This window comes from Rhodococcus sp. BP-332 (assembly GCF_019836065.1).
Lineage (GTDB): Bacteria > Actinomycetota > Actinomycetes > Mycobacteriales > Mycobacteriaceae > Rhodococcoides.
Genome location: NZ_JABUEC010000001.1, coordinates 57672 through 173014, shown reverse-complemented (window position 1 = coordinate 173014; position 115343 = coordinate 57672). Strand labels below are relative to the sequence as shown.

Annotated in this window: 100 protein-coding genes, 2 pseudogenes and 1 riboswitch (2 of these 103 cut by a window edge); of the genes and pseudogenes, 61 read left to right on the top strand and 41 right to left on the bottom strand. The window is 69.3% G+C overall.

Going from position 1 to position 115343, the window contains the following annotated elements:
- The 5 genes from metH to HQ314_RS00760 all read left to right on the top strand — a co-directional run.
- On the top strand, positions 1-2093 hold the 3' portion of the coding sequence (metH, locus tag HQ314_RS00780; protein WP_027505346.1) for a methionine synthase. It extends 1477 nt beyond the left edge of the window; 2093 of the gene's 3570 nt are visible here — the last part of the coding sequence; the start codon falls outside the window, past its left edge; its stop codon occupies positions 2091-2093.
- A gap of 83 nt (positions 2094-2176) precedes the next feature.
- A complete protein-coding gene (locus HQ314_RS00775; protein ID WP_222648975.1) occupies positions 2177-2845 on the top strand; it encodes an HAD family phosphatase in 669 nt (222 codons plus the stop codon).
- Between the two features lie 39 nt (positions 2846-2884).
- Entirely contained in the window at positions 2885-3148 is a 264-nt protein-coding gene (locus tag HQ314_RS00770; RefSeq protein WP_027505348.1) for a phosphoribosyl-ATP diphosphatase, read from the top strand.
- 55 nt (positions 3149-3203) lie between these two features.
- Complete coding sequence (gene hisG, locus HQ314_RS00765; RefSeq protein WP_027505349.1) at positions 3204-4055, top strand: ATP phosphoribosyltransferase; 852 nt, start codon at positions 3204-3206, stop codon at positions 4053-4055.
- Positions 4056-4150: 95 nt separating this feature from the next.
- Positions 4151-5533 (top strand): FAD-binding oxidoreductase, encoded by a 1383-nt coding sequence (locus tag HQ314_RS00760; protein WP_222648973.1) that lies wholly within the window; start codon positions 4151-4153, stop codon positions 5531-5533.
- A gap of 15 nt (positions 5534-5548) precedes the next feature.
- Here HQ314_RS00760 and HQ314_RS00755 read toward each other — a convergent pair whose 3' ends face one another.
- Positions 5549-6352: a thioesterase family protein gene (locus tag HQ314_RS00755; protein WP_308119170.1), complete on the bottom strand. Its 804-nt coding sequence runs from the start codon at positions 6350-6352 to the stop codon at positions 5549-5551.
- Positions 6349-7224, bottom strand: coding sequence for a RecB family exonuclease (locus HQ314_RS00750; RefSeq protein WP_222648971.1), 876 nt, complete (start codon positions 7222-7224; stop codon positions 6349-6351). Before HQ314_RS00750 ends, HQ314_RS00755 begins: the two co-directional genes overlap by 4 nt.
- 128 nt (positions 7225-7352) lie before the next feature.
- Here HQ314_RS00750 and HQ314_RS00745 point away from each other — a divergent pair, with 128 nt between their 5' ends.
- Both HQ314_RS00745 and arc read left to right on the top strand, forming a co-directional pair.
- The gene (locus HQ314_RS00745; RefSeq protein ID WP_027505353.1) at positions 7353-8234 is read left to right on the top strand and encodes a tRNA (adenine-N1)-methyltransferase; all 882 of its coding nucleotides are present in this window, start codon (positions 7353-7355) and stop codon (positions 8232-8234) included.
- A 138-nt stretch (positions 8235-8372) separates the two neighbouring features.
- Complete coding sequence (gene arc, locus HQ314_RS00740) at positions 8373-10166, top strand: proteasome ATPase (RefSeq protein WP_027505354.1); 1794 nt, start codon at positions 8373-8375, stop codon at positions 10164-10166.
- Here the strand turns inward: arc and HQ314_RS00735 are convergent.
- Positions 10154-10684 (bottom strand): NUDIX domain-containing protein, encoded by a 531-nt coding sequence (locus tag HQ314_RS00735; RefSeq protein WP_222648969.1) that lies wholly within the window; start codon positions 10682-10684, stop codon positions 10154-10156. The two genes, arc and HQ314_RS00735, sit on opposite strands and share 13 nt — an antisense overlap.
- Positions 10685-10741: 57 nt before the next feature.
- On the opposite strand from HQ314_RS00735, the gene dop reads away from it, so the two are divergent.
- From dop to prcA, 4 genes are all read left to right on the top strand, one after another.
- Positions 10742-12241, top strand: a complete 1500-nt coding sequence (gene dop, locus HQ314_RS00730) for a depupylase/deamidase Dop (RefSeq protein ID WP_222648967.1) — start codon at positions 10742-10744, stop codon at positions 12239-12241.
- A gap of 116 nt (positions 12242-12357) precedes the next feature.
- Positions 12358-12549: a ubiquitin-like protein Pup gene (locus tag HQ314_RS00725; RefSeq protein ID WP_027505357.1), complete on the top strand. Its 192-nt coding sequence runs from the start codon at positions 12358-12360 to the stop codon at positions 12547-12549.
- Complete coding sequence (prcB, locus tag HQ314_RS00720; protein WP_222648964.1) at positions 12546-13424, top strand: proteasome subunit beta; 879 nt, start codon at positions 12546-12548, stop codon at positions 13422-13424. The genes HQ314_RS00725 and prcB overlap by 4 nt, the downstream gene beginning before the upstream one ends.
- Positions 13421-14173: a proteasome subunit alpha gene (gene prcA / locus HQ314_RS00715; protein WP_027505359.1), complete on the top strand. Its 753-nt coding sequence runs from the start codon at positions 13421-13423 to the stop codon at positions 14171-14173. The genes prcB and prcA overlap by 4 nt, the downstream gene beginning before the upstream one ends.
- A gap of 22 nt (positions 14174-14195) precedes the next feature.
- On the opposite strand, the gene HQ314_RS00710 is transcribed toward prcA, so the two are convergent.
- Positions 14196-15479: a bifunctional phosphatase PAP2/diacylglycerol kinase family protein gene (locus HQ314_RS00710; protein WP_373428389.1), complete on the bottom strand. Its 1284-nt coding sequence runs from the start codon at positions 15477-15479 to the stop codon at positions 14196-14198.
- Between the two features lie 272 nt (positions 15480-15751).
- Between HQ314_RS00710 and pafA the strand changes: the two genes are divergently transcribed.
- The 7 genes from pafA to HQ314_RS00675 all read left to right on the top strand — a co-directional run bounded on the left by pafA (position 15752) and on the right by HQ314_RS00675 (position 24273).
- Positions 15752-17110, top strand: coding sequence for a Pup--protein ligase (gene pafA, locus HQ314_RS00705; RefSeq protein WP_197027762.1), 1359 nt, complete (start codon positions 15752-15754; stop codon positions 17108-17110).
- A 93-nt stretch (positions 17111-17203) separates the two neighbouring features.
- Positions 17204-18220, top strand: coding sequence for a YafY family protein (locus HQ314_RS00700; RefSeq protein ID WP_222631129.1), 1017 nt, complete (start codon positions 17204-17206; stop codon positions 18218-18220).
- Positions 18217-19179 carry a YafY family protein gene (locus HQ314_RS00695; RefSeq protein ID WP_027505363.1) on the top strand — a complete coding sequence of 321 codons (963 nt, stop codon included), beginning with the start codon at positions 18217-18219 and terminating at the stop codon, positions 19177-19179. The genes HQ314_RS00700 and HQ314_RS00695 overlap by 4 nt, the downstream gene beginning before the upstream one ends.
- A 140-nt stretch (positions 19180-19319) precedes the next feature.
- Positions 19320-19595, top strand: a complete 276-nt coding sequence (tatA, locus tag HQ314_RS00690; RefSeq protein ID WP_027505364.1) for a Sec-independent protein translocase subunit TatA — start codon at positions 19320-19322, stop codon at positions 19593-19595.
- 155 nt (positions 19596-19750) lie between these two features.
- Positions 19751-20692, top strand: a complete 942-nt coding sequence (gene tatC / locus HQ314_RS00685; RefSeq protein ID WP_056444573.1) for a twin-arginine translocase subunit TatC — start codon at positions 19751-19753, stop codon at positions 20690-20692.
- A 106-nt stretch (positions 20693-20798) separates the two neighbouring features.
- Entirely contained in the window at positions 20799-23528 is a 2730-nt protein-coding gene (locus tag HQ314_RS00680; RefSeq protein WP_056445154.1) for an RNA helicase, read from the top strand.
- A complete protein-coding gene (locus tag HQ314_RS00675) occupies positions 23518-24273 on the top strand; it encodes a DUF4333 domain-containing protein (RefSeq protein ID WP_261781320.1) in 756 nt (251 codons plus the stop codon). Before HQ314_RS00680 ends, HQ314_RS00675 begins: the two co-directional genes overlap by 11 nt.
- Position 24274: 1 nt before the next feature.
- On the opposite strand, the gene HQ314_RS00670 is transcribed toward HQ314_RS00675, so the two are convergent.
- Positions 24275-25237: a 5'-3' exonuclease gene (locus HQ314_RS00670; protein ID WP_222648962.1), complete on the bottom strand. Its 963-nt coding sequence runs from the start codon at positions 25235-25237 to the stop codon at positions 24275-24277.
- A 42-nt stretch (positions 25238-25279) separates the two neighbouring features.
- Here HQ314_RS00670 and HQ314_RS00665 point away from each other — a divergent pair, with 42 nt between their 5' ends.
- Both HQ314_RS00665 and HQ314_RS00660 read left to right on the top strand, forming a co-directional pair.
- Complete coding sequence (locus HQ314_RS00665) at positions 25280-26404, top strand: Xaa-Pro peptidase family protein (RefSeq protein ID WP_222648959.1); 1125 nt, start codon at positions 25280-25282, stop codon at positions 26402-26404.
- Positions 26401-27159 (top strand): maleylpyruvate isomerase family mycothiol-dependent enzyme, encoded by a 759-nt coding sequence (locus HQ314_RS00660; protein ID WP_222648956.1) that lies wholly within the window; start codon positions 26401-26403, stop codon positions 27157-27159. Before HQ314_RS00665 ends, HQ314_RS00660 begins: the two co-directional genes overlap by 4 nt.
- Before the next feature lie 37 nt (positions 27160-27196).
- Here HQ314_RS00660 and HQ314_RS00655 read toward each other — a convergent pair whose 3' ends face one another.
- Positions 27197-27589, bottom strand: a complete 393-nt coding sequence (locus HQ314_RS00655) for a hypothetical protein (RefSeq protein WP_222648952.1) — start codon at positions 27587-27589, stop codon at positions 27197-27199.
- 267 nt (positions 27590-27856) lie between these two features.
- On the opposite strand from HQ314_RS00655, the gene HQ314_RS00650 reads away from it, so the two are divergent.
- The 3 genes from HQ314_RS00650 to HQ314_RS21610 are packed head-to-tail and all read left to right on the top strand — an operon-like array spanning position 27857 to position 30827.
- On the top strand, positions 27857-29203 hold the full coding sequence (locus HQ314_RS00650) for a serine hydrolase (RefSeq protein WP_222648949.1): 1347 nt from the start codon (positions 27857-27859) through the stop codon (positions 29201-29203).
- Positions 29200-30183, top strand: a complete 984-nt coding sequence (locus tag HQ314_RS00645; RefSeq protein ID WP_222648945.1) for a sensor histidine kinase — start codon at positions 29200-29202, stop codon at positions 30181-30183. Before HQ314_RS00650 ends, HQ314_RS00645 begins: the two co-directional genes overlap by 4 nt.
- A complete protein-coding gene (locus HQ314_RS21610) occupies positions 30180-30827 on the top strand; it encodes a response regulator transcription factor (protein ID WP_222648943.1) in 648 nt (215 codons plus the stop codon). Before HQ314_RS00645 ends, HQ314_RS21610 begins: the two co-directional genes overlap by 4 nt.
- Positions 30828-30882: 55 nt before the next feature.
- Here the strand turns inward: HQ314_RS21610 and HQ314_RS00635 are convergent, their stop codons facing one another.
- The gene (locus tag HQ314_RS00635; RefSeq protein ID WP_056444561.1) at positions 30883-31284 is read right to left on the bottom strand and encodes a PPOX class F420-dependent oxidoreductase; all 402 of its coding nucleotides are present in this window, start codon (positions 31282-31284) and stop codon (positions 30883-30885) included.
- Positions 31285-31316: 32 nt separating this feature from the next.
- On the opposite strand from HQ314_RS00635, the gene HQ314_RS00630 reads away from it, so the two are divergent.
- From HQ314_RS00630 to HQ314_RS00615, 4 genes are read left to right on the top strand one after another with little or no spacing between them, the layout of a single operon-like run.
- Entirely contained in the window at positions 31317-32099 is a 783-nt protein-coding gene (locus tag HQ314_RS00630; protein WP_307108879.1) for an SDR family NAD(P)-dependent oxidoreductase, read from the top strand.
- A complete protein-coding gene (cbiE, locus tag HQ314_RS00625; protein ID WP_222648941.1) occupies positions 32096-33298 on the top strand; it encodes a precorrin-6y C5,15-methyltransferase (decarboxylating) subunit CbiE in 1203 nt (400 codons plus the stop codon). Before HQ314_RS00630 ends, cbiE begins: the two co-directional genes overlap by 4 nt.
- The gene (cobM, locus tag HQ314_RS00620; protein ID WP_222648939.1) at positions 33295-34044 is read left to right on the top strand and encodes a precorrin-4 C(11)-methyltransferase; all 750 of its coding nucleotides are present in this window, start codon (positions 33295-33297) and stop codon (positions 34042-34044) included. The genes cbiE and cobM overlap by 4 nt, the downstream gene beginning before the upstream one ends.
- A 27-nt stretch (positions 34045-34071) precedes the next feature.
- Complete coding sequence (locus HQ314_RS00615) at positions 34072-34869, top strand: cobalt-precorrin-6A reductase (protein WP_222648937.1); 798 nt, start codon at positions 34072-34074, stop codon at positions 34867-34869.
- Here the strand turns inward: HQ314_RS00615 and cobJ are convergent.
- Complete coding sequence (gene cobJ, locus HQ314_RS00610) at positions 34798-36324, bottom strand: precorrin-3B C(17)-methyltransferase (RefSeq protein ID WP_222648935.1); 1527 nt, start codon at positions 36322-36324, stop codon at positions 34798-34800. The two genes, HQ314_RS00615 and cobJ, sit on opposite strands and share 72 nt — an antisense overlap.
- Positions 36321-36947 (bottom strand): precorrin-8X methylmutase, encoded by a 627-nt coding sequence (locus HQ314_RS00605; protein WP_056444549.1) that lies wholly within the window; start codon positions 36945-36947, stop codon positions 36321-36323. The genes cobJ and HQ314_RS00605 overlap by 4 nt, the downstream gene beginning before the upstream one ends.
- Before the next feature lie 183 nt (positions 36948-37130).
- On the opposite strand from HQ314_RS00605, the gene HQ314_RS21140 reads away from it, so the two are divergent.
- A complete protein-coding gene (locus HQ314_RS21140) occupies positions 37131-37259 on the top strand; it encodes a hypothetical protein (protein ID WP_261775611.1) in 129 nt (42 codons plus the stop codon).
- A gap of 15 nt (positions 37260-37274) precedes the next feature.
- On the opposite strand, the gene cobG is transcribed toward HQ314_RS21140, so the two are convergent.
- Positions 37275-38408 (bottom strand): precorrin-3B synthase, encoded by a 1134-nt coding sequence (cobG, locus tag HQ314_RS00600; RefSeq protein ID WP_222648933.1) that lies wholly within the window; start codon positions 38406-38408, stop codon positions 37275-37277.
- A 40-nt stretch (positions 38409-38448) separates the two neighbouring features.
- Positions 38449-38513, top strand: a riboswitch (cobalamin riboswitch).
- A gap of 57 nt (positions 38514-38570) precedes the next feature.
- Here cobG and cobN point away from each other — a divergent pair.
- The 3 genes from cobN to HQ314_RS00585 all read left to right on the top strand — a co-directional run bounded on the left by cobN (position 38571) and on the right by HQ314_RS00585 (position 44095).
- Complete coding sequence (gene cobN / locus HQ314_RS00595; RefSeq protein ID WP_222648931.1) at positions 38571-42206, top strand: cobaltochelatase subunit CobN; 3636 nt, start codon at positions 38571-38573, stop codon at positions 42204-42206.
- A 19-nt stretch (positions 42207-42225) separates the two neighbouring features.
- Positions 42226-42606: a PPOX class F420-dependent oxidoreductase gene (locus HQ314_RS00590; RefSeq protein ID WP_222648929.1), complete on the top strand. Its 381-nt coding sequence runs from the start codon at positions 42226-42228 to the stop codon at positions 42604-42606.
- An 82-nt stretch (positions 42607-42688) separates the two neighbouring features.
- Positions 42689-44095 (top strand): HNH endonuclease signature motif containing protein, encoded by a 1407-nt coding sequence (locus HQ314_RS00585; protein WP_222648928.1) that lies wholly within the window; start codon positions 42689-42691, stop codon positions 44093-44095.
- Positions 44096-44103: 8 nt separating this feature from the next.
- Here HQ314_RS00585 and HQ314_RS00580 read toward each other — a convergent pair whose 3' ends face one another.
- The 3 genes from HQ314_RS00580 to HQ314_RS00570 are packed head-to-tail and all read right to left on the bottom strand — an operon-like array spanning position 44104 to position 47799.
- A complete protein-coding gene (locus tag HQ314_RS00580) occupies positions 44104-45498 on the bottom strand; it encodes a metallopeptidase TldD-related protein (RefSeq protein WP_222648926.1) in 1395 nt (464 codons plus the stop codon).
- Positions 45495-47021: a TldD/PmbA family protein gene (locus HQ314_RS00575; RefSeq protein ID WP_222648925.1), complete on the bottom strand. Its 1527-nt coding sequence runs from the start codon at positions 47019-47021 to the stop codon at positions 45495-45497. Before HQ314_RS00575 ends, HQ314_RS00580 begins: the two co-directional genes overlap by 4 nt.
- A 10-nt stretch (positions 47022-47031) precedes the next feature.
- Entirely contained in the window at positions 47032-47799 is a 768-nt protein-coding gene (locus tag HQ314_RS00570; protein WP_056445145.1) for a TSUP family transporter, read from the bottom strand.
- 43 nt (positions 47800-47842) lie between these two features.
- Between HQ314_RS00570 and HQ314_RS00565 the strand changes: the two genes are divergently transcribed.
- The 6 genes from HQ314_RS00565 (at position 47843) to HQ314_RS00540 (ending at position 67410) form a co-directional block, all read left to right on the top strand.
- Positions 47843-49048, top strand: a complete 1206-nt coding sequence (locus tag HQ314_RS00565; protein WP_222648923.1) for a sensor histidine kinase — start codon at positions 47843-47845, stop codon at positions 49046-49048.
- A 10-nt stretch (positions 49049-49058) separates the two neighbouring features.
- Positions 49059-49721, top strand: coding sequence for a response regulator transcription factor (locus HQ314_RS00560; protein ID WP_056444522.1), 663 nt, complete (start codon positions 49059-49061; stop codon positions 49719-49721).
- 77 nt (positions 49722-49798) lie between these two features.
- Positions 49799-50335 (top strand): FxsA family protein, encoded by a 537-nt coding sequence (locus HQ314_RS00555; RefSeq protein WP_222648922.1) that lies wholly within the window; start codon positions 49799-49801, stop codon positions 50333-50335.
- A gap of 43 nt (positions 50336-50378) precedes the next feature.
- Positions 50379-51968, top strand: a complete 1590-nt coding sequence (locus tag HQ314_RS00550) for an amidohydrolase (protein ID WP_308119167.1) — start codon at positions 50379-50381, stop codon at positions 51966-51968.
- On the top strand, positions 51965-53545 hold the full coding sequence (gene lnt, locus HQ314_RS00545) for an apolipoprotein N-acyltransferase (protein WP_308119166.1): 1581 nt from the start codon (positions 51965-51967) through the stop codon (positions 53543-53545). Before HQ314_RS00550 ends, lnt begins: the two co-directional genes overlap by 4 nt.
- 338 nt (positions 53546-53883) lie before the next feature.
- Complete coding sequence (locus HQ314_RS00540; RefSeq protein WP_222648920.1) at positions 53884-67410, top strand: amino acid adenylation domain-containing protein; 13527 nt, start codon at positions 53884-53886, stop codon at positions 67408-67410.
- Positions 67411-67488: 78 nt separating this feature from the next.
- Here the strand turns inward: HQ314_RS00540 and HQ314_RS00535 are convergent, their stop codons facing one another.
- On the bottom strand, positions 67489-67833 hold the full coding sequence (locus HQ314_RS00535; protein WP_027505388.1) for an RNA polymerase-binding protein RbpA: 345 nt from the start codon (positions 67831-67833) through the stop codon (positions 67489-67491).
- Between the two features lie 142 nt (positions 67834-67975).
- Between HQ314_RS00535 and HQ314_RS00530 the strand changes: the two genes are divergently transcribed.
- Positions 67976-68344, top strand: coding sequence for a hypothetical protein (locus HQ314_RS00530; protein WP_222648918.1), 369 nt, complete (start codon positions 67976-67978; stop codon positions 68342-68344).
- A gap of 6 nt (positions 68345-68350) precedes the next feature.
- On the opposite strand, the gene HQ314_RS00525 is transcribed toward HQ314_RS00530, so the two are convergent.
- The 5 genes from HQ314_RS00525 to HQ314_RS00505 form a co-directional block, all read right to left on the bottom strand.
- Complete coding sequence (locus HQ314_RS00525; protein ID WP_222648916.1) at positions 68351-69217, bottom strand: oxygenase MpaB family protein; 867 nt, start codon at positions 69215-69217, stop codon at positions 68351-68353.
- Positions 69214-70662, bottom strand: a complete 1449-nt coding sequence (locus HQ314_RS00520) for an aldehyde dehydrogenase family protein (RefSeq protein ID WP_222648914.1) — start codon at positions 70660-70662, stop codon at positions 69214-69216. The genes HQ314_RS00525 and HQ314_RS00520 overlap by 4 nt, the downstream gene beginning before the upstream one ends.
- 110 nt (positions 70663-70772) lie before the next feature.
- Positions 70773-72053 (bottom strand): lipase family protein, encoded by a 1281-nt coding sequence (locus HQ314_RS00515; protein ID WP_222648913.1) that lies wholly within the window; start codon positions 72051-72053, stop codon positions 70773-70775.
- A 91-nt stretch (positions 72054-72144) separates the two neighbouring features.
- Entirely contained in the window at positions 72145-72699 is a 555-nt protein-coding gene (locus HQ314_RS00510; protein ID WP_222631193.1) for a TetR/AcrR family transcriptional regulator, read from the bottom strand.
- Positions 72700-72724: 25 nt separating this feature from the next.
- Positions 72725-74110 carry a cytochrome P450 gene (locus HQ314_RS00505; protein ID WP_222648911.1) on the bottom strand — a complete coding sequence of 462 codons (1386 nt, stop codon included), beginning with the start codon at positions 74108-74110 and terminating at the stop codon, positions 72725-72727.
- A 116-nt stretch (positions 74111-74226) separates the two neighbouring features.
- Here HQ314_RS00505 and HQ314_RS00500 point away from each other — a divergent pair, with 116 nt between their 5' ends.
- From HQ314_RS00500 to HQ314_RS00490, 3 genes and pseudogenes are all read left to right on the top strand, one after another.
- Positions 74227-74805, top strand: coding sequence for a TetR/AcrR family transcriptional regulator (locus HQ314_RS00500; RefSeq protein ID WP_027505393.1), 579 nt, complete (start codon positions 74227-74229; stop codon positions 74803-74805).
- Between the two features lie 11 nt (positions 74806-74816).
- Entirely contained in the window at positions 74817-75260 is a 444-nt protein-coding gene (locus HQ314_RS00495; RefSeq protein WP_027505394.1) for a helix-turn-helix transcriptional regulator, read from the top strand.
- Between the two features lie 58 nt (positions 75261-75318).
- Positions 75319-75432: pseudogene (locus HQ314_RS00490) on the top strand (VOC family protein); the annotation flags it as partial.
- Here the strand turns inward: HQ314_RS00490 and HQ314_RS00485 are convergent.
- From HQ314_RS00485 to HQ314_RS00475, 3 genes are all read right to left on the bottom strand, one after another.
- Complete coding sequence (locus tag HQ314_RS00485; protein ID WP_222648909.1) at positions 75423-76613, bottom strand: FAD-dependent monooxygenase; 1191 nt, start codon at positions 76611-76613, stop codon at positions 75423-75425. The pseudogene HQ314_RS00490 and the gene HQ314_RS00485 overlap by 10 nt on opposite strands.
- Before the next feature lie 157 nt (positions 76614-76770).
- Positions 76771-77331 (bottom strand): dihydrofolate reductase family protein, encoded by a 561-nt coding sequence (locus HQ314_RS00480; RefSeq protein WP_222648907.1) that lies wholly within the window; start codon positions 77329-77331, stop codon positions 76771-76773.
- Positions 77332-77343: 12 nt separating this feature from the next.
- Positions 77344-77907 (bottom strand): dihydrofolate reductase family protein, encoded by a 564-nt coding sequence (locus HQ314_RS00475; RefSeq protein ID WP_027505399.1) that lies wholly within the window; start codon positions 77905-77907, stop codon positions 77344-77346.
- Positions 77908-78021: 114 nt separating this feature from the next.
- Between HQ314_RS00475 and HQ314_RS00470 the strand changes: the two genes are divergently transcribed.
- The 5 genes from HQ314_RS00470 to HQ314_RS00450 all read left to right on the top strand — a co-directional run bounded on the left by HQ314_RS00470 (position 78022) and on the right by HQ314_RS00450 (position 80354).
- Positions 78022-78366, top strand: coding sequence for a helix-turn-helix transcriptional regulator (locus HQ314_RS00470; protein WP_056444493.1), 345 nt, complete (start codon positions 78022-78024; stop codon positions 78364-78366).
- On the top strand, positions 78363-78839 hold the full coding sequence (locus HQ314_RS00465; protein WP_056444490.1) for an SRPBCC domain-containing protein: 477 nt from the start codon (positions 78363-78365) through the stop codon (positions 78837-78839). The genes HQ314_RS00470 and HQ314_RS00465 overlap by 4 nt, the downstream gene beginning before the upstream one ends.
- Positions 78840-78854: 15 nt before the next feature.
- On the top strand, positions 78855-79478 hold the full coding sequence (locus tag HQ314_RS00460; RefSeq protein WP_155956988.1) for an FKBP-type peptidyl-prolyl cis-trans isomerase: 624 nt from the start codon (positions 78855-78857) through the stop codon (positions 79476-79478).
- Between the two features lie 5 nt (positions 79479-79483).
- Positions 79484-79684, top strand: a complete 201-nt coding sequence (locus HQ314_RS00455) for a hypothetical protein (RefSeq protein WP_027505403.1) — start codon at positions 79484-79486, stop codon at positions 79682-79684.
- Between the two features lie 334 nt (positions 79685-80018).
- Positions 80019-80354 carry a hypothetical protein gene (locus tag HQ314_RS00450; protein ID WP_222648905.1) on the top strand — a complete coding sequence of 112 codons (336 nt, stop codon included), beginning with the start codon at positions 80019-80021 and terminating at the stop codon, positions 80352-80354.
- Here the strand turns inward: HQ314_RS00450 and HQ314_RS00445 are convergent, their stop codons facing one another.
- The gene (locus HQ314_RS00445; RefSeq protein WP_222637514.1) at positions 80355-80696 is read right to left on the bottom strand and encodes a nitroreductase/quinone reductase family protein; all 342 of its coding nucleotides are present in this window, start codon (positions 80694-80696) and stop codon (positions 80355-80357) included.
- Positions 80697-80855: 159 nt separating this feature from the next.
- Here HQ314_RS00445 and HQ314_RS00440 point away from each other — a divergent pair, with 159 nt between their 5' ends.
- Entirely contained in the window at positions 80856-81260 is a 405-nt protein-coding gene (locus tag HQ314_RS00440; protein WP_261781362.1) for a Fur family transcriptional regulator, read from the top strand.
- A 92-nt stretch (positions 81261-81352) separates the two neighbouring features.
- A complete protein-coding gene (gene katG, locus HQ314_RS00435) occupies positions 81353-83533 on the top strand; it encodes a catalase/peroxidase HPI (protein ID WP_027505407.1) in 2181 nt (726 codons plus the stop codon).
- A 61-nt stretch (positions 83534-83594) separates the two neighbouring features.
- Here the strand turns inward: katG and HQ314_RS00430 are convergent, their stop codons facing one another.
- Genes HQ314_RS00430 through HQ314_RS00415 form a run of 4 tightly spaced genes read right to left on the bottom strand, consistent with a single transcriptional unit; the run spans position 83595 to position 87465 of the window.
- Positions 83595-84923: a lipase family protein gene (locus HQ314_RS00430; RefSeq protein ID WP_222648903.1), complete on the bottom strand. Its 1329-nt coding sequence runs from the start codon at positions 84921-84923 to the stop codon at positions 83595-83597.
- Between the two features lie 59 nt (positions 84924-84982).
- Positions 84983-85972 (bottom strand): ABC transporter substrate-binding protein, encoded by a 990-nt coding sequence (locus HQ314_RS00425; RefSeq protein WP_222637510.1) that lies wholly within the window; start codon positions 85970-85972, stop codon positions 84983-84985.
- Between the two features lie 56 nt (positions 85973-86028).
- The gene (locus HQ314_RS00420) at positions 86029-86943 is read right to left on the bottom strand and encodes a TIGR03620 family F420-dependent LLM class oxidoreductase (RefSeq protein WP_037185417.1); all 915 of its coding nucleotides are present in this window, start codon (positions 86941-86943) and stop codon (positions 86029-86031) included.
- Between the two features lie 27 nt (positions 86944-86970).
- On the bottom strand, positions 86971-87465 hold the full coding sequence (locus tag HQ314_RS00415) for an SRPBCC family protein (protein ID WP_056444477.1): 495 nt from the start codon (positions 87463-87465) through the stop codon (positions 86971-86973).
- A gap of 126 nt (positions 87466-87591) precedes the next feature.
- Between HQ314_RS00415 and HQ314_RS00410 the strand changes: the two genes are divergently transcribed.
- A complete protein-coding gene (locus tag HQ314_RS00410; RefSeq protein ID WP_037185420.1) occupies positions 87592-88416 on the top strand; it encodes an SDR family oxidoreductase in 825 nt (274 codons plus the stop codon).
- A gap of 17 nt (positions 88417-88433) precedes the next feature.
- On the opposite strand, the gene HQ314_RS00405 is transcribed toward HQ314_RS00410, so the two are convergent.
- Entirely contained in the window at positions 88434-89153 is a 720-nt protein-coding gene (locus HQ314_RS00405; protein ID WP_056444475.1) for a Clp protease N-terminal domain-containing protein, read from the bottom strand.
- A gap of 72 nt (positions 89154-89225) precedes the next feature.
- Complete coding sequence (locus HQ314_RS00400) at positions 89226-90755, bottom strand: NAD(P)/FAD-dependent oxidoreductase (protein ID WP_222648902.1); 1530 nt, start codon at positions 90753-90755, stop codon at positions 89226-89228.
- A 54-nt stretch (positions 90756-90809) separates the two neighbouring features.
- Here HQ314_RS00400 and HQ314_RS00395 point away from each other — a divergent pair, with 54 nt between their 5' ends.
- Positions 90810-91850, top strand: coding sequence for an AraC family transcriptional regulator (locus HQ314_RS00395; RefSeq protein WP_261781316.1), 1041 nt, complete (start codon positions 90810-90812; stop codon positions 91848-91850).
- 6 nt (positions 91851-91856) lie between these two features.
- Here the strand turns inward: HQ314_RS00395 and HQ314_RS00390 are convergent, their stop codons facing one another.
- On the bottom strand, positions 91857-92534 hold the full coding sequence (locus tag HQ314_RS00390) for an SDR family oxidoreductase (protein ID WP_222631246.1): 678 nt from the start codon (positions 92532-92534) through the stop codon (positions 91857-91859).
- A gap of 1 nt (position 92535) precedes the next feature.
- A complete protein-coding gene (locus HQ314_RS00385; protein ID WP_222648901.1) occupies positions 92536-93411 on the bottom strand; it encodes an LLM class F420-dependent oxidoreductase in 876 nt (291 codons plus the stop codon).
- A gap of 90 nt (positions 93412-93501) precedes the next feature.
- On the opposite strand from HQ314_RS00385, the gene HQ314_RS00380 reads away from it, so the two are divergent.
- Positions 93502-94452: an NADP-dependent oxidoreductase gene (locus tag HQ314_RS00380; RefSeq protein WP_222648900.1), complete on the top strand. Its 951-nt coding sequence runs from the start codon at positions 93502-93504 to the stop codon at positions 94450-94452.
- Positions 94453-94530: 78 nt separating this feature from the next.
- Positions 94531-95869, top strand: a pseudogene (locus HQ314_RS00375) (NAD(P)/FAD-dependent oxidoreductase); the annotation flags it as partial.
- A 169-nt stretch (positions 95870-96038) separates the two neighbouring features.
- On the opposite strand, the gene HQ314_RS00370 reads toward HQ314_RS00375, so the two are convergent.
- From HQ314_RS00370 to HQ314_RS00335, 8 genes are all read right to left on the bottom strand, one after another.
- Positions 96039-96818, bottom strand: a complete 780-nt coding sequence (locus tag HQ314_RS00370; protein ID WP_308119165.1) for an urease accessory protein UreD — start codon at positions 96816-96818, stop codon at positions 96039-96041.
- A gap of 1 nt (position 96819) precedes the next feature.
- Positions 96820-97500 (bottom strand): urease accessory protein UreG, encoded by a 681-nt coding sequence (ureG, locus tag HQ314_RS00365; RefSeq protein ID WP_027505415.1) that lies wholly within the window; start codon positions 97498-97500, stop codon positions 96820-96822.
- A gap of 26 nt (positions 97501-97526) precedes the next feature.
- A complete protein-coding gene (locus HQ314_RS00360) occupies positions 97527-98189 on the bottom strand; it encodes an urease accessory protein UreF (protein ID WP_222648898.1) in 663 nt (220 codons plus the stop codon).
- Positions 98189-99910, bottom strand: coding sequence for an urease subunit alpha (locus tag HQ314_RS00355; RefSeq protein ID WP_027505417.1), 1722 nt, complete (start codon positions 99908-99910; stop codon positions 98189-98191). The genes HQ314_RS00360 and HQ314_RS00355 overlap by 1 nt, the downstream gene beginning before the upstream one ends.
- The gene (locus HQ314_RS00350) at positions 99910-100242 is read right to left on the bottom strand and encodes an urease subunit beta (protein WP_222648896.1); all 333 of its coding nucleotides are present in this window, start codon (positions 100240-100242) and stop codon (positions 99910-99912) included. The genes HQ314_RS00355 and HQ314_RS00350 overlap by 1 nt, the downstream gene beginning before the upstream one ends.
- 10 nt (positions 100243-100252) lie before the next feature.
- The gene (locus HQ314_RS00345; protein ID WP_027505419.1) at positions 100253-100555 is read right to left on the bottom strand and encodes an urease subunit gamma; all 303 of its coding nucleotides are present in this window, start codon (positions 100553-100555) and stop codon (positions 100253-100255) included.
- Between the two features lie 81 nt (positions 100556-100636).
- On the bottom strand, positions 100637-101074 hold the full coding sequence (locus tag HQ314_RS00340; protein WP_222648894.1) for a PaaI family thioesterase: 438 nt from the start codon (positions 101072-101074) through the stop codon (positions 100637-100639).
- 159 nt (positions 101075-101233) lie between these two features.
- Complete coding sequence (locus tag HQ314_RS00335) at positions 101234-101947, bottom strand: hypothetical protein (RefSeq protein ID WP_156380490.1); 714 nt, start codon at positions 101945-101947, stop codon at positions 101234-101236.
- Between the two features lie 172 nt (positions 101948-102119).
- Here HQ314_RS00335 and HQ314_RS00330 point away from each other — a divergent pair, with 172 nt between their 5' ends.
- The 3 genes from HQ314_RS00330 (at position 102120) to HQ314_RS00320 (ending at position 105603) form a co-directional block, all read left to right on the top strand.
- The gene (locus HQ314_RS00330; RefSeq protein WP_222648892.1) at positions 102120-103655 is read left to right on the top strand and encodes an iron ABC transporter permease; all 1536 of its coding nucleotides are present in this window, start codon (positions 102120-102122) and stop codon (positions 103653-103655) included.
- 65 nt (positions 103656-103720) lie between these two features.
- Complete coding sequence (locus HQ314_RS00325) at positions 103721-104749, top strand: iron chelate uptake ABC transporter family permease subunit (RefSeq protein ID WP_081821226.1); 1029 nt, start codon at positions 103721-103723, stop codon at positions 104747-104749.
- Entirely contained in the window at positions 104746-105603 is an 858-nt protein-coding gene (locus tag HQ314_RS00320; RefSeq protein ID WP_056444458.1) for an ABC transporter ATP-binding protein, read from the top strand. The genes HQ314_RS00325 and HQ314_RS00320 overlap by 4 nt, the downstream gene beginning before the upstream one ends.
- A 3-nt stretch (positions 105604-105606) precedes the next feature.
- Here HQ314_RS00320 and HQ314_RS00315 read toward each other — a convergent pair whose 3' ends face one another.
- Both HQ314_RS00315 and HQ314_RS00310 read right to left on the bottom strand, forming a co-directional pair.
- Positions 105607-108210, bottom strand: a complete 2604-nt coding sequence (locus tag HQ314_RS00315; RefSeq protein ID WP_374197805.1) for a bifunctional lysylphosphatidylglycerol flippase/synthetase MprF — start codon at positions 108208-108210, stop codon at positions 105607-105609.
- Positions 108207-109505: an esterase family protein gene (locus tag HQ314_RS00310; protein WP_027505426.1), complete on the bottom strand. Its 1299-nt coding sequence runs from the start codon at positions 109503-109505 to the stop codon at positions 108207-108209. Before HQ314_RS00310 ends, HQ314_RS00315 begins: the two co-directional genes overlap by 4 nt.
- A 130-nt stretch (positions 109506-109635) precedes the next feature.
- Between HQ314_RS00310 and HQ314_RS00305 the strand changes: the two genes are divergently transcribed.
- From HQ314_RS00305 to HQ314_RS00280, 6 genes are all read left to right on the top strand, one after another.
- Positions 109636-110025, top strand: a complete 390-nt coding sequence (locus tag HQ314_RS00305; RefSeq protein ID WP_222648890.1) for a BlaI/MecI/CopY family transcriptional regulator — start codon at positions 109636-109638, stop codon at positions 110023-110025.
- A gap of 42 nt (positions 110026-110067) precedes the next feature.
- Positions 110068-111021: a M56 family metallopeptidase gene (locus HQ314_RS00300; protein WP_027505428.1), complete on the top strand. Its 954-nt coding sequence runs from the start codon at positions 110068-110070 to the stop codon at positions 111019-111021.
- A 284-nt stretch (positions 111022-111305) separates the two neighbouring features.
- Positions 111306-112847 (top strand): DEAD/DEAH box helicase, encoded by a 1542-nt coding sequence (locus tag HQ314_RS00295; protein WP_051613283.1) that lies wholly within the window; start codon positions 111306-111308, stop codon positions 112845-112847.
- Between the two features lie 64 nt (positions 112848-112911).
- Entirely contained in the window at positions 112912-114360 is a 1449-nt protein-coding gene (gene gndA, locus HQ314_RS00290) for an NADP-dependent phosphogluconate dehydrogenase (protein WP_222648888.1), read from the top strand.
- Positions 114361-114368: 8 nt separating this feature from the next.
- Positions 114369-115232, top strand: a complete 864-nt coding sequence (locus HQ314_RS00285; protein ID WP_231476281.1) for a DMT family transporter — start codon at positions 114369-114371, stop codon at positions 115230-115232.
- Positions 115233-115290: 58 nt separating this feature from the next.
- A protein-coding gene (locus HQ314_RS00280) for a GuaB1 family IMP dehydrogenase-related protein (RefSeq protein ID WP_222648886.1) crosses the window boundary here: on the top strand, positions 115291-115343 show its 5' portion. The gene runs 1384 nt beyond the window's last position; 53 of the gene's 1437 nt are visible here — the first part of the coding sequence; the start codon lies at positions 115291-115293; its stop codon lies beyond the right edge, outside the window.

The window sequence follows — 115343 nt, the reverse complement described above, 5'->3', positions numbered from 1 at the left end:
TCCGCGACAACTGGGGTCTGCCGGAATCGGACATCATCCTCGACACCCTGACGTTTCCCATCTCGACGGGCCAGGAAGAGGTCCGGCGGGACGGCATCGAGACCATCGAGGCCATCCGTCGACTGCACGAGAGTCATCCCGAGGTGCACTTCACCCTGGGTATCTCGAACATCTCGTTCGGCCTCAATCCTGCTGCGAGGCAGGTGCTCAACTCGGTCTTCCTGCACGAGTGCACGGAGGCCGGGCTCGACACGGCCATCGTCCACGCGTCGAAGATCCTCCCCATGGCGCGTATCCCCGAGGAGCAGCGCCAGGTCGCGCTCGACCTCGTGTACGACCGTCGCCGCGAGGGCTACGACCCGTTGCAGGCGCTCATGGCGCTGTTCGAAGGCGTCTCCGCGGCGTCCGCACGCGAGTCGCGGGCGCAGGAACTGGCCGGCCTTCCCTTGTTCGATCGCCTCGAGCGCCGCATCGTCGACGGTGAGCGTGCCGGGCTGGGAGACGATCTCGACGAGGCGATGCAGGAGAAGCCGCCGCTCGCGATCATCAACGAGACGCTGCTGTCCGGCATGAAGACCGTCGGTGAGCTGTTCGGGTCCGGGCAGATGCAGCTTCCGTTCGTGCTGCAGTCCGCCGAGGTGATGAAAGCCGCTGTGGCACATCTCGAGCCGCACATGGAGGCGTCCGACGAGGACGGCAAGGGCCGCATCGTGCTCGCCACCGTCAAGGGCGACGTCCACGACATCGGCAAGAACCTCGTCGACATCATCCTGAGCAACAATGGCTACGAGGTGGTCAATCTCGGTATCAAGCAGCCCATCTCGGCGATTCTCGACGCCGCGGTGGACAAGCGTGCCGACGTCATCGGCATGTCCGGTCTGCTGGTGAAGTCCACGGTGGTCATGAAGGAGAACCTGCTCGAGCTCAACGCCAAGGGCGTCGCCGAGAAGTTCCCCGTCATGCTCGGTGGCGCAGCGCTCACCCGGTCCTATGTAGAGAACGATCTCGCCGAGGTGTACGAGGGTGAGGTGTCGTACGCGCGTGACGCGTTCGAGGGCCTGCGCCTGATGGACACGATCATGAACACCAAACGCGGTGTGGCGCCGGCTCCCGACAGCGAGGAGGCGCTCGCCGCTCAGCAGAAGACCGCGGAGCGCAAGGAGCGGCACGAGCGGTCCCGGCGCATCGCCGAGAAGCGCAAGGCCGCGGAGACACCGGTCGTCGTTCCCGAGCGCTCCGACGTCTCCGTCGAGAAGGAGCTTCCGGCGCCCCCGTTCTGGGGCAGTAGGATCGTCAAGGGCATCTCGCTGTCCGAGTACTCGGGGCTTCTCGACGAGCGTGCCCTGTTCCTCGGTCAGTGGGGTCTGCGCGGCGCACGCGCCGGTGAGGGCCCGTCCTACGAGGACCTGGTGGAGACCGAGGGCCGTCCGCGCCTGCGGTACTGGCTCGACCGCCTCAGCACCGACGGCATCCTCGCGCACGCGGCACTGGTGTACGGGTACTTCCCGGCAGTGTCCGAGGGTGACGACGTGGTGGTCCTCGAGTCCCCGGAACCCGATGCGGCGGAGCGCTTCCGGTTCACGTTCCCGCGCCAGGACCGCGGCAGGTTCCTCTGCATCGCGGACTTCGTGCGGTCGCGAGACCTCGCCCGTGAGACGGGGGTGGTCGACGTCCTGCCGATGAACCTGGTGACGATGGGTCAGCCCATCGCCGACTTCGCCAACGAGCTCTTCAAGGCGGATGCGTACCGCGACTACCTCGAGGTGCACGGCATCGGCGTGCAGCTCACCGAGGCGCTCGCGGAGTACTGGCATCGCCGCGTCCGCGAGGAACTGGTGCTGCCCAGCGGCCGCTCCCTCGTGGATCAGGATCCGTCCGACGTGGAGGGGTACTTCAAGCTCGAGTACCGCGGTGCCCGGTACTCGTTCGGGTACGGCGCGTGCCCCGATCTGGAGGACCGCATCAAGCTCGTCGCGATGCTCGAACCCCAGCGCATAGGGGTGGATCTGTCCGACGAGTTGCAGTTGCACCCCGAGCAGTCGACAGATGCGTTCGTGCTGCACCACCCGGAGGCGAAGTACTTCAATGTCTAGCGGGCAGGCCGGAGGCCGGTCGGAGTTGAGCGGGCAGGCCGGAGGCCGGTCGGAGTTGAGCGGGCAGGCCGGAGGCCGGTCGGATGTCTGAGCTCCAGGCCGTCTTGTTCGACATGGACGGGACGCTGTTGGACTCGGAGCGCCTGTGGGACATCGCGGTGTACGAGCTGTCCGAGTCCCTCGGGCGCGAGCTCACTCCGGATGTGCGGGAGTCGACTCTGGGCAACTCGATGATGGGTGCGCTGGCGAAGGTCTACGCGCACGTGGGACGGGAGGCGTCGCCGGAGAACCTGGCGGAGTCCGCTGCCTGGCTCAACGGCCGTGTGGTCGAGTTGTTCGCGGGTGGTCTGCCGTGGCGTCCGGGTGCGGAGGCGGCGCTGGATCTGGTGCAGTCGGCCGGTCTGGGGTGTGCCCTCGTCACCAACACCGAGCGCATGCTGACGGAGATCGCGCTCGAGACGCTGGGCCGTCACCGCTTCGGCGCGACCGTGTGTGGCGACGAGGTGACGCACGCGAAGCCCGCTCCCGATCCGTACCGCCGGGGCGCAGAGCTGCTCGGTGTCGACACGGCGTCGTGCGTCGCCGTCGAGGATTCGCCCACGGGAACCGAGTCCGCCGTCTCGGCGGGATGCGCCGTCGTCGTGGTGCCCTCCGAGGTGCAGGTGCCCAGCGGACCGGGCCGTACGTTCCGCACCACCCTCGAGGGGCTCACCCTGGACGATCTCCGGTCTGCGCGCGCCGGGGGACACTGATAGCGGTCCGCGGGCCGCGTCGTGGAACAATCATCACCCGTGAAGAACTTCGAGTCCCTGTTCGCCGAGCTCACCGACCGCGCTGCCACCAGGCCCGAAGGCTCGGGCACCGTCGCCGCGTTGGACGCGGGTGTGCATCAGCAGGGCAAGAAGATCCTCGAGGAGGCCGGCGAGGTGTGGATCGCCGCGGAGCACGAGACGGACGAGGCGCTGGCGGAGGAGATCTCGCAGCTCCTGTACTGGATCCAGGTGTTGATGGTCGGGAAGAACCTCTCCCTCGAGGATGTCTACCGACATCTGTGAGCGGACCACCCCACTTCCACCGCCACCGATCTTCCCGCACCCCAGGAGTCCCACCATGCTTCGCGTCGCCGTCCCCAACAAAGGTTCCCTGTCCGAGCTCGCCGGAGAGATTCTGAGCGAGGCGGGCTACCGTCGCCGCGCCGATTCCCGCGATCTCACCGTGCTCGACAACGCCAACAACGTCGAGTTCTTCTTCCTCCGTCCCAAGGACATCGCCATCTACGTGGGCTCGGGTGAGCTCGATCTCGGCATCACCGGCCGGGATCTCTCGCTCGATTCGGGCGCACCCGTGACCGAGCGGCTCGCACTCGGATTCGGCAACAGCACCTTCCGCTACGCCGCGCCGGCCGGCAAGGAGTGGACCCCGAACGATCTGGCCGGGCTCCGCATCGCCACGTCGTACCCCAACCTGGTCCGCCGGGATCTCGCGGCGCGGGGCCTCGAGGCCACCGTGATCCGTCTGGACGGAGCCGTCGAGATCTCCATCCAGTTGGGTGTCGCCGATGCGATCGCCGACGTCGTGGGCTCGGGACGCACACTGCGCCAACACAACCTGGTGGCGTTCGGTGAATCCCTGTGCGATTCGGAGGGCGTGCTCATCGAGCAGGCGGGCTCGCCCGTCGACGACAAGGCGCGCAACCAGCTCATCGCGCGTGTCCAGGGCGTCGTCTTCGCCCAGCAGTACCTGATGCTCGACTACGACTGCCCGCGCAGCATCCTCGACGACGCCGTCAAGATCACGCCCGGCCTCGAGTCGCCGACGCTGTCCCCGCTCGCGGACGAGGCGTGGGTGGCCATTCGTGCCATGGTTCCGCGCAAGGGACACAACGCCGTGATGGACGAGCTCGCCGAGCTCGGCGCCAAGGCGATTCTCGCGTCCGACATCCGGTCGTGCCGCGCATTCTGACGCGTCCGCTCCGTTGTGATCGGTCCCAGTAGCTTCTGATCGGTACCGACCAGTCTCCTCTCGTCGCTAGAGTCGCGTCGTCGAGAGGATCCATCATGACCGTCGTCGATTCTGCGAGCCCCGACCTGCTGGTCTCGCTCGCCGCCGCACTCACCGGAACACTGTCGCGTCCGGGGGAGCCCGGATACGAGCGGTCGGTGCCGTGGAACGTCGCCGTCCCCGTCGATCCGGTGGCAGTCGTCGCGGCCGCCACCGCGGACGACGTCGCCGCCACCGTGCGGGCAGCGCGCGAGGCCGGGCTTCGCGTGGCCGTGCAGGCCACCGGACACGGGGCGGTGCGCATCGGTCCGGACACGATTCTGGTCCTCACCGGTGATCTCGACGAACTGACGATCGACCCCGACACGCGCGTCGCCCGGCTCGGCGCCGGGGTCCGGTGGCAGCAGGTTCTCGACGCCGGCGCGCCGTCCGGATCGGCGCCGCTGTGTGGGTCGTCGCCGAACACCGGCGTCACGGGATTTCTGACCGGTGGGGGAATCGGGCCGGTGGCTCGGACGTACGGGGTCTCGTCGAGTCGCGTGCGCGCGTTCGATCTCGTCACGGGCGACGGCACACTGCGCCGGGTGACACCGGACAGCGACGCCGATCTCTTCCGCGGCCTGTGTGGGGGCAAGTCGACACTCGGCATCGTCACCGCGGTCGAGACGGAGCTGCTGCCGATCGCCGAGTTCTACGCGGGCGCACTGTATTACGACGGCCGGCACGCGGCGGCGGTACTCGAGGCGTGGCGGGTGTGGAGCGCCACGCTGACCGAGGAGCACAACACCTCGCTCGCGTTCCTCCAGCTCCCACCGCTGCCCGGCGTGCCGGAACCGTTGGCCGGGAAGTTCGTGGTCGCGGTGCGTTTCGCATCGGTCGCGGAGCCGGGGATCGCAGCCGACGTCCTCGCACCGATGCGCGCTGCGGCCCCGACCGTCATCGACACGGTCACGACCATTCCGTACGCGGCGGTGGGGTCGGTACATGCCGACCCGGTGGATCCGATGCCGACACGTGAGGCCACGACGATGCTCCGCGTGTTCGACGAGGAGGCGGCAGCGACCGTATTGGTCATGACCGGCCCCGCGTCGAGTTCACCGCAGGTGATCGTGGAGCTGAGGCTGCTCGGCGGCGCTCTCGGCCGGCCGGGACCGCATCCCGACGTGTACTGCCATCGCGAGGCCGCCTACAGCCTCCTGTGCATCGGAGTGCTGGCGCCTCCCGTCGCCGATGCGGTGATCGCGCACGGCGAGGCTGTCGTGGAGGCTCTGGCACCGTGGTCGACCGGTGGCTCGTTGCCCAACTTCGCGGCGTCCGACGACCCCGCTCACCTCGCACGGGTCTACGACGAGGACACCCGGGCCTGGCTCGGAGCCCTGGCCGAACAGCACGATCCCGCGGGGATCTTCCGCGTCGGACAGGTGGTCCGGCTCGGCTGATCCGGTGTGGAGACGTCAGGGGCGAGCGCGCACCTCGAGTGTCTGGAACGTGCGGCCCACCGACCCCGTCGCGTCGTACAACGTCGAGGTGCACAGCCCGATGCCGTCGTCGCCGATCGCGGTGCGGGCCTGCACACCCACCCATTCGCCGACGGGTTCGCGCACGATCTGCACCGTCAGATCGGTGTTGAGGAACGTCCACTCCGTCGGATCGAGAAGCGCCGCGACGCCATTGGCGATGTCCGCCACGGCGAACAGTCCGACGATCGGCGACGTCTGCTCGCCGGCCACCACGGGATACCTCGGACGTGCCCACACCCGGCCGGGCTCCGACGCCGTCACCGGGCGGGCGCCCCGGAACTCGAGACTGTCGAGGAACCCGCCGTGCCAGTGGTCCGGAAAGGCCCACCCGGCCTCGGACTCGTCCGGACCGGGCACCAGCGGTGGATCGAGAGTCTGCCCGGCCGCCGAGGTGTCGGTCATCGCCACGCGCCAGGCCGTGGCACGCGCGACCGCCCTGGTCGACCCGTCGGGCAGATCCGCGACGAGGTCGGCCGTCAGCATGGCGACCCGGCGACCGGGGCGTTCCACACGGGCCTGCACGGTGAGTTCTCCGACGGGCACCGGCCCGAGGATCTCCATCGTCACCCGCGCGAGCCGGGTGCCCGGCACCGGCGAACACTCCTCCAGTGCTCGCGCGAGCAGCGCCGACGGGGGAGCGCCGTGTTGCATGGTCTCCGCCCACACACTCGTGGTGAGCCGCGTGGCGCGATAGCGATCGGTTCTTTCGACACGGACGAAGAGTGCATCCTCGCTCACGCCGTGACCTCCGTCGGCTCTCTCGGCCACCCCGGGTACTCGGGCGGAGTGCCGCCGAAGGACGGGCACAGGGCCTGGAAGTCGCACCACCCACACAGCTTTCCGGGCTTGGGGCGGAAGTCGCCCGTCTCGCCGGCGGACCGGATGGCCGTCCAGATGGCGGACAGCGTCCGTTCGAACCGGCGGAGCTCGTCCTCGTCCGGGGCGTAGGTGAGAATCTGGCTGTCCTTCAGGAACAGCAGGCGCAGCTGCGCGGGAACGATGCCGCGCGTGCGCATCAGCACCACCGCGTAGAACTTCATCTGGAACAACGCCTTGGCCTCGGCGATCTCGCGCGGCGCCTTGCCCGTCTTGTAGTCGACGACGCGCAGCTGCCCGGTGGGCGCGACGTCGATGCGGTCGATGTAGCCGCGCAACAGCACGCCGTCGTCCAGTTCGGTCTCGACGAGCTGCTCGCACGACTCGGGGTCGAACCGTGTGGGGTCCTCGAGCGAGTAGTAGGACGCCACGAGCGACTGCGCCTCGGCGACGAACTTCTCGCGCTCGTGCTCCTCGACGAGATCGGCCGCGTACTCGTGCGACACGACCATGGCGTCCCATTCCTCCTGCACGAGGGTGCCGGCCCGCGTCGAGACCCGGTCCGCCGCGGGCAACGCGTAGAGCGACTCGAGGGCGGAGTGCACGAGGGTGCCGCGCAACTGCGCCTTCGACGGCGGTGCGGGCAGGCGGTCGATGGCCCGGAACCGGTAGAGCAGGGGGCACTGCTTGTAATCCGCTGCGCGCGAGGGCGACAACGCGGGACGACGGCGAGGACGGTCGGGTGCCGCCGCGGCGACGTCGGTGACGACGGGGTCTTCGGTCGAGATGCTCACGGGGCCGACACTATGCCCGCTCACCGACACGATCCGGTATCTGCCCTACAGTTCCCCGGGGCGCGTCGCGCCCCGGGAGCGCCCCGCTTCGTGGGCGGGACCAGAGTGCACCGGAAAGAGGACCACCCGTGGAACCGACCGACACCGACACGTCTGCGCGCGCGAGCGGACCGTTCCGCGTCGGTGATCGCGTGCAGCTCACCGACGCCAAGGGGCGGCACTACACGGTGGTGCTCGACGCGGCCAAGGAGTTCCACACCCACCGCGGCGGGATCCGCCACGACGATCTGATCGGTGTCGACGAGGGCAGCGTCGTGAAGTCGACGAACGGCACCCCGTATCTAGCTCTGCGCCCGCTCCTCGTCGACTACGTGCTGTCGATGCCGCGCGGCGCGCAGGTCATCTACCCCAAGGACGCCGCCCAGATCGTGCACGAGGGCGACGTCTTCCCGGGTGCCCGCGTGCTCGAGGCGGGTGCCGGTTCCGGCGCCCTGACGTGTTCGCTGCTGCGTGCCGTCGGTCCGCAGGGGCGCGTCATCTCCTACGAGGTGCGCGAGGACCACGCCGTGCACGCGGTGCGCAACGTGGAGACCTTCTTCGGCGAGCGGCCGGAGAACTGGGACCTGGTGATCGACGACGTCGCCGCGTTCGACGTCGCGCGTCACGAGGGCATGGTCGACCGGGTGGTGCTGGACATGCTGGCGCCGTGGGACGCACTCGACGCCGTCGCCGGTGCGCTGGTTCCGGGCGGCGTGCTGATCGTCTACGTGGCCACCGTCACGCAGTTGTCCAAGGTCGTCGAGGCCCTGCGTGCGCAGGAGTGCTGGACCGAGCCGCGGTCGTGGGAGTCGATCGTGCGCGGGTGGCACGTCGTCGGGCTGGCAGTGCGACCCGAGCACCGCATGCAGGGGCACACCGCGTTCCTGGTCAGTGCGCGTCGTCTGGCCGAGGGCACCGTCACCCCGAAACCGCAGCGACGGGCCGGCAAGACCCCCACCGAACCCGCCTGACACCGGGGGTTCATGCACCGACCGTGTGCCGTTCGTCCGCTGTCTGTCGGTGGTCGGTGACAGTGTCTGACCACGGTCGTCACACACGTTTGCGTTTCGCCCGGTAGCGTTGAGAAATCGCTTTGGGAGGAGTCCTGCATGAGCCCTACAGACAACCCGGACCAGTCCGCAGTCCTGGCCGAACTCGATGCCCTGCGAGCCGAGGCCACCGTCCTGCGCCGACAACTCGACGCTTCCCGTGGGGGTGCGCCGTCGGCGGACACCCGTAACACCGACGTGCGTGATCTCGAGTCGCGGGTCGACTCGCTCTCCACGCGCAACACGAAGCTGATGGAGACGCTCAAGGAGGCGCGCCAGCAGCTCATCGCCCTGCGCGAAGAGGTCGACCGGCTCGGCGCACCGCCCAGCGGTTACGGCGTCCTGGTACACACCTACGACGACGCGACGGTGGACGTGTTCACCTCGGGCCGCAAGATGCGCCTGACGTGCTCGCCGAACGTCGACGCCACCGCACTCCGGCCCGGCCAGACCGTGCGTCTGAACGAGGCCCTCACCATTGTCGAGGCGTGTGAATTCGAACGCGTCGGCGAAATCAGCTCCCTTCGCGAGATCCTCGAGGACGGCAAGCGCGCCCTCGTCGTCGGCCACGCCGACGAGGAACGTGTCGTGTGGTTGGCGACTCCGCTGCAGGAGATGGCCGACGACGAGGCACCGGAGGATCCGGACGGGCCGTCGCGCCGCCTGCGCCCCGGCGACTCGTTGCTGGTCGACACCAAGGCCGGCTACGCGTTCGAGCGCATTCCCAAGGCCGAGGTCGAGGACCTCGTGCTCGAGGAGGTCCCCGACGTCGGCTACGAGGACATCGGCGGCCTCGGGCGGCAGATCGAGCAGATCCGCGACGCCGTGGAACTGCCCTTCCTGCACAAGGATCTGTTCCGTGAGTACTCGCTGCGCCCGCCCAAGGGTGTGTTGCTCTACGGGCCTCCCGGCTGCGGCAAGACACTCATCGCCAAGGCGGTCGCCAACTCACTGGCGAAGAAGATCGCCGAGGCACGGGGGCAGGACGCACGCGACGCGAAGTCCTACTTCCTCAACATCAAGGGCCCCGAGCTGCTCAACAAGTTCGTCGGTGAGACCGAGCGCCACATCCGGTTGATCTTCCAGCGGGCTCGCGAGAAGGCGTCCGAGGGCACTCCCGTCATCGTGTTCTTCGACGAGATGGACTCCATCTTCCGTACACGTGGGTCGGGCGTCTCGTCCGACGTGGAGACCACCGTCGTTCCTCAGCTGCTGGCCGAGATCGACGGTGTCGAGGGCCTCGAGAACGTCATCGTGATCGGTGCGTCCAACCGCGAGGACATGATCGACCCGGCCATTCTGCGCCCGGGCCGTCTGGACGTGAAGATCAAAATCGAGCGCCCGGACGCCGAGTCCGCGCTCGACATCTTCTCGAAGTACCTCGACGACTCGCTGCCCGTCAACGCCGACGATCTCGCGGAGTTCGGCGGCGATCGCGCCGCCTGCATCCGCGGCATGATCGAACGCGTCGTCGAGCGCATGTACGCCGAGAGCGACGACAACCGATTCCTCGAGGTCACCTATGCCAACGGCGACAAGGAGGTCCTGTACTTCAAGGACTTCAACTCGGGCGCGATGATCCAGAACATCGTCGACCGCGCGAAGAAGTACGCCATCAAGTCGGTGCTCGACACCGGGACACCGGGTCTGCGCGTCGGACACCTCTTCGACTCCATCGTCGACGAGTTCGCCGAGAACGAGGATCTGCCCAACACCACCAATCCCGATGACTGGGCCCGCATCTCGGGCAAGAAGGGTGAGCGGATCGTCTACATCCGCACGCTCGTCACCGGTAAGAACGCCAGTGCGAGCCGCTCGATCGACACCGAGTCGAACACGGGTCAGTACCTCTGACCGCCCACCTGTAGCAGCGCCGAGACGATCACGCGGGTGTCCGGAACGAAGGGCCACGCGGGATCGTCCAGGTGTGTCAGCACCTCGACGTCCGACCACCACCAGCCGTCCGCGATCTCGGACGGCTGGTGGTGCATCGGCCCGTCGTGGCGCACCTCGTACGCGAACAGGTGGCAGCGCACCGTCGCAGCGCCGGATCGTCCCGTCCAGCGGCCGACCACCGGGTCGCCCGTCACGTCCGCTACGACGCCGAGTTCCTCGGCGAGTTCTCGCGAGGCGGTCTGTCGAGGGTCCTCCCCGGCATCGACGACCCCACCGGCCAGAACGTCGTGCATTCCCGCGAACACCGACTTGGTCGTCGTGCGGCGGTGGACGTACACGCGTGACCCGTCGGTGGATCGCACCAGCACGCCGGCACTCGCGTGCCACAGACCGCGCTCGTACACCTCGGTGCGCGGCGCCGCGCCCACCACGTGGCCACGCTCGTCGTACACGGCCACGACCTCGTCGTCAGGCATGCGTCACCGCTCCCACTCGATCAGGGGTCACAGGGTCGATAGCCTAGGGTCGAGAGCATGCAGCGCATCATCGGCATCGAGGTCGAGTACGGAATTTCCTCTCCTACCGAGCCTTCCGCCAATCCGATCCTGACGTCCACCCAGGCGGTGCTGGCGTACGCCGCCGCGGCGGGTGTGCCGCGGGCCAAGCGGACGCGCTGGGACTACGAGGTGGAATCTCCGCTGCGTGACGCACGCGGGTTCGACCTGGGCCGGTTCAGTGGCCCGGCGCCGATCATCGACGCCGACGAGGTCGGCGCGGCCAACATGATCCTCACCAACGGCGCGCGTCTCTACGTCGACCACGCCCACCCGGAGTACTCCGCACCGGAGGTACGCGATCCGCTCGACGCCGTCATCTGGGACAAGGCGGGGGAGCGCGTCATGGAAGCGGCTGCGCGCCATGCCTCGAGCGTGCCCGGCGCCCCGCGCCTGCAGTTGTACAAGAACAACGTCGACGGCAAGGGCGCGTCGTACGGCACCCACGAGAACTACCTGATGTCTCGCGAGACCCCGTTCTCCGCGATCATCGCCGGGCTCTCGCCGTTCTTCGCCTCCCGCCAGGTGTTCACCGGCTCGGGCCGCGTCGGCATCGGTCAGTCCGGGGACGAGCCCGGATTCCAACTCTCGCAGCGCGCCGACTACATCGAGGTCGAAGTGGGCCTCGAGACGACGCTCAAGCGCGGCATCATCAACACCCGCGACGAGCCGCACGCCGACGCCGACAAGTACCGGCGCCTGCACGTGATCATCGGTGACGCCAACCTCGCCGAGATGGCGACCTATCTCAAGGTCGGAACGACGGCCCTAGTGCTCGACATCGTCGAGGCCGGCGTGGACCTGTCCGATCTGCAGCTGGCCCGTCCGGTGACGGCGGTGCACCAGATCAGTCACGACCCGACGCTGCGCCGCACGGTCGCGCTCGCGGACGGTCGCGAGCTGACGGCGTTGGCACTGCAGCGCATCTACCTCGAGCGCGTCTCCGCGCATCTCGACGCACAGGGCGAGAATGATCCGCGCGCCGCCGACGTGGTCGAGAAGTGGGCGATGATCCTCGACAAGCTCGAGCGCGACCCGATGGACTGCGCGTCCCTCCTCGACTGGCCGGCGAAACTGCGGCTGCTCGAAGGGTTCCGCAACCGCGAGGGACTCGGCTGGTCGGCGCCGCGACTGCACCTCGTGGACCTGCAGTACTCGGACGTCCGCCTCGACAAGGGTCTCTACAACCGGCTCGTCGCGCGCGGATCGATGGAACGGCTGGTCTCCGAGCAGGACGTCATGGACGCCGTCTCGAACCCCCCGACCGACACCCGCGCGTACTTCCGCGGCGAGTGCCTCCGCAAGTTCGGCCGCGACATCGCGGCCGCGAGCTGGGACTCGGTCATCTTCGACCTCGGTGGAGACTCGCTGGTGCGTATCCCCACCCTCGAGCCACTGCGGGGGAGCAAGGCCCACGTCGGTGCTCTGCTCGAATCGGTGGACTCGGCCGCAGAACTGGTGGACCAGCTCACCACCTGACGGTCCGCCCGTGCCGGACGTACGGTGGGTTGTCACCCTGTGACGGCGCATGCTCGGTAGGGTGAAGTTTCGCTGCGTGTCGAGAGAACACGCGGTTCGTGACGAGGAGGTCGGCTATGGCACAAGAGCAGACCACACGCTCCGGCGGTGGCGATGACGACGACGGTTCGGCCGAGGGCGCATCGGGTCAGGAACGACGCGAGAAGCTCGCCGAGGAGACCGACGATCTCCTCGACGAGATCGACGACGTGCTCGAGGAGAACGCGGAGGACTTCGTCCGCGCCTACGTGCAAAAGGGCGGCCAGTGACGGACGCGAACTCCGTTCCCCGTCCCCACGAGAGCGACACCACCCTGCGCTACGGGTCGCCGTTCTCCTCCTTCAGTGAACACCTGCGGGCCTACGCACCGCACCTGTTGCCCGAGAACCATTTTCGTGCGGATCTCGCTCTGTCCCCGGAGGCGACGATGCAGTCCGACATCGCACCGCACGGCACCACCATCGTGGCCGTCACCTTCGACGGCGGCGTCATCCTCGCGGGTGATCGCCGCGCGACGATGGGCAACCTCATCGCCAGTCGCGACGTCGACAAGGTGTACGTCACGGACGACTACTCGGCCGCCGGCATCGCGGGTACCGCGGGCATGGCGATCGAGCTGGTGCGGCTGTTCGCGGTCGAACTCGAGCACTACGAGAAGATCGAGGGCGTCTCCCTCACCTTCAACGGCAAGGCCAACAAGCTGTCCTCCATGGTGCGGGCCAATCTCGGTGCGGCCATGCAAGGTCTGGCTGTGGTTCCGCTGCTCGTCGGCTACGACCTCGACGCCGCCGACGCCCGCCATGCGGGGCGCATCGTCTCCTACGACGTGGTCGGTGGCCGCTACGAGGAACGGTCCGGCTACCACGCGGTGGGATCGGGATCGCTGTTCGCGAAGTCGGCGATGAAGAAGCTCTACCGCGAGGACATGACCGAGGACGAGGCACTGCGCGTCGCGGTCGAATCGCTGTACGACGCTGCCGACGACGATTCGGCGACCGGCGGACCGGATCTGACCCGCGGCATCTACCCGACGGCGGTGGCCATCGGTGCCGGGGGAGCGAACCTGGTGGGATCGGACCGCATCGAGGCTCTGGCCCGTGCGGTACTGCAGGACCGATCGGAAGAAGGGGGTGCGCGCCGATGACGATGCCGTACTACGCGTCCGCCGAACAGATCATGCGCGATCGTTCGGAACTGGCGCGCAAGGGAATCGCACGTGGTCGCAGCGTGGTCGTGCTGACCTACGCGGACGGCGTGCTCTTCGTCGCCGAGAACCGGTCCTCCGCACTGCACAAGGTGAGCGAGCTGTACGACCGCCTCGGCTTCGCCGCGGTGGGCAAGTACAACGAGTTCGAGAATCTACGCCGCGCCGGCATCGTGCACGCCGACACCAAGGGCTACACCTACGACCGTGCGGACGTCACCGGACGATCGTTGGCCAAGGCATACGCGCAGACGCTCGGCACCATCTTCACCGAGCAGCTCAAGCCGTACGAGGTGGAGATCTGCGTGGCCGAGGTCGGTGCCGTCGACGAGAGCCCCCGGTCCCAGCTCTACCGCATCACGTACGACGGCTCGATCGTCGACGAGGTCGACTTCGTGGTCATGGGCGGTGCCACCGAACCGATCTCGACGGTCCTGCGCGAGAAGTACCGCTCGGGGCTCGATCTCGACGCGGCGGTCGCGCTGGCAGTCGGTGCGCTCCAGGACTCCACGTCGACGCCGCCGACCAACGGTGCCGCGAGCGAGCCCGCGGAGAAGCGCGTCCTCGAGGTCACGAGCCTCGAAGTGGCCGTTCTCGAACAGACGCGGCCGAGGCGTGCGTTCCGGCGGATCTCCGGAGCGGCGCTCCAGGGACTGTTGCCCCCCGGTTCGGAACCTGCGGGCACCTGACCGACCGGCTACGAAGCACCCGTCACGCGCGCGGCGCGTCGGCGGTGCCCGTTCCGTACAGCGTGAGCAGCGAGGGCCGGGCCCGGTAGTCGAAGGCCCGGCCCTCGCCCGCCACCTCCCCGTCCACCGCCACCGCCACCGTGGTCTGCAGGTTGCGCACCGAGACGGCCGGCACCCGCAGATGACGGTAGGTGGGCGACGTGCCGAGAGTCCCCGTCATCGCGGCGAGTGCGAGGCGGGTACGCGAGAGCCGCATGTGCGCGCGCAGGAACCGCACGTCCAGCACACCGCTCGCGATCGACGGCCGCGACATGGGCACCTGATCACCCGGCGTGTAGGTGCCGTTGCCGACGAACATCATCCACACCGAGTCGCGGCGCCCGTCGATCTCCACGTGCATCGGCTCGGCCACCGCCAGGACGGCCACCATCGCGGCCGCGGCCGCGGGCCACTTCCCGATGCGTGAGCTCCACTTGTCCCGCAGCCGAACCGAATCCGGGTAGCCCCCGATGCTGGCGGTGTTGACGAAGAGGATCTCCTCACCGCCGTCGATGCTCACACCGCCGAGATCCACCCGGCTGGACGCGCCGCGAGTGACGGCGTCCGCGGTGACCGACACCTCGACCGCGCCGACGTCCCGTGCGAAGTGGTTCAGCGTGCCGCCGGGGAACACCGCGAGAGGGAGCCCAGTCCGCACCGCGGCCGCGACGGCAGCGGCCACCGTGCCGTCGCCTCCGCAGACTCCGAGCGCGAGCACGTCCGATCCTGCGGCGCGGACGAACTGGGCGGTGAAGTCGTCGTCGGCGTCCGGCTCGAGGAACCGCGCCCTCGGCAGGGCCTTCGCCACGTCGGCGACGACCTCCGAATTGTGGGTGCCCGCGCCCGGATTGACCAGCACGAGCATCCCCTCACCCTCGTGCAGGGCGGGCGCCGGCCCCGCGGGGCCCAACTCGGCCGACTCGGTGGAGCGCACGGCCCACCAGCGGCGGGTCGACAGCGCGACCGCGACCCCGAGCGCCGCGCCCACCACCACGTCCGACGGCCAGTGCACACCGACGTGCACTCGCGAGTACGCGACCGTCGCGGCCAGCGGGGCGACCAGGAGACCGGCGAGCGGAGCCTCGAGCGCCACGCCCGTCGCGAACGCTGCGGCGGAGGCGGCGTGACCGGACGGGAACGACGAGGACACGGGCGGGGTCATGATCCGCCGGAGCGCGGGGACCGACGCGGCCGGTGGACGATCGCGGGGGAGCAGCGGCTTGAGCACCCCGTTCGCGAGCGAGCTGGCACCCACGACCGCGAGCATGCCGCGTACGGCACCTCGTCGTCGGGGGCCGCCGGACGCGGCGAGCGCCGACGCCACGATCGCCCACAGAACACTGTGATCGGCGAGCCCGGTGAGCGTGCGCAGCGCGGGGTCCAACCCCGACGGTCGCGACGCGAAACTGGCCTTCACCAGCGCCAGATCGACGGAACGGGTGCGGCCGCGCAGCGATCGGGGATTCACCTGCGCCACACTACGGCTGCCACGGGCTCGGGTAGCCGATGCCGCGGTCGATGCCGTTGTACTGTCGAAGTGTGCAGCGACGAATCATGGGGATCGAGACCGAGTTCGGTGTGACGTGCACGTTCCACGGGCACCGTCGACTCAGCCCGGACGAGGTGGCCCGGTATCTGTTCCGGCGTGTTGTGTCGTGGGGACGCAGCTCCAACGTGTTCCTGCGCAACGGTGCGCGGCTCTACCTGGACGTCGGCTCCCATCCCGAGTACGCCACTGCCGAGTGCGACAGCCTTCTGCAGCTGGTCACGCACGACCGCGCCGGCGAGCGTGTTCTCGAGGACCTGCTCATCGACGCCGAGCAGCGTCTCGTCGAGGAGGGCATCGGCGGCGACATCTACCTGTTCAAGAACAACACCGACTCCGCGGGCAACTCCTACGGCTGCCACGAGAACTACCTCGTGGTGCGCGCCGGTGAGTTCTCCCGCATCTCCGACGTGCTGTTGCCGTTCCTGGTCACCCGCCAGCTCATCTGCGGCGCGGGCAAGATCCTGCAGACGCCGAAGGCCGCCACGTTCTGCCTCTCGCAGCGCGCCGAGCACATCTGGGAGGGCGTGTCGTCCGCGACCACCCGCTCACGGCCCATCATCAACACGCGCGACGAACCGCATGCCGACGCCGAGAAGTACCGTCGTCTGCACGTCATCGTCGGCGACTCCAACATGGCCGAGCCGACGACCATGCTCAAGGTCGGCACCGCAGCGCTGGTCCTGGAGATGATCGAGGCGGGCGTCTCGTTCCGAGACTTCGCCCTGGACAACCCGATTCGCGCCATCCGCGAGGTGTCCCACGACTCGACGGGGCGGCGCCCCGTCCGTCTCGCGGGGGGACGCCAGGCCAGTGCACTCGAGATCCAGCGCGAGTACCACGCCCGCGCCGTCGAGCACCTGCGCAACCGCGAGCCGGACGCGCAGATCGAGCAGGTCGTCGACCTGTGGGGCCGCACCCTCGACGCCGTCGAGGCGCAGGACTTCGCCAAGGTGGACACCGAGATCGACTGGGTGATCAAGCGCAAGCTGTTCGATCGCTATCAGGACAGGTACTCGATGGACCTGTCCGACCCGAAGATCGCCCAGCTGGACCTGGCCTATCACGACATCAAGCGTGGCCGCGGCGTCTTCGACGTGCTGCAGCGCAAGGGACTGGTCAAGCGCGTCACCGAGGACGACCAGATCGACGAGGCGGTGAACACGCCGCCGCAGACGACACGTGCGAAGCTGCGTGGCGAGTTCATCAGCGCCGCACAGGAGGCGGGACGCGACTTCACCGTCGACTGGGTGCATCTCAAGCTCAACGACCAGGCTCAGCGCACGGTGCTGTGCAAGGACCCGTTCCGCTCGGTCGACGAGCGCGTGGAGCGCCTGATCGCGTCGATGTAGAGGCCGACGGCCCTCCTTCTCCACAGGAGTCCCGTCCTCCCCACCCCGGCGATGCGCACGGGTGGGGAGATGCTCAGCCACTAGGCTGGGTCGGTGGCGATCTCCAAAGTCGAGCGGTTGATGAACCTCGTCATCTGCCTGCTCTCGACACGGCAGTACCTGACCGCCGAGCGCATCCGCGAGTCCGTCGCCGGATACGAGGACTCGGCGAGCGACGAGGCCTTCAGTCGCATGTTCGAGCGCGACAAGAACGAGCTGCGTGATCTCGGCGTCCCGCTCGAGACCGGTCAGATCTCGCGCTTCTCGACGGTCGAGGGGTACCGCATCAACCGCGATCGGTACGAACTCCCCGATGTCGACCTGGCCAGCGACGAGGCCGCTGCGGTCGCCGTGGCCGTCCAACTCTGGGAGTCGCCCGAGCTCACCTCCGCCGCTCAGAGCGCGATGTTGAAGTTGCGCGCCGCGGGCGTGCAGGTGGACACCGAGAACTCGCCGGCCGCCGTGACCGCCGTTCCGTCCCGCAGTCGAGGTTCCGAGCCCGCGCTGGGCAAGCTGCTCGCTGCTATCGACGCCGGCCGGTCCGTGCGGTTCTCGCACCGTTCCACCCCGGCCGCCCCCTTCCGGGAGCGCACCGTCGAGCCGTGGGGAGTGGTCACCCACTCCGGACGCTGGTACCTCGTCGGGCACGACACCGAGCGCGACGCCGTCCGTACCTTCCGCCTGTCACGGATCGGGGACGACGTCGTGGCCTTCGGACCGGCGGGATCGGTGCGCAAGCCCGACGACGTCGATCTCGGTGTCATCGTGGCCCGCGCCGCCGCGAGCGGTGACGTGGCGGGCAGCGCCGACGTCTGGGTGTCGGAGGGACGGGGACTCGAGCTGCGCCGTCTCGGCACCGAGGTGGAGACGCGTGAGCTCGTGGGGCGACGCGGTTCGGTGGTCCGCATCCCGGTGCGGTCGTGGGAGTGGATCGCCCGGGTGGTCGCCGGCCACGGCGCCGACGCGATCGTGCTGTCGCCGACCGAACTCCGCGACATCGTCGTCGGCACCCTGTCCGTGAGCGCGCACCGCGCGCCGACCGACGCCGTCTCGCCCGGGAGCAGCTCATGAGCGTTCGCCTGTCCTCGCGGCTGGCCCGGCTGCTCAACCTCGTGCCGTACTTCATCGCCAATCCGGGTATCAGCGCGGCCGACGCCGCGGCCGAGCTCGGGGTCACGACCAAACAGCTGATGGACGACCTGAACCAGCTGTGGATGTGCGGACTGCCCGGATACGGTCCGGGCGATCTCATCGATCTGTCGTTCTCCGAGGACAGCATCGAGGTCACGTTCTCCGCCGGTATCGACAGGCCGCTGCGTCTGACGTCGACGGAAGCGACCGCGCTGCTCATCGCGCTGCGGTCACTCGTCGAGATGCCCGGCATGGTGGACCCGTCCGCGGCGTACCGCGCCATCGCGAAGATCGAGGCCGCGGCGGGTGTCGCGGCGGCCGAGGGGCCGGACGACACGCCCGAGCCGCAGGAGAGTCCCAGTGTCACGACCGTCCGTGGGGCGCTCGCCCGCGGTCGCGCGCTGCACATCACCTACTACTCGGCATCGCGGGACGTGGTGTCCGAACGCACCGTCGATCCGTTGCGCATCGTCCTCGTCGACGATCAGAGCTACCTGCAGGCCTGGTGCCGCGACGCGGAGGGCGTCCGGCTGTTCCGGCTGGACCGCATCGATGCCGCGACCGAGCTGGACGAGCCGTCCGCACCGCCCGAGCAGGCCCGGACCGGTGGGGACGCACTCGATCTCTTCCACGACGATCCGTCGCTGCCGCTCGCACGGCTCGTCGTCGCACCCGACCACGTGTGGATTCTGGACTACTACCCCATGACGCAGACCGCTGCGCACGACGACGGCTCGATCGAGGTCTCGATGCGATTCGCGACGCTCGACTGGATGAGCCGTCTGGCGCTGGGTCTGGGGTCGGGAGTGCGGGTGCTCGGACCGCCCGCACTGGTTCGTGAGGTCACCGCTCGGTCGCGCGACGCCCTCGACGTCTATCGCGCCGTCTCGGGAGCGTGACCGGCCCATCTCGAGTCGTCCGGACATGCAGGACTCGTCCGGTGAACTCTCGGCGAACGGTCGGTACGCGGGTCCACCGGACACCGGGTGGGAGCCCTCGGGTCCGGTAGCATCGAATCCACCGAAACTGGGAGGTTTTCATGGGTGCGTTACAACCCTGGCACTGGATCGTCCTGATCGTCGTGCTCGTACTGCTGTTCGGATCGAAGAAGCTGCCCGAGGCCGCACGTGGCCTGGGACGCTCGATGCGCATCTTCAAGAGTGAAGTGCAGGAGATGCAGAACGACGGCAAGAAGCCGGACACCACCACGAACACGGCGCCGGCACCGCAGTCGCAGTTGCCGTCCCCGAACACGGTCACCCCGACCGTCGCGTCGACCGAACCGACGCACGAGCAGCACCCGCGCTCGGCCTGACACTCGCAGGCACCACGGTCGGGGCGATGTCGCCTCGGCCGTTTCGTGGGTGGTGACCGAGGTTCGCGCCCGCTGCGGCGTGCGAACCTCGGCACCCGTCACCGCGAACCACAGTCTTCAGTCCAGGCACCGCAGTCGACAGGCGAAGAGTCACCGTGCGCATACCGTTCGATCCGCGACAGCGCAGGCGTCGCGTCAATCCCGACGGCACCATGTCGTTGGTGGAGCATCTCTACGAGCTCCGCACGCGTCTGCTGTGGTCGATGCTGGCCATCGTCCTCACCACGATCGTGGGGTTCTTCTGGTACTCGCACTCGCTGCTGGGTATCGAGTCGCTCGGTGACCTGCTCCGCGGGCCGTACTGCTCGCTCCCGTCCGAGAGTCGTGCCGAGCTCACCGACGACGGCACGTGTCGGCTGCTCGCCACCGGACCGTTCGAGCAGTTCATGCTCCGGTTCAAGGTGGCCATCACCGCGGGCGTCGTGCTCGCCTGCCCCATCTGGCTCTATCAGGTGTGGGCGTTCATCACGCCCGGCCTCTACCGCCAGGAACGGCGCTACGCCATCTCGTTCGTCACGGCGGCGGCCGTGCTCTTCGTCTCCGGCGCCGTCCTCGCCTACATCGTCGTCGCGAAGGCCCTGCACTTCCTGCTGACCATCGGCGACAACGTCCAGGTCACCGCTCTCAGTGGCGCCGAGTACTTCGGCTTCGTCATCAACCTGCTCGTCATCTTCGGCGTCAGCTTCGAGATCCCGCTTTTGATCGTCGCGCTCAACGCCGTCGGCGTCCTGAAGTACGAGAAGCTCCGCGGCTGGCGTCGCGGGCTCATCTTCGCGATGTTCGCCTTCGCCGCCGTCGTCACGCCCGGCGGTGACCCCTTCTCGATGACCGCGCTGGCGCTCGCGCTGAGCATCCTCGTCGAGTTCGCCATCCAGATCGCGCGCGTCAACGATCGACGGCGTGCACGGCGCGAGACCGAGGAGTGGGGGAACGTCTCCGATGACGAGGCGTCGCCTCTCGACACCTCGGCCGCCCCGGTCGGCAGGCCCGTCCCGGTGCGTCACGACGCTGACGCCGACTACTCCGACACTCTCTGAGTTGCCCACGCTGTCTGAGTGACCCCCATCGGCGGACACCCTCTAATCTGGAGTCGTGGCCAATCACAGCGGGCAGCAGAACACCGGCGACATCCGGACTCGACTCGTGGACGGGCCGAAGCTGACCGAGTTCGCGGCGTCGCTTCCGTTCCCGCTCGATCCCTTCCAGATCCGTGCCTGCTCGGCCCTCGAGGACGGGCACGGCGTGCTGGTGTGCGCGCCGACCGGAGCCGGCAAGACCGTCGTCGGCGAGTTCGCCGTCCACCTCGCACTCACCAGCGGCGCGAAGTGTTTCTACACCACCCCCATCAAGGCACTGAGCAACCAGAAGTACGCCGAGCTCGTCGCGCGTTACGGCAAGGGCTACGTCGGCCTGCTGACCGGTGACCAGAGCATCAACTCGGACGCACCGATCGTCATCATGACCACCGAGGTGCTCCGCAACATGCTGTACGCGGAATCGCCTGCGCTGCGCGGACTCTCGCACGTGGTGATGGACGAGGTGCACTACCTCGCCGACCGGTTCCGCGGCGCCGTGTGGGAGGAGGTCATCCTGCACCTGTCCGAGGACGTCCGGCTCGTCAGCCTGTCGGCGACGGTGAGCAACGCCGAGGAGTTCGGCGCCTGGATGGAGACGGTGCGGGGCAACACCACCGTCGTCGTCGACGAGACCCGCCCGGTTCCGCTGTGGCAGCACATCCTCGTCGGTCGCCGCCTGTTCGACCTCTTCGACGTCGAGGCGAACAACGGTGCTCCGGGCGGCGTGGTCGTGGACAAGAACCTCGTCCGGTACGTCAAGGAACGAGTGCAGGCCGAGCGCATGGGCGCCTGGGAGGCCCCACGCGGCCGTGGCCCGCGGTCGGGTCGGTCCGGTGGCCGCCCCGGCCGGCCGGAATCTCGTCCGATCCCGCGGCCCGACGTCATCAAGCTCCTCGACGAGGAGGGGTTGCTTCCCGCCATCACGTTCATCTTCAGCCGCGCCGGGTGCGACGGCGCCGTCGATCAGTGTCTTCGATCGGGACTGCGGCTGACCTCCGAGGAGCAGGCGCGCGAGATCACCGAGGTCGTCGAACGCCACACCGCCGAGATCCCGCGCAGCGACCTCGAGGTGCTCGGCTACTGGGAGTGGCGCGACGCCCTCGAGCGGGGCATCGCCGCGCATCACGCCGGGATGCTGCCGGTGTTCCGGCACACGGTCGAGGAACTGTTCGTCCGCGGTCTGGTCCGCGCGGTCTTCGCGACGGAGACCCTCGCCCTCGGCATCAACATGCCGGCGCGGACGGTGGTGCTCGAGCGCCTCGTGAAGTTCAACGGTGAGGCGCACGCCAACCTGTCGGCGGGGGAGTACACGCAACTCACCGGCCGCGCCGGTCGTCGCGGTATCGACGTCGAGGGTCACGCGGTGGTGCTGTGGCAGTCGGGTGTCGAGCCGACCGAGGTGGCCGGGTTGGCCTCCACCCGTACGTTCCCCCTGCGGAGTTCGTTCCGCCCGTCGTACAACATGGCGGTGAACCTGGTCGACCGGATGGGTGTCGACGCGTCCCGGATGCTGCTCGAACGGTCGTTCGCGCAGTACCAGGCCGATGCGTCCGTCGTCGGGTTGGTGCGCGGTATCGAGAAGAACGCCGTGGCTCGGCGCGAGTTGCTCGGCAAGTTGGGCGGCGAGGACTCGCCCTACGTCGAGTACACCGCCCTGCGCGCGCGCCTCAAGGAGCGCGAACGCGAGCTCGAGCGTCAGGGCCGCACGGATCGTCGCAACGATGCCGTCACGTCGCTGGTGTCGCTGCGGCGCGGCGACGTCATCTCCATCCCGTCCGGTCGACGCTCGGGACTGGCTGTCGTCCTGGAGACCGACGCGAACTCGGTGGACCCGCGGCCTCTGGTGCTCACCGAGGACAAGTGGGCGGGGCGCGTGTCGTCGGCGGACTTCCCCACACCGGTGTCGGCTCTCGGCCACATGCGCCTTCCCCGCCACGTCGATCACCGCACGGCGCAGACCCGTCGGGACCTGGCGTCCGCGCTCCGGGGAACGGGGATCAGCGCGCCGGGACGCGGTCGGCGCCGGCAGTCGTCGGCAGGCGACGATCGCGAGCTCGGAGTGCTGCGCCGCGCCGTCCGCTCGCATCCGTGCCACACCTGGCCGGATCGTGAGCATCTCGCCCGGCTGGCCGAGAAGTACAGCCGGCTCGAACGTGACACCGATGCGATGAAGCAGAAGGTCGCCGCGACCACCAACTCGTTGGCCCGTACCTTCGATCGCATCCTGGCGCTGCTCACCGAGCGCGGCTATCTGGCCGCCGGTCCTGACGGCGAGGTCGCGGTCACCGACCGTGGAGCCAAGCTCGGACGTCTGTACTCGGAGTCGGACCTGCTGGTCGCGGAGTGCCTCGCCGAGGGAATCTGGCGAGGCCTCGGGCCGGCCGAGCTCGCCGCCGTGGTCTCGACCGTCGTGTACGAGTCGCGCCAGGAGGGTGAGAGCGCGGAGCAGGGTCCGACCGGGAACATCCGACACGCGTTGACCCGCACCGTCGCCGCGTGGCACGAGCTCCGCGCGGACGAGATCCGACTGAAGCTGCCTCCGACGCGGGAACCCGACACCGGGTTCGCGGTGGCCGTCTACAAGTGGGCTCGCAAGGAGTCGCTCGAGGACGTGCTGTTCGCCGCGGGTCAGCACGGCCGCGCCCTGTCCGGCGGGGACTTCGTACGGTGGTGCCGCCAGGTCATCGATCTGCTCGACCAGATCCGCTCGGCGTCCCCCGACGACGAGGTCACCGCGACCGCCACGAAGGCGATCTCGGCGATACGGCGCGGAGTCGTCGCCGTCGATGCCGCATGATGGTCTCCACAGTCACAGCAGTCACCACAGGCACCCACCGGAGGCGATGATGAGCGGCCCGTACAACCCCGACGACCGTTCTTCGGCCGGTGAGGACACGCCCACCAGCCAGTACCCGAGCGGACAGCAGCCGGGCTACGACCAGCAGGCCTACGGTCAACAGCCCTACGGTCAGCAGCCCTATGGTCAACAGCCCTATGGTCAGCAGCCGGGCTACGACCAGCAGGCCTACGGTCAGCAACCCCAGTACGGGCAGCAGCCTTACGGCCAGCAGCCCCGGTACGGCCAACAGCCTTATGGCCAGCAGCCCCAGTACGGCCAGCAGCCTTACGGCCAACAGCCCTACGGCCAACAGCCCCAGTACGGCCAGCAGCCCTACGGACAGCCGGGTTACCCGCAGGGCAACCAGCAGTGGAACGCCGCGCCGGCGCAGAAGCAGTCGAAGGTGCCGTTCATCGTGGGCGGCGTCGTCATCGCCGCGATCGTCGTGGCGGGTGGGATCTACGCGGCCACGTCGCTGGGCGGCGACACCCTGGACAACTCCGCGGTGCAGAGCGGGGTGGCCAAGATCGTGACGGAGTCCTACGGCGCGATCGACGTCTCCGCGGTGTCCTGCCCGTCGGGCCAGAAGGTGGAGGCGAACACGACCTTCTCCTGCGACCTGACGGTGGACGGTGAGGCGCGCTCGGTGACGGTGACCGTCAAGGACGACCAGGGCACCTACGAGGTCGGCCGGCCCCAGTAGCTCACCGCGCCATCGCGGTGAGAAGGCGGCCGACGGAGTTCTGCACGCCGAGTTCCTCGGCGAGCGCCGCGAGGCGTTCCGGATCGACGGGCTCGTGCGGCAGCACGTCGGGGCGCGACCAGATGATGTCCGCATCGGTCACCACCCGTACCACCGGGAGTGCAGCGTCGATGTAGTCGCGGGAGCTCTGGATCTTCGCGCGCACCCCGGCCGACATCTCGGGGTCGCCCGAGTCGGCGGCGGCGAGCAACGCCTCGAGGGAGCCGAACTTCTGCATGAGGGACGCCGCGGTCTTCTCCCCGACGCCCTTCACCCCGGGCAGTCCGTCGGACGAATCACCGCGCAGCAGTGCGAGTTCCGCGTAGCCCGGCCCGGGTCGGTCCGCGGGCACCCCGTACTTCTCGGCCACTTCTGTCGGGCCGAACAGCTCGGCTTTCGCCAGTCCGCGTCCCGCGTAGAGCACACGCACCGGAACCGGATCGTCGGAGACGACCTGCAACAGGTCGCGGTCTCCGCTGACCACCACCACGGTGCCGTCGCGCTCGGTGGCGGCGAGGGTTCCCAACACGTCGTCCGCCTCGAGACCCTCCGCTCCGGCCGTCGCGATGCCCGCGGCCTCGAGGATCTCCAGGATCAGGTTCACCTGCGGACCCAGTGCGTCGGGTGCCTCCTCCGCGTCCGGGCCCGCAGCGGACTCGGTGAGCACCCGATGCGCCTTGTAGGACGGCACCAGATCGACCCGGAAGGTGGGACGCCAGTCGAGGTCGAGGCAGACGGCCAGTCGGGACGCACCCGTCCGCGTGATGAGGGACGCGACCATGTCGGTGAAACCACGCACCGCGTTCACCGGCCGACCGTCGGGCGCCGTGATCGATTCGGGCAACGCGTGGAAGGCCCGGAACCACAGGCTCGCCGCATCGAGGAGAAGTACCGTGTCTCTGCTCTCGGCCGTCATGCGCCACATCCTGCCGCATGTAGGCGGCACCGGAGTCGATAGCCTGGCGTCATGACGTCTCGGTTTCCCTCCTCCGTGTATCGCACCCGCCTCGACCGAGCGGCGGCTCTCGCTGCCGAGGCCGGTCTCGACGCGCTGCTGATCACGCCCGGACCCGACCTGCGCTATCTGCTCGGCTCGCGCGCCGAGTCGTTCGAGCGTCTGACCTGCCTCGTCGTCCCGGCGGACGGCACGCCCGCGTCGGTGGTGGTGCCTCGCATCGAACTGGCGGCGTTGAAGGACTCGGCCGCGGCCGACCTGGGAATCGAGCTGCGGGACTGGGTCGACGGCGTGAATCCGCATCAGGCAGTCGCGGCGCTGCTTCCCGGCCCGGCCCGGACCGCTGTCACCGACGCCATGCCCGCCCTGCATCTCGTTCCGCTGACCGAGGCGCTCGGCGCGATGCCCGTCCTGGCGACGGCGGTCCTGCGCGAGCTCCGGATGACCAAGGACGACGCGGAGATCGGCGCGTTGCGCACGGCGGGCGCCGCCATCGACCGCGTCCACGCGCGCATGGGCGAGTTCCTCGCGGCCGGGCGCACCGAAGCGCAGGTCGCTGCCGACATCTCGGCCGCGATCCTCGAGGAGGGACACACCGAGGCGGCGTTCGTCATCGTCGGCTCGGGCCCGCACGGCGCCGACCCGCACCACGAGGTCTCCGAGCGCGTGATCGAGGAGGGCGACGTCGTCGTCATCGACATCGGTGGCCCCGTCGAGCCGGGCTACAACTCGGACTCCACCCGGACCTACAGCATCGGCGAGCCGTCGGACTCGGTCGCTGCGACCATGGCGGTCCTTGAGCGCGCGCAGCAGGCAGCCGTCGATGCAGTCCGTCCCGGAGTCACCGCGGAATCGATCGACGCCGCCGCACGCGACATCCTGGTCGACGCCGGCTACGGCGACGTCTTCGTGCACCGCACCGGGCACGGCATAGGCCTCTCGGTGCACGAGGAGCCGTACATCGTGGCGGGCAACGACATTCCGCTCGAGGTGGGGATGGCGTTCAGCATCGAGCCGGGGGTGTACTTCACCGGCGAGTGGGGCGCCCGGATCGAGGACATCGTCATCGTGACTCCGGAGGGCTGCGAGTCGGTCAACACGCGGCCGCACGGCCTGACCGTGCTTCCGGTGCGATGAGCCTCGACCTCCTCGCCACACTGCGACGCGAGGGCGACCGCCTCGCGTCGATGCCTGTCGAGGCGCTGACGGCGCCGGTACCCACCGTGCCGGGATGGACGCTCGAGCACGTGGTCCGACACACGGGCAAGGTCCACCGGTGGGCGAACGCGGTGATCCTGGCGGGCCCGGGGGCGGACACGGGCGCGGTGGCGAAGCAGCAGGTCGAGTCGTTGCCCAAGGGCCCGGACAGTCTCCCCGCGTACCGATCGTCGCTGGAGGCGATGGTCGCCACGTTCGAGTCGACGGATCCCGAGGCGGTCGTGGAGACGTTCGTCGGCGCGCGCACGGCCGCGTGGTGGCTCCGACGGCAGGCACACGAGGTCGCCGTGCATCGCATCGACGCCGCCGACGCCGTGCGCGCCGCCGGGGGAGTGGCGCCCGAGGCGCTCGATCCCGACTCCGCCGCGGACGCCGTGGCCGAGCTGACGGAGGTGCAGTATCCGCACCGACTGCTCCTCGACCGCCTGACGCCCGAGTCGATCGGGCGCACCGTGCACGTGCACGGCACGGACGTGGACGACCTGGAGTGGACGTTCACGCTCGGGGCCGACGGCCTCGCCAGTGCGCGCGGGCACGGGAAAGCCGATGTGGCACTGCGGGGTACGGCAGAGCACCTGCTGCTGGTGCTCTGCCGTCGTCGACCACTCGACGTGCTCACCGTCTTCGGTGACACCTCGGTCGCGGAGTCACTGCTCGACGCGTCCCGCTTCTGACGTCAGGTCACGAGACTGATCAGCTGAGAGCCCGGTATCACCACAGGCTCGGCCGACCAGACTCGGAGAACGCACGCATCATACGCGGCGTGAGAGCGATCATCCACACGGCGAGTGCAGTTACGAGCGCTTGTCCGATCCGGCCTGTCGTGATACCCGTGGTGGTATCGAGAGGCGGGTAGTTCGCAACCGCATTGCCCACCGAGTCGACGACCAAGAGAGCCGCTCCCGACAACCATCCAGCTCTCGACTTCTTGGCGATCGCTACAGCAACAGCTGCGTCGAGAACGACAAGCGCTGCAAAAAACGCAGCCAGAAGGCCGGGAAGCCCGGCATATGTCGACCATCCGCCGCTCACGAGTTGAACTAGATGGACAGCACAGCCGTAAGCGAAGATGACTACCGCGATCCATCTGACGATGCTGTGCACGCCGATGAGTAAACCCGGTTCCGCCAGTGTCAGCTGATCACGTCGCTCCCCGGCGCGCGGTTCGAGACCTCGTGTCGCAGCGTGGTCCTGTATCGGGTCGTTCGAATCCGCGCGCTCCAGCGATCAGGTACTGATGGGGGAAGCGGCAGCCTGGTTCGCCCGTCTTGACTTAGTTGCATGACGTCATCTTCGCTTTCCGACGGTCTCGCGCCGCGCCGGTGCTTGCTCCTCCTTCCGGTGGTGGTTCTAGTGTCGGGCGCTGTCGGCGTGTGGTTCTCACAGCCGCAACCGACGGTCTATGCGCAGATGTCGGCCGAGTCCATCGTGAGCACCTATCTCGCCGAGACGGATGCACCTGCTGCGGCGGTCGCGGTGATCGACAGTGACGGGCTCGACGTCGTCGCTCGAGGTCGCGGAGTCGATGGGCAGCCCCTCACCACGGACACCCCGTTGCGCCTCGCGTCGTTGACCAAGGCGTTCACAGCAACTCTCGCGGCGCTGCTGGCATATGAGGGCACCTTGGACCTCGACCGCCCCGTCGTGTCCTACGTTCCGACACTTCAGCTCGCCGATCCCCGCTTCCGGACCATCACGATGCGACACTTACTCATGCACCGATCAGGGTTGACCGACACGTCGATCGACGTCGAATCCTTGCTTCGGTCACGCACTTCCACCGACTTCGTCGAACGACTCGACGGGGCTCGTCTCGACAGTGATCCGGGACGGGAGTTCCGCTACTGCAACGTCAATTACAACCTGGCTGCCGCCGTCATCGAACGGGTGACCGGCCGTGCCTTCGACGACGTCCTGCACGAGCGAATCCTCGCGCCGCTGGGGATGACGTCCACGACGTTCATCGATCCCGCGGGGGATCCCGGACGCGGATGGAACGAACTACTCGGTCGGTGGTTCACCACAGCCGAGCCCGGGGGATACGGTCCCGGGTCCGGTGGGCTGATGAGCACGGCGCACGACATGGGCCTGTGGATGCGCGCCCAGCTCGGTGGGGCACAGGAGGTGATACCGGCGAAGGTGCTCGAGACCGCGCAGAATCCGCCCGAAGGTGTGGAGTACGCGATGGGCTGGTCGAAGGACGATTCGGGTGCCCGTGTGCACTCCGGCAACCTGTTCACAGCCACCTCCGCCCAACTCGTACGCTCACAGGACAAGAGTGCTGTCGTCGTACTGATGAACTCTGCTTCCATGGTCGACATGGCCTACCCCCTGATGCAGGCACTCGATCACGCGCACACGGCACGCACCGGATCCGATGAGTTCGCAGTCACCGACACCCTCACGACTGCCAATCGCATCGTCGCCGTTGCCCTCGCAACCGTCCTGTCAGCCTTCTGCGTCGGCCTCGTACGCGTGCGCTGGTGGCGTCACCGTACTGCCGCGAGCACTGTTCCGCGGCGACTCCTGCGCTCGACGTGGCTGCTCGTGCCCCTAGTCGTTCTGCTGAGCGCGCGGCGTCTCACCGAGTTCGTCACCGGCGGTCGATCGGTGCGGTGGATCGAGATCGCGCATCTCGTCCCGGCCGGCCTGCTCGTCATCGGGGTCACCGCCGCGTGCGGCGTCATCGTGTTCGCCGCAAGGACATGCCGGCGATGACGAGTCTTCAGTCGAGTCGTGTGGTCCCCGCAGTCAGCGCGTGCGCGTTGGTGATTCTGGGATCGCTCGCGATGATTCACGGCGCTCTGATCAGCAGCGGATCACGTGTTGATGTTCTCGCTGCTGCGGGGTGGGTGGTCCCATTCCCGGTCGCGTACGTCCTGGGGCGGCCCTCGGCGGCGTGGCCGTCGCAGCTCGGCCTCGGTGTCCTGGCTGCCGCGGTGGGCGGCGTGGCTGTTCTCGGAGACGTCCCGACCTCGGTGTCGGCCGGGGTGACGTACCTGGTCACCGTCGCACTCCCATGGTGCCTGGGCGCACGCCACCGACGCCGGGACCATCGACACCGACGTCGTATCGAGTCGGCACGCCTGTCCGAACGCGACGCTCTGCTGCGTCACATGCACGACGCGCTGGGCCACGACCTCGCCGTGATCGCGCTGCATGCCGGTTCCCTCGAGATCGACGAACAGCAACCACCGAGCGTCCGGGGCACCGCCGCGCAGATCCGTGAATACGCAACCGGCGCCACCGACCGGCTGCGCGCGACACTGCGCCACCATCACGGCGACAACAGCACTGGCGCCGCCGCCGAGACATTCTCGGCCGCGCCCAGTGTCGAGGAGATGGTTCGCCAGGCGCGGCTCACCGGCACCCCCGTCGAACTACACGTGGATCCGGGCGTCGTGTGCACCAAGGGCACCCTCGCGCACTCGGTGATCAGGGAGGCCGTCACCAATTCCCACAAGCACGCACCCACGGACCCGGTGGACGTGTCCGTCACCACGGTACTTCGACGCTGGCGGATCGTGGTGACCACCCGGTCCCCAGCACCCACGGCCACCAGCTCCGGTCTCCCGACGCTGGCCCGGCGGGTGATCGACGAGGGAGGCTCCATCGGGTTCGGCCGTGATCGCGACACCGGACACTCCACCGTCGATGCCCTCGTCCCCATCGTCTCGACCTCGGCGGTCGAACCGTGACAACTGTGATCGTCGCCGACGACGACGCCGGCGTACGAGCCGGCGTACGAGCGATTCTCGACACCACCTCCGACATCGCGGTGGTCGGCGAAGCAGCAGACGGGACCGACGCTCTCCGTCTCATCGCGGAACTCACCCCGGATGTCGCGTTGCTCGATGTACGGATGCCGGCCCCGGACGGGCTCGAGGTGGCAGCCACCCTCGACACCATCAATTCTGTGACTGCGGCAGTCATCCTCACCACCTTCGATGACCGCGAGTACGTCGACGCCGCTCTGCGCGCCGATGTCCGAGGTTTTCCCCTGAAGGCGTCCGACCCGTACGAACTCGTCGTCGCGGTCCGGGCCGCGTCGACCGGGGGCGCTTACCTGTCACCTCGAATAGCGTCGATGCTCGTCAGCGACATCAGGTGTCGCGACACCGTCACGAATACTGAGGTGAGGGATGTGGGGTCTCGGCTCACGTCCCGTGAGCGGGATGTTCTCCGTCTCCTCGCACACGGACTGACGAACAGACAGATCGGCGATCAGTTGCACCTCGCTGAAAGCTCCATCAAGACCCACGTCGCGTCGATCTTCCTTCGGCTCGACACAACCAATCGCGTGCAGGCCGCCATTGTCGCTCACCAACTCGGGCTGGTCTGACAGAGGTCGACGCACACCTGGTGGTGGCTCGTCCCGGAGGCCGCCGCCCGACTGCTCAGTCCCGCAACGACTGGGAGCCCATCACCCGGGTGACGGTGATCTCGATGACCACGCGCTCCGGGTTCTCCCGCGGCGTCCGGTAGCGCTGGGCGTATCGGTTCTCCGCATCACGCACGGCGTCGGGTTCGCGCAGGATGCGTGCCGGCCCCTCGAGGGTCAGCCATCGCGCCCCGTCGACCTGAGTCACGGCGCCGTAGCCGCCGCGCTCGGCGTTGCGCACCTTCTGCGATCCGTCCCGCGTGATCACTCGCGCCAGACCTGCCTCCGGATCCCACGTGAATCCCACCGCCACCACGTGCGGTGTGCCGTCCTGACGCTTCGTGGCCAGCGTTGCCAGATGACGCTCGGTGAGGAAGGTTCCGGCGTCGGCGTTCAGCGAGGAGGGGGTGGCGGGCATGACCGCCACGATAATCGAGGACACTGGACGCCGTGACCCACCCACCGGCCGGCCGTGACCTGACCACACCCGACCAGTCGAGCACCGGCATCCTGCTGCTCCTCGGTGGTCGCAGCGACATCGGTCTCGAGATCGCGGAGCGCCTCGCGCGCGGCCGCCACGTCGTCCTCGCCGCCCGGCGGTCCGACGATCTGGTCGCCGAGTCGGATCGAGTGCGCGCGGCCGGCGCGAGTCGGGTGACGACGCTCGAGTTCGACGCCGACGACCTGGCGTCGCACGACGGTCTCGTGACGTCGGTTCTGGCTCACGGGCCGATCGACACGGCGGTCCTGGCCTTCGGCATCCTCGGCGATCAGACGCGCGCCGAGACGGATGCGGCGCACGCGGTGGCCGTCGTCCACACGGACTACGTGGCGCAGGTCAGCATGCTGACACATCTCTCGACGGCGTTGCGCGAGCAGGGATCCGGCCGGCTCGTCGTCTTCTCCTCCGTCGCCGGCGCTCGGGTCCGCAGGGCGAACTACGTCTACGGGTCGGCGAAGGCCGGACTGGACGGATTCGCGTCCGGTCTCGCCGACGCGCTGCACGGGACCGGCGTGCGGTTGCTGCTGATCCGACCGGGTTTCGTCATCGGCCGGATGACCGAGGGGATGTCTCCCGCACCGATGTCGAGCACACCCGGCCAGGTGGCCGACGCGGTGGTCCGCGCGTTGAGCTCGCGGACCGACGTCGTGTGGGTGCCCGGCCGTCTGCGCCTACTCGTCGCCCTGATGCGCGTCCTCCCACGTCCGATCTGGCGCCGGATGCCGCGATGATCGACGTCGTGGGCGTGGGCGCCGACGGGTGGGCCGGGCTGTCGCCGACCTCCCGTGACGCCGTCGAATCCGCGGACGTCCTGTTCGGCTCCGAGCGCCAACTCGACGCGGTGCCGGGCACCGCGGCTCGGCGAATCGCGTGGCCCACCCCGATGCTGCCCGCCCTGACCGGTCTCCTGGACGAGCATGCCGGTACGCGGCGATGCGTGCTCGCGAGCGGTGACCCGATGTTCCACGGGATCGGCGTGACGTTGACGCGGCTCCTCGGTGCTGATGCGGTGCGCGTCCTTCCGCACCCGTCGTCGGCGTCGCTCGCGTGCGCCCGTCTCGGCTGGGCGCTCCACGACGTCGAGGTGGTGTCCCTGGTGAACAGGCCGATCGAGACCGTACTGCCCGCCCTGACACACCGACGCCGCGTCCTCGTGCTCGCCGAGAACGAGAGCACCGCAGCCGAACTCGCGACTCTGCTGCTGAGCCGTGACCTCGGCTCCAGTGCCATGTCCGTGCTCGAGCAACTCGGGGGACCGCGCGAGCGGGTGCGTGCGCTGCCCGTCACCGACTGGGTGCACGCGCGCGACGTCGACTCACTGAACGTCGTTGCGCTCGAGGTGCGGGGCCACACCGTCTCGCGCGCACCCGGACTCGACGACGCGCTCTACATGGGCGACGGTCAGCTGACCAAACGCGAGGTCAGGGCGCTGACTCTCAGCGCCCTCGCGCCCTCACCGGGTGAACGTCTGTGGGACGTCGGCGGCGGGTCGGGAAGCATCGCGATCGAATGGATGCGCACGCATCCGGCATGTTCCGCGATCGCGTTCGAGCGCGTCGAGTCCAGATCCGCCACTATCCGGACCAATGCTGTCGCCCTGGGCGTTCCGTCGCTCGTCGTCCGCGGCGCGGCACCCGATTCCTTGTCCGGTGCGCCCGAACCCGACGCCGTGTTCGTCGGGGGCGGCGCGACCCAACCCGGAGTCATGGACGCCTGCTGGGACGCCCTGCCCGAGGGTGGGCGGCTGGTGGCCAATGCCGTCACCGCCGAGTCGGAATCGCTTCTCCTGCAGTGGTATCAGCGGCACGGTGGTCTGCTGCGACGACTGCAGGTGCATCGCGGCGAACCGCTCGGCGGATTCACCGGGTGGCGTCCGCAGATGCCGGTGACGCAGTGGAGCGTCGCGAAGAACGAGAAGGAGACAGCGTGACCGTCAGATTCGTCGGCGCGGGACCCGGTGCAGCCGATCTCGTGACCGTCCGCGCAGCCCGCATCATCGCGTCGAGCCCGGTCTGCCTGTACGCCGGGTCGTTGGTGCCACGCGAACTGCTCGACACCTGCCCGGCAGACGCCCGCGTCGTGAACACCGCTCGCATGACGCTCGACGCGATCGTCGACGAACTCGTCACAGCCTGGGGTGACGGCCTCGACGTCGCCCGCGTGCACTCCGGCGATCCGTCGCTGTACAGCGCCGTCGCCGAGCAGGCGCGACGGCTCGACGCGGCGGGCGTGGACTACGAGATCGTGCCGGGTGTTCCGGCGTTCGCCGCGGCTGCGGCCGCGCTGGGCCGCGAACTCACCGTGCCCGGGATCTCGCAGAGCGTGGTGCTGACGCGGGTGTCGACGTTGTCGACGGCCATGCCCGACGGCGAGGATCTGCCCACGTTGGCACGGAGCGGGGCGACACTGGTCATTCATCTCGGTGCGCGCCAGATCCACAGCATCACCGAGCAACTCGTGCCGCACTACGGATCCGACTGTCCCGCAGCGGTGGTGGCCTTCGCCAGCCGCGCGGACGAGGTGATCGTGCGGGGCACCCTGGCCGATCTCGCGGACGCGACGGTGGCGGCGGGCATCGTGAAGACGGCGGTCGTGGTCGTGGGCCGCGTCTTGTCGGCCGAGGGCTTCCCGGACAGCTTCTTGTACTCGGCGGCCCGGCGACGGCTCGATCACTGACCGTCCGGGGCCGGTAAGGTCGCCCCAATGCATGTTCTGGTTCTCGGTGGCACGTCCGAAGCACGTCAGCTCGCGGTCAAGCTGGACGGACTGCACGGCACCACCGTGACCTCCTCGCTCGCCGGCCGAGTGGCCGATCCCGTGCTCCCGGTGGGGGAGGTGCGGATCGGCGGCTTCGGTGGCGTGGACGGTCTGCGCGAGTGGATCGCGGAGCACGAGGTGACGCACGTCGTCGACGCCACGCATCCCTACGCCGCGACGATGACGGCGCACGCGGTCGAGGTCTGCACGGCGGCCGACGTGCCGCTGGTGCTGGTGCGTCGCGCGCCGTGGAGTCCGCTGGCCGAGGACGACTGGATCACGGTGCCGTCGATGCCGGCGGCAGCGCAGGCACTCGCCGACCGACCCGCTCTCGCCCGCGTCCTGCTCACCATCGGCCGACAGGGCGTGCACCACTTCGCGTCCCTGGACGACCGGCACTTCATCGTGCGGTGCATCGATCCGCCCGAGGGCGAGGTCCCCGCGCACTCGAGCATTCTGGAGTCACGCGGGCCGTTCGACCTCGAGGGCGAGCGCGAGCTGTTGGACGAGCACCGCATCGACGTGGTGGTGAGCAAGAACAGCGGCGGTAAGCTCACGTCGGCCAAGCTTCAGGCCGCCCGCGAGCGCGGCATCCCCGTCGTCATGGTGGAACGGCCGCCCGTTCAGGACGACGTGCCCGTGGTGCCGACTGCCGACAAGTGCGTGACCTGGTTACTGAAGCGACGCACTCCCCGCGCCGCTCCCGACGCGGGCGATGGGATCGACGGTGTCGTAACGCCGTGACGTGAACACCCGCGGGCCGTCCGCGGTGTGATCGACCGTCGTGGTGGACGCTCCGACGATGAGCAGACAGCGCATGTCGATCGTGGCCGGGTCGAGATCCCCGAGCCGGACGACGGTCACCGATTCCTCGGGTCCCGAGACGTCGCGGCCCACGACGACGGGAGTGTCCGGGCCACGGTGCTCGAGCACGAGCGTCTTGAGCGCCTCCACCTGCCAGGTCCGCGAGCGCGAGGCCGGGTTGTAGACGGCCAACGCCATGTCGGCCGCCGCGATCGCGCGGATGCGGCGCTCGACCACGTCCCACGGCTTGAGGCGATCGGACAGGGACAGAACGGCGTAGTCGTGGCCCAGGGGAGCGCCGACGCGGCTCGCGACCGCGTTGGCGGCCGTGACCCCGGGGCAGACGCGCACGGGAACGTGGCGCCATCGGTCCTGCGCCGCCACTTCGAGAACCGCTGCGGCCATGGCGAACACGCCGGGATCGCCGGAGGACACGACGACGACCCGACCGCCGCGAGACGCGAGATCGAGTGCCATCTCGGCACGTTCCGATTCGACTCGGTTGTCACTCGCGTGTCGACGCTGGCCCGCTCGAACGGGCACCCGGTCGATGTAGGTGGTGTAGCCCACGAGATCGGTGGCGCGGAGCAGTTCATCGCGCACCTCCGGCGTGGTCCACTCGGCGGAGCCGGGCCCGAGTCCGACGACGACGACCTCGCCCGACGCAGCGGGTTCGGTGACCACGTAGGACGGGCTCGAGACCACGGCGATGGAGAAGTACGGAACGTCCGTCGCGTCGTCGGCGGCGAGAACGCGTTCGCCGGTGGTGCTCGCGCGCTCGACGTAGCGGGCGCGGTCGATCATGCCGCTGTCGCGCAAGGCTTCGCGCACAGCGGGATACGTGCGGCCCAGCTTCAGGATCGCGGCGGAGTCGGTGTCCTTCAGTCGCCGGGTGAGCTCGGCGCGAGGCAGGGTTCCCGGCAGGATCGTCAGGACCTCATCGCCCTCGACGAGCGGTTCCCCCACCGCCGCGGACGCGGCACTGACCGACGTGACGCCGGGGATCACCTCGGTGTCGAAGCGGTGCGCGAGACGAACGTGCATGTGCTGATACGAGCTGTAGAACATCGGGTCGCCGGCGGCGAGCAGCGCGACCGAGCGCCCGGCCTCGAGGTGCGCCGCCAGACGTTCGGACGCTTCGACGTAGAAGTCCGCGAGCGCGCCGTCGTACCCGCCGGGATGGTCGGTGCCCTCGGTGGTCACCGGGTAGACCAGGTGTTCCTCGATCTGCCCCTCGCGCAGGTACGGCTCCGCGGTGCGGCGCGAGATGCTCTTGCCGTGCCGGGCGCTGTGGAAGGCGACGACGTCGGCGGCGGTGATGACCCGCGCGGCTTTGACCGTCACCAGCTCCGGATCACCCGGGCCGATACCGACACCCCAGAGCTTGCCGATCATTCGCGTTCCGTCGCAATGGCATTGACGGCGGCTGCGGCGATGGCGCTGCCACCGCGGCGGCCGAGGACGAGCAGGTGGTCGAGGCCGAGACCGGAGGCGACGAGATCGTCCTTCGACTCCGCGGCGCCGATGAAGCCCACGGGCCCACCCAGGATCGCGGACGGGCGCGGAGCGCCCTGCTGGATCAACTCCATGAGCCGGAACAGTGCGGTGGGTGCGTTGCCGATCGCGACGACGGCGCCGTCGAGGTGGTCGACCCACAGATCTACCGCTGCGGCCGTTCTGGTGGTGCCGCGCTCGCGCGCCATCTCCGGGACGTCCGGTGCGTTGAGGGTGCAGATCACCTCGTTGTCGGCCGGGAGCCGTCGACGGGTGATGCCGGACGCGACCATCGTCGCGTCGCACAGCACCGGGGCCCCGGCGCGGAGTGCCGCGCGACCCTTGGCCACGACGTCGGGTGTGGACGCGATCGACTGTGCGAGATTCACCTCGCCGCAGGCATGGATCATGCGCACGACGACCTGGGCCACATCGTCGGAGAAGGCCGACAGATCGGCTTCCTCGCGAATGGTCGCGAAGGAGCGCCGGTAGATCTCGTCGCCGTCGCGAATGTAGTCGTGCATGGCTCCACGATAGGGAGCGATGACGCGCCGCGGTCGGCCAGGGTCCGGCGCCGCGGCACGGGGGAGAGGCACCACGGATCGACACCGAATCGTGACGCTCGGTCTGTTCCGGTCGCGCTGCATCGTCCGTAACGTTGCCGAGACGAACGACCGCGGGGTCGTCGACGAGAACGGAGCCGAACCATGTTTCCGAGCGATCTGTTCGACCTCGCCGGCCACTGGCTGGTCGACAACTACGCCTTCCCGGGCCAACAGATACTGGCTATCGGTGCCACGCTGTACTACCTGATCGTGACCGCACCGGGCTCCTGATCGGATGCAGGCGGCTCAGGAGCGCTGGTAACCGCTCTCGGTCGCGACCACGTCGGTGACCTCACCGCGGGGTCGGCCACATCGGCGCTCACACCCGACCCAGTGCTCCCGGCCGTCGCCCACCTCGCCGTTCTCCACGGCGGCGTCGAGATCGGCGCGCACGTCGGAGTGCGACTTCGCGCAGCCGGGAGAGCCGACGCACGAGCTGGCCCGCACCCACGGTGACTCCGCGTCGAAGATCAGGCCCATCGGGGCCAACACTCGCACGACCTGCTCGGCGACGCCCTCGTCGAGATCGAGGAGCACGATGCCGCGCCACGGCGTGACGTGGATCGGCTTCTCGACCGCCGCGAGGAAGAGGGCGGTGCGGGCCGGCAGCACGCCGTGGGCGAGTGCGGCACCGAGCGCGACGGTGGCGTCGTCCTGCACGAACCATCCGATCGGCGGCTCCACCGACGTCTCGACGGCGACCCGAGGGTGGTCGCCGACAGCGTGATCGACGTGACCGAGCACAGCCTCCACGCCGTTCGGCATCTCCGCGATGCGCCAGTGCCCCTGCCGCTCGCGGCGGAACCCGCGTGCCGCGTCGAGCATCACCGCGACCGCGTCGGCCCGCGGGACCCGGACGCCGCTGTCGGCGCCCGCGAGGATGAGGGCGAAGGCGTCCTCGTCGACGGCGTGGACGCCGATGTCGGCGCCGAAACCCGTCACATCGCCGCGGCCGTCGTCGACCGAGAAGAGCACCCGACCCGGCAGGTCGGCCAGCTCAGGATCACTCGTGAGCGAGGTGTCCAGCGAGGACACCAGGTCGCGGACGTCGGCCGTTCCGCCGAGACGACCCGAGAGTGGCGACGCCAGGATGTTGCGGACCCGCTCGTGGGTCTCCGACGGCAGAAGTCCCGCGGCCGCGAGCCGGTCGGCCAGGTCGTCGGGATCGCGTACCGCGCGGAGCTGGACGTTCCCCCGGGAGGTGAGCACCAACTCACCGTCGGACAAATCTGTCGACGCCGCCGCGAGCACACCCATCTGCTCGGCGCTGAGCGCGCCGCCGGGCAGACGCACCCGAGCCAGCAAGCCGTCCTTCGCCTCGTGCAGTTGGAGCGCCCCGGGGCAGGCGTCCCGTCTGGTCCTGTCCCCGGCATCACTCATGCAGTCCAGGCTACGACGTACGATCATCGCGAAGCACCCCGGAAGCCGGTGAGACTCCGGCGCGGTCGCGCCACTGTGACTCCAGCGTCTCCGGAGAAGTCAGACCTGGGGTGCACACCGACGCCGACGGGGCGCGAAAACCCCAGGGAAGGCTCCACCACCGTGATCTTGCTGCTCTCGACATCCGACACCGACCTGCTGAGCGCACGTGCCTCCGGCGCCGAGTACCGCTGGGCCAACCCGTCCCGCATCCTCGTCGACGCCGATCTGCCGACGCTCATGGACGGTGTCGACCTGGTGGTCGTGCGCATTCTCGGCGGGCGCCGGATGTGGGAGAGCGGTATCGACGCGGTGCTCCGCGGCCCCGTTCCGGTGGTCATGCTGGGCGGCGAGCAGGCTCCTGATGCCGAGCTGATGGAACTGTCGACGGTTCCGGCGAATGTGGCAGCGCAGGCGCACCAGTACCTGGCCGAGGGCGGCGCGGACAACCTCCGCGAGCTGTCGTGGTTCCTGTCGGACACCGTTCTGCTCACCGGTCACGGATTCGAGCCGCCCGCCCATCTCCCGACGTGGGGTGTGCTGCGCACCCGTGCGCCTTTTGCGCATCCAGAGGTACGCGAAAGGCGCACGGGGGCAGAGCCCACGATCGCCGTCCTGTACTACCGAGCCCAGCACCTCGCGGGCAACGTCGACTACATCCATTCCCTGTGCGACGCCATCGAGGCGAAGGGCGCCCGCGCGCTCCCGATCTACTGTGCGTCGCTGCGCAGCGCGGAACCCGAACTGCTCGAGGCGTTGCGCGAAGCCGACTCCATGGTGGTCACCGTGCTCGCGGCCGGCGGAACCCGTCCCGCCAACGTGGGCGCCGGCGGCGACGACGAGGCCTGGGACGTCGCCGAGCTCGCCGCGCTCGACGTGCCGATCCTGCAGGGCCTGTGCCTCACCAGCTCCCGCGCGATGTGGGACGCGAACGACGACGGCATGTCCCCGCTGGACGTCGCGACCCAGGTCGCGGTGCCCGAGTTCGACGGTCGCATCATCACGGTGCCGTTCTCGTTCAAGGAGATCGACGCCGACGGCCTCAGCACGTACGTACCCGACCACGAGCGCTGTGCGCGTGTCGCCGGCATCGCGGTCCGGCATGCTCGACTGCGCCGAATTCCCGCAGCCGACAAGCGCATTGCGCTGATGCTGTCCGCGTACCCGACCAAGCACGCCCGCATCGGCAACGCCGTCGGACTCGACACCCCGGCGTCGGCGATCGGTCTGCTGACGCGGATGCGCGAGTTGGGCTACGACATCGGACCCGTCGACGGTGACGACGCGGTGCCCGGCCTCGCCGCGCAGGACGGCGACGCCCTCATCCACGCGCTCATCGCCGCCGGTGGGCAGGACGCCGATTGGCTCACCGCCGAGCAGCTCGAGGGCAACCCCATCCGAATCTCGGCCGCGCGCTACCGACGCTGGTTCGACACGCTGCCGGAGGACCTGCGATCCGGCGTCGTCGAACACTGGGGCGAGGCACCGGGCGAGCTGTACGTCGACCGTTCGGCGGATCCGGAGGGCGAGATCGTCATCGCCGCACTGCGGTTCTCCAACGTCGTCCTCATGGTGCAACCGCCTCGCGGGTTCGGCGAGAACCCCGTGGCGATCTACCACGATCCGGATCTTCCCCCCAGCCACCACTACCTCGCCGCCTACCGCTGGCTCGCGGCCCCGGAAGAGGACGGCGGTTTCGCCGCGGACGCCGTCGTGCACCTCGGCAAGCACGGCAACCTCGAGTGGTTGCCCGGCAAGACTCTCGGCATGTCCGCCTCGTGCGGCACCGACGCCGCGTTGGGCGATCTGCCACTGATCTACCCGTTCCTGGTCAACGACCCGGGCGAGGGGACACAGGCCAAGCGCCGCGCGCACGCGACTCTCGTCGACCACCTCATCCCGCCGATGGCCCGCGCCGAGAGCTACGGCGACATCACCCGCCTCGAGCAGTTGCTCGACGAGCACTCGAACATCTCGACTCTGGACCCGGCAAAGCTGCCGGCAATCCGTCAGCAGATCTGGACGCTCATGACCGCGGCCCAGATGCACAAGGACCTCGGCCTGGAGGAACGCCCCGACGAAGAGGTGTTCGACGACATGCTGCTGCACGTCGACGGCTGGCTGTGCGAGATCAAGGACGTGCAGATCCGCGACGGGCTCCACGTCCTCGGGCAGGCTCCGCGCGGTGAGGCGGAGGTCGACCTCGTGCTGGCCATGCTGCGGGCCCGTCAGATGTGGGGTGGGGAGCGCACCGTTCCGGGTCTGCGGGAAGCATTGGGTCTCAGCGAGGACGGCGACGAGGCCCGTACGTCGGTCGATGCCGTAGAGGAGCAGGCACGTGGTCTCGTTGCGGCACTGCACCGCGCCGACTGGTCGGTGGACGCCGTCGACGGCATCGCCGCGGGACTGCCCGACACGGTCGCCGAGATCCTCCGCTTCGCGGCCACCGAGGTGGTTCCCCGTCTGCGCGGGACCGACCAGGAGATCGACCGTGTGCTGCATGCGCTGAACGGCGGATTCATCCCGGCCGGCCCCAGCGGGTCGCCGCTGCGTGGACTCATCAATGTGCTGCCGACCGGCCGCAACTTCTACTCGGTCGACCCCAAGGCGGTGCCGTCGCGGCTCGCGTGGGAGACCGGCCAGGCGATGGCCGAGTCGCTCGTGGCCCGCTACCTGCAGGATCACGGCGAGTACCCGCGCTCTGTCGGGTTGTCGGTGTGGGGGACCAGCGCCATGCGTACCTCGGGTGACGACGTGGCCGAGGTGTTCGCACTGCTCGGCGTGCTGCCCGTGTGGGACGAGGCGTCGCGCCGCGTCACGCACCTCGAACCGATCGCTCTGGACGAGCTGAAACGGCCGCGTATCGACGTGACGGTCCGCATCTCCGGCTTCTTCCGCGACGCGTTCCCGCACGTGCTCGCGATGATGGACGACGCAGTCCGCATGGTCGCTGGCCTGGACGAGACCGACGAGCAGAACTACGTGCGTGCGCACGCACAGGCCGATCTCGCGGAGCACGGCGACGACCGCCGAGCCACCACCCGCATCTTCGGATCCAAGCCCGGAACGTACGGCGCCGGACTGCTGCAGTTGATCGACAGCAAGAGCTGGCGCAGTGACGAGGATCTGGCGCAGGTCTACACGACGTGGGGCGGCTTCGCGTACGGCCGCGGACTGAACGGCGTCCCGGCAGCGGACGACATGCGTTCGTCCTACCGGCGCATCGCGGTGGCGGCGAAGAACACCGACACCCGCGAGCACGACATCGCCGACTCCGACGACTACTTCCAGTACCACGGCGGCATGGTGGCGACCGTGCGTGCGCTCACCGGAACGTCTCCCGAGGCATACATCGGCGACAGCACCCGCCCGGAATCGGTGCGCACCCGCACGCTGCACGAGGAAACGTCCCGCGTGTTCCGTGCGCGCGTCGTCAACCCGCGCTGGATGGACGCGATGCGGCGGCACGGGTACAAGGGCGCATTCGAGATGGCCGCGACGGTCGACTACCTGTTCGGGTACGACGCCACCACGGGAGTCGTGCAGGACTGGATGTACGAGAAGCTCACGCAGGAGTACGTCCTCGACGAGACCAATCGGAAGTTCATGTCGACGTCCAATCCCTGGGCGCTGCACGGAATCTCCGAGCGACTGCTCGAGGCCGTGGAACGCGGCATGTGGGCGGAACCGGACCCGGCAGTGCTCGCGGACCTCCGTGCGGCCTACCTCGAGAGCGAAGGCGAGCTCGAGGGCGACTGACCGGCCTATCCTGTCTCGTATGAGCAACCCGTTCGGTGACGTCGGCACCGCGAAGTACGTCCTCCTGACCACGTTCACCAAGGACGGCACCCCCAAGCCGACACCCATCTGGGCGGCGCTCGACGGGGACCGGCTCCTCATGTGGACGCAGCGAGAGTCGTGGAAGGTGAAGCGGATCCGCAATACTCCCCGCGTCACGGTCGCGACCTGCGATCGCAGTGGAAAGAACGTGGGCCCAGCCATGGACGCTGTCGCCGAGGTGCTGGACGACGCAGGCACCGCGCGTACCCGCGACGTGGTGATCGAGAAGTACGGCATCACCGGCCGCATCGCCGTCACGATGAGCTCCCTGTTTAAGGGCAAGAGCAGCACCGTCGGGTTGGCGCTCCGCGCGGCCTGATTCCGTGTCGGCGGTGTCGGTTACTGTCTGTTCAGGTCGTCGGGGGGCGGTCTGATCGGGGCATCACCGGGGGGGTGAATTCGTGTACGACACAGCGGTTTCGACGGATGTATTGGTGTCGGCGAAGGTCGACGCTCAGGCCTCGTTCGCCCGGACCGTGTCCGCATCGTGTGCCTATGTCGACGATGGGTCGCGTCGGCCGGCGGTGCTCGGTCCGGGTGGGGTGTTCGACGCGGAAGCTGCTGAGACCTGTGCGGTGGCGGAGGTCGCGGCGGCGTTGTCGGTGTCGACGCGCACGGTGACCGAGTGGCTGTTCCTGACCCGCACCGCGCATCCTGCGGTGGCGCAGGCGTTCGATGCGGGCCGGTTGGCGTATGCGGCGTTCCGGACGGTGTGCAGGTCGGTGGCCGGGGTTCCGAACGCCACCGAAGCGCTGCTGCAGCGTGTGATCGCTGCCGCGTCGAGGTGCACTCCCGGTGCGGTGGCAGCGGCGGTCGATCGGATTCTCGCGGAGTTCGACGCTCAGTGGCACCGGAAGGCGCGTGAACGGGCGACGCGGGAGCGGTCGGCAACGGTGCGGAAGCTCCCGCGGGGTCAGGCCGAGCTGACGATTCGTGGTCCGGTCGACAAAGTCGCAGCAATGTGGCGGAACATCGCCGCTACCGCCGCACGCGGGGTGACGGACCCGAGTTCGTTGCCGTCTCGGTTGTTCGACGCGGCGCGTTCGCTCCTGACGGGGGCCGTGTCGGGTACGCCGGCCCGTGCCGTGATCGTCCTCGATGCTGCCACCGCAGCAGGGTTGGCGGGGGAACCCGGCCACCTCGTCGGCTGGGGACCGGTACCAGCTGATGTAGCCCGGAGAATTGCCGGGGATGCGACGTGGCAGGCGATGATCACCGCCGCGGAGGTCGCGGAACCGCGGGCGGGGTGCAGGTGCCGATGCCCGGAGCACGACCCGCCGACCGACTCCGAACCACCGGGCCCGCCGATGCCCGCCGCCGGGCGGGAAGTCCGCCGAACTCGCCGCATGTCGGCAGGGTGGACCCCCATCAAGGGGAAACTGGGCAGCACGAAAAACCTAAAACTCCGGGAGCAGGTCGACTACCTCCGCACGCTCCCACCATCGGCGGTGGACCGTGCCGTCGCCGACCCCGACGGACATGGGGGATTCGGCTTGCCCCCGGCCGGGGCGTTGACCTACCGGCCGTCCGAGGCGGTCGCGTCGCTGGTGACAGCGCTGTATTCGACGTGCGTTCATCCGGGATGTGCTGTGCCGAGTGCAGACTGCGACCTCGACCATGTCGTCCCGTTCGACCACACCGACCCCCGGAGAGGCGGATGGACCGTCATCGGCAACCTCGCGCCGCTGTGCCGTCGGCACCACGGCCTGAAGACCCGGCGGCAGTGGCACCACCGCATGCTCCGGGACGGGATCGTCCATGTCCGCGACTCGCACGGCACAGACTATTTCACCGCACCCGGCGAGTGAGGCCCCTCCTACTGGGCCGCGCTCACGGACGACATGTGGAAGTCGGGGATCCGCATCGGGGGCATCGCTGCGCGGGTGAACCAATCCGACCACTCACGCGGCAGGGTGGGAACGGTCGTACCCGCCTCTGTCGCGCGGCGCAGGATGTCGAGCGGGCTCTCGTTGAACCGGAAGTTGTTCACGGCAGCAGTCACTCGGCCGTCCTCGACCAGGTAGACGCCGTCCCGCGTCAACCCGGTGAGGAGCATGGTCGTCGGGTCCACCTCGCGGATGTACCAGAGCGTCGTCAACAAGAGTCCTCGTTCGGTGCGCGCGACGAGGTCGTCGACGGAACCGCCGGCGCCGCCCACCATGACGAGGTTGTCGCCGGGCACAGTGGGTGTGGTCCCGAATTCTGCTGCGGCGGAACGCGGGTAGGCAAGGGAGGTGATTGCACCGTCGCGGATCCAGTCGGTGCGGCCGGCGTCCATTCCGTTGTCGAACACCGACACCGCGTCGCTCGAGGATCCGGTGACCACGAACGGGGCGTACTCGAGGCCGTTCTCGGACGGGTCGGAGTACAGCGTGAGACCGAGGTGTCCGAGCACCTCACCGACGCGGGTGCCGCCGCCGGGAGCGGACAGGGCGGTGCGGCCCTCCTGCGCGCCCCGGCCGTCCATCGACCACAGCAGATCGATCATCAGATCGGCGACCGCGGACGGTGGGAGGATCGTCTCGTAGCGTCCCGCGGGAAGGTCGACGGTGCGGGCGGACCAGTCGAGCCGGCGCGTCAGTTCGGCCAGGGACGCATCCAGATCGATGTCGCGGAAGTCTCGGGTACCGGTGCCCACCCAGGCACTGGCACCGCCCGAGAGACCACCCCTCTTACCGTTGATCTCGAGCGACCCGACAGGTTCGACGACGCGCCGCCGCACCCCGGTGGACGTGCCCAGCCACACGGTACGGACCGTGTGATGCGCGAAGCCGTACAACGCATCGGCTCCGTCGAATCCCCGCGCCAGGCCGGGTACCACGGAGTCGAACACGTCGATCCCCGTGCGGAGCGGGACGTCGCCCCAGCCGGAGTCCGGCGTCGGGGCGCCCTCGACGAGGGGCATCGCATCGGTGGCGGGCTGAGCCGCACGAGCGGCGTCCTCGGCGGCTGCCACGACGCCGGCGACATCATCCGGATCCATGCTCGTGGACGAGACCGTTCCCACCCGCGCCGCCGTGCCGTCCCGCACGATCGAGACGACGGTCCAGGACCTCGAGTCACCCACGCCGTTGGTGGTCATCGAGTTCCCGGCCCACCGCAGGGATGCCTCCGAGATGTCGGCGACGATCACGACGGTGTCCGAGACGGTGGCGTACGACAGCGCACGCTCCACCAGATCGTGGCCGCCGAGGGGAGTGCTGACGCTCACTGACCCGCCTCCGTTCGTGTGTTGAGGACGTTGACCGAACGGAAGAGAGCAGCGGGGCAGCCGTGCGACACCGCCGCCACCTGACCGGGCTGCGCCTTGCCGCAGTTGAACGCGCCGCCCAGACGCCACGTGGACGGTCCGCCCACCGCCTCCATCGAGCCCCAGAAATCGGTGGTCGTCGCCTGGTACGCCAGGTCCCGCACCTGGCCCGCGAGAGCCCCGTTCTCGATGCGGAAGAAGCGCTGGCCGGTGAACTGGAAGTTGTAGCGCTGCATGTCGATCGACCACGACTTGTCGCCCACCACATAGACGCCGTGCTCGACGTCGGCGATGAGATCGTCCACGCTGCGATCGACGTGCGGGTCCGGTTGCAGCGAGACGTTGGCCATCCGCTGGATCGGGACGTGATGGGGCGAGTCCGCGTACGAGCACCCGTTCGACCGCTCGAGCCCGAGGCGGGGTGCGAACACCCTGTCGAGCTGGTAGCCGACGAGAACCCCGTCGCGCACCAGATCCCACGACTGCGAGGCCACGCCGTCGTCGTCCCACCCGATGCTGGACAACCCGTGGCGTTCGGTGCGGTCGGCGGTCACATGCATCGACTCACTGCCGTAGCGCAGCGTGCCGAGCTGGTCGGGCGTCGCGAAGGACGTTCCGGCGTAGGCGGCCTCGTAGCCGATGGCTCGGTCGTATTCCGTGGCGTGGCCGATGGACTCGTGGATGGTGAGCCACAGGTTGGTCGGGTCGATCACCAGATCGGTGAGACCCGGCTCCACGCCGGGGGCCTTCGTCTTCTCGGCGAGCCAGTCGGGGATGCGCGAGAGTTCGTCGTCCCAGTCCCACAGTCCGTCGGCGCCGGTCCCGTCAGAGGTCAGGTACTCCCAGCCACGTCCCGTCGGGGGAGCGAGGGTGCGCATCGAATCGAAGCCACCCGACGCGGAATCGACGGACACGGCGTCGATCTGCGGGTGGAGTCGCACCCGTTGCTGCGTGATGCGCGACCCGGCGAGGTCGGCGTAGAACGTCTGCTCCTTGACCTGCAGCACGGAGGCAGTCACGTGGTCGACGCCGTCCGAGGCCAGCAGACGGCCGGAGTACTCGCCCAGCAGATCGACCTTGTCGGTGGTGGGGACGTCGAAGGGATCGATCTCGTAGTCCGACACCCACGACACGTTCTCGTACACCGGCTCGGAGGCGAGCACGACGGGATCCCGGTTCAGGTCGCGCAACGCCTGCGCGACGAGCACGGCGCGCGAGGTGACGGAGACGGCCTCGTCCACCGACAGCACCGCGCCGGACGCGAAGCCCCAGGTGCCGTCGACGATCACCCGGACCGCGAGGCCGAGCGTCGTCGCCTCGACACTCGACTGCACCTCGCCGTCGCGGAGAGCGAGCGACTGCGTCCGCAAGCGATGCACCCGCAGATCCGCATGCGTGGCACCGGACGCACGTGCCGCTGTCAGCGCCGCATCCGCGAGCGCGTGCAGTGGCAGGGCGACGAAATCGCTGTCGACGTCTCTCACATCGGTGACGCTAGCCGAACTGTTGCCACCCGAGTCGGATGACGAGCGCGAACACCACCACCAGCAACACGATGCGCACGAACCCGGCGCCCCGCGAGATCGCCATGCGTGAGCCGACCAGCGAGCCCGCGACGTTCGCGACGGCCATGGCGAGGCCGAGCAACCACAGGACGTCGTCGGTCGCCGAGAAGTACAGGAGGGCGCCGATGTTGGATCCCAGATTCAGCACCTTCGCCATCGCCGCGCTGCGCACGAACTCGGTGCCGAGCAGGGTGGCGAACGTGATGATGAGGAAGGTGCCGGTGCCCGGACCGAGGATGCCGTCGTAGAACCCGATGGCGACGGCGGCCACCACCACCACGATGGTGATGCGGCGGCGCGTCGGCGGATCACCCACCACGACGCCGACGGTGGGGCGCAGCGTCACCAGCACCGCGACGCCGACCAGCACCACCAGCACGATGGGGATGAAGAGGTCCTTGTCGATGAGGCTGACGGTGGCGGCGCCGAACGCCGCGCCGACCGCGGCCACCACTCCGGCGGGTGCGAGGAGCCGCCAGTTCATCGGGACCTTGCGGGAGAAGGTCAGCACCGCGGCGGTGGTGCCGGCGACGGAGGCCAGCTTGTTGGTGGCCAGCACGGTCTGCTGGGTCGTGGCCGCCGGCGTGACCAACAGGAGTGCGGGCAGCAGGATGAGCCCGCCGCCACCGACCACGGCGTCCACCCAACCCGCCGCCAGCGCGGCAGCCAGCAACACCGACCAGTCACCAGCACCCATGGCGGACATTCGATCACAGCTCCCGCGCTACGCTTCGACCACGATGCGCCGATTCAGCGAATGGCTCCGCCACCGTCCGTTCGCGGTCGACTGTGCGCTGGCGGTGTCGCTCTTCCTCATCGAGCTCACGGCCGTCGCTGCCGTGCAGCAGCCACTCGTCTACGTGGCGATGGCGGTCGCCGTGTCCACGCCGATCGCCTGGCGCCGCCGCTACCCGGTGGCCGCCGCCTGGACGGCGCTCGCACTCGGCCAGGTCGCGACTCTGGGGGTGTGGGCATCGGAGGAACCGCGCACGCTGCCGCCCGGGCAGCTCGGCTTCGTGGTGATGCTCTACACGCTGGCCGTGTACACCGACCGGCGCACGACCCTGCTCTTCGTGCTGGGCCTCGCGGCCGACATCGTCGTCGTGCGACTCGTGCTCGGGTCCGACTGGACCTCCACCATCTTCTTCGTCCTCCTCTACGCCCTGGCCTACATCACGGCGGAGTTCCTCGGGACTCGCCGGGCCTACGTCGCAGAGGTCAGCGCACGGCTCGCCGTCGCCGAATCCGATCGTGACCGACGCGCCGTCGAGGCGGTGTCCGCCGAGCGCACCCGCATCGCCCGCGAACTGCACGACGTGGTGGCCCACGCGGTGAGCGTCATGATCGTGCAGGCGGACGGGGCGTCCTACGCGCTGCGGTCGGACCCGGAGAGGGCCGCGGCGGCACTCGCGAACATCTCCGCGACCGGCCGCACCGCACTCACCGAACTCCGACGCACGGTGTCGCTGTTGCGGACCGACGAGTCGTCCGAGTCCCACCCCGAGTACGGCACCGCGGCCCTCGCCAAGATCGTGGAGTTGATGCGCGCCGCCGGGCTGCGGGTGTCCATCGAGCAGACGGGCGAACTCGACGACCTGCCGCCGGCGGTGTCGCTCGGGGTGCACCGGCTGGTGCAGGAATCGCTCACCAACGTGCTGCGCCACGGCGGTGAGCGGCCCCGAGCCGTGGTGGCCGTGCGCCGCGAACCGTCCGCGGTGACGGTGTCGGTGATCAATTCCTCGGACGACACCGGCCCGGCCGTCGACATCCACGCCGCACCCACCACCAGCGGCTTCGGCGTCATCGGCATGCGCGAACGTGTCGCCGTGCTGGGCGGAGAGCTCCGCGCCGGTCCGCTGCCGGACGGCCGGTGGCGCGTGGCCGCGACGCTGCCCCTCGAACTGAAGGCCGCGCTGGGCGTCGACCAGGACCACCCGGACCGCTAGGTTGTCTCCCGTGTCCATCTCGGTGCTCCTGGTCGACGATCAGGAACTGATGCGCATGGGTCTGTCGATGGTTCTCGGCGCGCAGCCCGACATCGACGTGGTGGGCGACGTGCCCGACGGTGCCACTGCGATCGCCGCGGCCGCGCGCCTCGAACCGGACGTCGTGCTGATGGACGTCCGCATGCCCGGTATCGACGGTGTCTCGGCCACCGAACGCATCATCGCGGCGCAACCCGAGGTGCGGGTCATCGTCATGACGACCTTCGACCTGGACGAACACGCCCTGGGCGCACTGCGTGCCGGTGCCAGCGGATTCCTCCTCAAGGACACGCCTCCGGAGGACCTCGTGTCCGCGATCCGCAGCGTGGCGGCAGGGGACGCCGTCGTCTCGCCGCGGGTGACCCGACGTCTGCTCTCCCGCATCGTCGCCGGGCAACCGCGCGATGTTCCCGGACGATCGGCAGCCGTCGAGTCGCTGACCGACCGTGAGCGCGAGGTGCTGCTGCTCATCGCCGCCGGCAAGTCGAACGCCGAGATCGCGGGTGAGCTGTTCCTGTCCGAGGCGACCGTCAAGACCCACGTCGGCCGCATGCTCACCAAGCTCGGGCTGCGCGATCGCGTCCAGGCCGTCGTGCTCGCCTACGAGCTCGGACTGGTCACTCCGGGCGCCTGACCGGCCGGGAGAAAAACGAGGCGGTCGCGCGTTGACACGGCAGACGGGTTCGACCAGTCGCCGAAAGGACTCCCGCGATGCCACTGCTCTACTTCTTCCTCTACCTCGTCGTCGAGATCAGCGCCCTCGTGTGGCTCGGCTCGGCGATCGGCATCCTGTGGACGGTGTTCGTGGTGATCGCACTGTCCGCTCTGGGCATGGTCGCGATCCGCTCCCAGGGTCGGCGCGTGCTCTCGGAACTGCGCTCGGCCAACGCCGGACGCCGCTCACCCGGCGGCGCGGTCGCGGACGGTGCGCTCGTGGCCCTCGGCTCGGTCCTGCTGACGATCCCCGGTCTCGTCTCGAGCGTCCTCGGCCTGCTGCTGATGATCCCGCTGACCCGCGCGCTGCTGCGTCCGGTCATCGCCCGGTCCGCCGCCCGGCGCGTCGAGACGGCCGTGGCCTCGGGCCGTACGTTCCCGCCCGGTGGATTCGGGCCGCAGGGTTTCGGGCCGCGGGGATTCGGGGCCGGTCACGTGGTCATCGACGGCGACGTGATGCCGGACCGCGGGAATTCGGCCCCTCGCGACACCCGCGGTGTGATCGACGGCACCACCGGCCGCGACGAGCGCTGACCCCCGACACCCCGGCCGCCCGACACCGGGCACACTGGCGAGCGTGAGTACGCATCTGCTGGTCGGCGGACGGATCTACAGCCCGTCCGCGCCCGACGCGACAGCCATGGCCGTCACCGACGGCACCGTCGTCTGGATCGGTGAGGATCGCCCCGCGCGGGCGCTGCATCCCGACGCCGAGGTGGTGGAACTGAACGGGGAGTTCGTGACTCCCGCGTTCGTGGACACCCACGTCCACACCACCGCCACCGGTCTGGCGCTCATCGGACTCGATCTGAGCGGCGCTCGGTCTCTCGACGAGTGCCTGCGCGCTCTCGCCGCGTACGCGGCCGAGGACGGGGGCACCTTGATCTGGGGGCAGAACTGGGACGAGTCGACGTGGCCGGAGGGGCGCGGCCCCACCACCGCGGAGCTCGACGCCGCAGCACCCGGACGGGCCGTGTACCTCTCGCGCATCGACGCGCACTCCGCGGCGTGCTCGACGGTGCTGCGTCGCGCCGCCGGAGACGTGGTCGCCACCGCAGATCCGCAACGGCCGCTCATCGCGGAGGCGCACCATGCCGTGCGCACCCGGGCGCTGGACCTGCTGAGCCCCGCGGGCCGGCACCGCGCCCGCGTCGCCGCGCTCGATCATGCTGCCGCGCACGGGGTCGCCGCCGTGCACGAGTGCGCCGGCCCCGACATCTCCGGCCGCGTCGACCTGGCCGAACTCCTCGCCCTCGAGCACGGCGTCGAGGTGCGCGCCTACTGGGGCGAGGCCGTCTCGACCCCGGACGAGGCGACGGCACTCCTGGCCGCGACCAGCGCGCACGCCCTGGGCGGCGACCTCTTCGTCGACGGTTCGATCGGCTCGCACACCGCCTGGCTGCACGACCACTACGCCGACCACTCCGGTTGCGGCCGTTCGTATCTCGACGTCGACGCGATCGCGGCGCACGTCTCCGCCTGCACGCGGGCCGGGATCCAGGCCGGCTTCCACGTCATCGGCGACGCCGCCACCAGTGCCGTGGTCGAGGCGTTCGGGCGGGTCGTGGCCGAGCTCGGCGGCCCCGCCGTGGCGTCTCGCGGCCATCGCCTCGAGCACATCGAGATGGTGTCGTCCGAGCAGGCCGACGCCCTCGCGGCGTGGGGTGTCATCGCGAGCGTGCAACCGGTGTTCGACACCTACTGGGGCGGTGAGGAGGGCCTGTATGCCACCCGACTCGGCGCGGAGCGCGCTCGCGCACTCAACCCGCTGGCGATGATGGCGTCCGCCGGGGTGTCGCTGGCCATCGGGTCGGACGCACCCGTCACGCCGCTCGAGCCGTGGCGCGGTGTCCGCGGAGCGGTCAACCACCGCACACCGGGCAGTGCCGTCTCGCCCCGCGCCGCGTTCTCCGCGGCCACGCGCGGCGCCTGGCGCGCCGGGGGAGTGCGCGACGGCCTGGCCGGCACGCTGGTGCCGGGCGCGCCGGCCAGCTATGCGGTGTGGGACGCCGCGGAACTGGTCGTGAGCGCACCACGGGACTCGGTGCAGCGCTGGTCCACCGACCCGCGGTCACGAGTTCCGGCCCTGCCTCGCCTCGATCCCGAGGCGCCGGACCCGGTGTGCCTGGAGACCGTGCACCGCGGCACCACGGTGTACCGCGCGTGAGCGTTCCCGCTCGACTGATCCCACCCGCGCGGCTCGCTCTCTCGGCCGGCGCCGGCGCGCTCCTGTTCGCGTCGTTCCCACCGCGATCACTGTGGTTTCTCGCGCCTGTCGCCCTGGCGCTCGTCACGTTCGTCCTGACCGAGCGGCGGGTCGACGGTCCGGTGCGCGCCCTCTCGCTGAGAGGCGGCTTCCTGTACGGGTTCGCCTTCGGCCTCGGCTTCTTCCTGCCGCTGCTCCCGTGGATCGGCGTGTACGTCGGACCGCTGCCGTGGATCGCGCTCGCCGTCGCGGAGTCACTGTTCCTCGGTCTGTTCGGACTGCTCGCCGTGGTGGTGTCCCGCCTGCCGTTCGCCGCGGTGTGGATCACCATGGTGTGGTCACTGACGGAATGGTTGCGCAGCACGGTCCCGTTCGGCGGATTCCCCTGGGGCCGTCTGGCCTTCGGTCAGTCCGAGTCACCCCTGCTTCCGCTGGCCGCACTCGGCGGCGCCCCGCTGCTCAGCGCCGCGGTGGCGCTGATCGGTGTGTGCCTGACGCTGCTGTGCAGGACGGTGCGCACCGGCTTCGCCGTCACCTCGGTCGCCGGGCTGGTCGCGCTCGCCGCCGTGGCGCCGGTCGTCGCACTCGTCGTGCGCCCCACGCTCGCGGGTCCACAGGACGGCGACGACACGATCACCATCGCGGCCATCCAGGGCAGCGTTCCCCGGCTGGGCCTCGACTTCAACGCGCAACGCCGCCAGGTGCTCGACAACCACGTGAACGAGACTCTCCGGCTGGCGGAGGAGGTCGAGGCGGGGCGGACCCCGAAGCCCGACGTCGTCATCTGGCCGGAGAACGCGTCGGACGTCGATCCCACCCGCGACGCGACCGCAGCGGCCGAGATCACCGCCGCCTCCGTGCGGATCGACGCACCGATTCTCGTGGGCGCGGTGCTGTCGAATGCCGACGGCACCTCCACCAACTCGGTCATCGCCTGGGACGGAGCCGCCGGACCGGGGGAGCGCCACGACAAGAAGATCGTCCAACCGTTCGGGGAGTATCTGCCGTACCGCAGCTTCTTCCGGCTGTTCTCCTCGTACGCCGACTCGGCGGGCAACTTCGTGCCCGGCGACGGCGACGGCGTCGTGCACGTGCCCGCCGGCACGGATCGCGAGCAGCGAGCTCTCGCGATGGGTGTCGCGACCTGCTACGAGGTGGCCTTCGACCGCGCACCCACCGAGGCGGTGCGCGCCGGCGCCCAGATTCTCGCGGTGCCCACCAACAACGCGACCTTCGGCGACACGGAGATGACCTACCAGCAGCTGGCCATGTCGCGAGTCCGGGCGGTGGAGCACTCGAGGACCGTCGTGGTCGCCGCCACCAGCGGGGTCAGCGCCGTCATCGCGCCCGATGGTTCCGTGACCTCTCGGACCGCTCTCTTCGACGCCGACCATCTGGTCGCCACGGTGGGTCTGCGCACCGACACCACACTCGCGACGCGGCTGGGATCCACCGTCGAGTACGTGTTCGTGGCCCTCGGCGTCCTGAGTGTGATCGCCGCCACGATACCGAACGTTCGACGGCGCCTGGCCCGCTGACCGGGCACACGGCTCCGCGTCCGCTGGTCGGGGCGGTCTTTCCGCACTTTTCGTGATCTGTCACCGCGATGGACGTAACGTTTCGGGTCCGCAAACCGAGAAGTTGGTAAGTCTCACCCATCCACGGCGGGTGGGTGAGCGAATGCCACATACAGCTCAGTACAGAGTGCGACCACGGTCGGGGACACCGGAAGTCACACACAGCACGCAGACGTGCGGCCGAATCGGCCGCGGCGTCGATGCTCTCTGCGTCCGTTCGGTGGAAGTGTGCGTCGTCTCGCACAGCCCGGGGAGCAGAACCGCTCCTCGGCCACGGGACCGACGAGGAGGAGCGAACGATGACGACGTCGGACAGCGCACCGAGAACCACCGAACCGGCCGACACGACACCTACCGTGAACCGGACAGCGTCCGATCCCTTCCCGCTCTCCCCGGCGCAGGCCAGCCTGTGGTTCGCCCAGAAGCTCGCTCCCGAGGTTCCCCTCACCGTCGCGCAGTACGTCGACGTGCAGGGTGACCTCGACATCGACCTGCTCGAGCGCGTGGGTGCCCGCGCGGCCGCGGAACTCCAATCCGGCGAGATCAGGCTCGTGGAGATCGACGGTCAGCCGTATCAGGTCGTCGACCCGGCAGCCACCGTGCGCACCACTCGGCTCGACGTCCGGTCCGAGGCGGACCCGATCGCCGCGGCCCTGGCCTGGATGCAGAAGGAGATGCGCTCCCCGGTCGATCTGGACCGCGATCCGCTGACCGTCAACGTCGTCTTCCGCGTCGAGGACCACCGCTACTTCTGGTACACCCGCATGCACCACATCGCCGGTGACGGATACGGCGCCGTCACCGCCATGAAGCGCGTCGCCGAGCTGTACACCAACGAGCAGGCCGGTGTTCCCACCCCGGACAGCAAGGCCGGCGACCTGGCCACGCTCTACGCGGCAGAACGCGCGTATCGCACCTCCACCAGGTTCGAGACCGACCGCGCCTTCTGGCAGGACACGCTCCAGGGTCTGCCGGACACCTTCTCCCTCGCCGATCGCACCGCCCCGGCCGCGCCGAGTCGCCTGCGACTCAACGGTGTCACCGACGAGACCGTCGGCGACATGCTCACCTCCGCGGAGGAGCGATTCGACGCCAGTGCCGCTGCCGTCGTGGCCGCGTCCTTCGCCGCCTACCTGCACCGGGTCACCGGGCGCGCCGACGTCGTCATGAGTCTGCCGGTGTCCGTCCGCACCACCGCGGCGCTGCGCCGCTCGGGCGGCATGGTGTCCAACGTCGTACCGATCCGCGTGCACATCTCGCCCGACATGAACATCGGCGACCTGGTGTCGTCGGTGACCCTCGAGATCACCGGTGCGCTGCGCCACCAGAAATACCGCCACGAGGACATCCGCCGCGACCACGGCAGCTCGACCATGCACCGCGGGTTCTTCGGACCCATGGTGAACATCATGCTGTTCGACTGGACCGTCGGTCTGGGCGATCTGGTGGGCCGGCTGCACCTGCTCTCCAGCGGTCCCATCGAGGACTTCACCTTCAACGTCTACAACAGCGGCGGCAACTCGCTGAACATCGACTTCGAGGGCAACCCGTCGCTGTACGACGAGGACACCCTCGCCGCCCATCATCGGCGGTTCCTCGCCTTCTTCGAGAACTTCCTGGGACGTGGGGCACGAACTCGCGTCTCCGGTCTCGACGTCGTGCTGCCCGACGAGTACGACCGTGTGGTCACCGAGTTCAACGACACAGCCGTGAGCGTTCCGCGGACCACGCTGCCCGCGCTGTTCGACGCACAGGTGCGGCGCACCCCGGACGCGACGGCCCTGGAGTTCGCCGGCACCGCACTGACGTACGCGGAACTCGATCGTCGCTCGTCCCGCCTGGCGCGGGCGTTGATCGCCCGCGGCGTCGGACCCGACGTGCTCGTGGGCCTGGCAATGCAGCGCTCGCTCGACCTCGTCGTCGCGATGTACGCGATCGAGAAGGCCGGCGGCGCCTACGTACCGCTCGACCCCGATCATCCCGCCGAGCGTCTCGGCCACGTCCTCGACACCGCCCGGCCCGCGTGCGTGCTGACGGTGTCCACGCAGGGTGTCGTCCTGCCCGACACCGCTGCACGCGTCGACGTCGACATGCTCGATCTCGCCGGCCTCGCCGACACGCCGGTCGGCGACAGTGAGCGCACGGCGACTCTGCGACCCGATTCGCTGGCGTACGTGATCTTCACGTCGGGTTCCACGGGCCGCCCCAAGGGTGTCGGGGTGTCGCACCAGGCGATCGTCAACCGACTGCTGTGGATGCAGAACGAGTACTACCTCGGCGCCGACGACGCCGTGTTGCAGAAGACTCCGGCGACGTTCGACGTCTCGGTGTGGGAGTTCTTCTGGCCGCTCCAGGTCGGCGCCCGCCTGGTGATCGCGGAGCCCGACGGGCATCGCGATCCGCGCTACCTCGCCTCGATCATCGCCGGATCAGGCGTCACCACGGCACATTTCGTGCCCTCGATGCTCGGCGCCTTCGTCGCTGAACTGCGCGCGTCCGACGCCCGGCTCGGTGACCTGCGTCAGGTGTTCTGCAGCGGTGAGGCACTGCCCGCGGAGACGGCATCGGCATTCCGCTCGCTCACCGGGTCCGCGCTGCACAACCTCTACGGGCCGACCGAGGCCGCCGTCGACGTCACCTACTGGGAGGTGACCGACGCCGACGCCGTCACGGTGCCGATCGGACGGCCGGTGTGGAACACCGCGTTGCAGATCCTCGACGCCCGGCTCGAGCCGGTTCCGGTGGGAACGGCGGGCGAGCTCTACCTCGCGGGCGACCAGCTCGCCCGTGGCTACGTCGGTCGGCCCGATCTGAGCGCCGACCGGTTCGTCGCCGACCCGCTGTCGGCGGACGGCACCCGCATGTACCGCACCGGCGACCTGGCGCGTTGGCGGGCCGACGGCGCCGTCGAATACCTGGGCCGCACCGACTGCCAGGTCAAGATCCGCGGACTGCGGATCGAGCTCGGCGACGTCGAGGCGGCTCTGGTCGCGCATCCCGCCGTGCACCACGCGGTGGCCGTGGCCCACGTCGACGAGCGCGGCGAGACCACGCTCGTCGCGTACGTCGCACCCGAGCCCGGCACCGACGCGGCGAGCGTCGAGGTCCGCGCTGTCGCCGCGACCGTCGCCGACCGCCTCCCGTCCTACATGGTGCCGTCGCTGGTGATCGTTCTCGACGCACTTCCGTTGAGCGCCAACGGCAAGGTCGACCGCAAGGCACTGCCGGAACCGGTGCGCCGCCGGGCCGACGTACCCTCGGTCCCGCCGCGCACAGAGGTCGAGCGACGCATCGCCGAGACCATCGCCGACGTGCTGGACGTCCCCGTTCCCGGTGTCCACGACAGCTTCTTCGAGATCGGCGGCAACTCGCTGCTGGCCACGCGCGTGGTCTCGCGCATCAGCGCCGAGCTCGGTGCCGACGTGGGCATCAAGGACCTCTTCGAGGCGCCGACCGTGGCACGTCTGGCGGATCGCGTCGCCCATGCGCCCGTGGTCACCACCGGGCCGCCGCTGGTCGCAGGACCTCGCCCGGATCGCATTCCCCTCTCGCTCGCCCAACAGCGACTGTGGTTCCTGAACCGGTTCGACTCGGCGTCCCCGGCGTACAACATGCCGTTCGCCATCACGTTGCACGGCGACCTCGACGCGGACGCTCTGAGTGTCGCGCTCGCCGACGTCCTGGAGCGCCACGAGACGCTGCGCACCGTGTATCCCGACTCCGCCGACGGTCCGCACCAGGTGGTGCAGGACCCCGCGCACCACGACCTCGCGCCGATCGACACCGACGACTCGGCGCTGGCCGACACCGTGCGGGAGTTCGCGTCTCACGGATTCGACGTCACGCGGGAGCACCCGGTCCGTGTCCGCCTGTTCCGCACCTCGCCGACGTCGCACACGCTGGCCGTGGTGCTGCACCACATCGCGTCGGACGGGTTCTCCTTCGGCCCCCTCGCGACCGATGTCATGACCGCCTACGCTGCGCGGACGCAGGGGAGTGCGCCGCTGTGGGCACCGCTCGACGTGCAGTACGCGGACTTCACGCTCTGGCAGCACGCCGCACTCGGAGACGAGAACGATCCGACCTCGATCCTGCGCAGTCAGATCGACTACTGGACCGCGCGGTTGGACGGCCTGCCCGACACGCTCGAGCTGCCGACGGATCGCCCCCGTCCCGCTGCACCGTCGCACCGCGGCGGCGCCCACGACTTCCACATCGACGCCCATCTGCACCAGCAGCTCCTCGTGCTCGCATCGGACACCTCGGCCAGCCTGTTCATGGTGTTGCACGCGGCACTGTCCGCGCTGCTGGGACGGCTCGCGGACTCGGACGACGTCGCGATCGGGTCGCCCATCGCCGGTCGCGGCCACCGCGCGCTCGACGGACTCGTCGGCATGTTCGTCAACACACTGGTGCTGCGGTCGACGCCCGCGCCGCACGTCCCGTTCACCGACCTCCTCCGCGAGGTACGCGATCACGACCTCGAGGCGTTCGCCCGCGCGGACGTCCCGTTCGAGCGTGTCGTCGACGCGGTGGCACCGGAACGCTCGACGTCGCGCCACCCGCTGTTCCAGGTCGTTCTCTCCTTCGAGAACCTCGCGCCGGTCCGCGTCGAGATGGCCGGACTGGATGTCGAGGTCGCCGAAATCGACTCCGGCACAGCCAAGTTCGACCTCACACTGCAGCTCTCGGAGCGCACCACGGTCGACGGTCGGCCCGACGGGGTCGATGCGCGCCTGGGCTACGCCCGCGATCTGTTCGACGACGCGACAGCCGCGACGATGGCGCAGCGACTGGTGTCCGTCATGCGATCGGTCGCGGCGGATCCCACCCGAGCGATCGGCGACATCGACCTGTCCACGTCCACCGACGCTCCTGCCGTCCTCGTGGGCGCGGCAGCCGGGCCCACCTCGTCGCTCGCCGACATCCTCGTCTCGGCCGCGCGGCGCGATCCGTCCGCCACCGCCGTCGTCACGGCGGACGGCTCCGTCACGTACGGCGAACTCGACGACGCGTCGGACCTGCTGGCGCACGCGTTGATCGCCGAGGGGGTCGGCCCGGAATCGATCGTGCCCGTGTGCCTCGAGCGCTCGATCGACTCGATCGTCGCGACCTGGGCCGTGACGAAGACCGGCGCCGCCTTCCTCCCGGTGGATCCGCGCTACCCGGCGGAGCGCATCGAGCGCATGGTCACCGACGTCGCCGCGTCCCTCGGTATCGCTGCCGCGGGAGCCGCACTGCCCGTTGCGGTCCGGTGGGTCACCGTCGATCACCGATCCGACGAGTCCTCGGCGGCACTGCCCGTACGGGTGCGCCCGGAGAACCCGGCCTACCTCATCTTCACGTCCGGATCCACGGGCACCCCCAAGGCGGTCGTGGTGCCGCACCGCGGCCTCGCCGACTTCGCCCGCGAGCAGGTGGCGACCTACCGAGTCGGACCGCGATCGCGCACACTGCATTTCGCCTCGCCGAGTTTCGACGCCTCGATCCTGGAACTGCTCATGGGATTCGCCGCGGGCGCGACCGTCGTGGTCGCCGGTACCGACGTCTACGGCGGCGACCGCCTCACCGCACTGCTGCGTGATCAGCGGGTGACCCACGCCTTCGTCACCCCTGCTGCTCTCGAGACGGTGGACCCTGCGGACCTCGACGCTCTGACCTTCGTCGGGGTCGGCGGCGACGTCTGCAGTCCCGCCCTGGTCGAACGGTGGGCGCCCGGCCGCCGCATGCTCAACCTGTACGGGCCGTCCGAGGCCACCGTCGTCGCGACCCTGACACCGCCGATGGCACCCGGCTCGCCCGTCACCATCGGCGCCCCGCGCCGCGGTGTCGACGTGCGGGTGCTCGATCGTCGTCTGCGCCCGGTGGTCCCCGGAGTTCCCGGCGAGCTCTACCTGTCCGGGCCGGCGCTGGCCCGCGGGTACCTCGGGCGCCTGCCGCTGACCTCCACCCGCTTCGTCGCCGATCCGTTCGGCACCCCGGGTGACCGTATGTACCGCACCGGCGACGTCGTCGCCGCCGTGACCACCACCGCGGGAACCGAACTGGTGTTCCGCGGCCGAGCCGACGACCAGGTCAAGGTGCGGGGTCACCGCATCGAACTCGCCGAGATCGACGCGGTGCTCCAGCGTCATCCGTCGGTCACGTTCTCCGTCACGAGCGTGCAGAACGCGGGCCGGGCCGACGCCCGCCTGGTCTCGCACCTCACGCTCGCGCCTGGCGCCGCCGGAACCGAGCCGGTGCTCGAGCACGCCCGCCGCACCCTGCCCGGGTACATGGTGCCGTCCGCGGTGGTCGTGCTCGACGAGGTGCCCCTCACCCCGTCGGGCAAGCTCGATCGCCGCGCGCTGCCGATGCCCACACCGGAGACGGCGGAGACGGCGTACCGCGAGCCCCGCACCGAGACCGAGTGGACCGTCGCCCGCGTGTTCGCGGACGTCCTGACGGTGCCCCGGGTCGGTCTGGACGACAGCTTCTTCGACGCCGGTGGCAACTCGTTGATGGCGACCCGTGTCACGAGTGCGATCGGCGCCGCGCTGAGCCGTGAGGTGGAGGTGCGCACTCTCTTCGAGGCCCCGACCGTCGAGGCGCTCGCGGCTCACCTCGACGCCGACAGCGGTGCGGCGTCGCGGATCCCGCTCGTCGCGATCCCGGCGGCGAGCCGTCCGGACCGGATTCCGCTGTCGTCGCCGCAGCAACGGCTGTGGTTCCTCAACCGCTTCGACCCGACCTCCGACGCCTACAACATCTCGTTCTCGGTGCACCTGGACGGCGTCCTCGACGCCCCCGCGATGGCACTGGCGTTGGCCGACGTGGTGGAACGGCACGAGAGCCTGCGGACCATGTTCCCCGAGAGCGATCACGGACCGCACCAGGTCGTCGCACCGGCAGCACCCGCACCGCTCACGACGACCGTCGTGGACCGCGGCGACGTCGCGGACGCGCTGACCCGGTTCGCCCGTCGCGGGTTCGATCTCACGGTCGAGACCCCGCTGCGCACCACTCTTCTGTCGATCTCCGAGACGGAGCACGTGCTCGGTCTCGTCGTACACCACATCGCCGCGGACGGGTGGTCCCTCGGACCGCTGACCCGCGACGTCATGGTCGCCTACGCTGCCCGCACCCGCGGAGCTGCCCCGCAGTGGACCCCACTTCCGGTGCAGTACAGCGACTTCACCCTGTGGCAGCGAGCCGTGCTCGGAGACGAGGCCGACCCGGAGAGCCGGGCACACCGCGACCTCTCCTTCTGGACCGACACTCTGGCCGACCTTCCGGACGAGTGCACCCTGCCCGGCGATCGCGTCCGCCCGGCGGCGCCGTCCCACCGGGCCGGCGTCCACGAGTTCGCCGTCGATCCAGCCGTGATGACCGCCCTGTCGGCCGTCGCCGAGCGCCGGGGCGGCACCACGTTCATGGCGATGCACGCCGCACTCGCGGTCACGCTCGCTCGGCTCGCCGACACCCGGGACGTGGTGATCGGCACCCCGATCGCCGGCCGACGCGATCGCGCACTGGACGAGCTGGTCGGCATGTTCGTCGGCACACTGGTCCTGCGCTCCGACGTGGCGCCGTCCGACACCTTCGCCGACGTTCTCGGCCGGGTCCGCAGCACCGATCTCGACGCGTTCGCCCACGCGGACCTGCCGTTCGAGCGTCTGGTCGACGCTCTGTCGCCGTCGCGGACGGCCGGTCGGCACCCGCTCGTGCAGGTCGTGCTGGCCTTCCAGTCCGACGGTGTCACCAGCGGCGAACTCGACGGTCTCACCGTCACCGCGTCGGAGATCGACCTGCAGCGCAGCAAGTTCGACGTCGAGCTCGCCGTCACGGAGAGCACCGACGCCGACGGCGAGCGGTCGTGGCGGTTCCGCGTCACCTACACGCGCGATCTCTACGACGAGAGCACCATCGCCGCCTTCGCGGACCGTGTCAGCGCCGTGCTCACCACGGTGGCCCGAGACCCGTCGGTGACCGTGGGCGACATCGAACTCCTGTCCCATCAGGAGTCCCGCGAGCTGACGACACGGGCCGGCGAGCGTCCCGGCGCACCGGTACTGCTGCCCGACCTGTGGGCCGCCGTCGCGCGGGAGAACGCGAACACCACTGCGCTGGTGCATGATCCGTCCCACGGCGTCGACGTCACGGCTCGGCGGTCGCGCACGTACGCCGAGCTCGATGCCGACGCCACCCGTCTCGCCCGGGTCCTGCTCGAACGCGGAGCCGGACCCGAGCGCGTCGTCGCCCTGGCGCTCACCCGGTCGGCGGAGTCCGTCGCGGCGATGCTCGCCGTGGCGATGACAGGCGCGGCCTGGGTCCCCGTCGATCCGCGCTACCCGGCGGACCGCATCGACCACATGCTCACCGACAGCGGGGCCGACCTCGGTGTCTGCACCGTGGCCGACCGCCCGGCGGCAGGACGGGACGTCGACTGGATCGTGCTCGACGACCCGGCCACCGTCGCCGACATCGCGACCCGGTCGACGGAACCCGTCACGGACCGTGACCGGACGTCCACGCTGCGTGTCGACCATCCGGCCTACGTCATCTACACCTCCGGATCGACGGGACTGCCCAAGGGCGTCGCCGTGACGCACTCGGGACTCTCCTCGTTCGCAGAGGTGCAGCGCACGACGTTCGGCATCACCGGAACATCGCGGACCCTGCACTTCGCCTCGCCGAGCTTCGACGCGTCGGTGCTCGAGATCCTGATGGCGATGGGCGCCGGCTCCACCGTCGTCGTCGCCCCGAGCGACGTCTACGGCGGCGCGGAACTGGCCGAGCTGATCGACCGCGAGTCGGTTTCGCACGCCTTCGTCACCCCGGCCGCGCTCGCGACCGTCGACGTCGCCGCCGGATCACTGCCGAGTCTCACCACCGTGGTGGTGGGCGGCGACACGTGCTCCGCGGACCTGGTGCGGCGCTGGTCGGTCGGACGTTCGCTGTACAACGGGTACGGTCCGACGGAGGCGACCATCGTCGCCGCCATCGCGGAACTGCGTGCCGACGAACCGGTCACCATCGGTACGCCCATCGCCGGAGTCCGCGCCGTGGTGCTCGACGCGCGTCTGCATCCGGTGCCGGTCGGCGTCACGGGTGAGCTGTACCTGTCGGGTGTCGGCGTCGCTCGCGGCTACCTCGACCGCGCGGGACTGACGGCGGGCCGGTTCGTGGCCGATCCGTACGGCACCGCGGGGGAGCGGATGTACCGCACCGGCGATGTCGTGCGGTGGACTGCGGACGGCCGGCTCGACTACGTCGGACGCTCGGACACCCAGGTCAAGATCCGCGGATTCCGCATCGAGCTCGGTGAGATCGACGCCGCACTGACGAGGGACCCGTCCGTCGGCTTCGCGCACACTCTGGTGCACACCGATGCCTCCGGTCGCGCCTCGCTGGCGTCCTACGTCGTCGCCGCCACCGGACACGACATCGATGTCGACGCGGTCACGGGCGGCGTCCGCTCCGTCCTGCCCGGCCACATGGTGCCGGCATCGATGACGGTTCTCGAGCGCATCCCTCTCACTCCCGTCGGCAAGCTGGACGTGCGGGCGCTTCCCGCCCCGGTCGTCGTGGCCGTCGACCGCACTCACGACGCGCCGGCCTCCGAGACCGAGCGGGCCGTCGCCGAGATCGTGGCGGCAGTGCTGGACCTCGACGTCGAGGTCGGACGCGACGACAGCTTCTTCGCACTCGGTGGCAACTCTCTGTTGGCCACACAGGTCGCGTCCCGCCTGGGTTCCACTCGCGGCGTTCGGGTTCCGGTTCGGGCACTCTTCGAGCACCCGACGGTCGCAGCCCTCGCCGCGCACGTCGACGGGCTGGCCGAGTCCGCCGGCCCCGCTCTCGAGGCACGGCCTCGACCCGACCGGATCCCGCTGTCCTCGGCGCAGCAACGCCTGTGGTTCCTCAACAGGTTCGACCGGGCGTCGGGGGCGTACAACGTGCCCTTCGCGGTGCGCCTGACGGGACCGCTCGACATCGCCGCCCTGGAGGCCGCGCTGCGCGACCTCGTCGACCGCCACGAGGTGCTCCGGACCGTGTACCCGGACTCGCCCGAGGGCCCGCACCAGGTGATCCTGCCTGCGGACGAGGTGCCGGTGGCGCTGGAGCCCGTCGTGACCGAGCCCTCCGCGGTGACGGCCGCGATCGTCACGAGCGCGGCTCGAGGGTTCGACGTGACCACGCAGGCACCGCTGCGGGTGGACCTGCTCGAGGTGACGGCCGGGGTCGAGCACGTCCTCGTCGTCACGCTGCACCACATCGCCGCGGACGGCTGGTCGCTGGCGCCGCTCGCCGCCGACCTGCTCACCGCCTACACCGCGCGGTCCACCGGCACGGCACCCGCGACGGAGCCACTGACGGTGCAGTACGCGGACTACACGCTGTGGCAGCGTGACCGGCTCGGCTCCGAGGACGACCCGTCGAGCCTCGTCTCGACGCAACTGGCGTTCTGGACGGCGGCGTTGACCGGAGCTCCCGACCGTATCGACATCCCCACCGACCGTCCGCGGCCGAGCGTGCCGTCTCACCGGGGCGGGGTGGTCACCACCACGGTGGGTGTCGACACGCACCGGCGGCTCGTCGACCTCGCGCGGCGGGAGAACGCGACGCTGTTCATGGCCGTCCACACCGCCCTCGCCGTCGTGCTCGGCCGTCTCGCCGGCCGCTTCGACACGTCCGTCGGTACCGCGGTCGCCGGCCGCGGCGACCAGGCACTGGACGCGCTGGTCGGAATGTTCGTCAACACACTGGTACTGCGCACGCGGGTCTCGCCGACCGCGTCGCTGACCGAGGCGTTGCAGCACGTGCGCGCGGTCGATCTGGACGCGTTCGCGCACCCCGACGTTCCGTTCGAACGTCTGGTGGACGTGCTGCACCCACAGCGCAGCACGAGCCATCACCCGTTGTTCCAGATCATGTTGTCGTTGCAGGACGACGTTCCGACGACTGCACGCATGGGCGAGGTGACCGTCGACGCGGCCGAGGTGGACGTCGCCGTCGCCAAGTTCGACATCCAGTTCACGGTCACCGACCGGCGCACCGACGACAGGGACCCGGCGGGGCTGACCGTCACCGCCGACTACGCGACCGATCTGTTCGACGCCGCCACCGTGAGCACCATGCTCGATCGTCTGGTGGGCGTGTTGGGCGTCCTGGCCACCGAACCCGACCGCAGCGTCGGCAGCGTCGAGATGTTGACCTCGCAGGAGCGAGCCCAACTGGTGCCCGTGCACGGCGGCGAGACCGATCCCGATCCGTCGCTGACCCTGTCCGAGGTGTTCGAGCAGACCGCACGCCGGGTTCCCGGCCGCATCGCGGCGGAGTACCTCGGCGCCCACATCACCTACGGCGAGCTCGACCGACGTTCGACCACGCTGGCCCGAGCTCTCGTCCGGCGCGGTGTCGGACCGGAATCACTGGTGGCCCTGGGCTTCACGCGATCCTTCGACTCCCTCGTCGCTGTCCTGGCCGTCGCGAAGGCCGGCGGCGCCTTCGTCCCGGTCGACCCGCACTACCCGGCCGACCGCGTCCGTCACATGCTGACGGACTCGGCGACCACGTGGGGACTGACGACCGCAGAGCACCTGGCGGCCGTGGACGGAGTCTCGTCGACACGGTGGCTCGTGCTCGACGACGCGGACACCCTGGCCGAGCTGGCTCGTACGTCCGACGAACCCCTCACACCCGCAGAGCTTCTCGTACCCATCGCTCTCGTGCACCCCGCGTACGTCATCTACACCTCGGGGTCGACCGGGACACCGAAGGGCGTCGTCGTCACCCACGCCGGCCTGTCGAACTTCGCCGGCGAGCTGCGCGATCGATTCGAGGTCGACGAGACGGCGCGCGTGCTGCACTTCGCGACACCGAGTTTCGACGCCGCCGTCATGGATCAGCTGTTCGCGTACGGATCCGGCGCGACACTCGTCGTGTCACCGCCCGGGGTCTACGGCGGCCGCGAACTGGGCGACCTGTTGGGATCGGAACGCATCACGCACGCCTTCATCACGACCGCGGCGTTGTCGACCGCGGACCCGGCGAGCGCGACGTCGTTGCGACACATTCTCGTCGGCGGCGAGGCGTGCCCACCGGAACTGGTGGAGCGCTGGGCTCCGGGACGCTCGCTGTACAACGTGTACGGGCCGACGGAGACGACCATCGTCACGACGATGAGTGCGCCGATGGTGCCCAAGGGTCCGGTCACGATCGGTGGACCGATCCGCGGTGTCGCGGCGCAGGTGCTCGACCGCCAGCTGCAACCGGTGCCGTTCGGCGTCGTCGGCGAGCTGTACCTTGCCGGACCGGAACTCGCTCGCGGCTACCTCGGGCGCACGGCGTTGACGTCGTCGCGGTTCGTCGCCGATCCGCACGGCAAGCCGGGTGAGCGCCTCTACCGCACCGGTGACCTGGTGCGCTGGCGCGAGTCCGCCGACGGCGACCCGACCCTGTCCTACGTGGGCCGGACCGATCATCAGGTCAAGATCCGCGGGTTCCGCATCGAGCTGGGTGAGATCGACGCCGCGTTCGACGTGCACGACGGCGTGGACTTCGCGACCACGATGGGCCACGTCCTGCCCTCGGGGGACACCGTGCTGGTGTCCTATGTCCTGCCGCACCGGGAGTCGTCGGTCGACACGGCGTCGTTGCGTCGCCATCTGCAGGAGCGACTGCCCGGCTACATGGTGCCGCAGTCGATCATGCTGCTGGACGAGCTGCCGCTGACCTCCGTCGGCAAACTCGATCGGCGAGCGCTGCCCGCTCCGGAGTTCGCCGTCACCGGCGAGCATCGCGATCCGGGCACCGCGACCGAGCGCGCCGTCTGCGCTGTCTACGAGGAGATCCTGGGGGTGGCCGGAGTCGGACTCGACGACAGCTTCTTCGAACTCGGCGGCACGTCGCTGGTGGGGACGCGCGTGGTCGCTCGACTCGAAGAGACCCTCGGCACGACGGTTCCGATGCAATGGTTGTTCACCGACTCCACGCCGGCAGCTCTCGCCGCGCGCATCGACGACACCGCGCATCTGTCGGCGGACGAGGTCGCGGCGACGGCCACGGCGTCACTGGACATGCTGCTGCCGCTGCGCCCGCAGGGTTCCGCGTCACCGGTGTTCTGCATTCATCCGGCGTTCGGACTGTCCTGGAGTTACAGCGGTCTGCTCGCCCACCTCGACTCGAATCAGCCGGTGTACGGCCTGCAGTCACCCGTCGTCTCGGGACGCACCGAGGAGTTCGACACGGTCGAGGAGCTGGCCCGGTACTACGTTCGCGAGATCCGGTCGATCCAGCCGCACGGTCCGTACCACCTGCTGGGCTGGTCGCTCGGAGGCCTCATCGCCCACGCGATGACCGTCGAGCTGCAGCGGGTGGGGGAGAGCGTCGCGACGCTGACCATGCTCGACAGCTACGTGCTCGCCGACGAGTACCTCGAGTCGACACCGTCGGTGAGGGATCTCATCGAGGAGTTCACCGGCCACGAGTTGCCGGCAGGCGTGGAACCGACGGTCGCGGAGGCGGCGGCCGCGCTGCGGTCCGAGGGTGGTCCGATGGCGGCGATGACCGTCGGCACCCTCGAGCGGCTGTACGCGGGCTACGTGAACGGGACCTCGCTGGCGCACGGGTACTCACCGGGCGTCGTGGACTGCGACGTGCTGTTCTTCACGGCGACCGAGGACGAGGTGAATCGGAACGACGTACGGCGGACCGCCTCGGCCTGGCGTCGACACGTCCGCGGTGCCATCCACGATCACGCGGTGCCGGTCGCACACTCCGCGATGACCGATCCGCAGGCACTCGCGATCATCGGACCGATCGTCGCGCAGCACCTGCGCTGATCTCGGACGGACCCGAGACACACCGAGGGCCCCGGAGCAGATGCTCCGGGGCCCTCGGTGACGACAGGGGAGAGGCGGTCAGACTCCGGCGCCGCGACGCTTCGCCTTGAGCAGATCCATCCGCTCCTTGAGCAGTTCCTCGAGCTCCTCCACCGAACGCCGCTCGAGCAGCATGTCCCAGTGGGTGCGCGGGGGCTTGACCTTCTTGGCCTCGGGCGCGGTGCCCTCGATCAGACTGCCCTCGAGACCGTTGCGGCAGAGCCAGGTGCCGGGCAGCTCGGCGTCGTCGGCGAAGGGAACGTCGAACTCCTCGCCGTTGTCCGTCCGGTATCGAGCCATGCGCCGGGGCGCGAGGTCGTGGTCGCGATCGGTCTCGTAGCTCACCGCTCCGAGTCGACTACCTCGTAGAACGCGATCTGCCATGGTGGAGTCCTCTCTCGATCGTGGTACGCATGTCGCGTCCGTCGAATTCAACGCGCGTGGTGCGCGGAACGTTCCCGCACGCGAACACCCCATTCTAACCGGTGATGCGGCAGGGTCCGCGCACGTCGGTATCGTCGGGTCGATGCGGGGTGAATCCGGGACGGTGGGCGGTGGGATCGGTCGGTCCCGTGCACGGCGCCCGAGCACGTGTCTGTGGTGCGGTCGGCCGGTGATCGAGGGCGCTGCGGGTCGGCGCCGACGGTACTGCCGTCAGTCCTGCCGTCAGCGCGCCTACGAACAGCGGACGTCGCTGAAGGACACCGTCGTCGCGGACGACGCCGTGGTGCTCACGGAGGCCGAGGCCGGTGCCGCCGCCGATCGCGCGTTCGGAGTCCGGTGCGCCGCCGAGGACGTGGCCACGGCCGTCGCGGAGGGCGCCGACGCGGCCGAACTCGCCGAGCTCTGCGACCGGTTGGTCACCCTGGCCAAGGACGCGGAACGACTGCGCTGATCCTGATCAGACACCCAGGTCGCTCGGGTGGTAGCCCTGCGGATACCCGGGGTACGTCCGGTTGCGCGGATCCTGCGCCGACCGCGATGCCGTCCGCTTGGGCAGCAGACGCTCCACGCGGCCTCGGGCCTGCAGCGCCGACTCGAGCGCCGGGCGCACGGCGGGGACCGGGTCGCCGAACCCGAAGGCGCGGGTCATGTCCTGATCGATCATCGACAGCACGGCGCCGCGCACCGCGGAGCGGACCGGGCGCGGGTACCACGACGCCAGCAGGTCGCGGGTGTACTCGCCGATGGCCCTGTTGTCGTCGGAGTAGACGAACCGCTCGCGCTCGTACCGCACCTTGAAGGCGTGGAAGTCGGCTGTCGACGCGGGAATGTCCCGGATGCCCATCCGGATCCCGACCTCGCGGTAGAACGCGACGCTTGCGATCCGTTCGTGCGGATGCAGGCGCCGCCACCCGTAACGGTCGATCCAGTCCAGCGGATCGAACGCGAAGGTGGAGAGCACGTACAGCATGTCGTCGTTCGAGATGTCGTAGCGCGCGTGCATGCGGTTGACCGCGCGGAGCGACGCGCGCCCGCGCTCGGAGTCGTACCCGTGTTCCACGAGTTCCGACATCAGCAGCGCGGTGTCGTCGTACCGCTTCTGGGGGCGGTGCTCGAACTCACCTGTCTTGCGGAGCAACGCCGAGATGGTGGGCACGCAATAGGTGCGGAACAACGCGAACTCCAACGCGCGCTGATAGTCCCAGGGGAACTCGCAGCCCGCCGTGATCTTGAGGACGGTGGCCGCGTCCGCCACCGGATCCAGCTCGTCGATCACCCGCACCCACCCGAACCGCCCGAAGCGCGGTCGGGGGAGGGTGGTCATCGCCCGTAGACCTTGGTCAGCAACAGTCGTGCGACCGCGACGTCGCGTCGCTTGCGCGTCATCGTCACCAGGCCCAGCGGGGCGGCGAAGCGCTGCTTCGTCACCGACTTCACCCGGGAGAACTCCCGCAACCCGTCGGCGCCGTGGATCCGTCCGAAGCCCGAGTCGCCGACTCCGCCGAACGGCAGTGCGCCCACCGCCGCGAAACCCAACACGGAGTTGACGGTCACCACGCCGACGCGCAGCCGGTCCGCCGCCCGCTCGGCCGCAGCCTTCGACGCGGTGAAGACCGATGCACCCAGCCCGTACTTCGACGCGTTGGCACGCTCGATGCCCTCGTCGAGATCGCGGACGCGGTTGACCACCACGGTCGGACCGAAGGTCTCCTCGGCGACGGCCGAGCTGTCCTCCGGCACGTCGAGCAGCACGATCGGATCGACGTACGGCGCCCGGACGGATTCGAGTCCGCCGACGACGGCGCGACCACCGCGAGCCAGGGCGTCCTCGACCTGGTCCCGCACGATGTCGACCTGCTTCGGCAACGTCATGCGTCCGTACTGCGCATCGTCCGCGTCGCCGACCCGGAGGCCGCGTACGCGGGAGGTCAGGATGTCGACGAAACGATCGGCGACCTCCTCGACCACGTAGATGCGCTCGACGCCCGCGCAGGTCTGGCCCGCATTGCCCATGGCGCCGAAGGCGGCGAAGGTCGCCGCGGCCTCGAGGTCGGCAGTGGCGTCGACGAGGAGTGCGTCCTTGCCGCCGCCCTCGACCACGATCGGCGTCAGCGTCTCCGCGCACACCGCCATGACCTTCTTCGCCGTCGCGGTGGACCCGGTGAACGCGAGCTTGTCCACTCCCGAGCGGCACAGCGACTCGCCGACCCGACCGTCACCGGTGACGGTCTGCAGCACCTGGTGCGGCGCCGCCAGCGACGCCCAGGCGTCGGCCAGCCAGGTACCGGTGCGGGGAGTGAGCTCGCTGGGCTTGAAGACGACGGCGTTGCCGGCGGCCATCGAGTACGCGACCGACCCCATCGGCGTGTAGACCGGATAGTTCCACGGGCCGATCACGCCGACGACACCCATCGGTTGATACCGCACGGAGGCAGCGTGATTGATGCTCACCAGACCCGGGAAGACGGACCGCTCCCGCAGGACACGGCGGGCGTTCTTCGCGGCCCACGTGAGATGTTCCACCGCCAGCATGACCTCGAGCAGGGCGTCGTCCTTCGGCTTACCCGTCTCGTCGCGCACGGTGTCGACGAGCGACGCCGACGTCCGGGCGATCGTGGATCGGAACTCGAGCAGCCACCCCTTGCGATCCGTGAAATCGAGAGCGCCCCACCACAGTGCCGCGTCACGCGCGCGGGCGACGGCCGCGTGCACCTCTCCGTCGGACGGCGTCGGTGCCGCGGTGCGTTCCGGAGAGTGCTGGACGGTCATGTGTGTACCCCTCAGTCAGCCGAATGATCCACTGTGATCGGTGACACTATGGCTGATCGCCGTCCACGACAATGACCGAGCCGACCGTGGTCGGTGACCCGAACCGACCGTCAGGCGATGTCGCACCCGGCGATGGGGACGTCGGCGAACCGATCCATCAGATACGCCGCGGCCGCACCGCCGTAGCCGTCGATGATCTGCGGACCGAAGTGGTTGGGCAGCACCGCACCCGGCAGGATCGGCGGTAGCGGGTTCGACCGGAACGTCACCGACGCACCCTGACCGCACCACTCGTCCGCCAGGGTCCGCGCCTGTCCGTACGGCACCGTGTCGTCGTTGACGCCGCTGGTGATCAACACCGGGGCCGACGGCCGCAGGGTGCCGGTGCGCAGCTTGTCGAAGATGGGGCCTGCCTCCGGAACGGACCGCAGGTTCTCGGACATCGACAGCCCGTCCTTCGTCAGCGTCTCGGTGCGCAGGAACGGATACGTCAGGATCGTGTCGGCGATGCACTGGGTCGACAGGTCGTTCAGCACTGTCTTGCCGTGATCGGAGACGCGCTCCTCGACGCGGGCCCGCAACGACGGGTTTCGCTCGAGGACTCCGTTCAGTGCGTACCCGATAACTCCGCCGATGAGAGTGCCGTCCACCGTGTTCAGCACGTCGAGCAGGTCGGCCGTCGGTGCGCCCGCCCACGTGCCCTTGATGTTCAGTTCCGGTGCGTAACTCGCCGCCGACTCGGCCGCGGCGGCGGTGGCGCCGCCGCCCTGCGAATAGCCCCAGAGACCGATGGGGGAGTCGGGGTCGCCCGCCAGCGCGTTCGCCGCTCGCGCACCGTCGAGCACCGCGTGCGCCTCCTCCGGCCGGTTGACGTAGGTGTGCAACCCCGGCGTGCCGAGACCGATGTAGTCGGTCACGAAGACGCGCGCGCCCATCGACCCCCAAAGCGTCGACGACACGAGTTCCTGGTTCGCCGAGAGGGACAGCGGGTCCGTCGTCAGATTCAGCCCGAGCGGGAACGCCCGCGACGGCGCGCACTGGTCGCCCTGCCCCACCGTTCCCGGAGCGACCACGACGGTGGGTCTGGGGCCGGCGCCGCGCCAGGGAACGGCCGAGTCGATGAACGTTCCGGTCACCGCGACGGGCTCGTCGTTCTCGGTCCGCGAGGTGTACATGACGCGCTGCGCGGTGGCGGGGTAGCGACCGTCCACTCCCGGTGCAGCGAGAAAGAGCGACATCGGCTCGGTGCGGAGCACCGTGCCCGGCGCACCCGCGACGTCCGTCGGTGGGGAGTAGAAGTCGTCACCGGGGGCTGCGTCGGCGAGTGCGGGTGCGACACCGATCAACGCCACGAGCACCGCTCCCACGATCAGACTGCGTGACAGTGTCATCGACTTCCTTCCCGCTGCGCGGACCCCCCGGCAGGCGCCCTGAAGTTAGACAGTTCCGGCACCAGGTGTCAAGGTCACGAGGTGAAGCCCGTCACTCCGGCGGCACGGTCATCGACGCCGGGAGCCACCGCAGGAGGAAGGCGCGGAGGTCGTCGTCGTCCGCGATGGACGGATCGTCGAAGAGCACGACGGACAGTCCGAGACGAGTGGTGATGAGGACGATGTCGTCCAACACCTCCGCGACCCGGGGGTCGAGTGCGGTCAGCGGGGACAGTAGATCTCGCACGACGGGAATGGCGTGCTGGACGACATCGGGATGCAGCACCGGGTTGATGCCGTCCAACCGCAGCAGCGCTCCCATCGCGGGAATGTCGCGCACCGCCCGCCGACCACCGATCACCATCTCCACGACGTAGTCGCGCACGGTCTCCGGGCCGTCGAGGCGCGACCGGATCTCGGTCATGACCTCGACCGCCAAATGCTCCATCGTGCGGGTCACCAACACCTCGCGCGTGCCGAAGATGGAGTACACGGTCTGTCGGGAGACCCCGGCAGCGGCGGACACACCCGCGATGGTGACGCCGTCGAAACCGTGCTCCGCGATCACCTCGAGGGTGGCCTCCATGATCTTGCCGCGCGATCGCATGGGACCAGTGTGCGGGATCCTCACGTCAGCTGCGGTCGCGCCGAGCCAGCTCGAGCTCGAACCCGGCCGGCATGAGGGTCAGGCGTTCCTCGATGGCGAGCTCGTAGCCCGGATCGGGAGCGACGTCGAAGGTCTGGAGGATCGTGCCCAGCACCAGCAGCGACTCGTGGAGAGCGAACTGGCGCCCGATGCAGGCACGCTCGCCCGTGCCGAACGGCTTGTAGGCGTGCGGCGGCCTGGCCCGCACGTTCGCCGACAGGAAGCGGTCCGGGTCGAACACCTCGGGATCCGGCCCCCAGACGGGATCGCGATGCAGACCGGGGATCAGCACCAGGGCCCAGTCGCCCGCGGCCATGGGACGCCCGCCGACCGTCGTGTCGTGGCGTGCCTCGCGCGCGTAACCAGGGGCCGTCGGCCACAGGCGCAGTCCCTCGTCGAGAACCCGTCGGACGAAGCGCAACTTCGCCACCTGCTCGAAGGACGGCGTGTCCGCACCCCACACCTCGTCCACCTCCGCACGCGCCCGAGCCCACATCTCGGGATGCCTCGACAGGTAGTACAGGGCGAACGACAGTGAGCCGGAGGTCGTCTCGTGTCCGGCGATGAGGAAGGTGACGATCTGATGCCGGATGTTCACCTCGTCCAGCGCGTTGGGATCACCGTCGCGTGCCGCCTGGAGCATGATGTCCAGCAGATCGCCGTCGCCGCTCGTCTCACCGTCCCGGCGGGCCCGCACGATGTCGTCGAGCAACTCGGCCATGAAGGCCTTGTCGGCATCGTTCCGCCGTTCGCGACGCCGGAACACCAGGTCGCCGACGACGGGGAGCGGCAGCAGTGCGCGGCGCTGGTTGTGCTGCAGGGTCCGCACCATGGCCCGGACGAACGGGTGCGTCTCGGCGCGGGTGAACGAGTCGAAGCTGTAGCTGAACCCGGTGCGGCCGATGGTCTCGAGCGTCAACTTGGTCATGTCCGAGGAGACGTCGACCCGATCACGGGACGACCAGTGCGACACCAGCTGTCCGGCGACGTCCACCATGATGTCGTGGTAGCTCCGCATGGCCGACTGCGTGAACGCCGGCCGGAGGAGATCGTGGGCCTTGCGCCAGTTCGGTTCGTGCGAGTACGCCGTGAACAGTCCGTCCCCGCCGATCGAGCGAAGTCCGGCGACCGCGGGTGCCACGTGCTTGACGAACCGCGACTCGTCGCTGAGTTCCTCCACGAGATCGGCGCCCGACACGATCACGAACCGGCGCCCCAGGACCACCCGCTCGAAGATGGGGCCCAGCTGCGCGGCCAGCGCCACCGAGTCCTGCACCGGGGTGCTCGCGTGTACGCCCAGCACGTCGCCCAGCACCGGGAGTCGTCGAGGGGGATGGGGAAGCGGAGAAGTGGACGAGATCGTGGTGACCACGGTCGGACCCTTTCGCGTGGGTGGCCGGCGTACTGAACCGGGATACAACAGCGGACGGTACCCCCTACTGAACGCGTGTCAAGTATCACGAGGAGTCCCGTAACATGGCGCAGGTCATGACCACTCCCCGCAAACGCCTGTCACCCGATCAGCGTCGGCACCAGCTGCTCGAGATCGGGTCACGACTGTTCGCGGAACGGCCTTACGACGAGGTGTGGATCGAGGAGGTCGCCGACCTGGCCGGCGTCTCGCGTGGGCTGATGTATCACTACTTTCCGTCCAAGAGGGATTTCTTCGCCGACATCATCCGGCTCGAATCCGCTCGGATGGTCGAGATCACGGCTCCCGACACCACGCTGCCCGTCGAGCACCAGGTGTCCGCCGGACTGCGCGCCTACATCCGCTACTCCACCGATCACGCTCACGGACTACGGGCCATCAATCGAGGAACGATGTCGGGCGACGTCGGTATCCAGGCGATCCTCACGGCCGAGTTCGAGACGCAGCAGCAACGGATCCTGGCGGCTCTGGGACCCGACGACGGCGCGGACGAGGTGACGCGGGTGGCCGTGGCCGGGTGGGTGTCGTTCGTTCGCGCCGTGTGCGTGGACTGGGTGGACCGGCAGTCGATCTCGGCCGACGAGGTGCATGATCTCTGCATGCGCGCACTGCACGGACTGCTGCGCCGTTCCTGAGAGGAGGACGCGTGACCGACACCGGTGCGGACTCGCGACACCTCGACGATCTGCGTCGTCTCCGTCGAGTACGGGATCGAATGGACCGCGAGTACGCCACGCCACTGAACCTCGAGACCCTGGCGCGCGACGCGCACGTGTCCGCGGGGCACCTGAGCCGGCAGTTCCGCGCCGCGTACGGAGAGTCGCCCTACGCGTACCTGATGACGCGGCGCATCGAACGAGCCATGGCGCTGCTCCGGGGGTCGGAGAGGTCGGTGACGGAGATCTGCTTCACCGTGGGGTGCTCCTCACTGGGCACCTTCAGTACCCGTTTCTCCGAACTGACCGGACTGTCCCCGTCCGCGTATCGGCAGCAGAACCAGTCCACGGAGGTCGGCGCGCCGTCGTGTGTCGAGAAGGTGGTCACCCGACCGATCAGGAATCGAGAAGCGGACCGCGTAAGGCGAACCTAGTGTCGTCGCCATGACACTCACCATCGCCTCCAGCTTCCTCCCGCAGGACGATCCGGAGGCCGCGGATGCCGACATCGTGCAGGAACCGACCGACCAGCCCTACGGGATCCGGGACTGCGCGGTGCGTGATCCCGCGGGCAACCTGATCCGCATCCAGCAGCGTCAGCGGTAGTCGCTCAGATCGAGGTTCGCGTCGTCCGAGCCGCCGAACCTGCCGGCCAGCGCTCGCACCGGCGCCGAACCGGCCAGTCGCACAGCAGAGTTGAAGACCGCGAGCCCCACTGCCGTCTTCGGGTGCGCCAGCCTCGGCGTTCCCGGCGGCAGCGACTGCACCGTGTCGACGAAGGGACGCATCCGAGCGTCCCATGCCGTGAACGCGGCCCGGTGATCATCGGTGCGGGCGAGTTCGGCGGCCAGTACGTAGGCACCGGTGATCGCCAGTGTCGTGCCCATCCCACTCACCGGAGTCGCGCACCAGGCCGCGTCGCCCACCAACGCGACCCGGCCCGACGACCACCGTGGGGCGCGCACCTGAGCGAGACGGTCGACGTACAGCTCCGAGGCGGAATCGAGCGACTCCAGGATGCGGGGAGTCTCCCAGCCGGCGCCGGCGAACGTCGCCCGAAGGGCGGCGACGACCTCCGACTGCCCTGCCCGCTCGAGGCCGGTCGGCCCCGACAACCAGGACAGGCTGAAGCGCGTGGTGCCCTGGTTGTCCGGGCGCAAGCCGGCCACACGTCCGCCGGTCGCGTTGTACCAGCGCCACCATGCATCGTCGTCCGAGGTGCGGGGGAGCACCCCGTAGGCGGTGTACAGCCCGAGATCTCGCGTGACGGCCTCGCCGGGAAAGACGATCTCCCGGCTCCCGGACCGCACTCCGTCGGCGAACACCACGAGGTCGTAGCGCTCGGGAGCGCCGTGCTCGAACGTCACGTCGACACCGTGGGCGTCCTGATCGCAGCCCACGACCCGGTCGCCGTAGCGGTACTCGACGTCCGGTCCCGACGCGTCGACGAGGATGCGCGCGAGTTCGCCGCGGAGGATCTCCAGCTCGGCCGTCGCGCCTCCGCTGTCCGCCGTACCGGCCGGGAACGACGCGATCGTCGCACCCCGTCGATCGACGAACCGGGTGCCCTGTTCCGTCGTGGTCGCGGCGAAGAGAGCGTCCTCCAGACCCATGCGGCGCACGACCTCGCGGCCGGGACCACGAATGTCGATGTTCTGCCCGCCGAGCCGAGGCGACGGCGCGCGCTCGACGACCGTCACGGCACGACCCGACCTCGCGAGCCAGTACGCGAGGGTCGGGCCGGCGATGCTGGCCCCGGTGATCAGTACACGTCGTTCCACAGTCACGATCTTCGCCTTCCGTGCTCACGACCTGTGCGGTACAGGAAGGACTTCGTCGACCGACGGTACGTCGGTCGACGTGCGACGCTCAGGCAGGGTTCCAGGTGAAACCGAATTGTGCCGATAATCGACATTATGTCAACTATCGTGAATCTCCCAACCCCTACCGCGCCAGGTACCTCGCCAGGTGCAGTCCACCCGAGAACGTCCGCGTCTCCACCAACTCCAGACCCGCCCACTCGTCGAGCGCCGTGAAGAACGGCGTACCGGCGCCCACCAGAACCGGGTGCGTCATGATCACGTACTCGTCGATCAGCCCGGCCCGCATCGCCGCCGCGGCCAGTGTGGCGCCGCCGATGTCCATCGGCCCACCGTCGCCGGCCTTCAGTCGGACGATCTCCGCCACGGCGTCACCTGTGACGAGCCGCGCGTTGCCCTCCACCGCGTCCAGGGTGGACGAGAACACCACCTTGGGCATGTCGCGCCACCGACGGGCGTACGCGACGTGTGCGGGCGTCGCCCCTGGCTGCCGATCGGCCGTCGGCCAGTACGCGTTCATCGCCTCCCACAGCCTCCGCCCGTAGAGCGTGAGTCCCGTCGAGTCGACGCGGTCGGACCACCACTGGAACGCCTCGTCGCTCGGCACGCTCCAGCCGAGGTCGCCGTCGGGCGCCGCGACGTAACCGTCCACACTCGCGTTCATCGCGAATCTCAGTGTCCGCATGACGTTTCCCCGTCAGCGGCGCACATCGAACACCTGCTTCTGGACACCGTTGCCGTAGACCTCGTGCTCGACGAGCGTCAGCACCGTGGTGTCCTTGTCCGTGTCGCTGAACAGGCGCAGTCCGGCGCCGAGCAGCAACGGGAACACCAGCAGGTGGTATCTGTCGACCAGCCCCGCGTCGGCCAACGCACGTCCCAGCGTCGCGCTCCCGTGCACGAGGATCGGTCCGCCCTCGGTCTCCTTCAGCGCGGCGACGTCGTCGAGTGATCGAAGAACCGTTGCAGGCCAACGCGAATCATCATCGTCGAGCGTCGTCGAGACCACGTACCGCGGCATGGCGTTGTATCCGGCGAAGTCCTCCATCGTGGGCCACACGGGCGCGAACGCCTCGTAGGATCGGCGACCGAGCAGCAGTGCGGCGGCCTCCCCCTGCTCCCGCCCCTTGATCTCGTACGCGGCCTCGTCGAACTCGACGTCCGTGAAGGTCCAGCCCGCGTTGCGGTATCCGGCCTCTCCACCAGGCGCCTCCATCACGCCGTCGAGCGAGACGAACGCGGTGACGATCAACGTGCGCATGTGCACTCCTTCGTTCCCGGTGGGCGCTGGTCGGCCCACGAACACTCTGACCGACGCGCACCCCGAAAGTCATCGGTTGCGCCACACCCCGGATCGCCTGTAATACTTACCCTTATGGCTAACCATACGGCAGAACTCGACGCCGTGCTCACCGCCCTCGGAGATCCGACGCGGCGAGCAGTCGTCCGGCGTCTCGGTGCCGGTCCGGCAAGCGTCGGTGAACTGGCGGCGCCGTTCCCGATCGCGCTTCCCACCTTCCTCAAACACGTCCGCAGTCTCGAGTCGAGCGGGCTCATTCGCACGGCCAAAGTAGGACGCGTCCGGACGTGCACTCTGCACAGGGAACGACTCGACCTCGTCCAGGACTGGCTCGACGATCAACGACACCTCTGGGAGAGCCGCACGGATCGGCTCGAACAACTCGTCACCTCCCCGACTCCGACGGAAGAAGACTCATGACCGCGCTCCCGATCGATCCTGCCCTCGACCTCGTACTCGATCGCGTCATCGCGGCTCCTCGTCACCGCATCTGGGAGGCATGGACGAACTCGTCGTTGCTGTCACAGTGGTGGACACCGGCACCCACCGTCACTCGGGTGGACCACCTGGAGGTGCGACCGGGCGGGGCGTTCGTCACCGAGATGAGCGACGACGGAACGACATTCGTGCCCCACACCGACGCCGTGTTCCTCGTCGTCGAGCCCGACACCCGGCTGGTGTTCACCAACACTCTCGACAGCGGGTGGCGCCCCGCGTCGCCGCAGCCGGTCGCGATGTCAGCGGAGATCACGCTGACCGACCACCCGCGCGGCACTGCTTACCGGGCCGTCGTCCGTCACGGAGATCCGACGACACGCGATCGTCACGCGAGCCTCGGGTTCGCGGAAGGGTGGGGCTCGGTCACCGCAGCACTCGCCCGGCTGGTCGAGTAGTCGGGCGGCTGTAGCGTGTCGGGCGTGAACTCCTCTCGTACCCTCGGTGTCCTGCTGGCCTCGTCCGCGTCGCTCGTCCTGGTGCTGTCCGGATGCAGCTCCGACAACGACACGCCATCTGCCGCCACCTCCTCCAGCGCCGCATCCTCGTCCGCGGGGTCGTCGTCGACCGCAGCTGCCGAGTCGTGCCCCACCGCGGCGCCCGAGTCCGGTGCCGCGGCCGAGTGGGACCTCGACGGTGACACGGGCAGCATCGCGGTGACCGGGTCCACCGACGATGCCGCTCCCCTGGTCACCGTCGAGGCACCCTTCAGCGTCGCGGAGACGCAGGTGCAGACATTGCAGGCCGGCGACGGCCCCGTCGTCGCGGCGGACGCCACCGTCTCCGTCTGCTACATGGGCGTCAACGGACGCGACGGATCCACCTTCGACAGCAGCTACGAGCGCGGCGCCCCGGTCGAATTCCCCCTCGACGGTGTCGTGGCCGGTTTCCAGAAGGCCATCGCCGGCCAGACCGTGGGATCGACGATCGGCGTCGCGGTGACCTCCGCGGACGGTTACCCCAACGGTCAGCCGCGCGCGGGCATCCAGCAGGGCGATTCTCTGATCTTCGCGATCAAGGTTCTCGGCGTCAGCTGAGCAGCATGACGAGGGACGTGCCGGTCGACCGCGGACCGCTGTTCGACGGTGTCCGCATCGGCCGGCCGGCGACCGGTGCGTTGATCGACGCGGGGTATCGCACGGTGCACGACCTCCCGGCGAACCTCGCGACTTTGTCCGCGCTACACGGAGTGGGGCCGTCCGCGATCAGGCGGTTGGCCGAGGCACGCGACGATCGGCGATGAGGGGAACCTCGCCAGAATCGACGCGGCACTGCGGCACCGCAGGCGGAGACTCCGCACAACGATGCGCGAGAGGAGATCTGGGCGGTTCTGGGCGAGATCCTCGTCGCGAACGTGTCGGCCCGCGAGCTGGCGTCGTCGCTGCGTGAAATCGACGAGCTCTGCGACCGAGTGGAGTCGTCGTGGACGGTGATCGATGCTCCCGATCTCGTCGCCGACCTCTGGACTGTGCGGGCGTACCTACGCCACTGCGCACCCTGGCTCGACGACGATGACAGGGCGGCGGTCCGCACGAACGTCGGGTCCCCCTGGACCACAGCAGATCTCCCGGTCCTCGATGTCGCTCGTCGCCGCCTCGGCGATCCACGGGCGACGGCGATGCGCGCGCGCCGCGCTCGTGCCACGCTCGGTGCGCACCACCGGCGTGGGCGTCCGGCACGCCGACGTCGACGACCTGGCGGCGGTGCTGGACGAGCGGGCCGCGACGAGTGAGGGTGTGGCCTGCGTCATCGGGATGCCGTCTCTACCGGGCACCGCGAGGATCCGATCGTCGAGCGCACGATCGGCGAAGGGCCTCGGGTTCGATCTCGTCGACCGGTCGAGTGCGGACAGCGTCGTCGATCGCTACGTGGCGATGACCCGCGCGACCCAGCAGCTCGTCGTACTCCGTTGATCAGCTGTCGAGGGTGATCACCACACGCACGCCACCCTTGTCGGCGACCACCGCCTGTGCGCTCCCCCGATGCTGATGGCCCGCGATGTCGACGGTCACCGGGGCGGGGTCGGGATGGAAGTTGCGCCACCAGGCTTTCTGGCTCGGTGCCGCGACCATCACGGTGACCCTGTCGCCCGATCGCCGGTAGGAGACGGGCAGCGAGATGGTCCGGCCCGACCGTCGGCCGGTGTAGGTGATGGTGGCCAGGCCACGCCCGAGAACGGCGGACAGCACAGGCAGTCGCATCAGCGGTCGAACGACCTGGTTCGCGGCGTTGGCGACGGTCTGGAACGCGGTCATCTTCGTACCCCCTGCGAGCGATGGATGTCGCCTCGCATCATGCCCCCGCGGGGGCCGGACGACACGCCGTTCGACCCGTGTTCGCGCCCCGTTTCCTGACTCATTCCAGAAAAGTCGTGCATACTGTTCGACGTGAGCCCATCGTCGAACTACCCGGAGATGCTGCGTGGTGCCGCGCTCCGAGTCACCCGCCCCCGTCTGGCGGTGCTCGACGCGGTGCACGAACATCCGCACGCCGACACCGACACCGTCTACGGAGCCGTTCGGGCCACCCTGCCCGAAGTCTCCCGCCAGGCCGTGTACGACGTGCTCCACGCTCTCACCACCGCGGGACTGGTACGGCGCATCCAGCCGTCCGGCTCGGTCTCGCGGTACGAGAGCAGAATCGGCGACAATCACCACCATGTCGTGTGCCGCGCGTGCGGCACCATCGCCGACGTGGAATGCGCCGTCGGCGAGGCTCCGTGCCTCACTCCGTCGGAGGCCCATGGTTTCGTCGTCGACGAGGCAGAGGTCATCTACTGGGGCCTGTGCGAGAACTGCTCCACCAGCGTCAGCCCCTGATCTCGAGGCGCGAAGGCGCCGCGAAATCAGTTCATTCATCTTCTCTTGGAGGGAAACTCGTGTCCGAGGACCACACAACACGCGAAAAAGAGATGAACCAGGACCAGCCGCAGGACGCGTCCGGCGGCTGCCCTGTCATGCACGACAAGATGCCGATGCCGGTCGAGGGTGGCACCAACCACGAGTGGTGGCCCAAGGCACTGAACCTCAAGATCCTGAAGAAGAACCCCGCCGTCGGCGATCCGATGGGCGCCGACTACGACTACGCGGCCGAGTTCAACTCGCTCGATCTCGCCGAGGTCAAGCGCGACATCGAAGCGGTCATGACGAACTCGCAGCCGTGGTGGCCCGCGGACTTCGGCCACTACGGCCCCTTCTTCATCCGTATGGCGTGGCACGCAGCCGGCACGTACCGCAAGCAGGACGGACGCGGCGGAGCCGGAGCCGGCATGCAGCGCTTCGCACCGCTGAACAGCTGGCCGGACAACGCGAGCCTGGACAAGGCCCGTCGCCTGATCTGGCCCGTGAAGCAGAAGTACGGCCGCAAGCTCTCCTGGGCCGACCTCATCGTCCTGACAGGCAACGTCGCCATCGAGTCCATGGGACTGCCCACCTACGGCTACGCCGGCGGTCGCGTCGACGCCTGGGAGCCGGACGAGGACGTCTACTGGGGCCCCGAGCAGACCTGGCTGGGCGACGAGCGCTACGACGGTGATCGTACGAGCCTCGAGAACCCGCTGGCAGCCGTGCAGATGGGCCTGATCTACGTCAATCCCGAAGGCCCGAACGGCAACCCGGATCCCGTGCAGTCCGCACTGGACATCCGCGAGACCTTCGGCCGCATGGCCATGAACGACGTCGAGACCGCAGCACTGGCCGTCGGCGGACACACCTTCGGCAAGACCCACGGTGCGGCCGACCCCGATGCGCACATCGGAGCCGAGCCCGAGGGCGCCCCGATCGAGCAGATGGGTCTCGGCTGGAAGAACAGCTTCCAGAGTGGTGTCGGCGCGGACGCGATCACGAGTGGCCTCGAGGTCATCTGGACCCCGACCCCGACGCAGTGGGACAACACCTTCCTCGAGACGCTCTACGGCTTCGAGTGGGAGCTCTACAAGAGCCCCGGCGGCGCACATCAGTGGCGTCCGAAGAACGGTGAGGGCGCGGACCTGGTTCCGGATCCCGCGGACCCGACCAAGCGTCGCCACCCGTCGATGCTGACCTCGGACATCGCGATGCGCGTCGACCCGATCTACGAGCAGATCACCCGTCGCTGGCTCGACCACCCCGAGGAGCTCGCAGAAGAGTTCCAGAAGGCGTGGTTCAAGCTGACCCACCGCGACATGGGACCGGTCAGCCGGTACCTCGGACCCGAGGTGCCGTCGGAGACCCTGCTGTGGCAGGACCCGATCCCGGCCGTCGACCACGAACTGATCGACGATGCACAGATCGCCGAGCTCAAGTCCACCATCCTCGATTCCGGACTGAGCACCGAGCAGCTCATCTCGACCGCGTGGGCCGCAGCGTCGTCCTTCCGCGTCAGCGACAAGCGCGGCGGTGCCAACGGCGGTCGCCTGCGCCTGCAGCCGCAGGCGGGCTGGGAGGTCAACGAGCCTGACGAGTTGGCACAGGTCATCCGCGTGCTCGAGGGCATCCAGGAGTCGTTCTCCGGAACGGTGTCGTTTGCCGACCTCGTCGTCCTCGGCGGCGTCGCGGCACTCGAGAAGGCTTCGGGCGTCAGCGTTCCGTTCACCCCGGGCCGCATGGACACCACGCAGGAGCAGACGGACGTCGATTCGTTCTCGGACCTCGAGCTGAAGGCCGACGGCTTCCGTAACTTCCTCGGCAAGGGCCAGAAGCTGCCGGCGGAGTACTCCCTCGTCGACCGGGCGAACCTGTTGTCACTCAGCGCACCCGAGCTGACCGTCCTCGTCGGTGGTCTGCGTGTTCTCGGCGCCAACTACCAGAACTCGTCGCACGGCGTTCTGACCGACAAGGTCGGCACACTGTCCAACGACTTCTTCGTGAACCTCCTCGACATGGGCACCGAGTGGGTTCCCACGTCCGAGGACGGCATCTACGAGGCCAAGGATGCTGCCACCGGTGCGACGAAGTGGACCGGCACCCGTAACGACCTGGTGTTCGGCTCGAACTCCGAACTCCGTGCCATCGCCGAGGTGTACGCCTGCGACGACGCGAAGGACAAGTTCGTCCAGGACTTCGTCGCCGCGTGGGACAAGGTCATGATGCTGGATCGCTTCGAACTGGCCTGATCTCGCTCCTGAACACCACACCACCCCCGCACCGAGTCCTCGGTGCGGGGGTGGTGTCGTCTCAGCGTCGGGTGCGGCGGACGGAGATGGGGAGCCCGGTCAGCGCTCTCGCCGCCGAGCCTGCCATGGCCAGATAACCCGCGGCGCTGCGCCACGACGCCGCCACCGAGAAGACGGTCCTGGTGGCCGCGAGTCCCGGTCGGCGCCCGGCGAACCGGTCGTCGAGCCATCGGAGCGTCAGCGGGACCGACAGCGGCAGCAGCGTGAGGTGCTCGCTCGTGCGATCGCGGACGTACTCGACCTCGGCACCCGCGTCTCGATAGCGCGTCACCTGCCCGTCGACGTCGTCCACGGCGATGATCTGATCGTGCGTCGCCTGCAGGACGAGCAGCGGGAATCCGGGCGCCGAGCGGCCCGGCTGGATCTCCTCGAAGATCGTCACCATCTCCGGACGAGCCATGACGTCGGCGATGGGAATGGTCGAGTAGGCGTCGAGGTCGAACCCGCGGAGCGCGATGATGGCCTGCATCGTGGTCATCTTGTTCGTCGACGCCAGCAGCTCGAGACCCTCCTCGGTGACGAACTCCTGCATGACGTCGTCCAGGGACGGGTAGGTACGCCGCAGACCCTCGATGACGAGAGTCGGCAGCGCGGCGTAGCGGGTGGCGTTCAGCCGGAAGAACGCCGACGCCGGATCACCCACCGGCGACCCGAGAACGGCTCCGACGACATCGATCTCGGGTGCGTACTCCCCCGCGGCCTCCGCCGCCCAGGACGACGCGAGCCCGCCACCCGAGTATCCCCACAGTCCGACCGGTGTGGTCGTGTCGAGACCGAGCTCGTCGAACGAGAGCGCGGCCCGGACGGCGTCGAGAGTGCAGTACCCGGGCTCGAGCGGCGCACCCCAATGCCCCTCGGCGCCTTCGTGATCCGGGATCGAGATTGCCCAACCCAGACGCAGGGCGTGCAGGACGAGCAGGAACTCGTACTGCGGCACCGTGCCGCGCGCACGTGACCCGAGCCGGAGCGCGTACGACGGGAACGATCGACCGGACACGGCGTCGATGGCGCACTGATACGACAGGAGTGGTCGCGTCGCGTCGGGGACGGCTCCGGCGGGCAGCAAGACCGTGGTGACACTCACGCGTGGCACGCGCTCGAGATCCTCGGTGCGATACAGCAGCTGCCAGGCCTGCACGCGCTGCCGCACCCGGCCGAACACACCGATGCGCACGGGTCTGGTGCGCAGGACGTCGCCGCACGCGGCACTCTCGAAACCGTCGGGCGCGACGTAGAACGGGTCCCGCTCCGGGGTGGTGACCGGGCCCTCGGACCAGTGCTCGGTCTCGGGCGGGCCGCCCCCGTCCCTGTCGTACTGCTCGATGCTCATGCCCACGGTTACCCCTGTCGTCGGGTCACACTAACCTTCCGACCCGTGAGCAGGACCGATCAGCCCTCGACGGTGCCGACGCGGGTGGCCGGATCGTCGTCCGAGGCCCGTGCGAGCACCGGGACGAGCGCGTCCACCGCGTACGGAAGGCTGAGGGGGCTGGCGAAACCGAGAGCGGCCGGCACGGTGGTCCCGAATTCGCCGACGTAGACGGTGCGATCCTCCTTCACCACGTTCAGGCTCTGCAGCAGCGGATCACCGGCGACGTCCTCGGGAGTGACGCCCAGCAGCACGAGAGTCTGCTGATCGAGCAGGTCGTAGCGCTCCGGGCTCACCGTTCCGGTGGTCTCGGGCGTCGCGAAGCCGAGGTCGGTGAAGAACCTGTTCCGCGGGTCACCGCTGTCGAGGATGTAGAAGGTGCCGTCGAGATAGAGCGCGACCGCAGCCGTGCGGCCGGCGAAGGACGGGTTCTCGGTCGTGGCGTCTACGAACGTCGCGTCGACCTCGTCACGCACGGTCTCTGCCTCGGCCGTCTTGCCCAGGGCGGTTCCGTACGCGGCCAACTGGTCTCGCCACGACGGGGTCTCCGACCCGTCCGAGCCGGGGATGTCGCCGACCGTCGTGGCGATCTGTCCGAGCTGCTGGTACTCGGGCTCCTCCAGATAGGCGTACGTCGCCATGATGAGGTCGGGCTCCGCGGCCGCGACACCTTCGAGATCGAGTGTGTCGCTTCCCACCTCGGGAATCGTGGCACCGTTCAGCTGCTGCTGGGCCCACGGTCGGGTGGTGTAGTCGTACCCCGTGAATCCGCGGGTGGCCACGGGTGTGACACCGAGAGCGAGCGCGAAGTCCTGGTCGTTGTACCCGGCGGTCACCAGACGCTCCGGCGCACCCTCGACCGTCACGGTCCCGAACTTGTCGGTGACCTCGGCCGGGAAGGCTCCCGACGCGTCCGCGGCCGGCGCCGAGTCCGTGTCCGACGAGCTGCACGCCGCCGTTCCGAGCAGAAGAACGGTGGCCGCGACGGACACACCGACGGAGACGCGCATGAAGAACCTTTCGGGGACGACTGGTGGAGCAGGCTTGCGGTAAGGCTACCCTCAGCTCAACGGGAGAGCTCGAGGGCCTCACCCAGTCGACGCCAGTCGTCCACCGGCGGAACGTTCATCGCGGATCCGAGGACCTGGACGAGGACGCTGGTGGCTCCCGCCTCGATGTGCTCGCGCACTCGGGCCACAGTCGCGTCGAGTCCGCGCGTCACCATCGCCTCGGCGAGCTTCTCGCTGCCGCCGCGGACGAAGTCGTCCTGCCCGAAACCCAGACGCTCCCAGTTGTTCCGGTAGTTGGGTAGCCCGGTGTAGATGTTCAGATGCGCGTGCGCGCGTTCGGCCCACACCTCCGCGTCGGTGTCGGCGACCGGGTCCACCACCGCCGCCTGCTCGACGACCAGTTCCGGGCGCTTCTCGCCGTCTCCGGCATCGAGGATCTCGCGGGCCGTCGCCGTGTGCTCCGGTGTGACGAGGTACGGATGCGCCCCCGCGGTGCGATCGCGGGACAGCTCGAGCATCTTCGGACCCAGCGCCGCCAGCAGTCGTGGTGGGTTCTGCTCTTCCCCCGCCACTGCCGCGGGTGCGTTGTCGAGTGCGTCGAGATACTCCCGCATCGCCGCGACGGGCTTGCCGTAGTTGTGACCGCGCATGCGCTCGACCAGCGGAGCGTGCGACACGCCGAGTCCCAGGACGAACCGACCACCCGAGACGGCATGCAGGGTACGTGCCGCCGATGCGGTCGCCACGGCGTCGCGGGCGTAGATGCTCGCGATGCCGGTACCGACGATCAGCGACGACGAGGCGCCGAGGTACATCTGCGCGGCGGTGAGCGCCTCGCGGCCGTAGGCCTCGCCGAACCAGAGCGAGTGCCAGCCCTGCGACTCCACCTCCCCCACCACGTCGGGAACCGCGGAGGCGGAGACCCCGTCGAGCGTTCCGGTCCAGATGCCGATCGTCGCGTGTGCCGTCATGGCGTCCAGTGTGCCCGCACTCGCACCCTACGAATCCGGGGGACCGTCGACGGTCTGCCGGAGCCGTTCGAGGGTGGCCGCGATGTGGTCGCCGTTGACCGTGGCGCGGTCGCGGACACCCGTCGCCAGTCCGCCGACGCCGACGAACCACCGCGGACGCCGGTCCCACATCCGCTCGGTCACCGTGGTCTCGCCGCCGTCGCCACCGCCGTCGATGTCGTAGCGCCAGTGCGCGATCGGCAGCGAGAACGGGCCGTAGTGCACGTCGAAGGCGAAGGTTGCTCCGGGGTCGGCGGCGGTCACGGTGCATGTGGTCGACCATCGATGCAGACCGTTGCGGTTCCGACCGACGAAGGACGCACCCGGACGGGCGCCGGAGCTCCCCACCCACCGCATCGAGTGCGTCTCGTCCGCCAGATCGGCGAGTCGGTCGAGATCGGTCAGGAGGGCGTACACGTCCTCGGCATCGGCGCGGACCGTCACGGATCCGGACGCGAGCGGAGCGGTCGAGTCAGGCGTCACCGGTGCACCGTAGCGACCCGACAGCCTCGATACGGGCGATCGACGACGGTGTCGCCTGAAGTCAAGAACGACGGCCCGCCGTCCGCGATGATCGAGACGTTGGTACCGCCGAGCTCAGGAGTTGTCATGTCGTCCTTGCCCCCCTTCCGCTTTCCCGGCGCCACCGCGCTCGTCACCGGCGCCGCCAGTGGCATGGGTGAGCAGATGGCCCACGAGCTCGCGCGACGGGGCACCGATCTGATCCTGCTCGACCGGGACGCCGATCGGCTCGCCGACGTCGCACGCGCCATCGAGTCCGCCTCACCGGCACGCAGCGTCGACGTCGTCGTCGCGGACCTCTCCGACCTCGACGCGCTCGGCGTGGTCATCGACGGTGTGATCGAGCGGCACGAGCGCATCGACCTGCTGATCAACAACGCCGGTATCGCGTTCGGCGGCTCGTTCGAGCAACTCACCGCCAAGGACTTCGACTCGGTGATGACCATCAACTTCCATGCGCCGGTGGACATCACCCGACGTCTGCTGCCGACGATGCGCCGATCCACGGGCGCGCACATCGTCAACGTGTCGAGCTTGTTCGGCATCGTGGCGCCTCCGGGGCAGTCGGCCTACTCGTCGTCGAAGTTCGCCATCCGCGGGTTCACCGAGTGCCTGCGCCACGAACTGGCGCCGACGATCGGCGTGACGTCGGTGCACCCCGGCGGCATCAAGACCCGCATCGCCGAGACGGCCGGTTCGGCCGCCGGAGCGACGGACAAGGAGATCGCGGACGGCAAGGCCACCTTCGCCAAACTGCTCACCTATCCCGCGGACAAGGCTGCACTCCGCATCCTCGACGGGGTCGAGAAGCGCAAGGGACGGGTCCTCATCGCCGCGAGTGCCCACACCGTCGACATCCTCGCCCGCGTGTTCCCGTCCGCCTACTACGCCGTGATGCGCCGCGGCATGTGACGGACGCGCTGCCGCTCTCAGGACAGATCGAGAGCGGCAGCGAGGTCGGTCTCCACCTGGTCCCTCGTCACGCCGAGACCACTGAGCAGCCCCGTCCCGTTCTCGAACTCCAGCATCGCGAGCAGCACGTGTTCGGTGCCGACGTAGTCGTGGCCGAGGCGCAGCGCCTCGCGGAACGTCAGTTCCAGAATTTTCGCCGTCGCAGCATCGAACGGAACGAGTGCCGGCGGCTCACCGTGCTCCCCCGCGGACGAACCTCGTGCCGAGACGGCGGCGCGTACGTCGTCGGGCGTCACCGATTGTGTCGCGAGCAGACGGGTGCCGAACGAGTCGGGGTCCTGCACCAGTCCGATCACGAGATGGTCGGGAGTGATCGACGACACCCGTTGCGCTCGGGCCTCGGTCTGCGCCGCCACCACGATGTTCTTCGCGCGCTCTGTGAAACGAGCGAAACCCTGGCTCGCGTTCAACGCCTCGTCGGCGTGCGGCCTGGCCACGAACTTCTTCTGCACGGCCTGTTTGCTCACTCCCATACTGCGGCCGATGTCGGTCCAGGACGCCCCGGACCGACGAGCCTGGTCGACGAAGTGTCCGACGAGATGGTCGGCCACGTCGCCGAGTCGCTCGGCGGCGACGACGGCTCGCGAGAGCTGGATCAGGGGGTCGGTGTCGGTGCGAGAGACGGCGACGATCAGATCGTCGAGGCGCACGCCGGGCGCGGGATCGGTATCGGTCATGCGTCAACCGTAGGGTGACGACCACCCATCGTCAACCCCAAGTTGACGATGGGTGGCCTTCTGCGGTGCGCGTCAGGCGACTCCGGCGGCGCGTCGCACCGACCGACGCGGCGTGCCCGAGAGGGTCTTGCCGAGATCGCCCCGCAGCGTGGTGACGGAGTCGAGGATGTAGTTCTGACGCACCAACCACGGGCCGTGATCGCCCTGCCGGGGAAAGGCGTCGATCGAGCGCTGGACGTAGCCGGACTGCAGGTCCAGCAGCGGACGCTCCTCGAGCGGGCCGTCGGGCTGCGGGACGATGGACGCGAAGTCCTTGTCGTCCATGTAGCCGAGCACGCGGCACACGAGACGCGACGTCAGATCGGCGCGCAGAGTCCACGACGCGTTGGTGTATCCGATGCAGATGGCGAAGTTGGGGACACCCGTCATCATGGCGCCCTGCCACACGAACTGCTTCGACAGATCGACGGTCACGCCGTCCACCTTGGGCTCGATACCGCCGAAGGCGAGCAGTTGCAGTCCCGTCGCGGTGACGATGACGTCGGCGGGCAACGAGGCGCCCGATTGCAGGTCGATGCCGTCGGGCCGCACGGAGGCGATGCGGTCGGTGACGACCGACGCCTTCCCCTTCTTCATCGCCTTGAACAGATCGGCATCGGGGACGGCGCATAGTCGCTGATCCCAGGGGTTGTACTCGGGCGTGAAGTGCTCGGCCACCAGCTTCTCGTCGCCCAGGATCTTGGTCGAGAGGTTGGTGAGGAGCCGCCGTGCCGCCTGCGGACGACGCCGACAGAACTGGTAGAAACCGGTGCTGAACAGAATGTTCTTGATGCGGATCACGCTGTGCGCCAAGCCTGCCGGGAGAAGATCACGGATCTTGTCCGCCTGCTTGTCCCGTCCGGGGACCGCGCTGATCCAGGTGGGCGAACGCTGCAGCATCGTGACGTGACCGGCGTCGCGCGCCATCGACGGCACGAGGGTCACTGCGGTGGCGCCACTGCCGATCACGACCACGTTCTTGCCGGCGTAGTCCAGATCGTCGGGCCAGAACTGGGGATGCACCACGGTGCCCTCGAACGTGTCGAGTCCCGGGATGTCGGGGTTGTAGCCCTTGGCGTAGTCGTAGTAGCCCGAGCAGCAGTACAGGAAGCCACACGTCATCTGCTGCTGCGAGGTTCCCGACTCGTCGGTCACGTCGAGAGTCAGGGTCCAGCGAGCCTCCGCGGTGGAGAAATCCGCGCCGACGACGCGGGTCCCGTACCGGATGTGCTCGTCGATCCCGAACTCCGCAGCGGTCTCCTCGATGTACTTCAGAATCGAGTGCCCGTCGGCGATGGACTTCGCTTCGCGCCACGGCTTGAACTGGTAGCCCAGCGTGTACATGTCGGAATCCGAGCGCACACCAGGGTAGCGGAACAGATCCCAGGTGCCGCCCATCGAGGACCGCGCCTCGAGGATGGCCCACGACTTGCCGGGATGCTCCGTCGACAGGCGGTAGCCCGCACCGACGCCGGAGAGCCCAGCGCCGACGACGATCACGTCGAGATGCTCGAGGGTGGTGTCGGTCGGGGACGAGTCGAGTCGATCGGTGGTGGACGTCATGACTCCAGTGTCCTCGTGCCACCACCCGATGGCTTGACACCTCACGACAACTAGTTGACTTCAGACGACAACTGGCCCAAGGTGAGCGCTGTGCCCGCCATCCGCTCCGCCGGTCTCCGCGGCTTCCGCGCGACCGTGGCCGAACTGGGCGGGGACGCCGAGGCGTACGCCGTCGCGGCGGGGCTGCCCGTGGACGCGCTCGACGCCGACGACCTCCTCGTCGAGGACGTCGCCATGGCCGCGGTTCTCGAGATCGCCGCGGCGGAGCTGGCGTGCCCCGATCTGGGGTTGCGGATCGCACGGCGCCAGGATCTCGGCATGCTCGGGCCGCTCGCACTCGCGATCCAGAACTCCTCGACCGTGGGGGAGGCACTCGAGTGCACCGAGCACTACCTGTTCATCCATGCCCAGTCGCTCAGCCTGCGTGCCGAACCCGACCCGTACGGGACGCCGGGGATCGTCGCGCTGCGGTACGGAACGAGGCCCGGGGTCGTCGCGCCCGTCCAGGGCACCGACATGGGCCTGGGGTTCCTCCACCGCGCCACCATCGCACTGGTCGGCGGGTCGTACGGACTCCGCTCGGTCGAGCTCCCCTACGTGCCGGCGGCTCCGGTGTCGGTCTACGAGAACTTCTTCGGCGTCGCGGTCAGCGTCGGCCGTCCCGCCGCCGTCCTCCGGGTCCCGGCCACACTCCAGAACCGACCGCTCCACGGCGGGGACTCGAACCTCAAACGTTTGGCCCTCGCCTTCCTCGCCCGACAAGGTGCCGGACCCACCACCGAGGTGGCGCCGCGGGTGCGCACCATCCTGCAGCAGTCCCTCGGCACCACCCCACCGCACATCGACGGTGCCGCACATCTGCTGAACCTGCACCCGCGGACGTTGCAACGCCGATTGGCCGGGGAGGGAACGTCGTTCGCGGCTATCGTCGACGAGGTGCGCCGCACGGAGGCCCATCGGTACCTCACGACGACGTCGCTGCCGATGAGTCAGATCGCGGCCGCGGTGGGACTGTCCGAGCAGTCCGCCTTCACTCGTGCGTGCCGACGGTGGTGGAACGCGACGCCCACCACCGTCCGCCGCGGCGCTCTCTGACCCGACTCAACTGAAGTCGGTCGACGCCAGATCCTTCTCGTCGTCCACGATGGCCTTGACGATCCGGTCGGCGACAGCGTCCGGATCGAGACCGTCCGGCATGGTGGGCGCCGTACCCGCGATCGCGCGCCCTGCCAGACCGGTCTCGGTGTGCGGCGGACGTACGTCCACGACCCGCAGCTTGCGCCGACGCGCTTCCGGTCGAGCCGCCTCGACGAACGCGCTGATGCCGGCCTTCGCCGCGCAGTACGCAGCCATCCCGCCGACGGGCTTCTCCGCGATCACCCCACTGATGCTGACGACGACGCCCCCGGACTCCACCTCGGTGAGTGCCGATCGCACCAGCCGCAGTGGCGCCAGCAGATCCACCAGCAGGAGATCGTCGACGGTGTCGTCGTCCACCTCGGCCGCGGGTCCGAACGCCACCACGCCCGAGGCGATGACGACGCCGTCGAGCGTCCCGGTGTGGCTCTTGGCCGCCGCGATCAGGTCGGCCGGGGCCGCGGGGTGGGTCAGGTCCGACGCCACGAGGTGCGCGCTGCCCAGGTCGACACCGGCCAGCGTCTGCTCCGAGCGGCCGGACGCGGTGACGGTGGCGCCGGCGTCGAGCAGGCGGCGAGTGATGCGCGATCCGAGAGCGCCGGAAGCGCCGGTCACCAGGAAGTGCTTGCCCGGGAGGTCCATGTCAGTTCTCCAATCCTGCGAGTGTGTCGACCACGGCTGCGGTGGCGGACCGGGTCCAGGTCACCGGCTCCTGTCCCTGCGGGCTCACGCACACGGTGTCGACTCCGAGCGCGGCGAACCCTTCCATCTCCCGGAGGAATCCGGCCTCGTCGGCCACCGGGTCGAGCGAGGTGATGATGGTCTTCTCGATCTCCGCGTAGTCGCGGTTCTCGCGCTCGCAGTGACCGCGCAGCACGTCGAGCTTGTGTGCCACGGTCTCCTGGTCGGGGGCGAAGAGGTTGCACAGCGAGGCGTACCGCGCGACGAACGCGAGTGTCTTCTTCTCCCCCGACCCGCCGACCATGATGGGCGGACCCGGACTCTGCAGCGGCCTCGGCTCGCAGAGTGTCTCGGCCAGCGAGTAGTGCGTGCCCTCGAAGGGTCCGTCGTCGTCGCTCCACATCTGTCTGCAGATGCGCAACGTCTCCTCGAGACGCTCGAACCGCTCGGCCGTCGACGGGAACGGCACACCGAGGCCGCGGTGCTCGCGCTCGTACCAGGCCGCACCGATGCCGAGCATCGCTCGACCGCCGGAGAGCACGTCCAGGGTCGTGACCGTCTTCGCCAGGAGCCCCGGATGCCGATAGGTCACGCCCGTGACGAGCAGGCCCAGGCGGATGCTCTCGGTCCGGCCCGCGAGGAAGCCCAGCGAGGTGTAGCCCTCGAGCATGGGGTCCTGCGCGGTCGCCAGATTCTCCATCTGGAACCAGTGGTCCATGAGCGTGAACAGCGTGCACCCGCCGTCCTCCGCAGCGCGCGCGGAGTCGGAGAGCAGTCCCGCCGTGGCCGCGGAGCCACCCGGAAGGGTGAAGTAGGGATAGTGGACTGCCAACTGCACGATGGTTCTCCTCGATGGTCGGATCAGCACTCCGCCGACGCGGTGCACTCCCGGGGAACATTCGGAGCACCGGGCACCGTTGGTCCTCGTATGACTGGTTCGAGAACGACACGCACCGTGGTCGCCACGGCCTTCGGTGGACCCGACGTCCTGGCGATCCGCGACGAGGTGGTCGGCGAACCGGGTCCCGGCCAGGTCGTCGTGGACATTCGCGCCGCCGGCGTCAATCCGTTCGATCACAAGCTCTACAGCGGCGCGTTCGGGACGGACGAGAGCACACTCCCGCTGCACCTGGGCAGCGAGGCGTCGGGCGTGGTGTCCGCGGTGGGGCGCGATGCCGTCGGACCGGCGGGTCCCGTCCGTGTCGGCGACGAGGTCATCGTTCTGGCAGACGGCGCCTACGCCGATCGCCTTCTCGTCGATGCCGACGCGGTGCTGCCGAAACCGCGGGCGCTGGGCTGGGAGGAAGCGGCCGGGTACTCCCTCACTGCGGCCACCGCCTACGACATGGCGGAGCTCGCGAGCGTAGAGGAGGGCGACTGCGTCCTGATCCACGGAGCATCCGGCGCCGTCGGCTCGCAGGCGGTCCAGCTCGCCATGCACCGCGGAGCACAGGTGATCGGCACCGCGAATCCCCGCAACCTCGACGCGGTGCGCGCCCTCGGCGCCGTCGCAGTCGCGTACGGCGACGATCTGCTCGACCGGGTACGCACCGCGGCGCCCGACGGCGTGGATGCCGCGCTGGACACGGCCGGCACCGACGAGGCGATCGACGTGTCCCTGGCGGTGGTGCAGGACCGGACACGCATCGTGACCATCACTGCCTTCGGTCGGGCAGCCGACGAGGGTTTCCGGTCCGCGGGCGGCGGGAACAACGAGAGCGCCGCACGGCGCAAGGAGGCGCGTCTACCTCTGCTCGAGTTGGCCGGATCGGTGATCACCGTGACGGTGGCCGGGACGTTTTCCCTCGCGGAGGCGGCCACCGCCCACCGCGAACTGCAGACGCACCACCCGCGCGGCAAGTACGTCCTCGTCCCCTGACGACGGCCTCGCGGAGACGCGCGGGGGTGGGGAGACTACCGTTGAGCTCAGAACGCATAGACATCTAGGAGCGGATACATGAGCGTCGAGACGAACGAGAAGAAGCGCCACCGCGTCGTCGTCATCGGGTCCGGCTTTGGTGGCCTCTTCGGCACACAGGCCCTCAAGCGAGCCGATGTGGACGTCACGCTCATCGCGCGGACCACCCACCACCTGTTCCAGCCACTGCTCTACCAGGTGGCCACGGGCATCCTCTCGGTCGGCGAGATCGCCCCCGCGACCCGCGTCATCCTGCGCAAGCAGAAGAACGCCGAGGTTCTGATGGGTGACGTCGAGACCATCGACCTGACGAACAAGACCGTCACCTCGCGGCTGCTCGAGCGCGAGACCGTGACGCCGTTCGACAGCCTCATCGTGGCTGCGGGCGCCCAGCAGTCCTACTTCGGCAACGACCACTTCGCCGAGTTCGCACCTGGCATGAAGACGATCGACGACGCCCTGGAACTGCGCGGACGCATCCTCGGCGCGTTCGAGCAGGCCGAGTTGTCCACCGATCCGGCCGAGCGCGAGCGCCTGATGACGTTCGTCGTGGTCGGCGCAGGCCCCACCGGCGTCGAGCTCGCGGGGCAGATCTCCGAGCTCGCGACGCGCACGCTCGACGGAGCCTTCCGCAACATCGACGCCAAGGACGCGAAGGTGGTGCTGCTCGACGCGGCGCCCGCCGTGCTCCCCCCGATGGGCAAGAAGCTGGGCGAGAAGGCCGCGAAGCGCCTCACCAAGCTCGGTGTCGACATCCAGCTCAACGCGATGGTCACCGGCGTCGACAACGACGGTCTCACCGTCAAGGACAAGGACGGCACCGAACGCCGCATCGAGGCGCAGTGCAAGGTCTGGTCCGCCGGCGTGCAGGCCAGCCCGCTGGGCAAGCAGCTCGCCGACCAGTCCGACGGCACCGAGGTCGACCGCGCGGGCCGTGTCGTGGTGGAGCCGGATCTGACCGTCAAGGGACACCCCAACGTGTTCGTGGTCGGCGACATGATGTCGGTCAAGGACGTCCCGGGTATGGCGCAGGGCGCGATCCAGGGCGCCAAGTACGCGGTGAAGCAGATCAAGGCCTCACTCGACGGACAGAACTCGTCCGAGCGCAAGCCGTTCTCGTACTTCGACAAGGGGTCGATGGCCACCGTGTCGCGATTCAGCGCCGTGTGCAAGGTCGGCAAGCTGGAGTTCGGCGGATTCATTGCCTGGGTCGCATGGCTCGGACTCCACCTCTTCTACCAGGTGGGATACCGGAACCGTCTGACGACGGTGATCTCCTGGTTCGTCACCTTCCTGGGCAAGGGTCGGGCGCAGATGGCGTCCACCGAACAGCAGGTGTTCGCGCGCCTCGCGATCGAGCAACTCCACACGCTCGAGCAGGAGAACCGCGTCGACGGCGTGGCGATCCCCACCCGCACGGTCGAGGCGACCTCGAAGGCGGCGGACCGCGAGTCCGGTGCCACGGCCGACGCAGCGGAACAGAGCAAGCAGCTCGACAGCACGGAGAAGCGGGCCGCCTCCGGTGCCTCACCCACACCGGCGGAGCGTCAGGGCGAGGAGCCCTCCGCGAACGACGGAGCGGCGGAGACCGCGGAGGCCAAGCGCGCAGGCTGATCTCCCCGCGCCGAGAGCGCAGCGACCGACCGGGTGACCGGGAGCCGATGGCCGAGCCAGGTGGACAGTGTTCCGCCTCCGGCCATCGGCATCGTCGTCTCCAGACCGGCCACGGCGTCTCCGGAGGGACTGTCCGCCAAGCACTCCGGCCAGGTCAACGTACTGATCGACGCGGTCGGCGCGAAGAGCGCGTCGTGCCCTGCGGCGCCCCTGCCCAGGTCGAGTCGGTGGCGGAGCACCGGACCGGCCACGCCGTCGACTCGAAAGAGACCCGACCACCGGCCGTCCAGTTCCCCGGTGCGGCCGATCTGGATTCGTTCGCGCACGGCGGCGCGTACCCGGTCGCCGAGATGCAGCGACACCGACGATCGGTGGTCCGCCGACCCGGCGACGATGGTGGGTTCCGGGTCCACGATCACCTCGGCGCCGTCCTCGACTTCCACGGTCCACGACGCGTGTGACACGTCGGTCGAGCGCCCGGGCAACGCCACCGAGGCGGCGACACTGCACACGTGCAGCCGCGCCCCCGCCTCGACCACGATCCGGACGTCGATGGTGTCCCCACCCAGCGGGGTCGCGGCCGAGCCGACGAGGTGGACGCGGTCGACACCGGTCCGGCGCACGGCGAGCCCACCCACCGCCTCGATGCGCGGTGACCTGCTCCGCGACGCGACGACGAGCACCGTCGAGCGCAGGGCGCCGTGCGTCGTCACGTCAGGCGGCGACGGCAGCGAGCTGCTCGCGCACCCAGGTGAGCACCACCGTCGCGGCAGGATCCTCCGTGAGCGAGATCAGAGCGGTGGGACGACCCTCACGCACCCGCACCGCGTCGTTCTCCATGACCGTGAGGTCGGCACCCACCATGGGGGCGAGATCGGTCTTGTTGATCACGAGCAGATCCGAGAACGTCACGCCGGGACCGCCCTTGCGCGGCACCTTGTCACCGCCGGCGACGTCCACGACGAAGATCTGCACGTCGATCAGCCCGGACGAGAAGGTCGCGGTGAGGTTGTCGCCGCCCGACTCGACGAGGATCAGATCGAGTGGCGGATTGGCGTCGACCAGGTCGTCGATGGCGTCCAGGTTCGCCGTGATGTCGTCACGGATCGCCGTGTGCGGGCAGCCGCCGGTCTGCACGGCCGTGATGCGCTCGTCCGGCAGAACTGCGTGACGGCGCAGGAAGTCGGCATCCTCCGTCGTGTAGATGTCGTTGGTCAGCACGGCCAGCGACAGTTCTTCGCGCAGCTGGCGGCACAGCGCCGCCACCAGTGCGGTCTTGCCGGATCCGACGGGACCGCCGATACCCACGCGCAGCGCTTCTCCGGGTGTGCGGACGCGCTTGGGCCGGTCCAGGGCGTGGGAGTGGGGCTCGCCGTCGATGAGATGCGGAGGCATGGGTGTTCTCTCTTTCTGTGGGGTGATCAGGAGACGAAGAGGGGGCGTTCGCGCCGGACGTGACGTTCGCCGAGGTGGTCCAGCAGCGGATCCGATTCGTCGGACAGAGCCGGGAGCGCGCGCGCGACCGAGGCCGCGATCCGGTCGCACTCGGCCGCGAGCGCCACGGTGCACCCCGCCACGGCGCCCGGGTCCAACGCGAGAAGTCGCTGGGCGGCGATGGCGGCGCCCGTCATGGCCGTGTAGATCTGCACGGACGCCGTCTCGTACGGTCCCGCGCCGGTGACGGCACCGACGACTCCCGCCACGACGGGCAGGTGCGGGCGCCGTCCGACCGTCGTCCAGTCGTGGTCCGGCCATACCGTCTCGGCGAGGCGACGCAACCCCCTCCCCTGGGCGCGGGACGCGGCGCGAGCCGCAGGAGACGGCGTGCGGGCGTCGGTCTCGCGATCGGCGGCGTCCGCGGGCAGGACACCGGCGGCCACAGCGGCAGCGATCGACGCCGCCACGGCGCCGCTGATGCGCATACGCCGCAGTAGATACGCCTCGAGCGTCGGCAGGTCCCGGACGAGTCCCTCGGCGATCGCCTCCTCGACTCCCCCCGAGTGCACGTGCCCACCGATCGGGAGCCGTGAGTCGGCGAGGGTGAGCAACGTGGCGAGGCCGACACCGGAATGCGGAATCGTCATCAGAACAGGAAGTACCGCTGCGCCATCGGCAGCTCCGTCGCCGGCTGCTCGGTCCAGACGTCGCCGTCGATGCGGACGGTGAAGGTGTCCGGATCGACCTCGATGCGGGGAACCGCGTCGTTGTTCACCATCTGTGCCTTCCCGATGCCGCGGACGTTCCCGACCGGAACGAGTCGACGCGCGACGTCGAGGCGATCGGCCAGCCCGTCGTCGAGCGCCTGGGGCGCGACGAAGTGCACGGACGTGGCGGCCGCCGCCTTGGGTGCCGCTCCGAACATCGGTCGCGGCAGTTCCGGCTGCGGTGTCGGAATCGAGGCGTTGGCGTCGCCCATGGTGGCCCACGCGATCATGCCGCCCTTGATCACCAGATGCGGCCGGACACCGAAGAACGCCGGCTCCCACAGCACGAGGTCGGCCAACTTGCCGGGCTCGACGGATCCGACCTCGCCGTCGAGTCCGTGCGCCACGGCCGGGCAGATCGTGTACTTCGCGACGTACCGCATCGCGCGGTTGTTGTCCGCACGGTAGTCACCGGCGAGGAAGCCACGACGCTTCTTCATCACGTGGGCCGTCTGCCACGTCCGCATGACCACCTCACCGATGCGTCCCATGGCCTGCGAGTCGCTGCCGATCATCGAGATGGCACCCATGTCGTGCAACAGATCCTCGGCCGCGATGGTCGAGGGGCGGATGCGGCTCTCGGCGAAGGCGAGGTCCTCGGGAATGGACGGGCTGAGGTGGTGACAGACCATCAGCATGTCGAGATGCTCGTCGAGAGTGTTGACCGTGTGCGGCCGAGTCGGGTTGGTCGAACTCGGGAGCACGTGGGGCTGCGAGGCGACCGTGATGATGTCCGGCGCGTGCCCGCCGCCCGCACCCTCCGTGTGGTACGAGTGGATGCCGCGACCGGCGATCGCGCCGAGGGTGTCCTCGACGAAGCCCGCCTCGTTCAGCGTGTCCGAGTGGAGCGCCGCCTGCACACCGGCCTCGTCGCAGACCCGCAGGCACGCGTCGATGGCGGCCGGGGTCGAGCCCCAGTCCTCGTGCAGCTTGAATCCCGATGCGCCGGAACGTAATTGCTCCCACATCGCGTCGGGTGAGACGGTGTTGCCCTTGCCCAGCAGCGCCACGTTCAGCGGCCACCCGTCCATGGCCTCGAGCATCCGCGCCAGATGCCAGGCACCCGGGGTCACGGTCGTCGCCTTCGTGCCCTCGGCGGGGCCGGTGCCACCGGCGATGATGGTGGTGATGCCACCGCCGAGCGCCTCCTCCATGAGCTGGGGGGCGATGAGGTGCACGTGGCAGTCGATGGCGCCGGCGGTCAGGATCTTGCCGTTGCCGGCGATGATCTCGGTGGACGGCCCGATGACGAGACCGGGATGCACTCCCGGCATGGTGTCCGGGTTCCCGGCCTTGCCCAGCGCCACGATCCGTCCGTCACGCAGTCCGACGTCGGCCTTGATCACGCCCCAGTGGTCGAGCACCACGACACCGGTGATGACGGTGTCGGGCGCACCGTCGGCCCGCGTGGCCCGCGATTGTCCCATCGACTCGCGGATCACCTTGCCGCCGCCGAACACGGCCTCGTCGCCGGCGAGACCCGGCCCACCGCTGCGGTCCTCGGTGATCTCGATCAGCAGATCGGTGTCTGCCAGGCGGATCCGGTCACCCGTGGTGGGTCCGTACAGCTCCGCGTAGCGCGAACGATCGAGGTACGCCATCAGTGACCGTCCCGGGATGTCGTGTCGTCCAGTGCGCCGGGCGGGGTGAGCGAGATGCCGTGAACCTCGCGGAGACCGCCGATGTCGACGAGCACGACCTCCTGAGCGATACCCGGTTCGAACCGCACCGCGGTGCCCGCCGGGATGTCGAGGCGCTTCCCGTGCGCGGCGACGCGATCGAACGTCAGCGCGGCGTTGGCCTGCGGGAGATGGACGTGACTTCCCACCTGCACCGGCCGATCGCCGTCGTTCACGACGTCGAGAGTGAGCGACGCACGACCGGCGTTGAGCTCGATCGACCCGTCCTCGGTGATGATCTCTCCGGGAATCACGCGTACTCCTTCACGAGATCGGGTCATGAACGGTGATGAGCTTGGTGCCGTCCGGGAACGTGGCCTCCACCTGCACCTCGTGCAGCATCTCCGGGATGCCGTCCATCACGTCGGCGCGGGTCAGCACCTCACGGCCCGACGACATCAGTTCCGCCACGGACCGCCCGTCGCGTGCGCCCTCGAGCAGGTGGTCGGTGATCAGCGCGATCGCCTCCGGATGGTTCAACCGGAGTCCGCGCTGCTGCCGGCGACGCGCCAGTTCCGCGGCGTAGCTGAGCAGCAACCTCTCCTGCTCGTGCGGAGACAATCTCATGGGGGACACTTCCCTTCGCGGCGAACGACGGCGACAGGCAATGCTGGCACGACCTCGGCCGTCGCGCTCGCCGGACGCGCGTCAGGACGCGCCGATCCGCCCCGTGTCCTCGATGTTCTGCAGTCGGACCTGGCCGCGGGCGATGAGACGGTCCGCGGCATCGGTGATGGTGACGGTCCAGATCTGCTGGGTCCGCCCGCGGTGCACGGGCAGTGCCTCGGCGGAGAGCACGCCCTCGCGGGCGGCGCGGATGAAATCGGTGGTGTTGTTGACTCCGACGACGTGGCCGCGATCCCCCAACCACAGGGCGCCCGCCGTGCTCGCCAGCGACTCGACGACGGCGCAGTGCACGCCGCCGTGCACGATCCCGAACGGCTGCAGGAGTTCCGGGCGCACGGTCCACTCCGCGGTGGCCCGATCGGGTCCCAGTTCGCGGAACTGCAGACCCAGCACCTTCCCGAAACCGCTGTCCAACTGCTCTCGAAGTTCGTCCGACACCGACGGTGACACATCGTTCATGGCGTTCAGTGAATCACGTGGACGGACACGAAGCGGCGGGCCTCGCAGTGTGTCGCGAGGCCCGCCGGGGCACGGACGCCGACGTCGCTGCAGCCCTCAGGACGTCGGCACGATCCGAAGTTCGTGTCGCTCGGACTATACAGGATAGCCTTGCCTAAGTCACGCAGGTCGCCGTAACCGAACGCGCCACCCCGCGTCGACGAACGCATCGAGGAGCATCTGCCCCCTGCGCCAGCCGCCGTCACGAGACACGCCACCCAGCAACGGAACTCGTGCCGAGGCGCCGAGGACCGACTCGCCCACGATGCGGCTCATCTGCGTGGCGTCCAGAGGACCGAGCGCGGACAACCCTGCCGCGGCGACCTCGAGCGAGCGAGCAGCGCGATGCGCGGTCCAGGCCGCGAGCGCCTCGTCGCACGGCATGACCACCGTTCCCGCGGTCGCGCCCGAGCCGGACACCGAGCGCAGCGCCGTGTCCCGCACGCCCGCCCAGTCGATGCCCACGTCGCTGTCGAGATGGATCCAGAGATTCTCGGGGCCGGGATCCCACACCCGTCCGCATCCGACGAACGCCGCGGCCGACCGTCCCACGACAGCGTGCACGAGTGCGGCCGCCACCTGGTCCACCGCACGACGCGGGTCCGGATGGTCGAGCGACGACCGGCGCAGCAGGGCCTCGAAGCGGCCCGACTCGAGCCCGGTGGCGAACGACCACCAGCGACGCTTGCTCTGCTCGGCCATGTCCGCGACGGCGTACACGCGGGGGGCCTCCGGATCGAGGTGTCGCAGAGCGGTCATGGTGTGCCGGAAGGCGGTGGACACCGCGGCTCGACGATCGTGCGGTGAGACGACGGTGTCGATCGTGACTGTCATCGGATGGAACTCCTCGTCTGCAGGTGCCCGGACGGTGACACGCACCGACCGGTCGAGGCGACCGGTCGATTCATAAGGTAAGCCTAACCAATACATCGAAGACAACCGGGTGTGGTTCGCATCACCGCGAGACCGCGCCGCCACACGACTGCTTAGGCTTGCGTAACCTTCCATGAGAGACACCACCACACCGATCGAGGAGGACCGCGTGACCGACACCGCGTCCGGACCTCTCGCATCTCACCCCGGCCCGAACGACCTCCCCGAGCCCGGCACCACGGTTCGTCCCGATCGCGACTACTCGATCGCCGACGCGGATCGGCGGGCGCCCGGCCGGGTGACCGTCGCGGCAGCCTCGGCGGTCGACGTCGGTGTCGTCCTGCTCCCCCTCGTGCTCGGCCTCGTCGTCGTCCGATCGCTCGCCGACGACAACGGCGGCGGCCAGGTCGACCGCGCGGTCTTCGGCGTCATCGCGGTGCTCGCGGCCGCGGGTGTGCTGGTGTGGAACCGGGGGTTCCGGGACGGTCGCGCCGGACAGAGCGTCGGAAAGTCCGTGTTCGCCCTCGTGCTGCGGGACGCCGAGACCGGTGACGCGGTGGGCGTCCGACCTGCTCTGACGCTGCGTCGGAAGCCCGGTGTCGAGACGGTCCGGCTCACCGTCGCGGTCGCGGAGGACTTCGAACCGGTCGCTCCGGACACCTCCTCGGCAGCGACCCGTCGACGCCGAACCTCCGGACTGATCATCCTCGTCGCCGCCATCGTGCTCGTCGCGCTCATGAGCGTGGCCGTCGGTGCGCGGCCGCTCACCTTCGCCGAGATCTTCCATGCGCTGTTCTCCGCCACCGGGACCGACACCGACGTGATCGTCCGGTCGCTACGCCTCCCCCGCACGATCCTCGGACTCGTCGTGGGCATCGCACTCGGCGTCGCCGGCGCCCTGATCCAGGGCCACACCCGCAATCCGCTCGCCGATGCCGGGTTGCTCGGCCTCAACGCCGGTGCCGCCTTCTTCGTCGTCATGGCGATCTACCTCTTCGGCATCACGTCCCCCGGTGGCTACCTCTGGTTCGCCTTCGCCGGCGCTGCCGCGGCCAGCATCGTCGTGTTCGGTACCGCGTCTCTGGGCGGGGCGAGGGCCAACCCGCTGTCGTTGGCCCTCGCGGGAGCCGCGATCGCGTTCTTCCTGCAGGCCATGACCAACGCGGTGGTGCTGCTCGATCAGACCACCCTCGACAGCTACCGGTTCTGGGTCGTCGGCTCCGTCTCGGGACGCGGGCCGGACATCTTCTGGACCGTGCTCCCGTTCATCGTCATCGGGCTGATCATCGCCGTCGCGGGCACGCCCGCCCTCAACACGATCAGCCTCGGTGACGACGTCGCCCGCTCACTGGGCACCAACATCACCCTCACGCGCGTCGTCGGCATCGTGGCCATCACACTTCTGACCGGCGCGGCGACCGCTGCGTGTGGGCCCGTGGCCTTCGTCGGACTGGTGGTGCCCCACATCGCGCGTGCCATCACCGGCCCGGACTATCGCTGGCTGCTCCCGTTCGCCGGCGCGCTGGGCGGTGTCCTGCTCGTGCTCGCCGACGTCATCGGTCGCGTCGTCGTGCGGCCCGGTGAACTGCAGGTCGGCATCGTGCTCGCGCTGATCGGCGCGCCGTTCTTCATCGCCCTGGTACGCCGTCGGACGTTGGTGTCGCTGTGACCGCCCACCCGACCGTCCGTTCCGCGGCCACCGCGCCGTCGGTGGCGGGTCGCCCGGCCTTCCGCATGGGACCGCTGTCGACGGTGCGTCGCCCCGCCAGGGTGCTCGTCACCCTCGCCCTCGCGATCGTGCTGTTCCTCGTGTTCTGTCTGAACGTCGGGCGCGGCGACTACCCGCTGTCGATCCCGGACGTCGTGAACGTGTTGGTGGGCGGCGGCTCGCGGATCGAGCGTTTCGTCGTCATGGACCTCCGCCTGCCGCGTGCCCTCACGGGCGCGCTCGTAGGAGCTGCGCTCGCCGTCTCCGGCGCGTTGATGCAGTCGATCACCCGCAACTCACTCGCGAGCCCGGACATTCTCGGCATCACGTCCGGCGCGAGCGTCGCCGCCATCTCGCTGATCGTCCTGAGCGGCACCAGTACGGCCGTGGGCCTGTTCGCCACGCTCGGCGTGACCCTCGCCGCTCTCGTCGGCGGGCTGCTCACCGCAGCGCTGGTGTACCTGTTGTCGTGGCGGGGCGGAGTGCAGGGCATGCGGCTGGTGCTCGTGGGCATCGCGATCAACGCCATGATGGTCGCGCTGATCGGCTGGATGTTGGTCAATGCCGACATCACCGACGTCACCCGCGCCCAGCTGTGGCTCACCGGGACGCTGTCCGGCGCCACGTGGTCGCAGGTGTGGCCCGTCACCGCCGCCGTGGTCGTTCTCGGAGCGGGCTCGGTGATCATGTCGTTCCGACTGTCCGCCATGCGGCTCGGGCCGGACACCGCCCGCTCGCTGGGCGTGGACGTGCAGCGGTCTCAGGCCGTCCTGCTCGTCATCTCGGTCGCGATGGCCGCCATCGCCACGAGCGTCGCCGGCCCGATCGGATTCGTGGCCCTCGCCGCGCCGCAGATCGCCCTGCGGCTGACCCGGTGCGCCGAGCCTCCGCTGATCGCCTCGGCCCTCACCGGCGCCGTCACCGTGGTGGGGTCCGACCTGGTGGCGCGCACGATTCTGCCGGTCGAGCTCCCCGTCGGCATCGTCACGTCCGTCCTGGGCGGACCCTTCCTCCTCTATCTGCTGGTCCGAGTCAACCGAAAGGCGACAGTATGAGCGTGCACGCGCATCCGGAGATCACCGGAGCCACACCTCCGCACCGTCTCGCCGCGGAGAACATCTCGGTCGGCTACGGCGACCGCATCATCATCGAGGGGCTCGACCTCGAGATCCACACCGGCGTCGTCACGACGGTCATCGGACCCAACGGCTGCGGCAAGTCGACTCTGCTGCGCGCCCTCGGCCGCCTGCTGTCCCCGCGCCAGGGCCAGGTGACGCTGGACGGCAAGGCGATCGGCCACATGAAGACCCGCGACGTCGCGCGCACTCTCGGGGTGCTCCCGCAGTCGCCGATCGCCCCGGAGGGGCTGACGGTGGCGGACCTGGTGGCACGAGGCCGCCATCCCCACCAGTCCTGGATCCGGCAGTGGTCCCGCGACGACGAGTCCGAGGTGGCGCGTGCGCTGAAGCTCACCGGTATCGAGGATCTCGCCGAACGTCCCGTCGACCAGCTCTCGGGAGGACAGCGCCAGCGTGCCTGGATCTCCATGGCACTGGCGCAGGGCACCGACGTCCTGCTCCTCGACGAGCCGACCACCTACCTCGATCTCGCGCACTCCATCGAGGTCCTCGACCTGGTGGATCGGATGCACGACGAGATGGGCCGGACCGTGGTGATGGTGCTGCACGACCTCAACCTGGCCGTCCGCTACAGCGACCGTCTCGTGGTCATGCACGAGGGAGCGATCGTCGCCAGCGGTACGCCGTCCGAGGTCATCTCCGAGAAGATGCTCTTCGACGTCTTCGGCCTGTCCGCGGCCGTCATCGACGACCCGGTCTCCGATCGTCCGCTGATCGTGCCCATCGGCACCCGCCACGTCCGGGCGGGCGCCGGCATCCGACCGGCCTGACGGTCAGCGGTCGATCATCGTCTTCACGAGCCGGACACTCTGACCGAAGGACACGTCCGGCAGGTAGGCCCGTCCGATGGCGTTGCCGATGCTCGGTAGCGCAGCCGGATCGGGGAACGTCATGTACATCGGCTCGTACACCGGCTGGAACTTCGACTTGAACGCCAGCAACGACCGGAAGCCGTAGACCGGTTCGAGCGTGCGGCCCACGACGTCGAGCAGACGCTCGAGCATCCCCGAGAGTGTCGACGTCTGCGCCGTGTCCTCGGTCGGATCGCCCACCTTGGCCAGCGGCGCTCCCGACAGACTGAGGAACTGCGCGCCCTCCTCCTGCAGGGACAGTGCGGCGGACGCGATGAGGAATTCCATCGCGGGCCGGAAGCCCTCGGACCGACGGCGCATGAAGTCCAGGGTCCAGCCCACGACGACGCCGTCGCGGTACACCGGCATCCACGAGGTGATGCCGTGCACGGTGCGCTGCTCGTCCACAGCGATGAGGCACCGGACCTGCGGATCGTCCACCTCGTCCAGGCCGCCGAGCGTGAAGCCCATCTCGGGCATGCCCTTGTCGGCGACCCATTCCTCGGAGATCGCGGTGATCTGGTCCGTGATCGCCAGCGGCGCCGTCGGGAACGAGATCCACTCGGCCTCGACACCGGCCTTCTTCGCCCGGTTCACCGCGGTGCGGACGTCCTGGAACTTCTTGCCCGTGAAGGCGAGATCCGCGAGCGGGAGCACGGTCTCCTCCCCCACCTGGATGCTCTCCCAACCCAGAGCGCCGGTGATCGCCGCGACGTCCGGCGTCACCGAGTAGAAGCAGGGCGACCATCCGTTCGCGGCGGCGTACTCGGAGAAGCCGACGATGGCCGCCTCCCGGTCCGCGGGCGGACCCACCGGATCGCCGGTGGTGAGGGCGATGCCCGAGATCACCCGGAACGCGACATAACTGTGACCGTCGGGCGAGAACCAGTACCGGTTGCCGCGCCACGTCGTCATCCAGGACAGGGCGCTGCCGCTGCTGCTCGTCAGCACCGCCCGGGCGCGCTCGGTGGCGTCGGTCTCCACGCCGTACGCCGGTCTCACGAACGACCCCGCGGTCGCGACGACCAGCACCGCCCAGAACACGATGCCGGTCCATTCGTAGAGCACGGTGGCGAGCCAGCTCGTCGGCAGGAAGGGCGGGTCGAACCACTGCAGCAGAACCGGGGGCACGAGCCGCTGCGGGAAGTCGCCGAGCAGCGTCAGCACTCCCGGGCTGCCGTCGAAGCCGGACCGGATCAGCGCGCCGACGGCGACGTAGAGAACGGCGAGAACCGCGCCGGCCCCGACCACGGTGGCCCACAGTCGCGTGTACGTACCGGCAGGCGCGGACACGTCGAAGTTCGTTCGCGTGACCACCAGCAGTGCCATGACCGCCAGGGGGACGACGAACGGGACGGCGGTGCGGTAGAGCGTCGGATCTGCGACGCCGTAGAACAGCGTGTCGCCGTTGTCCAGATCGGCGAAGCGGATCAGGTAGTTGGCGAGCGCCAGGGCCAGGAGCACGACCTGCGAGACCATCGCACCGATCCAGGCGAACCGACGCCCGCGGCGCAGTCCGTCGCTGAGGACCAGCAGATAGACCGAGGGCATGACGCTGGCCAGCACCGGTCCCACTCCGCCGAGTCGGAGATCGAGCAGCCCGCGTCGGCAGTCGGTGGACCCCGGATCTGCACCACAGACCAGGTTCACCTCGTCGAGCGTCCACTCCTGGCTGCGGAACAGTTCGCGCAGGACGGCGAACGGGCCCACCGCATTGGGCGAGAAGGCAGCGATCATCGGGCCGATCGCGGACGCCGCGACGATGAGGGCCACCAGCACCCGACCCTCGCGGCGGGTACCGGCGAGATGGGTGGCGCGAGAGGATCGTCCGACGATCAACGGACCCGCCACTGCGCCGACCACGACCGAGCCGAGCGCGGTGATGTCGGCGAGATGGCCACCGAACAGGGCCATCACGACGGTCAGCGCCACGAGGCCCACCCGCACCCGCCGACGCCAGAGCGTTCCCATGTTCGCGCTGGCCACCATCAGCGTGCCGAGAATCCAGGCCGTGGGGCCCGAGGTGACGCCGAGATGAAGCTGGAAGCCCCACCCCTCGTCGAGCAACTGCCCGAGAGCGGCCAGCGCGAGACCCAGCAGCGAGCCGCCCACCTGGGTCACCAGGACGGCGACCGCGAAGCGCCGAGTACCCATCCGGTGCTCGATCGGCGCTGCCACGACCAGGAACAACGCGGTGGCGACGACGAAGGCGGCCACCCCCACGGCGAAGAGCCCCGACGTGACGGGGGTCCAGAGCCGCAGGTTCTCGATCGGAACGATGCCCAGCGCGGTGTGGTGGTCGAGGAAGCTGCGATAGCTGCGTGTGGTGAGGGAGAGCACGATCAGCCCCACCCACATGACGGCCAGCAGTGCGAGGCTGACCGGAGCCCCCTTGGCGCCGTAGGCGATCGTGGACCACAACCGTGCGCCCTGGCGACCGGTTCGTCCCCACCACGCGGCGATGTCGGTCCGCGCACGGGCGACCGGACCCTGCGCGGGAGATCCTGCGGCGGACGGATCGGTCACGACGTCAACCCCAGCCGGGTGCAGAGCCAGTCCAGCTCCAGCTTCAGGCCCGCAGACCACGTCTCGTAACTGTGTCCACCCGGGACCTCGGCATAACGCACGTCCATTCCGGCTTTCTGTGCGGCGGCGAGCAGCTGCTTCGCCGAGTTCTGGTAATCGGGATCACTGGCGCCGACGACGAAGGCGCCGGCGCTGGTGGGGTACTGGCGTGTGGCCATGAGGTTCATCGGGTTCACGGCCTCGAATGCGGCCTCGCTTCCGCCGAACGCCGCGTCCAGCGTGCGCTGCTTGTCCCCCAACGTCGGTTCGAGCTGCCCCGAGAGAACCAGGAAGGTCGGGTACAGCTGCGGGTAGTTGGTGGTCATCTGCATGGCGCAGGTACCGCCGTAGGAGAGCCCGCCGATCGCCCAGTGCGCCGGATCGGTGTCCACCTGCAGGGTCGCGTTCACCCACGCCGGCACGTCCTTCGCCAGATAGGACGCCACGTTGCCGAGCGGAGAGTCGACGCAGAGCGGATTGGCGATGGTGGACCCGGTCGCGTCCGCCACCACCACGACGGGTGCGAGACCTGCGTGATCGGCGGCGTAGGCGTCCATCGTCTGGACCAACCGGCCGCCGGTGAGCCAGTCGTCGGGCGCTCCGGGTTGGCCGGCGAGCAGCACGAGGACGGGCAGCAGCGGCCGGCGTGCGGTGAAGTACGCGGGCGGCAGGTAGACCTTCGCGTTCCGAGCGGAGAAACCCGACTCCGTGCCCGGGATCGGCGTGTCCAGGATGCGACCACCGGTCGGCATGTCGGCGGGGGCGGTCCACACGCTCGCGAGAGGTGTACCGGTGATCGGGTCGGCGGTGCGGCCGGTGACGTCGTCGACGTCCACCTCCTGCACGGACGAGATTCCCAGGGCGGTACCAACGGTGGGGTAGGCGTCGAAGACCAGGTTGACCTGCAGCGCGGACGTCGCGACCACGGCCACCGTCGCGATCACGGTCACCACGCGGGTCCACCACCGTGTCGCGGCCAGCATCCGCGGCACGAGGAGGAACAGACCCAGGACTCCGAGACCGACCCAGACGTAGACCGACGTCTCGACGGGATCGGGGAAGACCCGCCAGATCTTCTCGATGCCGAACCACGCCGCCACCGTGAGGACGGCCGCCACCGCGACGGCCACCGGGACGGCGCGGGTGAGGTGCCGCCGACGCCGCGCGAGCACGAGCCAGACGAGCCCGAGCACTCCGACGACCGTGACGACGATCGGGACCGGTCCACTGACCAACGACGTGTCGACGAATGCCACGGCGCAACAGTAGCCGCGCAGTAGTTCTCGACGCGTGTTTCCGCGCCGGTGGACGCGCGCCGACGTGCGACGACCCGCTGCTACACCGTGTAGTACGCATTTGCGTCGGAGTGGCCGTATCATCTGACGAATGGCAGGCCTGGGCGATCTCGAACGAGCAGTGATGGAACATTTGTGGTCGAGTTCGGAGCCGCAGACCGTCCGTCAGGTCCACGAGGCACTGGCGTCGAAGCGTGAGCTCGCATACACGACGGTCATGACGGTCCTGCAGCGTCTGGCCAAGAAGAAGCTCGTCACCCAGCAGCGGGACGACCGCGCGCATCGGTACGCTCCGGTACATGGGCGCGAAGAGCTTGTCGCCAGCCTCATGGTCGACGCCCTCCAGCAGGCCGACCGCTCCGGCGGACGCGCTGCTGCCCTGGTCCACTTCGTGGGTCGGGTCGGCGCCGACGAGGCCGCCGCACTCCGGGAGGCCCTCGCGGCACTGGAGACGCAGGCCGACGGTTCCTCCAACGCCTGACCTCTCGACCCTCGACGCTCCCTCCCACACGACGGTGAGGACATGAACGCACCGACAGCACTGGTCTTCGCGGTACTCGCGTTGATCCTGACGGGACCGGTTCCCGCGATGCTGTCCCGTGCGACATGGCCGCACCGGACACCGCGCGCCGCCCTGGTGCTGTGGCAGGCGATCGCACTCGCCGCGGTGCTCTCGGCCTTCAGTTCCGGTCTCGCGATCGCGAGCCAGCTGCTCGTCCCCGGACCGGACGGCCGGCCCACCACGGCGCCGACGGCCGAGATCGACGCCCTCGGCCTCCCGCTGTGGATCCTCTACGTGACGGTGCTCGCGATCACCCTCGTCATCGGTGCGCGGCTCGTCTGGGCCACGTCCCTGGTGGCGATCAAGACCCGACGACGGCGTGCGCGACACCGCACGCTGGTCGACATCCTCGATCGCAGTGCGGGCGAGACCAGTGCCCACGGAACCGACGTGCGGGTCCTCGAGAGCCTCGACCCCATCGCCTACTGCCTGCCCGGACTGCGGCAACGCGTCGTGGTCAGCGAGGGCACGTTGTCCAACCTGGACGACGACGAGCTGGCCGCCATCCTGACCCACGAACGCTCCCACCTGCGCGCGCGGCACGATCTCGTTCTCGAGGCGTTCATGGCCGTCAACCAGGCGTTCCCGCACGTCGTGCGCAGCCGGTCCGCGCTGGGGTCGGTGCAGCTGCTGGTCGAGCTGCTCGCGGACGATTCCGCGGTGCGCGTCACGGGCCCTCGTCCCCTCGCCCGCGCTCTCGTGGCCTGCTCCGGATCGTCGGCGCCGCGGGGAGCGCTGGCCGCGGGTGGGCCGAGCACGCTGGTGCGGGTGCGCCGGTTGGCCACTCCCGGTTCCACCCCGGGTGTCGCCACTCTCGCCTATCTCGCGTCGGCGGCCATTCTCGTGGTGCCGACCATCTACGTCGCCGTGCCGTGGTTGACCGAGCTGACGCGCCTCGCACGACACGGTTCGTGACTACTGGCTCACACGAGTCGGCATCGACACCACTCGTCGCGTAGTGTTACCCGTGGTTCATCAGAACCATCCGTTAGTCGATATGGCACAAATTTCGCCGTCGCTCCGATCCGTCCCCTCGTGGACGCCACGGAGTCGTACCGGTGACAAGACACCTCACATTGCGCCCGAGCTCCGCTTGCGCATCGATGACCAGGTGATGTGTGCCCTGGCTCGTCACGCTGCGCGGTGATTCATCGTTGCTGTGCACCGACGCGCCTGCAACCCCGAGAGGTACCACCGCGTTGACCAGCGCCACCCCCGTTTCTGTTTCTGCCACCAGCACTCCCGAGGCGTCCGAGACCACGTTCTCCGACCTCGGACTTCCCGCGGCCATCGTCGCGGCGCTCGCCAAGAACGGCATCACCGTTCCCTCGCCCATCCAGAAGATGGCCATCACCGACGCCCTCGCCGGCCGTAACGTTCTCGGCCGCGCACAGACCGGATCGGGCAAGACGCTCGCGTTCGGTCTGCCGATGCTCGCCCGCCTGGCGTCGACCGGTACCAAGCCCGCCGCGAAGCGTCCCCGCGCACTGGTGCTGGTCCCCACCCGCGAGCTCGCCTTCCAGGTCGTCGACTCGCTGCAGTCCTACGCCACCGTCCTCGGACTGAGCGTGCGTCCGGCCGTCGGCGGCACCCCGTTCGGTCGTCAGGCCGATCAGCTCCGCCGCGGTGTCGACGTTCTCGTCGCCACCCCCGGACGCCTCGGCGATCACCTGCGTCAGGGCACCTGCGTCCTCGAGGCAGTGGAGATCACCGCACTCGACGAGGCCGACCAGATGGCCGACATGGGCTTCCTGCCCGAGGTGCGCGACATCCTCGGACAGACCGCGAACGGTGGCCAGCGCATGCTGTTCTCCGCCACGCTGGATCGCGAGGTCCAGTCGTTGGTCCGCCAGTTCCTGGCCGACCACGTCCAGCACTCGACCGGTGACAGCAAGGCCGCCGTCGAGTCGATGGATCACTACATCCTCAATGTCGGCCGTGGACAGAAGGACATCGTCCTGTCCGAGATCGCCGCTCGCGAGGGTGGCCGGACCATCATGTTCGCCCGCACCAAGCTCGGCTGCGACGGCATCACCGATCGCCTGCGCGCAGTCGGCATCCACGCCGAGTCGCTGCACGGCGGCAAGGCTCAGAACCAGCGCACCCGCGTGCTCGACCGCTTCAAGAGCGGCCGCACCCCCGTGCTCGTCGCCACCGACGTCGCCGCACGCGGCATCCACGTCGACGGCATCGACCTGGTCGTGCACGTCGATCCGCCCGCGGATCACAAGGACTACATGCACCGCGCCGGCCGTACGGCACGTGCCGGTGCGGCGGGCACCGTCGTCGCCATCGCGCTGCCCAACCAGCGCCGCATCATCAGCCGGCTGACCGGCCAGGCCGGGGTGAAGGTCACCTCGGTGGACGTCTCCCCCGGTTCGGTGGAGCTCGGTTCCATCACCGGAGCCAAGGCTCCGTCCGGCGAGCCGGTGCGTGAGGCACCGCGTCGCGAGCGTCCCAGTGGCCCCTCGCGCTTCGGCGCCTCGGGATCCCCGCGCACCGGTGGCTACCGTGGCGGCGACTCCGGCGGATACCGGGGTCGCGACGAGAACCGCACGGGTGGGTACCGCGGCGGTGAGTCGAGCGGTGGCTACAAGGGCCGCGACGAGAACCGCACCGGCGGCTACCGCGGCGGCGAGTCCACCGGTGGCTACAAGGGCCGCGACGAGAACCGCACGGGCGCAACGGCTTCGCGCACCGGCGGGTTCCGCAGCCGTGCTGCGGGCACCGCGCGCGACTGACAGCTCTCCCGTCCTTGTCCGGCCCCGACTTTCGCGTCGGGGCCGGGCAGGGAAAGCTGGGGGAATGACTTCCTCGGATTCTTCACCTCTCGCCCAGATCGGTGTCACCGGCCTCGCTGTCATGGGGTCCAACCTGGCGCGGAACTTCGCCCGCCACGGACACGTGGTCGCGGTGCACAACCGGAGTTACTCCAAGACACAGACTCTGCTCGACGCGCACGGCAGTGACGGCACCTTCGTCGCGTCCGAGAGCATCGAGGACTTCGTGGCCAGCCTCGAGAAGCCACGCAAGGTCGTCATCATGGTCAAGGCCGGCGATCCCACGGACGCGGTCATCGAGGAACTCGCCGGCGTCATGGACGAGGGCGACATCATCATCGACGGCGGCAACGCCCTCTACACGGACACCATCCGCCGCGAGTCCTCGTTGAAGGACCGCGGCCTTCTCTTCGTCGGCGCCGGCATCTCCGGCGGCGAGGAGGGTGCACTCAACGGCCCCTCGATCATGCCCGGCGGCCCCGCGAAGTCGTACGAGTCGGTCGGGCCCCTGCTCGAGTCGATCTCGGCACACGTGGACGGCACCCCGTGCTGCACCCACATCGGCCCCGACGGGTCCGGGCACTTCGTGAAGATGGTGCACAACGGCATCGAGTACGCCGACATGCAGCTCATCGGTGAGGCCTACAACCTGCTACGCGACGCGCTGGGCATGGATCCGGACGCGGTCGCAGACGTCTTCCGCCAGTGGAACGAGGGCGACCTCGAGAGCTACCTCGTCGAGATCACCGCGCAGGTGCTCGCCCACAAGGACGCGAAGACCGGGAAGCCCCTGGTCGACGTCATCGTCGACGCCGCCGAGCAGAAGGGCACCGGTCGCTGGACCGTCAAGTCCGCGCTGGATCTCGGAGTCCCCGTCACCGGTATCGCCGAGGCGGTGTTCGCCCGAGCACTCTCGGGCGCGCGCGGCCAGCGCGAGGCGTCCAAGGGTCTGGCGTCGGGAACGCTCTCGGCGAAGCCCGAGGACATCGAGACCTTCACCGAGGACATCCGTTCCGCGCTGTACGCCTCCAAGGTCGTCGCCTACTCGCAGGGCTTCGATCAGATCGCCGCCGGTTCGGCCGAGTACGACTGGAATCTGCACCCCGGCGATCTCGCCACCATCTGGCGCGGAGGATGCATCATCCGGGCCCGATTCCTGAACCGCATCAAGGACGCCTACGACGAGAACCCGGAACTACCCGCGCTGTTGCTGGCGCCGTACTTCCGTGACGCCGTCGAGAACGCCGTCGACAGCTGGCGTCGCGTCGTGTCCACCGCGACACTCCTCGGAATCGCGGTGCCCGGCTTCGCCTCCGCCCTGTCGTACTACGACGGACTGCGCGCCGAACGTCTGCCCGCCGCGCTGACGCAGGGTCTGCGCGACTTCTTCGGAGCGCACACCTACGAGCGCATCGACGCCGACGGCAAGTTCCACACCCTGTGGAGCGAGGACCGGTCCGAGATCGAGGCCTGACCTCCGCCGTGAGTTCGTCCGTGCTCGCGGTCGGGCTCTCGCTCGTCGCGGCATTTCTCTTCGCCTGCGCCGCCGTCGCTCAGCAGACGGCGGCGTCGGCGGTCGCGGACGGGGACTCGTTGATCTCGGGTCTCGTGCGCAGCCCGCGGTGGTGGGCCGGGGTGGTCGGCGACCTGGGCGGATACCTGGTGCAGGTGGCGGCCCTGGCCGTCGGGTCGGTGTCCGTGGTGCAGCCGTTGCTCGTCAGCATGCTCCTGTTCGCGCTTCCCCTCGCCGCGAAGTACTCCGGTCTGCGGATGCGGCGCGCCACCTGGATCTCGGCCGTGGGTCTCACGGTCGCCTTGGTGGCGTTCGTCGCGGTCGGCGACCCCACCGAGGGCACCGCCGACGCGCCGCTGTCGGTGTGGGCACTGCCGTTGGCCGCCGTGGTGGCGGTGGCGCTGGTCGGCGCCGTCGCCGGTGTGCTCACTCGCGAGCCCGGTCGTGCGGCGCTGCTGCTCGGAGTCGGCGGTGGGCTGCTGTTCGGCGTCGCCGTCGCGTTCACCAAGTACGTCACCGACCTGGTGGAGTCCGATCTGCTCGGCGCCCTCACCGCGTGGCAGACGTACGCGTTGATCGCCGCGGGAGTCTCGGGCTTCTACCTGCAGCAGCGAGCGTTCCAGGCCGGTCCGCTCGCGGCGTCGCTGCCGGCGGTGACCGTGTGCGAGCCGCTGGCGGCGGTGTTCCTCGGCATCGTGGTGCTCGACGAACGGCTCCGCCTCGACGGACTGCGCGGCGTGGTCGTCGCCTCCGCCGTGATCGTCATGATCGTGACCACCGTGGTTCTCTCGCGGGAGCAGGGGCGTGCGGACGACGCCGTCCCGGTTGTCTGACCCACCCTCGACGTCGCCGCCGCAAGATATATCCGTCGGTCGCGTACGCTGGCGTCCCGTGCATTTCCTTCGCGACCAGCGCCCGCCCTACGACCTGACGTACGACGACGT

Coding starts and splice junctions, on each gene's coding strand:
- HQ314_RS00605 (WP_056444549.1), bottom strand. CDS start 36,947: ATGCACGACTACATTCGCGACGGCGACGAGATCTACCGGCGCTCCTTC.
- gndA (WP_222648888.1), top strand. CDS start 112,912: ATGACTTCCTCGGATTCTTCACCTCTCGCCCAGATCGGTGTCACCGGC.
- katG (WP_027505407.1), top strand. CDS start 81,353: ATGAACCAGGACCAGCCGCAGGACGCGTCCGGCGGCTGCCCTGTCATG.
- HQ314_RS21140 (WP_261775611.1), top strand. CDS start 37,131: ATGTTTCCGAGCGATCTGTTCGACCTCGCCGGCCACTGGCTGGTCGAC.
- HQ314_RS00570 (WP_056445145.1), bottom strand. CDS start 47,799: ATGGGTGCTGGTGACTGGTCGGTGTTGCTGGCTGCCGCGCTGGCGGCG.
- HQ314_RS00525 (WP_222648916.1), bottom strand. CDS start 69,217: ATGACCACCCTCCCCCGACCGCGCTTCGGGCGGTTCGGGTGGGTGCGG.
- HQ314_RS00445 (WP_222637514.1), bottom strand. CDS start 80,696: ATGACCGCGTTCCAGACCGTCGCCAACGCCGCGAACCAGGTCGTTCGA.
- HQ314_RS00660 (WP_222648956.1), top strand. CDS start 26,401: ATGAGCCTCGACCTCCTCGCCACACTGCGACGCGAGGGCGACCGCCTC.
- HQ314_RS00710 (WP_373428389.1), bottom strand. CDS start 15,479: ATGCTCGCGGTCGTGGGTGCCAGCTCGCTCGCGAACGGGGTGCTCAAG.
- HQ314_RS00410 (WP_037185420.1), top strand. CDS start 87,592: ATGTCGTCCTTGCCCCCCTTCCGCTTTCCCGGCGCCACCGCGCTCGTC.
- HQ314_RS00480 (WP_222648907.1), bottom strand. CDS start 77,331: ATGCGGACACTGAGATTCGCGATGAACGCGAGTGTGGACGGTTACGTC.
- HQ314_RS00440 (WP_261781362.1), top strand. CDS start 80,856: ATGCTGCGTGGTGCCGCGCTCCGAGTCACCCGCCCCCGTCTGGCGGTG.
- HQ314_RS00590 (WP_222648929.1), top strand. CDS start 42,226: ATGAGCAACCCGTTCGGTGACGTCGGCACCGCGAAGTACGTCCTCCTG.
- HQ314_RS00645 (WP_222648945.1), top strand. CDS start 29,200: ATGACGAGTCTTCAGTCGAGTCGTGTGGTCCCCGCAGTCAGCGCGTGC.
- cbiE (WP_222648941.1), top strand. CDS start 32,096: ATGATCGACGTCGTGGGCGTGGGCGCCGACGGGTGGGCCGGGCTGTCG.
- HQ314_RS00735 (WP_222648969.1), bottom strand. CDS start 10,684: ATGCCTGACGACGAGGTCGTGGCCGTGTACGACGAGCGTGGCCACGTG.
- HQ314_RS00340 (WP_222648894.1), bottom strand. CDS start 101,074: ATGAACGATGTGTCACCGTCGGTGTCGGACGAACTTCGAGAGCAGTTG.
- HQ314_RS00400 (WP_222648902.1), bottom strand. CDS start 90,755: ATGACGTCCACCACCGATCGACTCGACTCGTCCCCGACCGACACCACC.
- HQ314_RS00535 (WP_027505388.1), bottom strand. CDS start 67,833: ATGGCAGATCGCGTTCTACGAGGTAGTCGACTCGGAGCGGTGAGCTAC.
- HQ314_RS00725 (WP_027505357.1), top strand. CDS start 12,358: ATGGCACAAGAGCAGACCACACGCTCCGGCGGTGGCGATGACGACGAC.
- tatA (WP_027505364.1), top strand. CDS start 19,320: ATGGGTGCGTTACAACCCTGGCACTGGATCGTCCTGATCGTCGTGCTC.
- ureG (WP_027505415.1), bottom strand. CDS start 97,500: ATGCCTCCGCATCTCATCGACGGCGAGCCCCACTCCCACGCCCTGGAC.
- HQ314_RS00475 (WP_027505399.1), bottom strand. CDS start 77,907: ATGCGCACGTTGATCGTCACCGCGTTCGTCTCGCTCGACGGCGTGATG.
- HQ314_RS00565 (WP_222648923.1), top strand. CDS start 47,843: ATGCGCCGATTCAGCGAATGGCTCCGCCACCGTCCGTTCGCGGTCGAC.
- HQ314_RS00450 (WP_222648905.1), top strand. CDS start 80,019: ATGTCGCTCGTCGCCGCCTCGGCGATCCACGGGCGACGGCGATGCGCG.
- HQ314_RS00670 (WP_222648962.1), bottom strand. CDS start 25,237: ATGTGGCGCATGACGGCCGAGAGCAGAGACACGGTACTTCTCCTCGAT.
- HQ314_RS00540 (WP_222648920.1), top strand. CDS start 53,884: ATGACGACGTCGGACAGCGCACCGAGAACCACCGAACCGGCCGACACG.
- HQ314_RS00760 (WP_222648973.1), top strand. CDS start 4,151: ATGACCGTCGTCGATTCTGCGAGCCCCGACCTGCTGGTCTCGCTCGCC.
- HQ314_RS00555 (WP_222648922.1), top strand. CDS start 49,799: ATGCCACTGCTCTACTTCTTCCTCTACCTCGTCGTCGAGATCAGCGCC.
- HQ314_RS00305 (WP_222648890.1), top strand. CDS start 109,636: ATGGCAGGCCTGGGCGATCTCGAACGAGCAGTGATGGAACATTTGTGG.
- HQ314_RS00330 (WP_222648892.1), top strand. CDS start 102,120: ATGAGAGACACCACCACACCGATCGAGGAGGACCGCGTGACCGACACC.
- HQ314_RS00510 (WP_222631193.1), bottom strand. CDS start 72,699: ATGCGATCGCGCGGCAAGATCATGGAGGCCACCCTCGAGGTGATCGCG.
- HQ314_RS00500 (WP_027505393.1), top strand. CDS start 74,227: ATGACCACTCCCCGCAAACGCCTGTCACCCGATCAGCGTCGGCACCAG.
- HQ314_RS00455 (WP_027505403.1), top strand. CDS start 79,484: ATGACGAGGGACGTGCCGGTCGACCGCGGACCGCTGTTCGACGGTGTC.
- HQ314_RS00390 (WP_222631246.1), bottom strand. CDS start 92,534: ATGGACCTCCCGGGCAAGCACTTCCTGGTGACCGGCGCTTCCGGCGCT.
- HQ314_RS00635 (WP_056444561.1), bottom strand. CDS start 31,284: ATGCCCGCCACCCCCTCCTCGCTGAACGCCGACGCCGGAACCTTCCTC.
- HQ314_RS00675 (WP_261781320.1), top strand. CDS start 23,518: ATGCCGCATGATGGTCTCCACAGTCACAGCAGTCACCACAGGCACCCA.
- cobJ (WP_222648935.1), bottom strand. CDS start 36,324: ATGATCGGCAAGCTCTGGGGTGTCGGTATCGGCCCGGGTGATCCGGAG.
- HQ314_RS00355 (WP_027505417.1), bottom strand. CDS start 99,910: ATGGCGTACCTCGATCGTTCGCGCTACGCGGAGCTGTACGGACCCACC.
- HQ314_RS00380 (WP_222648900.1), top strand. CDS start 93,502: ATGACTGGTTCGAGAACGACACGCACCGTGGTCGCCACGGCCTTCGGT.
- HQ314_RS00515 (WP_222648913.1), bottom strand. CDS start 72,053: ATGACACTGTCACGCAGTCTGATCGTGGGAGCGGTGCTCGTGGCGTTG.
- HQ314_RS00425 (WP_222637510.1), bottom strand. CDS start 85,972: ATGCGCGTCTCCGTCGGTGTGTCCGTCGCGGCCACCGTTCTTCTGCTC.
- prcA (WP_027505359.1), top strand. CDS start 13,421: ATGACGATGCCGTACTACGCGTCCGCCGAACAGATCATGCGCGATCGT.
- HQ314_RS00695 (WP_027505363.1), top strand. CDS start 18,217: ATGAGCGTTCGCCTGTCCTCGCGGCTGGCCCGGCTGCTCAACCTCGTG.
- HQ314_RS00420 (WP_037185417.1), bottom strand. CDS start 86,943: ATGACGGCACACGCGACGATCGGCATCTGGACCGGAACGCTCGACGGG.
- HQ314_RS00345 (WP_027505419.1), bottom strand. CDS start 100,555: ATGAGATTGTCTCCGCACGAGCAGGAGAGGTTGCTGCTCAGCTACGCC.
- HQ314_RS00405 (WP_056444475.1), bottom strand. CDS start 89,153: ATGACCGATACCGATCCCGCGCCCGGCGTGCGCCTCGACGATCTGATC.
- HQ314_RS00325 (WP_081821226.1), top strand. CDS start 103,721: ATGGGACCGCTGTCGACGGTGCGTCGCCCCGCCAGGGTGCTCGTCACC.
- cobG (WP_222648933.1), bottom strand. CDS start 38,408: ATGAGTGATGCCGGGGACAGGACCAGACGGGACGCCTGCCCCGGGGCG.
- HQ314_RS00520 (WP_222648914.1), bottom strand. CDS start 70,662: ATGACCGTCCAGCACTCTCCGGAACGCACCGCGGCACCGACGCCGTCC.
- hisG (WP_027505349.1), top strand. CDS start 3,204: ATGCTTCGCGTCGCCGTCCCCAACAAAGGTTCCCTGTCCGAGCTCGCC.
- HQ314_RS00665 (WP_222648959.1), top strand. CDS start 25,280: ATGACGTCTCGGTTTCCCTCCTCCGTGTATCGCACCCGCCTCGACCGA.
- dop (WP_222648967.1), top strand. CDS start 10,742: ATGCAGCGCATCATCGGCATCGAGGTCGAGTACGGAATTTCCTCTCCT.
- HQ314_RS00335 (WP_156380490.1), bottom strand. CDS start 101,947: ATGACAGTCACGATCGACACCGTCGTCTCACCGCACGATCGTCGAGCC.
- HQ314_RS00470 (WP_056444493.1), top strand. CDS start 78,022: ATGGCTAACCATACGGCAGAACTCGACGCCGTGCTCACCGCCCTCGGA.
- HQ314_RS00615 (WP_222648937.1), top strand. CDS start 34,072: ATGCATGTTCTGGTTCTCGGTGGCACGTCCGAAGCACGTCAGCTCGCG.
- arc (WP_027505354.1), top strand. CDS start 8,373: ATGAGCCCTACAGACAACCCGGACCAGTCCGCAGTCCTGGCCGAACTC.
- HQ314_RS00320 (WP_056444458.1), top strand. CDS start 104,746: ATGAGCGTGCACGCGCATCCGGAGATCACCGGAGCCACACCTCCGCAC.
- HQ314_RS00530 (WP_222648918.1), top strand. CDS start 67,976: ATGCGGGGTGAATCCGGGACGGTGGGCGGTGGGATCGGTCGGTCCCGT.
- HQ314_RS00360 (WP_222648898.1), bottom strand. CDS start 98,189: ATGACGATTCCGCATTCCGGTGTCGGCCTCGCCACGTTGCTCACCCTC.
- HQ314_RS00430 (WP_222648903.1), bottom strand. CDS start 84,923: ATGAGCATCGAGCAGTACGACAGGGACGGGGGCGGCCCGCCCGAGACC.
- HQ314_RS00465 (WP_056444490.1), top strand. CDS start 78,363: ATGACCGCGCTCCCGATCGATCCTGCCCTCGACCTCGTACTCGATCGC.
- HQ314_RS00300 (WP_027505428.1), top strand. CDS start 110,068: ATGAACGCACCGACAGCACTGGTCTTCGCGGTACTCGCGTTGATCCTG.
- HQ314_RS00775 (WP_222648975.1), top strand. CDS start 2,177: ATGTCTGAGCTCCAGGCCGTCTTGTTCGACATGGACGGGACGCTGTTG.